Origin of the sequence: Nonomuraea basaltis (genome assembly GCF_005893125.1) — a bacterium.
In the GTDB taxonomy this organism is placed as follows: Bacteria; Actinomycetota; Actinomycetes; order Streptosporangiales; family Streptosporangiaceae; genus Nonomuraea; species Nonomuraea basaltis.
In genome coordinates, this window is the sequence record NZ_VCJS01000024.1 from 1 (window position 1) to 94264 (window position 94264).

83 protein-coding genes, 1 tRNA gene and 1 pseudogene are annotated in these 94264 nt (G+C 70.3%); 38 read left to right on the top strand and 47 right to left on the bottom strand.

Going from position 1 to position 94264, the window contains the following annotated elements; genetic code table 11:
* A partial coding sequence (locus tag EJK15_RS14065; protein WP_138710849.1) for an MFS transporter occupies positions 1–1125 on the top strand: 1125 nt, incomplete at its 5' end.
* A gap of 124 nt (positions 1126–1249) precedes the next feature.
* On the opposite strand, the gene EJK15_RS14070 is transcribed toward EJK15_RS14065, so the two are convergent.
* Genes EJK15_RS14070 through EJK15_RS14090 form a run of 5 tightly spaced genes read right to left on the bottom strand, consistent with a single transcriptional unit; the run spans position 1250 to position 5633 of the window.
* Positions 1250–1480 carry a hypothetical protein gene (locus tag EJK15_RS14070; protein WP_138710850.1) on the bottom strand — a complete coding sequence of 77 codons (231 nt, stop codon included), beginning with the start codon at positions 1478–1480 and terminating at the stop codon, positions 1250–1252.
* A 6-nt stretch (positions 1481–1486) separates the two neighbouring features.
* Complete coding sequence (gene der / locus EJK15_RS14075; RefSeq protein ID WP_138710851.1) at positions 1487–2878, bottom strand: ribosome biogenesis GTPase Der; 1392 nt, start codon at positions 2876–2878, stop codon at positions 1487–1489.
* A 38-nt stretch (positions 2879–2916) separates the two neighbouring features.
* Positions 2917–3573, bottom strand: a complete 657-nt coding sequence (gene cmk, locus EJK15_RS14080) for a (d)CMP kinase (protein WP_138710852.1) — start codon at positions 3571–3573, stop codon at positions 2917–2919.
* A 60-nt stretch (positions 3574–3633) separates the two neighbouring features.
* On the bottom strand, positions 3634–4995 hold the full coding sequence (locus tag EJK15_RS14085) for a carotenoid oxygenase family protein (protein WP_138710853.1): 1362 nt from the start codon (positions 4993–4995) through the stop codon (positions 3634–3636).
* Entirely contained in the window at positions 4992–5633 is a 642-nt protein-coding gene (locus EJK15_RS14090; RefSeq protein WP_138710854.1) for a TetR/AcrR family transcriptional regulator, read from the bottom strand. Before EJK15_RS14090 ends, EJK15_RS14085 begins: the two co-directional genes overlap by 4 nt.
* 119 nt (positions 5634–5752) lie before the next feature.
* On the opposite strand from EJK15_RS14090, the gene EJK15_RS14095 reads away from it, so the two are divergent.
* Genes EJK15_RS14095 through EJK15_RS14105 form a run of 3 tightly spaced genes read left to right on the top strand, consistent with a single transcriptional unit; the run spans position 5753 to position 7769 of the window.
* Positions 5753–6607 (top strand): glycosyltransferase family 2 protein, encoded by an 855-nt coding sequence (locus EJK15_RS14095; RefSeq protein WP_240776962.1) that lies wholly within the window; start codon positions 5753–5755, stop codon positions 6605–6607.
* A 50-nt stretch (positions 6608–6657) separates the two neighbouring features.
* Positions 6658–7554, top strand: coding sequence for a glycosyltransferase family 2 protein (locus tag EJK15_RS14100; protein ID WP_138710855.1), 897 nt, complete (start codon positions 6658–6660; stop codon positions 7552–7554).
* A 20-nt stretch (positions 7555–7574) separates the two neighbouring features.
* Complete coding sequence (locus EJK15_RS14105; RefSeq protein WP_138710856.1) at positions 7575–7769, top strand: DUF2795 domain-containing protein; 195 nt, start codon at positions 7575–7577, stop codon at positions 7767–7769.
* Between the two features lie 83 nt (positions 7770–7852).
* Here the strand turns inward: EJK15_RS14105 and EJK15_RS14110 are convergent, their stop codons facing one another.
* From EJK15_RS14110 to EJK15_RS14170, 13 genes are all read right to left on the bottom strand, one after another.
* On the bottom strand, positions 7853–9001 hold the full coding sequence (locus tag EJK15_RS14110) for an NAD(P)/FAD-dependent oxidoreductase (RefSeq protein WP_171074291.1): 1149 nt from the start codon (positions 8999–9001) through the stop codon (positions 7853–7855).
* Positions 9002–9064: 63 nt separating this feature from the next.
* Positions 9065–9955 (bottom strand): hypothetical protein, encoded by an 891-nt coding sequence (locus EJK15_RS14115; RefSeq protein WP_138710857.1) that lies wholly within the window; start codon positions 9953–9955, stop codon positions 9065–9067.
* A complete protein-coding gene (locus tag EJK15_RS14120; protein WP_138710858.1) occupies positions 9952–11013 on the bottom strand; it encodes a CU044_5270 family protein in 1062 nt (353 codons plus the stop codon). Before EJK15_RS14120 ends, EJK15_RS14115 begins: the two co-directional genes overlap by 4 nt.
* Positions 11006–11626, bottom strand: a complete 621-nt coding sequence (locus EJK15_RS14125; protein ID WP_240776963.1) for an RNA polymerase sigma factor — start codon at positions 11624–11626, stop codon at positions 11006–11008. The genes EJK15_RS14120 and EJK15_RS14125 overlap by 8 nt, the downstream gene beginning before the upstream one ends.
* A gap of 73 nt (positions 11627–11699) precedes the next feature.
* Complete coding sequence (locus EJK15_RS14130) at positions 11700–12788, bottom strand: prephenate dehydrogenase (RefSeq protein ID WP_138710859.1); 1089 nt, start codon at positions 12786–12788, stop codon at positions 11700–11702.
* A 63-nt stretch (positions 12789–12851) separates the two neighbouring features.
* A complete protein-coding gene (gene aroH / locus EJK15_RS14135; protein WP_138710860.1) occupies positions 12852–13211 on the bottom strand; it encodes a chorismate mutase in 360 nt (119 codons plus the stop codon).
* Positions 13212–13283: 72 nt separating this feature from the next.
* Entirely contained in the window at positions 13284–15179 is a 1896-nt protein-coding gene (locus EJK15_RS14140) for a pseudouridine synthase (protein ID WP_240776964.1), read from the bottom strand.
* Positions 15176–15748, bottom strand: coding sequence for an SMC-Scp complex subunit ScpB (gene scpB, locus EJK15_RS14145; RefSeq protein ID WP_138710921.1), 573 nt, complete (start codon positions 15746–15748; stop codon positions 15176–15178). Before scpB ends, EJK15_RS14140 begins: the two co-directional genes overlap by 4 nt.
* A 415-nt stretch (positions 15749–16163) precedes the next feature.
* Positions 16164–16982: a segregation and condensation protein A gene (locus EJK15_RS14150; protein WP_138710861.1), complete on the bottom strand. Its 819-nt coding sequence runs from the start codon at positions 16980–16982 to the stop codon at positions 16164–16166.
* Entirely contained in the window at positions 16979–17920 is a 942-nt protein-coding gene (locus tag EJK15_RS14155) for a ParA family protein (RefSeq protein ID WP_138710862.1), read from the bottom strand. Before EJK15_RS14155 ends, EJK15_RS14150 begins: the two co-directional genes overlap by 4 nt.
* A 117-nt stretch (positions 17921–18037) precedes the next feature.
* Positions 18038–18943 (bottom strand): site-specific tyrosine recombinase XerD, encoded by a 906-nt coding sequence (xerD, locus tag EJK15_RS14160; RefSeq protein WP_138710863.1) that lies wholly within the window; start codon positions 18941–18943, stop codon positions 18038–18040.
* 15 nt (positions 18944–18958) lie between these two features.
* Positions 18959–19567 (bottom strand): NUDIX domain-containing protein, encoded by a 609-nt coding sequence (locus tag EJK15_RS14165; protein ID WP_138710864.1) that lies wholly within the window; start codon positions 19565–19567, stop codon positions 18959–18961.
* A gap of 52 nt (positions 19568–19619) precedes the next feature.
* Entirely contained in the window at positions 19620–21284 is a 1665-nt protein-coding gene (locus EJK15_RS14170; protein WP_138710865.1) for a CTP synthase, read from the bottom strand.
* Between the two features lie 110 nt (positions 21285–21394).
* Here EJK15_RS14170 and EJK15_RS14175 point away from each other — a divergent pair, with 110 nt between their 5' ends.
* Both EJK15_RS14175 and EJK15_RS14180 read left to right on the top strand, forming a co-directional pair.
* A complete protein-coding gene (locus tag EJK15_RS14175) occupies positions 21395–22078 on the top strand; it encodes an acyltransferase (RefSeq protein WP_138710866.1) in 684 nt (227 codons plus the stop codon).
* 16 nt (positions 22079–22094) lie between these two features.
* Complete coding sequence (locus tag EJK15_RS14180; protein ID WP_138710867.1) at positions 22095–23219, top strand: NAD(P)H-dependent flavin oxidoreductase; 1125 nt, start codon at positions 22095–22097, stop codon at positions 23217–23219.
* Between the two features lie 29 nt (positions 23220–23248).
* Here EJK15_RS14180 and EJK15_RS14185 read toward each other — a convergent pair whose 3' ends face one another.
* The 3 genes from EJK15_RS14185 to EJK15_RS14195 are packed head-to-tail and all read right to left on the bottom strand — an operon-like array spanning position 23249 to position 27359.
* On the bottom strand, positions 23249–24256 hold the full coding sequence (locus EJK15_RS14185) for an N-acetylglucosamine kinase (RefSeq protein WP_138710868.1): 1008 nt from the start codon (positions 24254–24256) through the stop codon (positions 23249–23251).
* On the bottom strand, positions 24253–25167 hold the full coding sequence (locus EJK15_RS14190; RefSeq protein WP_138710869.1) for an N-acetylmuramic acid 6-phosphate etherase: 915 nt from the start codon (positions 25165–25167) through the stop codon (positions 24253–24255). Before EJK15_RS14190 ends, EJK15_RS14185 begins: the two co-directional genes overlap by 4 nt.
* A gap of 11 nt (positions 25168–25178) precedes the next feature.
* Positions 25179–27359, bottom strand: a complete 2181-nt coding sequence (locus EJK15_RS14195) for an alpha-N-acetylglucosaminidase (RefSeq protein WP_138710870.1) — start codon at positions 27357–27359, stop codon at positions 25179–25181.
* A gap of 99 nt (positions 27360–27458) precedes the next feature.
* On the opposite strand from EJK15_RS14195, the gene EJK15_RS14200 reads away from it, so the two are divergent.
* From EJK15_RS14200 to EJK15_RS14220, 5 genes are all read left to right on the top strand, one after another.
* Positions 27459–28709, top strand: coding sequence for an ROK family transcriptional regulator (locus EJK15_RS14200; RefSeq protein ID WP_138710871.1), 1251 nt, complete (start codon positions 27459–27461; stop codon positions 28707–28709).
* Between the two features lie 57 nt (positions 28710–28766).
* Positions 28767–30083, top strand: a complete 1317-nt coding sequence (locus tag EJK15_RS14205) for an ABC transporter substrate-binding protein (RefSeq protein WP_138710872.1) — start codon at positions 28767–28769, stop codon at positions 30081–30083.
* The gene (locus EJK15_RS14210) at positions 30073–31035 is read left to right on the top strand and encodes a carbohydrate ABC transporter permease (RefSeq protein ID WP_138710873.1); all 963 of its coding nucleotides are present in this window, start codon (positions 30073–30075) and stop codon (positions 31033–31035) included. The genes EJK15_RS14205 and EJK15_RS14210 overlap by 11 nt, the downstream gene beginning before the upstream one ends.
* Before the next feature lie 2 nt (positions 31036–31037).
* Entirely contained in the window at positions 31038–31853 is an 816-nt protein-coding gene (locus EJK15_RS14215; protein ID WP_138710922.1) for a carbohydrate ABC transporter permease, read from the top strand.
* A gap of 219 nt (positions 31854–32072) precedes the next feature.
* A complete protein-coding gene (locus EJK15_RS14220) occupies positions 32073–32678 on the top strand; it encodes a DUF4126 domain-containing protein (RefSeq protein WP_138710874.1) in 606 nt (201 codons plus the stop codon).
* Between the two features lie 163 nt (positions 32679–32841).
* Here EJK15_RS14220 and EJK15_RS14225 read toward each other — a convergent pair whose 3' ends face one another.
* Entirely contained in the window at positions 32842–33648 is an 807-nt protein-coding gene (locus EJK15_RS14225) for an alpha/beta fold hydrolase (protein ID WP_138710875.1), read from the bottom strand.
* 3 nt (positions 33649–33651) lie between these two features.
* Positions 33652–34419 carry a glucose 1-dehydrogenase gene (locus EJK15_RS14230; protein WP_338089870.1) on the bottom strand — a complete coding sequence of 256 codons (768 nt, stop codon included), beginning with the start codon at positions 34417–34419 and terminating at the stop codon, positions 33652–33654.
* Positions 34420–34558: 139 nt separating this feature from the next.
* Between EJK15_RS14230 and EJK15_RS14235 the strand changes: the two genes are divergently transcribed.
* Together EJK15_RS14235 and EJK15_RS14240 are read left to right on the top strand one after the other, a co-directional pair.
* Positions 34559–35164 (top strand): hypothetical protein, encoded by a 606-nt coding sequence (locus tag EJK15_RS14235; protein WP_138710876.1) that lies wholly within the window; start codon positions 34559–34561, stop codon positions 35162–35164.
* Positions 35165–35595: 431 nt separating this feature from the next.
* The gene (locus tag EJK15_RS14240) at positions 35596–36276 is read left to right on the top strand and encodes a Uma2 family endonuclease (protein WP_338089871.1); all 681 of its coding nucleotides are present in this window, start codon (positions 35596–35598) and stop codon (positions 36274–36276) included.
* On the opposite strand, the gene EJK15_RS14245 is transcribed toward EJK15_RS14240, so the two are convergent.
* A complete protein-coding gene (locus EJK15_RS14245; RefSeq protein ID WP_240776966.1) occupies positions 36273–36833 on the bottom strand; it encodes a hypothetical protein in 561 nt (186 codons plus the stop codon). The genes EJK15_RS14240 and EJK15_RS14245 overlap by 4 nt on opposite strands.
* A gap of 249 nt (positions 36834–37082) precedes the next feature.
* On the opposite strand from EJK15_RS14245, the gene EJK15_RS14250 reads away from it, so the two are divergent.
* Positions 37083–37964, top strand: coding sequence for a serine protein kinase RIO (locus EJK15_RS14250; protein WP_138710877.1), 882 nt, complete (start codon positions 37083–37085; stop codon positions 37962–37964).
* Between the two features lie 281 nt (positions 37965–38245).
* Here the strand turns inward: EJK15_RS14250 and EJK15_RS14255 are convergent, their stop codons facing one another.
* On the bottom strand, positions 38246–38779 hold the full coding sequence (locus EJK15_RS14255) for a PadR family transcriptional regulator (protein ID WP_138710878.1): 534 nt from the start codon (positions 38777–38779) through the stop codon (positions 38246–38248).
* A gap of 61 nt (positions 38780–38840) precedes the next feature.
* On the opposite strand from EJK15_RS14255, the gene EJK15_RS14260 reads away from it, so the two are divergent.
* Positions 38841–39602, top strand: a complete 762-nt coding sequence (locus EJK15_RS14260) for an alpha/beta fold hydrolase (RefSeq protein ID WP_138710879.1) — start codon at positions 38841–38843, stop codon at positions 39600–39602.
* A 192-nt stretch (positions 39603–39794) separates the two neighbouring features.
* Here EJK15_RS14260 and EJK15_RS14265 read toward each other — a convergent pair whose 3' ends face one another.
* The 5 genes from EJK15_RS14265 to EJK15_RS14290 all read right to left on the bottom strand — a co-directional run bounded on the left by EJK15_RS14265 (position 39795) and on the right by EJK15_RS14290 (position 45062).
* On the bottom strand, positions 39795–40361 hold the full coding sequence (locus tag EJK15_RS14265; protein WP_138710880.1) for a nucleoside deaminase: 567 nt from the start codon (positions 40359–40361) through the stop codon (positions 39795–39797).
* 541 nt (positions 40362–40902) lie between these two features.
* Complete coding sequence (gene uvrB, locus EJK15_RS14275) at positions 40903–43011, bottom strand: excinuclease ABC subunit UvrB (RefSeq protein WP_138710881.1); 2109 nt, start codon at positions 43009–43011, stop codon at positions 40903–40905.
* Positions 43012–43048: 37 nt separating this feature from the next.
* Entirely contained in the window at positions 43049–43282 is a 234-nt protein-coding gene (locus tag EJK15_RS14280; RefSeq protein ID WP_138710882.1) for a helix-turn-helix transcriptional regulator, read from the bottom strand.
* A 14-nt stretch (positions 43283–43296) separates the two neighbouring features.
* The gene (locus tag EJK15_RS14285) at positions 43297–44151 is read right to left on the bottom strand and encodes an ABC transporter permease (RefSeq protein WP_138710883.1); all 855 of its coding nucleotides are present in this window, start codon (positions 44149–44151) and stop codon (positions 43297–43299) included.
* Positions 44148–45062: an ABC transporter ATP-binding protein gene (locus EJK15_RS14290; protein ID WP_138710884.1), complete on the bottom strand. Its 915-nt coding sequence runs from the start codon at positions 45060–45062 to the stop codon at positions 44148–44150. The genes EJK15_RS14285 and EJK15_RS14290 overlap by 4 nt, the downstream gene beginning before the upstream one ends.
* Positions 45063–45204: 142 nt before the next feature.
* Between EJK15_RS14290 and EJK15_RS14295 the strand changes: the two genes are divergently transcribed.
* From EJK15_RS14295 to EJK15_RS14305, 3 genes are read left to right on the top strand one after another with little or no spacing between them, the layout of a single operon-like run.
* Positions 45205–46830 carry an SPFH domain-containing protein gene (locus tag EJK15_RS14295; protein ID WP_138710885.1) on the top strand — a complete coding sequence of 542 codons (1626 nt, stop codon included), beginning with the start codon at positions 45205–45207 and terminating at the stop codon, positions 46828–46830.
* Positions 46830–48071, top strand: a complete 1242-nt coding sequence (locus EJK15_RS14300; protein ID WP_138710886.1) for an SPFH domain-containing protein — start codon at positions 46830–46832, stop codon at positions 48069–48071. Before EJK15_RS14295 ends, EJK15_RS14300 begins: the two co-directional genes overlap by 1 nt.
* A 9-nt stretch (positions 48072–48080) precedes the next feature.
* A complete protein-coding gene (locus tag EJK15_RS14305) occupies positions 48081–48854 on the top strand; it encodes a sporulation protein (RefSeq protein ID WP_138710887.1) in 774 nt (257 codons plus the stop codon).
* Here EJK15_RS14305 and EJK15_RS14310 read toward each other — a convergent pair.
* Positions 48851–49636, bottom strand: coding sequence for a class I SAM-dependent methyltransferase (locus tag EJK15_RS14310; RefSeq protein ID WP_138710888.1), 786 nt, complete (start codon positions 49634–49636; stop codon positions 48851–48853). The two genes, EJK15_RS14305 and EJK15_RS14310, sit on opposite strands and share 4 nt — an antisense overlap.
* A 148-nt stretch (positions 49637–49784) precedes the next feature.
* Here EJK15_RS14310 and EJK15_RS14315 point away from each other — a divergent pair, with 148 nt between their 5' ends.
* From EJK15_RS14315 to EJK15_RS14330, 4 genes are all read left to right on the top strand, one after another.
* Positions 49785–50858, top strand: coding sequence for a hypothetical protein (locus EJK15_RS14315; protein ID WP_240776967.1), 1074 nt, complete (start codon positions 49785–49787; stop codon positions 50856–50858).
* Between the two features lie 9 nt (positions 50859–50867).
* Positions 50868–51488: a hypothetical protein gene (locus EJK15_RS14320; protein WP_138710889.1), complete on the top strand. Its 621-nt coding sequence runs from the start codon at positions 50868–50870 to the stop codon at positions 51486–51488.
* Between the two features lie 10 nt (positions 51489–51498).
* A complete protein-coding gene (locus EJK15_RS14325; protein WP_138710890.1) occupies positions 51499–52299 on the top strand; it encodes an inositol monophosphatase family protein in 801 nt (266 codons plus the stop codon).
* Positions 52300–52404: 105 nt separating this feature from the next.
* On the top strand, positions 52405–52647 hold the full coding sequence (locus EJK15_RS14330) for a hypothetical protein (protein ID WP_138710891.1): 243 nt from the start codon (positions 52405–52407) through the stop codon (positions 52645–52647).
* A gap of 7 nt (positions 52648–52654) precedes the next feature.
* Here the strand turns inward: EJK15_RS14330 and EJK15_RS14335 are convergent, their stop codons facing one another.
* The gene (locus EJK15_RS14335) at positions 52655–53827 is read right to left on the bottom strand and encodes an ArsB/NhaD family transporter (protein WP_240776968.1); all 1173 of its coding nucleotides are present in this window, start codon (positions 53825–53827) and stop codon (positions 52655–52657) included.
* Positions 53828–53885: 58 nt separating this feature from the next.
* Here EJK15_RS14335 and EJK15_RS14340 point away from each other — a divergent pair, with 58 nt between their 5' ends.
* The gene (locus EJK15_RS14340) at positions 53886–59456 is read left to right on the top strand and encodes a WD40 domain-containing protein (protein ID WP_138710893.1); all 5571 of its coding nucleotides are present in this window, start codon (positions 53886–53888) and stop codon (positions 59454–59456) included.
* A gap of 158 nt (positions 59457–59614) precedes the next feature.
* Positions 59615–60175, top strand: coding sequence for a hypothetical protein (locus EJK15_RS14345; protein ID WP_138710894.1), 561 nt, complete (start codon positions 59615–59617; stop codon positions 60173–60175).
* Between the two features lie 93 nt (positions 60176–60268).
* Here EJK15_RS14345 and coaE read toward each other — a convergent pair whose 3' ends face one another.
* Positions 60269–60871, bottom strand: coding sequence for a dephospho-CoA kinase (coaE, locus tag EJK15_RS14350; RefSeq protein WP_138710895.1), 603 nt, complete (start codon positions 60869–60871; stop codon positions 60269–60271).
* Between the two features lie 51 nt (positions 60872–60922).
* Between coaE and EJK15_RS78440 the strand changes: the two are divergent.
* Positions 60923–61213 (top strand): annotated as a pseudogene (locus EJK15_RS78440) (Clp protease N-terminal domain-containing protein); the annotation flags it as partial.
* Positions 61214–61490: 277 nt separating this feature from the next.
* On the opposite strand, the gene EJK15_RS14360 reads toward EJK15_RS78440, so the two are convergent.
* The 5 genes from EJK15_RS14360 to polA all read right to left on the bottom strand — a co-directional run bounded on the left by EJK15_RS14360 (position 61491) and on the right by polA (position 68862).
* Positions 61491–61997: a GNAT family N-acetyltransferase gene (locus tag EJK15_RS14360; protein ID WP_138710927.1), complete on the bottom strand. Its 507-nt coding sequence runs from the start codon at positions 61995–61997 to the stop codon at positions 61491–61493.
* 11 nt (positions 61998–62008) lie between these two features.
* On the bottom strand, positions 62009–63142 hold the full coding sequence (locus EJK15_RS14365) for an epoxide hydrolase family protein (protein ID WP_138710897.1): 1134 nt from the start codon (positions 63140–63142) through the stop codon (positions 62009–62011).
* 135 nt (positions 63143–63277) lie between these two features.
* The gene (rpsA, locus tag EJK15_RS14370) at positions 63278–64762 is read right to left on the bottom strand and encodes a 30S ribosomal protein S1 (protein ID WP_138710898.1); all 1485 of its coding nucleotides are present in this window, start codon (positions 64760–64762) and stop codon (positions 63278–63280) included.
* Between the two features lie 192 nt (positions 64763–64954).
* A complete protein-coding gene (locus EJK15_RS14375) occupies positions 64955–66049 on the bottom strand; it encodes a polysaccharide deacetylase family protein (protein WP_138710899.1) in 1095 nt (364 codons plus the stop codon).
* A gap of 122 nt (positions 66050–66171) precedes the next feature.
* Positions 66172–68862, bottom strand: coding sequence for a DNA polymerase I (gene polA, locus EJK15_RS14380; protein ID WP_138710900.1), 2691 nt, complete (start codon positions 68860–68862; stop codon positions 66172–66174).
* 104 nt (positions 68863–68966) lie between these two features.
* On the opposite strand from polA, the gene EJK15_RS14385 reads away from it, so the two are divergent.
* From EJK15_RS14385 to EJK15_RS14410, 6 genes are all read left to right on the top strand, one after another.
* Entirely contained in the window at positions 68967–69338 is a 372-nt protein-coding gene (locus tag EJK15_RS14385; protein ID WP_138710928.1) for a PaaI family thioesterase, read from the top strand.
* 432 nt (positions 69339–69770) lie between these two features.
* Positions 69771–71060 (top strand): branched-chain amino acid ABC transporter permease, encoded by a 1290-nt coding sequence (locus tag EJK15_RS14390; protein WP_240776969.1) that lies wholly within the window; start codon positions 69771–69773, stop codon positions 71058–71060.
* 16 nt (positions 71061–71076) lie between these two features.
* Entirely contained in the window at positions 71077–72075 is a 999-nt protein-coding gene (locus tag EJK15_RS14395; protein WP_138710901.1) for a branched-chain amino acid ABC transporter permease, read from the top strand.
* Positions 72065–73003 carry an ABC transporter ATP-binding protein gene (locus EJK15_RS14400; protein WP_138710902.1) on the top strand — a complete coding sequence of 313 codons (939 nt, stop codon included), beginning with the start codon at positions 72065–72067 and terminating at the stop codon, positions 73001–73003. The genes EJK15_RS14395 and EJK15_RS14400 overlap by 11 nt, the downstream gene beginning before the upstream one ends.
* A complete protein-coding gene (locus tag EJK15_RS14405) occupies positions 73000–73791 on the top strand; it encodes an ABC transporter ATP-binding protein (RefSeq protein ID WP_138710903.1) in 792 nt (263 codons plus the stop codon). The genes EJK15_RS14400 and EJK15_RS14405 overlap by 4 nt, the downstream gene beginning before the upstream one ends.
* 62 nt (positions 73792–73853) lie before the next feature.
* Positions 73854–74255 carry a hypothetical protein gene (locus tag EJK15_RS14410; protein WP_138710904.1) on the top strand — a complete coding sequence of 134 codons (402 nt, stop codon included), beginning with the start codon at positions 73854–73856 and terminating at the stop codon, positions 74253–74255.
* A gap of 51 nt (positions 74256–74306) precedes the next feature.
* On the opposite strand, the gene EJK15_RS14415 is transcribed toward EJK15_RS14410, so the two are convergent.
* Entirely contained in the window at positions 74307–75602 is a 1296-nt protein-coding gene (locus tag EJK15_RS14415; RefSeq protein ID WP_138710905.1) for an ABC transporter substrate-binding protein, read from the bottom strand.
* A gap of 326 nt (positions 75603–75928) precedes the next feature.
* Here EJK15_RS14415 and EJK15_RS14420 point away from each other — a divergent pair, with 326 nt between their 5' ends.
* A complete protein-coding gene (locus EJK15_RS14420; RefSeq protein WP_138710906.1) occupies positions 75929–76633 on the top strand; it encodes a hypothetical protein in 705 nt (234 codons plus the stop codon).
* 226 nt (positions 76634–76859) lie between these two features.
* On the opposite strand, the gene EJK15_RS14425 is transcribed toward EJK15_RS14420, so the two are convergent.
* On the bottom strand, positions 76860–78146 hold the full coding sequence (locus EJK15_RS14425; RefSeq protein ID WP_138710907.1) for an ABC transporter substrate-binding protein: 1287 nt from the start codon (positions 78144–78146) through the stop codon (positions 76860–76862).
* Between the two features lie 152 nt (positions 78147–78298).
* Positions 78299–78883 carry an ANTAR domain-containing response regulator gene (locus EJK15_RS14430; protein WP_240776970.1) on the bottom strand — a complete coding sequence of 195 codons (585 nt, stop codon included), beginning with the start codon at positions 78881–78883 and terminating at the stop codon, positions 78299–78301.
* 109 nt (positions 78884–78992) lie between these two features.
* Here EJK15_RS14430 and EJK15_RS14435 point away from each other — a divergent pair.
* The 5 genes from EJK15_RS14435 (at position 78993) to dapD (ending at position 81939) form a co-directional block, all read left to right on the top strand.
* Positions 78993–79075 (top strand) — tRNA-Leu (locus EJK15_RS14435).
* A gap of 46 nt (positions 79076–79121) precedes the next feature.
* A complete protein-coding gene (locus EJK15_RS14440; protein ID WP_138710908.1) occupies positions 79122–79889 on the top strand; it encodes a helix-turn-helix domain-containing protein in 768 nt (255 codons plus the stop codon).
* Positions 79890–80005: 116 nt separating this feature from the next.
* Positions 80006–80494, top strand: a complete 489-nt coding sequence (locus EJK15_RS14450; protein ID WP_138710909.1) for a LysR substrate-binding domain-containing protein — start codon at positions 80006–80008, stop codon at positions 80492–80494.
* 35 nt (positions 80495–80529) lie between these two features.
* Positions 80530–80952, top strand: coding sequence for a pyridoxamine 5'-phosphate oxidase family protein (locus tag EJK15_RS14455; RefSeq protein ID WP_138710910.1), 423 nt, complete (start codon positions 80530–80532; stop codon positions 80950–80952).
* A 24-nt stretch (positions 80953–80976) separates the two neighbouring features.
* Positions 80977–81939: a 2,3,4,5-tetrahydropyridine-2,6-dicarboxylate N-succinyltransferase gene (dapD, locus tag EJK15_RS14460; protein WP_138710911.1), complete on the top strand. Its 963-nt coding sequence runs from the start codon at positions 80977–80979 to the stop codon at positions 81937–81939.
* Positions 81940–82199: 260 nt separating this feature from the next.
* On the opposite strand, the gene pyk is transcribed toward dapD, so the two are convergent.
* The 4 genes from pyk to EJK15_RS14480 all read right to left on the bottom strand — a co-directional run bounded on the left by pyk (position 82200) and on the right by EJK15_RS14480 (position 86961).
* Positions 82200–83630: a pyruvate kinase gene (gene pyk, locus EJK15_RS14465; protein ID WP_138710912.1), complete on the bottom strand. Its 1431-nt coding sequence runs from the start codon at positions 83628–83630 to the stop codon at positions 82200–82202.
* 35 nt (positions 83631–83665) lie between these two features.
* On the bottom strand, positions 83666–84016 hold the full coding sequence (locus tag EJK15_RS14470; protein ID WP_138710913.1) for a DUF2784 domain-containing protein: 351 nt from the start codon (positions 84014–84016) through the stop codon (positions 83666–83668).
* Positions 84013–85704 (bottom strand): S8 family peptidase, encoded by a 1692-nt coding sequence (locus tag EJK15_RS14475; protein ID WP_240776971.1) that lies wholly within the window; start codon positions 85702–85704, stop codon positions 84013–84015. The genes EJK15_RS14470 and EJK15_RS14475 overlap by 4 nt, the downstream gene beginning before the upstream one ends.
* Before the next feature lie 192 nt (positions 85705–85896).
* Positions 85897–86961 carry an aldo/keto reductase gene (locus EJK15_RS14480; RefSeq protein ID WP_138710914.1) on the bottom strand — a complete coding sequence of 355 codons (1065 nt, stop codon included), beginning with the start codon at positions 86959–86961 and terminating at the stop codon, positions 85897–85899.
* A gap of 92 nt (positions 86962–87053) precedes the next feature.
* Between EJK15_RS14480 and EJK15_RS14485 the strand changes: the two genes are divergently transcribed.
* A complete protein-coding gene (locus EJK15_RS14485) occupies positions 87054–87917 on the top strand; it encodes a helix-turn-helix domain-containing protein (protein ID WP_138710915.1) in 864 nt (287 codons plus the stop codon).
* A 25-nt stretch (positions 87918–87942) separates the two neighbouring features.
* Here the strand turns inward: EJK15_RS14485 and EJK15_RS14490 are convergent, their stop codons facing one another.
* Positions 87943–89421 carry a glutamate synthase subunit beta gene (locus EJK15_RS14490; RefSeq protein ID WP_138710916.1) on the bottom strand — a complete coding sequence of 493 codons (1479 nt, stop codon included), beginning with the start codon at positions 89419–89421 and terminating at the stop codon, positions 87943–87945.
* 72 nt (positions 89422–89493) lie between these two features.
* Positions 89494–93999: a glutamate synthase large subunit gene (gene gltB, locus EJK15_RS14495; protein ID WP_171074293.1), complete on the bottom strand. Its 4506-nt coding sequence runs from the start codon at positions 93997–93999 to the stop codon at positions 89494–89496.
* Positions 94000–94264 lie beyond the last annotated feature (265 nt).

Sequence of the window (94264 nt, forward strand, 5' to 3'; positions counted from 1 at the left end):
CTCTACGGCGGGGTGGTGGCGTTGGTTCCCAGCGTCGTGGTGGCGGGGGTGGAGCTGGGCGGCTGGCACGCCATCTTCTGGATCAACGTGCCCCTGGCGGCACTGGCGGCGGTGGCGGTCCAGCTCACGGTCCCAGGCGGTACGATGACCGCAGCGCCGGCCCCACCGCCGGCCGCAGCCGGCGAGCCGGCGGCACCGACGCTCGGCTCCGCCGGCGCGACGGGGCGGGTGGACGTGGTCGGCGGGGCGTTGCTGGCCCTGGCGCTCGCGTGCCTGGTCGTCGGCCTCTACAACCCCGACCCGGCCAACGCGGTCCTGCCGCCGTGGGGCCTCCCTCTGATCGCGGCAGGAGCGGTGGTGGCCGCGATCTTCGTCTGGTGGGAGATCCGCTCCCCCGTCCGCCTGCTGGACCTGTCCAGCACCCGCAAGGGCCCGCTGCTGGCCACTCTGGGCGTGAGCTTCCTGGCCGGCGCCGCGCTCCTGGTCACCATGGTGTTCGTGACCTTCACCGCCCAGACTCTGCTCGGCAAGGACGAGCTGGGCGCGGCGCTCGTCCTGGCCAGGTTCCTGGCCGCGCTGACCGCCGGCGCCCTGGTCGGCGGTCTCCTGGCCCGCAAGCTGGGCGACCGCGTCCTGGCGGTGGCGGGCATGGCGCTGGCGGCGGTCGGCTACTGGCTGATGAGCCGCTGGCCGCTCGACCTGGCCGGCGCGGGAATCGTGATGGATCTCGACCTGATCGTGGCGGGGCTGGGCCTCGGCCTGGTCATCGCCCCGGTGTCGGCGGCGGTGCTGCGGGTGAGCCCCGCGGCCCAGCACGGCGTGGCGTCGGCGGCGGTCGTGGTGGCCAGGATGATGGGCATGCTGATCGGCATCGCCGCCGTGTCGGCGTGGGGGTTCTACCGCTTCCAGTCGCTGACGGCCCACCTGGACACGCCGCTCCCGTTCGGCGTGGACGCGGAGACGTACACACGGCAGCTGGCCGACTACACCGCCAAGGTCCAGGCCGCGCTGCACGTCGAGTACACGGAGATGTTCCTCGCCACCGCGTTCATCTGCCTGCTCGGCACCGCCGTCGCGCTCCTCATGCCCCGCCACCGGGCCCGCGCGGGCGAGACGGCGGGCTGAGCCTCCCACGGCCTGCGACGCCGTGACCCGCCCGCCGAGCTGCGAACTCGGCCCGGGGCGAGCGGGCCATGACCACGGAATTCGGTGCACGTGCGCACCGTTACGGCGGCGCGCCACTGACCGGTCAGCGGCCGTTTCCCTGGACAGACGCAAGCCGACGACGGCGGCCGGCCAACCACGGCGGTGCCGGCGACAGGTCCGGCTCGTCCGACGACGTCAGCCGCTGGGCCTCGGTGAAGTGGATGGCCGGGATCTCGGCGGGCACGCCGGGCAGCGCGGCGCCGAGGAGCTCGACGGCGGGGCGGCGCGGCGGCGTACCGACTCCAGCATGCCCGCCACCGCCGCCGCAGCGCACACCGCGTTACTTGTCCTTCTTGCCCCGCTTTTCCCTGATCTTCATCGTGACGTCGATCGGCGAGCCGGCGAAGCCGAACTCCTCGCGGATGCGCCGCTCGATGAAGCGCCGGTAGGTGTCCTCCAGCCAGCCCGAGGTGAACAGCACGAACTTGGGCGGCTCCACCGACGCCTGCGTGGCGAAGAGGATCTTCGGCTGCTTGCCGCCCCGCACCGGCGGCGGCGTCTGCTGCACCAGCTCGGTCAGGAACGCGTTGAGCCGGGCCGTCGGCACCCGCGTGGACCACGAGTCGAGCGCCTTCTCCAGCGCCGGGACCAGCCGGTCCACGTGCCGCCCGGTCTTGGCGGAGATGTTGACGCGCAGCGCCCACGGGGTGCGGACGAGCTGCCGGTCGATCTCCTTCTCCAGGTAGTAGCGGCGGTCCTCGTCGACCAGGTCCCACTTGTTGAACGCGACCACCATGGCCCGCCCCGACTCGATGACCAGGCCGATGATGCGCAGGTCCTGCTCGGTGAGCGGCTCGCTGGCGTCGACGAGCACGACCGCCACCTCCGAGCGCTCCAGCGCGGAGCGGGTGCGCACGGAGGCGTAGAAGTCGGCGCCCTGCAGCTCGCGGTCGCGCCGCCGGATGCCTGCGGTGTCGACGAAGCGCCAGGTGCGCCCGCCCAGCTCGATCAGCTCGTCGACGGGGTCGCGCGTCGTGCCCGCCATCGGGTCGACCAGCACGCGCTCCTCCCCCGCCAGCTTGTTGAGCAGCGAGGACTTGCCGACGTTGGGCTTGCCCAGCAGGGCCACCCGTGCGGGCCCGCGGCGGGCGTCGAACGTGACGGCGGGCGTCTCGGGCAGCGCGTCGAGCATCACGTCGAGCAGGTCGCCGCTGGAGCGCCCGTGCAGGGCGGAGACGGGGTACGGCTCGCCGAGCCCGAGCGACCACAGCGCGGCGGCCTCCATCTCGAGCTGCTGGTTGTCGACCTTGTTGGCGGTCAGGATGACCGGTTTGCCGGACTGCCGCAGGATCGAGCCCACGATCTCGTCGGCGTCGGTCGCGCCGACGGTGGCGTCGACCACGAACACGATCACGTCGGCCAGCTCGGCCGCGATCTGGGCCTGCTCGGCGATGCGGAGGTTCATGCCGGTGGCGTCGGGGTCCCAGCCGCCGGTGTCGACCACGGTGAAGCGGCGGCCGCGCCAGTTCGCGTCGTAGGTGACGCGGTCGCGGGTCACGCCCGGCACGTCCTCGACGACCGCCTCGCGGCGCCCGATGATGCGGTTGACCAGCGTGGACTTGCCGACGTTCGGCCGTCCTACGATGGCGACGACGGGCAGCGGCGTCGCGTCGCCGTGCTCGGTGATCTCGAGTTCGTCGAGCTCGGCCTCGACCCAGTCCCCCGTTGACACGATATTTCGTCCTTAATGTGAGTACCGCACCCGATTGTTCAGGTGCGCTCCTTGACCAGTCTCAGCACCTCCGCGATGACCTCTTCGAGATTCAGCGCGGTGGTGTCGAGCTCGACGGCGCCAGCCGCCATCGAGAGTGGGTCCGTCTTACGTGTTGAGTCCAGGGTGTCACGCTTGGCCATGGCCGCCTGCTGGGCCTCCACCGTGGTGCCCGCCAGCTCGGCGCTGCGCCTCCTGGCGCGGGCCTCCGCGCTGGCCGTCAGGTAGACCTTGACGGTCGCGTCGGGCCAGACGACGCTGCCGATGTCGCGGCCCTCGACCACGATGTCACCCGCGCCGATGATCTCCCGCTGGAGCGCGACCAGGCGCGCCCGCACCTCGGGAACGGCGGCGACGGCGGAGACCGCGCCGGTCACCTCGGGCTCCCTGATCGGCTCCGCCACGTCGACATCGTCGACGTGGATCGCGGGGCCGTCGGGGTCGGTGCCGGAGACGATCCGCGGCTCGCCGCAGCGCGCCGCGATCGCGACGGGATCGGCCAGGTCGACGCCCTGCTGGAGCATCCACCAGGTCATCGCGCGGTACATGGCCCCGGTGTCGAGGTAACGCAGGCCCAGCGCGCGGGCGACCCCGCGCGACACGCTCGACTTACCCGACCCCGAAGGGCCGTCCATGGCGACGACCAGACCGGTCACGGCCGCTCCCTCTTCACGTTTTCCCGCTTTCTTCAACGTGAAGAGGCTACCGCCTCCGGATCAGTCGGCGATCCAGCTTCCGTGGAAGCCGAGCGGCACCCGGGCAGGCAGGTGCACGGTGGCGACCGGCTCGCCGGTGAAGTCGCGCGCGGAGAGGATCACCAGGTCGGCCGCTCCCCTGGCCGGGTTGTTGACGTAGGTGATCAGGTAGCCGTCGTCCTCTGCGTCGCCGGAGGCGACGAAGACCGGCTCTCCGACGTACGCGCCCCGTCCGAACTGCCGCGACTCCTGCGTGCCGCGCTCCAGGTCGTGCTTGATGAGCGTGTTGTCGAACGCCTCGTCGGGCAGGTCCTCCAGCTCGGTGCCCTCCGCGGGGAGGATGTCGTTCAGGTCGCGGGTGGCGGAGGTGTAGCCGTAGCGGTAGGGGCGGCCGGTGCGCCGTTCGTCCATGCGCGGGAACTCCTGCGCCCGGTCGTCCAGCCGCGTCCGGGCGACCTTGCCCGATCCGGGGTCGATCCGCCACCGGTCGAGCGTGGGCGCGCCGCCCAGGTCGAGCCGCGCGTCCACGAACCGCTTGGGATAGCTGACCACGTCCACGACCACCTGGTCGCCGTCGTCGTAGGCGTTGAGCGTGTGGAACACCCAGCACGGGTCCACCTCCACCCACCGCACGTCGCCGGTCTCGCGCGACATGAGCCCGACCCTGGCGCCGTGGGCGTCGTTCCACGCGTACGGCAGCTGGGCGCCCTTCTCGGCGTGGGCCATGCTGAACGTGACGGGCAGGTCGTAGATCACGACGTACCGCTCGGTGAGCGCGAAGTCGTGCAGCATCGGCGCGTCGGCGATCGGGATGTCCCTGATCTGCGTCACCGTGCCCTTGGGGTCGATCACGATGTGCTGGTGGTGGTCCCAGCCGTAGAAGTACGCCATGGCGTGCAGCTCGCCGGTGGCCGGGTCGGCGTGGGTGTGGGCGGCGTACCCGCCGGGCAGGCCGCCGTCGAAGTCGCACGGGCCGATGGTGTCGAGCTCGTAGCCCAACTCGTACGGCAGCGCGCCCGCCTCCACGGTGGCGAACGTGCGCCCGGCCAGCCCGATGACGTGCGTGTTGGCCGCGAAGTCCATGCCGCCGTGCACCGGCCCGGGCCTGGACTGCTCGCCGAGGCGCTTGGCGACGTGGGCGTTGCGTACCCAGCGGTTGCGGTACCACTCGGCGCGGCCGTCGCGCAGCCGCACGCCGTGCACCATGCCCTCGCCGATGAACAGGTGGCTCGCGCTCGGGTCGTCGAGGCTGAGCGGGTTGGGCCCGTTGCGCAGGTAGCGGCCGTTGAGCTCGGCCGGGATGCGCCCGGTCACCTGGAGGTCGAAGGCGGTGATCTCCTCGACCACGGGCGTGAAACCGCCCTTGAACGGCGTGGTGGTCATGGCTCTGTCCTCTCGTCAGGAGTGCGGTCGGCAGGCAGCAGGAAGGGCGTGAGCACCGAGGAGCACAGCGCCCGGCAGCGCTGCGCCGCCTCGGCCTGGTGGTAGAAGCCCGTGATCTCCAGGCTCACGGCGCCGTGGATGGCCATCCACAGCAGGTCGGCGATCTCCTCGGCGGTGCCCCCGCGCAGCAGGCCCTGCTCCAGACACGCCCGCACCCCGCGGACGAGCAGCTCGAACGTCCGCTTGGCCGCCATCACGGCCTCGGGCCCCGCGCAGAACCCGGGCATGGCGCTCTGGAACATGACCCGGTAGTAGTCGGGCTCGGCCAGCGCGTAGTCGCGGTAGGCCTCCAGGCCGGCCCGCAGGGAGGCCAGCGGATCATCCTGGGCGGGCACGGCAAGCAGCCGCCGCTCGAACCTGGCGAACCCCTCCAGCCACAGCGCCTCGCTGAGCCCGTCCTTGCCGCCGAAGAGCGTGTAGATGACCTTCGTGGAGCAGCCGGCCTCGCCGGAGATGCGCCGCACGGTCAACGCCGCCGGGCCTTCGGTGACGAGCAGGTGCACGGCGGCGTCGAGGATGGCCGCCCTGACGGCCTCCTGCCCTTCTTGCTGCGCTTGCTGGTACGCGGTGACCGCCATGCTCGGTAACGCCGTTTCTTCTCGGTAACACTGTTACCAGCCTTTCTACCCGCCTTCCGACCACCCGTCAATGGCGTCACTGGAGGACTAAGGGGGTCTTGCCCGGTAAGTGACCTCATGTGACGTGGACAGGTGGAGCGCGGGTCACGGTCGTGGTGGCCAGCAAGGACCGGCTGCGGGCGCTGGCCCGTTCGCTCCCCCTGCACCAGCGCCCGGTGATCCTCGTCGACAACGGCTCGACCGACGGGACGGCGGCGTTCGTCCGGCGTCACTTCCCCGATGTCCAGGTAGTCGAGGCGGGCACGAACCTGGGGGCTCCCGCGCGCAACGTCGGCGTGCGGCTGGCCGAGACACCGTACGTGGCCTTCGCCGACGACGACTCCTGGTGGGCGCCCGGGGCGCTGGAGCGGGCCGCCGACGTGCTGGACGCCTACCCGAGGCTGGCCGTGCTGGGTGCGCGGGTGCTGGTGGGGCCGGAGGAGCGGCTGGACGCGGTGTCGGAGCAGATGCGCCACTCTCCGCTCGGTGTGGAGCCCGACCTGCCGGGGCCGAGCGTGCTGGGGTTCCTGGCGTGCGGGGCGGTGGTGCGCAGGGAGGCGTTCCTGGAGGCGGGCGGGTTCGACGACGTGATCTTCTTCTTCGGCGAGGAGGAGCGGCTGGCCGTGGACCTGGCGGCGAGGGGGTGGGGGCTGGCGTACGTGGACGACGTCGTGGCGCACCACCACCCGTCGCCGGCCAGGGACCCGCGCGGCAGGCAGGTGCTGGCCGCGCGCAACGCCGTCCTGACCGCCGTGCTGCGCCGGCCGTGGCGGGTGGTGGCCCGGCGCTCGTTCGACGCCCTGCGCGGCGGACCGGCCGGCTGGGAGGGCCTGCGCACGGCCGTACGACGGCTGCCACGCGCCCTGGCCGAACGACGCGAGCTCCCGCGCGCAGTGGAACGGGCCCGCCGCAGACTGGAGCGGGCCGATGGGTGACCGGAGACGGCGCGGCTTGATGACCGCGGAGTGGTGGCTGGAGCGGGCCGATGGGTGATCCGCGGGTCGGGGCGGTGGTGATCACGTGGAACCGCCGGGAGGAGGCGCTGGCCTCCGTCGGCCGGCTGCTCGCCCTGCCCGAGCAACCGCACGTGGTGCTGGTGGACAACGGCTCCGGCGACGGCACCGCGCAGGCCGTCGCGGACGCGTACCCCGAGGCGGACGTGGTCGCGCTCGAGGAGAACCTCGGGGCGGTGGGCCGCAACGTGGGCGTGGCCCGGCTGCGCACCCCGTACGTGGCCTTCGCCGACGACGACACCTGGTGGGCGCCGGGCTCGCTGTCGCGGGCCGCCGACGTGCTCGACGCGCATCCCCGGCTGGCCGTCGTCACGGCCCGCATCCTGGCCGAGCCCGGCGGCCGCGACGACCCGATCGTGGAGGAGCTGCGCGACTCGCCCGTACCCGGCCCTTCATGGCTTCCCGGACCAGCGCTGGGCAGCTTCCTGGCCGGGGCGTCGGTGCTGCGGCGGGAGGCGTTCCTGGAGTGCGGGGGCTTCAACCGGCGGCTGTGGCTGGGCGGCGAGGAAGAGCTGCTGGCCGTGGACCTGGCCACGGCCGGATGGGAGCTGTGCTACCTGGAGGAGCTCACCGTGCACCACCAGGCATCACGGAGCAGGGACGCGCATGCCAGGCGCCGGGTGGGGCTGCGCAACACGCTCTGGTTCACCTGGCTGCGCCGGCCGGTGGGGGCGGCGCTGCGGCGTACCGCGTACCTGGCCAGGACCGTGCCGCGGGACCGCGTCTCGGCGCTCGCCGCGCTGGACGCGCTGCGCGGCCTGCCGTGGGTGCTGGCCGAGCGGCGGCGGGTGCCGCCGCGGGTGGAGGCCAGGCTGGCGAGCCTGGAGGCGTCGCAGGCCGGCTCGCGCGCCCGCCGTTACGTCTCGTGAACGAGGGGCAGCAGGCACCTATGAGTACTGCACCGAATCCGATCGACCTGCAGAAACACCTGAGCGGCGTGGACTATCCGGCCAGGAAGGACGATCTCGTCAAGGCCGCCCGCGACCACGGCGCCGGCGACGACATCATCAAGGCCCTGGAGTCCATGCCGGACCGCCAGTACGACGGCCCGAACGCCGTCAGCCAGGCCGTCACCAAACGTTGACGTGGGGGCGCGGCGGGCGAGATCACCGGCTCGTCCGCCGCGCTTTTCACGCCCGCCGGCCCGTCCACCGCGCCTGCCTCGCGTCACGTGCGCCCGGCGGTCAGCGCGAACGCCCGGACCGGCACCAGACCGCGCTTGAGCAGCCTGAACGTCGGCATCGGGCTGCTGGTCACCGTCTCCTTGTACACGACGGCCGCCCGCCCGGTCAGGCACCACCTGCGCGGGCTGTCGTCCGCACGGGTGAACTGGATGACCGCGTCCTCGCGCCCCAGGCTGACGGGCTGATGGATGTACCCGAACCGGAACGGCCTCGGCTTCTTGCCGCGCAGCGTGGCGGCCAGCGAGTCGGCCGCGTGCAGCCCTGCCGGGATGCCGCTCTGGCAGGTGCCGTGCAGCACCCCGAACGGCTGGCTGACCGCGGCGGCGTCGCCGACGGCGTACACGTCGGGGTGGGACACCGAGCGGAGCGCCGAGTCCACGACGATCCTGTCGCGGGCGTCGACGGTCAATCCGGACCCGGCGGCGAGGGGCAGCCCTCTGGTCCCGGTGGTCCAGAGCGTCGCGTCTGAGTGAATCAGCTCGCCGCCGTCCAGCTCCACCGCGTCGGGCAGGACCTTGGTGATGTCCACGCCGGCGCGTACCTCGATGCCGAGCCGCGCCAGCACCGCGTCCAGGTGGGCGCGGGCCCGGTCCCCCATCATGGAGCCGGGCCGGCTCCGGCTGACCAGGACGACGTGCAGGTGCGGGCGTGCCTCGGCCAGCTCGGCCGCCGACTCGACGCCGGTCAGCCCGCCGCCCGCCACGACGACCGTGCCGCCGTCGAGCGCGTCGAGGCGCTCGGCGAGCCGTACGGCGTCCGCGTAGCCGTCGTACGTGTACGCGTGGTCGGCCACGCCGGGCACCGAGACGTCGGTGACGGTGCCGAGGGCGTAGATCAGCTTGTCGTAGCCGAGCACGCGCCCGCCGTCGAGCCGTACCTCACGCCGCTCGACGTCGAGCCCGGCCACCCGGCCGGGCACGAAGCGGACGCCGGTGCCGGCGAGCACCTCCTCCAGCGAGTAGTCCGCCAGCGCCGCACCGGCCGCCGTCTGGTGCAGCCGGAGCCGCTCGGTGAACCTCGCCGAGGCGTTCACCACGGTGACCTTGCCGCCGATGCGACGGGTCCTGGCCGCGACCCTGATGGCCGCCGCCATGCCGGTGTAGCCACCGCCCAGTACGAGAATGTCGGTCATTTTCCTTACCTCCTCGATTCGTTGCTGAAGACGTATCGAGGAGGCTCGGATGTGACATCCCGGTCAGCGTGCGGCGGGAATGGCAGGCTCGGCGTCCGTCCAGCCGGTCTTGTACGTCTCGACTCCGCTCTTACCGCCCACCGGCTTGCCGTCGTGCTTGAGGTCGACGTCGTGGGCCAGCAGCGTCATCGTCTTGGTGTCCACGATGAACTGCTCCTTGAGCACGTCGCCCTTCTGCGCGGAGACCGGCAGGGCGACCTTGTGGCCGCTGCGGCCCAGCGGGTCCTTCGCCCGGCCGAGGTCGCTGACGCCCTTGGTGGTCTTCAGCGCCTGGAAGGCGGCCGATCGCACCTTGAACGGCACCGGGTTCTCGTACAGCAGGTTGATCATGCGCTGGGCCACGTACCGGTCCAGCTTGACCAGCCAGTCGTCGATCTTGGACTTCGGAGAGGTGGTCTTGGCCTCCTCGGCGGCCTCGTCGATCCAGGCCCGCACCTCTGCGGTGACGTGCGCCCTGAGCGCCTCGGGCTCGGTGGGCAGGGCCTGGAGCTGCTTGTACGTCACCTGCTTCTCGCCCAGCCGGAACCCGTCCTCGTCCACCCGCTTCAGGAACCCCTTGTCGGGTCTGGTGGACAGCGAGATCTTCATGCCTTCCGTCCGGTATGTCCACGAGGTCGGTGAGCCGTCGGCCCGCCAGGCCGCCTCGTCCTTCTTGGTCGTGGGGATGGCCCCCAGCTTGCGGTGGGCGACCCAGCCCCTGCCCTCAGTCGTGAGCCAGTCGACGCTGACCGACCGCTCCGTCACGCTGTAGCCGCTGCCCACCGGACGCCCGTGCTCCGCGGTTCGCGTCACCTCGACCCGCCAGTACTTGCCCTCAGGCGCCGCCGCCTGCGCGGGCACGGCAACCACGCCGATGGCGATCAGGCCGGCCACCACAACTACGGGATATCTCACTTCGTTCCCTCCAAGGGGTTGTCATTGGCCCAGCGGCTGTCCTGGACCGCGGTGAACTCCAGGAGCAGCCCGTCCGTCACGGACCGGGTCTCGATGGACAGAGGCATTCCGGTGTTCGGATCGATCACGAGCCGCGTGCGGGTCTCACCCGCGTACGGAGTCGTCGGGTACTCGGCGGACCGGTACTCGACCGCCTGCCCCGGACGACCCAGCGCGTCGGTCACCGGCCCGACGGCACTCACGTCGGGCATCGAGGCCAGCAGGCGGTAGGCGGCGGCTCTGGTCTGGCTGCCCACCGGCGCGAAGAAGAGCAGGCGGGCGGTGTTGTCGATGGTCGCCCGGTCGTCGGGGGCGCCGAGGAGGGCCCGCAGACCCTCGGGGGTCTCGGGCAGCTCGTGCATCTTGGTCAGCGGCTTGTCCGCGAGCACGATGCGGAAGTCCCAGTCCTCGCTGGAGTACGCCTCCGGCTTTCCCTGGGCGGTGCGCACGACGCCCTGCGGCTTGTCCTCGGTGGGCATCCCGGGAGCCGCCCCCGCGTAGCTCCATGACGTCGGCGCCCCGTCCGCGCGCCAGGCCGCCTCGTCTCGGGGCGTCGCCGGCTTGGCGCCCAGGTAGGTGTACCGGTACCAGGTGCGGCCCTCGGGGTCGGCGGGGATCCAGGTCTCCACCGACTCGCTCTGCCGCAGCAGGTACCTGTGTCCCGGGTCGCGGAACTCCCGGCCGTTGACCAGCGTGCTCCCCCACCACGTTCCGGCATCCGGCGCGGAGGCCACCGACGTCGCGGCGACCAGCAGGAACCGCTTGCCGTCCGGGGCGGCCAGCACGCTGCTCTGCTCCGGGGCCGCGGCCGGGGGCGCGGATGGGACGACGACCAGGACCGCTGCCGCCGCCGCGCCCGCCAGCCCGAGCCCCAGCGCGCTCCATCCGGCGGCCCTGCGGCTCCGCCGTACGCGCTCCTGGGCGATCGCGGCGTTCAGCCGCTCGCGCCCGGCCCGCTCCACCTCGGGCGATAGCGGCGGCGCGGGCAGCAGCTCCCGCACCGCCTGATAGTCATCCATCAAGGCCTCCGTTCAGGGGATTGACGCCGCCCAGGGCGGCACGAAGCTTCTTCCGCACCCGGGACAGGCGGGATCCGACGGTGCCATACGGGATGTCGAGCGCCTTGGCCACCTCTTCGTGGCTCAGCTCGGCCAGCGCGCTCAGCAGCAGCACGTCCCTGTCGCCGTCGGACAGGGCCCGCAGCTCCGCCGCGAGCCGCCCCTGCGCGCTCACGGCGTCGACGCGGGTCACCACGCGCTCCTCGTGGCCGTGCTCCGCGCCGCGGTGCACGGTGGCGCTGCGCTGCAGTGCCCGCAGCCGCCGGGCCTCGGCACGGCGGTGCAGGCCGATCAGGTTGGTGGCGATGCCGTACAGCCAGGGGCGCACCTGGCCGCGCGCGGAATCGAACGTCTCGCGCTTCCTGAACGCCGTCAGGAACACCTCGGCGGCCAGGTCGTCGGCGGCCTGCTGGTCCAGCCGCCTGCCGAGGTAGCCGTGGATCTCGCCGAAATACCGGTCGTAGATCTCACCGAACCGCTCGGGTCTTCGGCACGACAGCTCCAGCAGGGCGGCGTCGCCGAGCGCCTCGGCCGGGTCCGAGGGCCCGGCCAGAGCCGTCACGTTTGCAGTCACACCCTCTACTCAACCGATGGGGCGTTCTGCTTTCACACCTTTCACACCCGCCTGCCGCGGCCGGGTCGTCCCGTCAGGGAACCTGCCAGCCGCGTTCGCGCAGGGCGTCGGTGAGGGGAACGACGGCGTCGGGCTGCACGGAGAGCTCGGCGATGCCCAGGGGTAGCCCCGGGGCGTGCTCCAGGCGCACGTCCTCGACGTTGACGCCGACCTCGTCGCACACCAGGAACAGCCGGGCGAGCTGGCCGGGACGGTCGCCGATGACGACCTGGACGGCAGCGTAGGCGGCGGCCGGGCCGCCGTGCTTGCCGGGGATGCGGTCGTGGCCGGCGACGCCGCGCTTGAGCAGCTGGGTGAGCTCGCCGGTGGCGGTGCCGTCACCCTCGGAAAGGGCGCGCAGCGCGCTCGCCGCGTCGGCCAGGTCGTGCGCGACGGCCTCCAGCACCTCGGCGACGGGAGTGGCGTTGCCGGACAAGATGCCAAGCCACAGGCTGGGGTCGCTGCCGGCGATCCTCGTGACGTCGCGTACGCCCTGCCCGGCCAGCCCGAGCGCCACGTCGGTGGCCTCGGCCAGGCGCGCGGCCACGGCGGAGGCGGCGACGTGGGGCGCGTGGGAGACGACGGCCACGGCGCGGTCGTGATCCTCGGCGCTCACCTCGACCGGGTTGGCCCCGCACAGCTCGATCAGCCGCAGCACGGCCGCCTTCGCGGCGGGATCGGCCTCCTGCGTGGGGCACAGCGCCCACGGGCGGCCCAGGAACAGATCGTCCCGCGCGGCACCGGGACCGGACTTCTCGCGCCCGGCCAGCGGATGGGAGGCGACATAGGTCGCCAGGTCGCAGCCGAGCTGCGTGGCCCGGTTGATGGGCTCGGCCTTCACGCTGGCGACGTCGGTGTAGAACCTGGCCGTGCCGTGCCGCTGCAGCTCCAGCAGCTCGCTCGCCACGTGGGCCGGGGGCACCGCGATGACCGCCAGGTCCACGCCCTCGGGGGGCGGGCTGGCGGGTGACCAGTCCTCGCCCGCGCCGAGCTCCCGTGCCAGCCGTACGGCACCCTGGTCGCGGTCGGCGAGCAGGACACGTACGCCGTGCTTGCGCAGCGCCAGCGCCGCGGAGGTGCCGATGAGACCGGTGCCCACGACGAGCACGGTGCGAAGTTCCATCTCGGTGTCCTGATTTTTCGGCCGTTGGGGTGATGAGTGTCTCTGGTCGCGCTTGCCAGCCGCTTACTGCGCGATGTCCTGCCGCAACGCGACGGCGCCGCGCAGGTAGACGTGCTGGATCTCGGCCCGGGGGCGGTCGGTCTCGACGTGGGCCATCAGGCGTACCACGCGGGGCAGCGCACCGGGCACGTCGATCTCGGCGGAGCAGATCAGCGGCACCTCGTGGAAGCCCAGCTTCCGCGCCGCCAGCGCGGGGAACTCGGCCGTCAGGTCGGGGGTGGCGGTGAAGAGCACGCTGATCACGTCGTCCGTGGTCAGCTCATTGCGCTCCATGATCGCACTGACCAGCTCGGTCGTGCCCTCTATGATCGAGTCACGATCGTTGCCATCCACCTGGATCGCCCCACGGATCGCCCGCACCATGTGGTTCGTCCCCTCCTCATAAGCGGGAGAGCCCGTGCGGAGGTTCGCACGGGCTCCTGCGTTCCGGCCAGATTACAGCTTCACGGCCGCGTAAAGCTCGCCGACCTCTTTCAAGGACAGCGCCCGGACGGTCCCAGGCTTGGTACGGCCCAGCTTCACCGGCCCGAACTCGATCCTGGCCAGGTCGATCACCCGGTGCCCGGCCTCCTCCAGCATGCGCCTGACGACGTGCTTGCGCCCCTCGTGCAGCACGACCTCGACCAGCGCCTGCTGGCCGTGCTCCTGGACGACGGTGAAGCCGTCGGCCTTGGCGATGCCGTCCTCCAGCTCGATTCCCTGCCTGAGCCGGCGCCCCAGGTCCCTGGGGATCGGCCCGGGCACCTTGGCCCAGTACTTCTTCTGCACGCCGTAGCTGGGGTGCGTCAGCCTGTTGGCCAGCTCGCCGTCGTTGGTGAGCAGCAGCAGGCCCTCGGTCTCGGTGTCGAGCCGGCCCACGTGGAACAGCCTCGGCGCCAGCTCCTCGACGTAGTCGGCCAGGCACGGCCGCCCCTGCGGGTCGTCCATGGTGGACACGACGCCGATGGGCTTGTTCAGCGCGTAGTAGACCAGGTCGGGTGCGGTCGGGATGCGCTTGCCGTCCACGTGGATCACCTGGGTGGCAGGGTCGACCTTGGCGCCGAAGCGCCGCACGACCTGCCCGTTCACGGTGACCCGGCCCTCGCCGATCATCTCCTCGCACGCCCTGCGGCTGGCCACGCCCGCCTGCGCGAGCACCTTCTGCAGCCGCACGCCGTCCGGCACCTCGGTGGTGTCACGCACGTCGGTGTAGCCCTCGGGGTAGAGGTCGCGGTCGCGGATGGGCTGGCGGGCCGCCTTGATGCGGTCCCGCTGCGGGCTGCCGTAGGCCTTGCCGACGGTCTGCACGTCGTCACGCCTGGGGGCGCGGTCGGTACGGGCGGGACGGGCGTCGCCGTCACGCCTGGGGGCGCGATCGGTACGGGCGGGACGGGCGTCGCCGTCGCGCCTGCCGTACCGGGAACGCGTCGAGGACCCGCCCCTGGAGGCGGCGTCCTCCCTGCCACCGCCACGCGTGGTGCGGTCGGCTTCCCTGCCGCCACGTCCGGTGCCGTCGGTGTCTCTGCGTCCACTGCGGTCGGCGCGGAACCCGCCGCGGTCGTCGCGACGCTCCGTACCGTAACCACCACGATCGTCACGACGCCCGGCAGCATAACCACCACGGTCATCACGACGCCCGGCAGCATAACCACCACGATCGTCACGACGCCCGGCGGTGTAGCCGCCGCCACGCTCATCGCGGCGGTCGGAGCGGTAACCATCCCGGTCGCCGCGGGGACGCTCGTAGCGGTCACCACGCGTGGTCCGGTCGTCTCGATCGCCCCGGGACGCCTGCTCACGGTCACCACGCGAGAAACGATCCTCGCGGTCACCACGCGGGTGCCGGTCCTCGCGATCGCTGCGGGGGGAGCGCTCCTCACGGCCGCCACCACGCGGGTAACGGCTGTCACCGTCATTCCCGCCGGGCGACCCGCCATACCGGGCGCGGGACCCGCCCCGGTCGGCGCGAAGGGAGTCGCGGGAGGGGCGGGCGTCGCTCACGGAGTCGCGGCCGTACCCACGGTCGCGGTCGTCGCGCCGGGAGTCCCCACGCGCGGAGTCATCACGCCGGGAGACGCCGCGGAACCCACCACGGGAATCATCGCGGCTGTAGGAACCACCGCTGCGGAAGCCGCCGTCGCGTGCCCCGCCCCGGGCGTCGCCCCGGGCGTCGCCCCGGGCGTCGCCCCGGGTGTCGTCGCGGGTGTTGTCGCGGGTGTTGTCTCGGGTGTTGCCTCGGCTGTTGTCGGAGCGGAAGGCGGGACGTCCATCGCGGCCGGCACTACGGCCAGAGCCGCCGGTACGTCCACGACCGCGTCCATCACCGGACGGGGTGCTGCGCCTGTTGATCACTTTGTTGTCTCCTCGAGGTTTTCCACGTCGTCGGGGAGGAAGGGAGCGAGCTCGGGGAGCTCGCTGAGATCCCGCAGTCCCAGACGTTCAAGGAAGTATGAGCTTGTCCGGTAGAGCACTGCCTGGCTCTCCGGGTCGGTGCCGGCCTCTTCGACCAGCCCCCTGGCGACGAGCGTCCGCATGACGCCGTCACTGTTGACACCGCGCACGGCGGCGACTCGGGCACGGCTCACCGGTTGCCGGTAAGCCACGACCGCGAGTGTTTCGAGCGCGGCCTGAGTCAGCCGCGTCTGCTGGCCGTCACGTACGAACCGCTCGACCAGCGGCGCGCAGTCGGCACGCGTGTAAAACCGCCAACCACCCGCGACTTCTCGCAAGTCAAAACCCCGGCCGGCAGCGGTATATTCCGCCGCCAGCCCCCGCAACGCCGCGGCCACCTGATGAGTGGGCCGCTCCAGCACCTGCGCCAGCGTCACTTCGGCAACAGGCTCGTCAACCACAAGCAGGATAGCCTCCAACGCCGCCTCAAGCGCCGGCCCCCCACTCGCCTCCTTCGCCCCATCCCCCACGTCGGTGTCTTCGGCGGCGTCGACCTCCTCGGACGCGCGGGTGGTGCCGTCATCGACCGCACGCGCGGTGCGTGCGTCCGCCTCCCGCGCGGCTTCCGAGGCCTCGCCTGCCGATCGCGCCTCATCCACCGCAACCGGTGTGTCCGGCGACATCGCCTCGTCCACCGCACCCGGGGCGTCCGGCGACATCGCCTCGGCCTCCGCAACCAGGGCGTCCGGCGACATCGCCTCGGCCTCCGCAACCAGGGCGTCCGGCGACGGCGATGCCTCCTCAACCGGTGCGTCCGCCGACGACCTGGCATCTTCCGCTGCCGGTGCAGCCGGTTGGGCCAGGGAGCCGGGCAGGGTCATCCAGGCGGGCAGCGGAGGCCCGGAATCAGGTGACTGGCGAGGGATGGGCAACGGGTTGGGGTTGTCAGTCATTGCGTGGTTTCTCCGCGGATTCCTCGTAGTCGTCCCCCACCGAGACGTCCCCGTCGTCGGCGCCCGTCCAGGTCACGTGCAGATCACCGAGCGGCTCCACCTGCTCGAACGTGACCGCCGACTCCCGGAACAGCTCCAGCACCGCCAGGAACCGCGCGATGACCTCGAACGTCCCCTCGCAGTCGGCGACGAGCGCCCGGAAGGTGGCCCGCCGGAGGCGGCGCAGGTGCATGACCAGGATCGCCGCCTGCTCCTTGACGCTGGCCAGCGGCTGGTAGATGTGCCCGACGTTCACGGTGGGCGGCAGTTTGGGGGTGAAGGCCTTGGCGGCGATCCTGGCGAGCTGTTCGGGCCCGATGCCCAGAATCAGCTCGGGCAGCAGGTCTGCGAACTCCTGCTCCATCGGCACGGTACGCGGGAAGCGCAGCGCCTCCTCCGCCATCCGGCCGGCGAAGATCTTGGCCACCTCTTTGTACGCCTTGTACTGCAGCAACCGCGCGAACAGCAAGTCCCTGGCCTCCAGCAGCGCCAGGTCCTCCTCGTCCTCCACCTCGCCGGACGGCAGCAGCCGGGCCGCCTTCAGGTCGAGCAGGGTGGCCGCCACCAGCAGGAAGTGGCTGGTCTGGTCGAGGTCCCACTCGGGCCCCCGCGACCGGATGTACGCGATGAACTCGTCGGTGACCTGGGAGAGCGAGACCTCGGTGATGTCCAGCTTGTGCTTGGCGATGAGGCCGAGCAGCAGATCGAAGGGACCCTCGAAGACGTCCAGGTGAACCCTGAACCCCTGGGGCTCGGTCTGCTCTGCGGTCACCTGGCCATTGTGGCAGGCGCCGGCCAGCGCGACAGCACCTCGCGGGCCAGCTCACGGTAGGCGTTGGCGCCGAGGGATGACGGGTCGAACGTGGTGATCGGCTCACCGGCGACCGTGGAGTCGGGGAAGCGCACCGTGCGATTGATGACGGTGTGGAACACCTTGTCGCCGAACGCGCCCATGAGGCTCTCCACGACCTCGCGCCCGTGCAAGGTGCGCGCGTCGTACATGGTGGCGAGCAGGCCCTCGATCACGAGGTCGGCGTTGATCCGCTCCTGCACCTTGGCGATGGTGTCCATCAGCAGCGCGACCCCGCGCAGCGCGAAGAATTCGCACTCCAGCGGCACGATGACGCCGTGCGCGCAGGCCAGCGCGTTGACCGTGAGCAGGCCGAGCGAGGGCTGGCAGTCGATGAGACAGACGTCGTAGTGCGGCAGCAGCGGCTTGAGCGCCCTGCCCAGCACGTATTCGCGGCCGACCTCGGTGACGAGCTGGACCTCCGCCGCCGACAGGTCGATGTTGCACGGGACGAGGTCCAGGCCATCGATCCCGGTCTGCAGGAGCACGTCCGATGCCGAGGCGTTCTGATCCATCAGCAGGTTGTAGGCGGTCATCTCCAGCGAGTTGGGGTTGATGCCCAGCCCGATGCAGAGCGCGCCCTGCGGGTCGAAGTCGACGAGCAGCACCTTGAGCCCGTATTCGGCGAGCGCCGCGCCGAGGTTGATGGTCGTGGTGGTCTTGCCCACCCCGCCCTTCTGATTCACCATCGCCACCACGCGAGCGGGCCCATGCGTCTCACGGCGGTGCGGCTCGGCGAACACCGGACGTGGTCGCCCGGTGGGACCCAGATTCACGTCAAGTTTGCCATTGTCAGCCCTATTCTCTCCCCAGGGGTGCTTGGGGGACCCTGGGGTCGAACCGTTGGTCGTCACAGTCACCAGCTCGAACCTCCCTGACGATCCCGAACCGGACCGTCCGGACGGACACTATGGCGTCACCACTTAACGCGGCAAGGCGGCACGCCGTGGGCGCCGCACGTCGCAAAAGACTATAGATCACTGCCGGGCACGGGGGTGCGCCGCGGCATAGACCTCGCGGAGCTTGTCGACCGTGACCAGGGTGTAGACCTGCGTGGTCGTCACCGAGGCGTGGCCGAGCAGTTCCTGGACCACCCTAACGTCCGCGCCGCCGTCCAAGAGATGGGTTGCGAAGGAATGCCGGAGAACGTGCGGGCTTATCCCGTCGAGCCCGGCTCGTTCGGCGGCGGCCTGGAGCACCTCCCACGCTCCCTGCCTGGTCAGCCCCCCGCCCCGGGCGTTCAGGAAGACGGCGGGGGTGCCGCGTCCGTGGGCGAGGAGGCCGGGCCGGGCGCGGACGAGATAAGCGTCCAGGGCGGAGCGGGCATAGCGCCCCAACGGCACGACCCGGGTACGGGCCCCCTTGCCGCGCAGGCGTACCTGATCGTCCTCGAGGTCGTCCACGGCCAGGCCGACGGCCTCAGAGATGCGGGCGCCGGTGCCGTACAGGACCTCGAGCAGGGCGCGGTTGCGCAAGGTGAGGGGCGCACCGTCGGGGCCGGAGGCGGCGATGAGCCGCTCGACCTCGTCCACCGTGATCGCCTTGGGGAGCCTGCGGGGCTGGCGCGGCGGGCGCACCTGGTGGGCGGGATCGTGGGCCGTGACACCTTCGCGCAGGGCGAAACGGTGCAGCCCGCGCACGGCGGAGACGGCGCGGGCCGCCGAGCTGGCGACCAGCGCGGGATGCTCGCCGTCGCCCTCCCGCAACGCGGAGAGGAAGGCCTGGACGTCGGCCTCCCCCACCTCGTCGAGCCGCGCGCGGCCCCGCGCCTGCAGGTGCTCCAGGTATCGGCGCAGGTCACGGCGGTAGGACGCGAGCGTGTTGGCAGCCAGGCTCCGCTCCACCGCCAGATGGGCGAGGTAGCTGGAGAGCACTGCCTCCACGAATGGGTCCTTCCGTCACGCCTCAGGGGCGTCGGCGGGGCGCAGCAAAGCGAATCCCTCGACCGAAGCCGCATATGCGGCGAGGATACCGGCCACGGCCGGGGAATTGTGGATCATTCCCATGAGCGCCTTCTCGACCGCGTCGGCCAGGGGCACCCATTCGACCGGCATGTCGATTTCCTCGTGCCGGTGGACGAAGCCGTTCTCCTCGTCGGGGATCTTGGACAGGTCACGGGCGAGGAAGACCCTGATGCGCTCGTCCGACATGCCGGGTGAGGAGCGCAGGTCGATGAGCGTGTGCCAGGTCCCGGCCCGGTAGCCGGCCTCCTCGGCGAGCTCGCGGGCGGCCCCGGCCACCAGAGGTTCGCCCTCCACGTCGCGGAGCCCGGCGGGCAGCTCCCACATCAGCCGGCGGGTGGGGTGGCGATACTGCCTGATCATCAGGACCCGGTCCCGGTCGTCGAGGGCGAGCACGGCGACGGATCCGGGATGCACCACGTAGTCGCGGTCGGCGACCTCGTCGCGGGGCATCTTCACGGTGTCGGTGACCACGCGGATGACGTAGCCCGCGAACCGCTCCTTCGTCTCGACGACGTCCCATGCCTCGGGCGTATCTGTGATCATGGTCGCACTCGCTTCCGGTCCTCGTTGGTCACGCAAGCCACCGCCCTCGGACTCACGGACCCACCTTCGCAGCCACCCGGCTGTCGGCGTACACCAGGGCGGCGCCGATGAGGCCCTTGAACATCGGGTTGGCCCGGGTGGGGCGGGAGCGGAACTCGGGGTGCGCCTGGGTGCCGATGAAGAACGGGTGCATGTCAGGGTGCAACTCGGTGTATTCGACCAGCCGGCCGTCCGGCGACAGGCCGGAGAAGACGAGGCCGACCTTCTCGAGCTGCTCACGGTAGGCGTTGTTGACCTCGTAGCGGTGGCGGTGGCGCTCGTCGGCCTTGGCCTTCCCGCCGTACAGGTGCCTGGCGAGCGTGCCCTCGCCGAGCTTGGCGGTGTAGCTGCCCAGGCGCATGGTGCCGCCCATGTCGCGCTCGCCGGCGACGACGTCCTCCTGGTCGGCCATGGTGGAGATGACCGCGTGCTTGGTCTCGGGGTCGAACTCGGCGGAGTTGGCGTCCTCGATGCCGGCCATGTTGCGGGCGGCCTCGATGACCATGCCCTGCATGCCGAGGCAGATGCCGAGCAGCGGGATCTTGTTCTCGCGGGCGTGGCGGATCGCGCCGATCTTGCCCTCGATGCCGCGCACACCGAACCCGCCGGGGACCAGCACGCCGTCCACGCCGTCGAGCTCGCGCTCGGCGCCGTCGGGGGTCTCGCAGTCGTCGCTCTTGACCCACCGGATGTTGACCCGCGAGTCGTTGGCGAACCCGCCGGCGCGCAGCGCCTCGGTGACGGACAGGTATGCGTCCGGCAGGTCGATGTACTTCCCGACCAGGGCGATGGTGACCTCCTTCGCCGGCCGGTGCACCCGGCGCAGGAGCTGCTCCCACTCCCTCCAGTCGACGTCGCGGAACGGCAGGCCGAGCCGCCGCACCACGTACGCGTCGAGCCCTTCGGAGTGGAGCACCTTCGGGATGTCGTAGATCGAGACCGCGTCCACGGCGGAGACGACGGCGTCCTCGTCCACGTCGCACATGAGACTGATCTTGCGCTTGATCGCCGTCTGGACGGGCCGGTCGGACCGCAGCACGATCGCGTCCGGCTGGATGCCGATGCTGCGCAGCGCCGCCACGCTGTGCTGCGTCGGCTTGGTCTTGAGCTCGCCGGAGGGCCCGATGTACGGCAGCAGCGACACGTGCAGGAAGAACACGTTGTCGCGCCCGACCTCATGCCTGATCTGCCGCACGGCCTCCAGGAAGGGCAGCGACTCGATGTCGCCGACCGTGCCGCCGACCTCTGTGATGACCACGTCCACCTCAGGACCGGCCATGCCCCTGATCCGGTCCTTGATCTCGTTGGTGATGTGCGGGATCACCTGGACGGTGTCGCCGAGGTATTCGCCCCGCCGCTCTTTGGCGATGACGTTGGAGTAGATCTGCCCGGTGGTCACGTTGGCCGAGCCGTGCAGGTCGGTGTCGAGGAACCGCTCGTAGTGGCCGACGTCGAGGTCGGTCTCGGCGCCGTCGTCGGTGACGAACACCTCGCCGTGCTGGAACGGGTTCATGGTCCCTGGGTCGACGTTGAGGTAAGGGTCGAGCTTCTGCATGGTGACCCTGAGACCGCGTGCCTTGAGGAGGCGACCGAGGCTGGATGCCGTGAGCCCCTTGCCTAGACTGGAGGCGACACCGCCGGTGACGAACAGATGCTTGGTTTGCGATGCGCTGCGCAAAGGGGCTCCCGTGGCTCGAGGTGTGGTGCAAGTGTCCACGGGCTCTCAGGATATCAAACAACGCCCCTCACATGCCCGAACAGCATGACGTAGCGGTAACTTTGATCCCTATGTCACTTGTACGGCGGGCAATGGGCGCGCTGATTCACCGTACCTACGCGGCGATCCGCCGCGCGGGTGCGATCACTCCGGCCTCGCCTGCCGGTCACCGGTTCCGCCGGTTGGGCGACGGGGTCAGCATCGCGTTCCCCCCAGGCGCGATCTTCGGCGAGCAGTGGATCGAGATCGGCGACCACACGCTGATCGGCGAGCGCGTGTCGATCTCGTGCGGCATGATGCCGGGCCCGGACCTCGGCCCGGACTCGATCCTGCGCATCGGCGACAGCTGCTCCATCGGCCGGGGCTCGCACATCGTGGCCCACCAGTCGATCGACATCGGCGACGACGTCTTCACCGGCCCGTACGTCTACATCACCGACCAGAACCACGTCTACGACGACCCCGACATCCCGATCGGCAGGCAGTGGCCGCGCAACAGCCCGGTCTCGATCGGCTCGGGCTCGTGGCTGGGCACGGGCGCGATCATCCTGCCGGGCACCACGCTGGGCCGCCACTGCGTGGTGGCGGGCGGCGCGGTGGTACGCGGCGAGTTCCCCGACCACAGCGTGGTCGCCGGGGTGCCGGCCAAGCGCGTGCGCGGCTTCACGCGCGAGTTAGGGTGGCACTCCCCCGCCCTCCCCGCGGCCGTCGAGCAGGCTTACCTGAACTCGGGGATGGACCGAACATCCTTCTGACGGTTAGCGTCGGATCATGCGGACCGCCATATGTGAGCGTTTGGGCATCGAGTTTCCGTTGTTCGCCTTCAGCCACTGCCGCGACGTGGTCGCCGCCGTCACGAACGCGGGCGGGTTCGGGGTGCTGGGCGCGATCGCGTACTCGCCCGAGCAGCTCGACACCGAGCTGACCTGGATCGACGAGCACGTGGGCGGCCGGCCGTACGGCGTGGACGTGCTCGTGCCCGGCAAGGTCGACGCCTCCGCACTGGACCGGAGCGCGCACCTCATGGACCACATCCCCGACCGGCACCGCGACTTCGTCACGCACCTACTGGGCAAGTACGGCGTGAGCGCGCCCGCCCGGCCGCTGACGGCGGTGGCGGACGAGCTCGGCAGGCGGGTGACGGCGACGGGGGCGACAGGGCTGATCGACGTCGCGCTCAAGCACCCGATCGGCCTGATCGCCAGCGCCCTCGGGCCGCCTCCTCAGGAGATGGTGGCCAAGGCCAGGGAGGCGGGCGTGCCGGTGGCCGCGCTGGTCGGCACGGTGGAGCACGCCCGCAGGCAGGTGGCGGCGGGCGCGGACCTCATCGTCGCCCAGGGCACCGAGGCGGGCGGGCACACCGGCGAGATCGCCACGATGGTGCTGGTGCCGCAGGTCGTGGACGCGGTGGCCCCGGTGCCGGTGCTGGCGGCGGGCGGGATCGCGTCGGGGCGGCAGATGGCGGCGGCCATGGCCCTCGGGGCGGAGGGCGTGTGGTGCGGCTCGGTGTGGCTGACCACGGAGGAGGCGGAGACGGCGCCCGCGGTCAAGCGCAAGCTGCTGGCCGCCTCGTCGCTGGACACCGTCCGGTCCAGGTCCCGTACGGGCAAGCCGGCCCGCCAGCTCAAGTCGGCCTGGACGGAGGAGTGGGACTCCGGGCAGGAGAGCCCTGGGCCTTTGGGAATGCCGCTGCAGATCCTGCTGGCCGAGGGCGCGATGGCCCGCATCGGGGCGGCGGCGGAGAAGGGCGAGCCGGGGGCGGTGGAGCTGGTCAACTACTACGTCGGGCAGGTCGTGGGGCAGCTGGACCAGGTGAAGCCGGCCCGCCAGGTGGTGTACGACATGATCAGCGAGTACGGCGAGGCGGTGGAACGCCTGACCCGCCTGTCGGAGTGACCCCGCCGCCGCAAGCGCCCCTTGCCGGCCTACCGCCCGGCGCTGCCGGCCGGGCCCCTCCCGGATCGGCCCGCTGCGTCCGGGACCGCCGGCCGGCTGGTCGTGAAGACGTACAGGTAGGGGTGGTGTGGCTGCACGGAGCCGTCGGCGGCGGCCTTGGCCAGGGCGAGCGCCCCGTCGGCCGAGGTGCCGAGCGGCGGCGCGAAGCGGGCGCCGGGCAGCGACTCCCTGACGGTGCTCTGGAACGGCTCCATCAGCAGGTCCGCCGCGTCGAAGAGCCGGCCGCCCCAGGAGAAGACCGGTTCGAGCCCGGTCGCGGCGGCCACGGCGGTCTGGCCGAGCTGCCGCCCCGCCTCGGTCCAGATCCGCCGGGCGACCGGGTCTCCCGCGCGGGCCGCCTCGCCGACGCACGGCGCGAACGACGCCAGGTGGTGGGCCGCGGATCCCGACTCGTAGACGAGCGCCACCAGGTCCATGGGGTGCCCGAAGCGGGCGGTCATGCGTTCGAGCAGAGCGATGGAGCCGCCGGCCCGGCCGTCGTGCGCGCGCAGGGCGGCGTGCAGTCCCTGGGTGCCGACCCAGGCTCCGCCGCCGTGGTCGCCGAGCAGGTGCCCCCATCCGTCGGACTGGTTCCAGACGCCGTCCAGGTCGGTGCCGAGCGTGATGACGCCGGTGCCCGCCGCGACGACGACCCCGGGCCGGAACCCGAGCGCCCCCACGTGCGTGGTCACCATGTCACCCGCGACCACGAGCACGTCCAGCCCGAACCGCTCCCGCAAAGCGCGCCACAGCGTGCCGGGGTCCCTGACCAGCCCGGGCAGCCCGGTCACCCCGATCGCCATCCCGGCGAACCGGCCTGGCGTGGCGTTCTCGACGACCGCGGCGATCCGCGACGCGAGCCTGTCGAGGTCGACGCGGCCCTGCCGGCGTGGCACCGGGGCCGCGTCCTCCCCGTACGCACTCGCCTCCCCGGCCTCGATCCGGACCCTGATCCCCCCGCCGCCGACGTCCACGCCGGCGAATCCGGTCCGGCTCATCCGGCGTGCCCGAGGGGGGACGGGCGGGAGAGCGCGGCGACGGCCGCCCGCACGCCCGGGTGCGCTTCGAGCGCGGCCCGTGCCTGCTCGGGCGGGCAGCCCGTGAGCAGCCGCACGAGCGCGTCCGGGATCCGCCCGCCCGCCTCGGCCAGCGCGGCGCGGCAGGCCGCCGCGTCCTCGCCGGTCGCCTCCACGAGCAGGCTCACGGCCCGCTCGCCCAGCTTGGCGTTGGTGGCCACCAGCCCGACCATGAGGTTCCCGTACGTCCGCCCCGCCTTGATCATGAGCGCTGTCGAGAACGCGTTCAGCAGCACCTTGGTCGCCGTGCCCGCCTTGAGCCTGGTGGACCCGGTGAGCGCCTCCGGCCCGGTGTCGGCGACGACGCTGATCTCCGCCAGCTCGCGCAGCGGCGCGTCCGGATTGCAGGTGACCAGCACCGTGAGCGCGCCCGCGGCCCTGGCCGCACGGAGCGCCCCGGCCACGTACCGGGTGGACCCGGACGCCGTGATCCCGATCGCCACGCTGCTCTCGCCGAGCGTCCCGGCGTCGGCCGCCCCGAGCTCCTCGGCGTCCTCCCGGTCGACGGACGAGTCCGTGAGCGCGGCGGGCCCCCCGGCGAAGTGCGCCGTGAACAGGTCGCGCGCCACCCCGAACGTCGGCGTGATCTCAGTGGCGTCCAGCACCGCCAGCCGCCCCGACGCGCCGGCGCCGAAGTAGTGCACGCTCCCGCCCCGGCCCAGCCGGAGATGCGCCTCGTCCACCGCCCGGGCGAGCGGCCCGGCCGCGGCGCGGGCGGCCTCGACCGCCCTGGCGTCCTCGTCCAGCAGCAGCCGGAGGACGTCGCCGGACTCCAGGGTGTCGATGGCGGCGGTGCGCGGGTTGCGGCGTTCCGTCGGTGGTGGCTGGGTCATCGTGCTCCTCGTCATTCATGTCCTGCGTCGAGCGCGCCCGCATACGCGGTGAACAGCCGGCGCGACTCCGTGGCGAGATCGCCCAGCTCCTGCGGCGCCGGCGGCGGGCCTTCCCGCAGGAAGAGCTCGGCGCGATCACGGAGTCGTTCCCACAGGTCCGCCTCGGGGCCGTCGCCGGGTGTGGCGAGCGCGCGGTCGAGGCCGTCCGCCCACAACGCCCAGCGGTCGCGGTAGTAGCCGCCGACGAGCCCGCTCCAGTGCCGGCCCGCGTAGTCGTCGAGCAGGGGGCTGTCCACGGTGCCCCACACGGTGATGATGCGGCGGGCGTTGTCCAGCAGGACGTCACGGTCGGCCGGATCATCGGCCCACGACAGCGCCTTCGACTCCCAGTGCTGGAAGGTGAATTCACGCCGGCAGGCGAGCACCCGGTCCAGGTCATCGAAGACCCGCAGGAACCGGGCCACATCGGGCGGGCTGGCCGTGCCCCGCCGCACCGACCGCTCTACGGCGTCGAGGTGGTACCGATCGGCGACCCTGGCCATGTAGGCCACGGCCACCTCGACGAGATCGTGCCCCAGCGGACCGGTCAGCAGGCCGCGATCGTGCTCGGCCACCTCGATCATCCGTTCCCAGGCCTGCGCCAGCACGGCCGGGTCGTACCAGAGAGCGCCGGAGGCCTCGGCGCGGAGCTCCGCCACGCCGTCGGGTATCCGCGCGTAGGAGGGGTTGGCGGTGATGACGCCTTCGAACTCCTGAGGGAAGATCCTCCGGCCCCGGGCGTCGTAGACGGTCTCCAGGAGCCCGTGCCAGGCCGCCCGCAGCTCGGCCGTCCACCGGCCCCCGTAGCGCTGGGTCACGAAGGCGTCGAGCCAGGCGCCGATGCCGGGGATCCGGTTCCAGATCTGGTCGGCGACGAGCTCGAAGAAGACGGCGTTGTTGCGGGTGGCCTCCATGGACAGGCCGAGGCCGGTGGGCGGGCTCGGCGCCGCCAGGGCCGCGTCGATCGCGGCCGGCACTCCGGGCAGGTCGGCGATCGGATCGGTGCGGCCACCGAAGTTGAGCAGCGCGCACCAGAGCCATGGCTTTCCGGAGAACTCCTCGAAGCGGCCCCACAGCGGATCGTGCTCCGCCCACAGGTCCGCCACGAGCATCCGGTCATCAGGAATCGCCTCGAGGAAGGCGGTGACGCGGTCCTCGGTCCAGAAGTCCCGCTGGTAGGAGAACGGCCAGGCCTGCATGAGCCAGACCGCGTCCGGGTCGGCGGCCCGCAGGCCGGCCAGCGTCGCCGCCGCCACGGCCCCGGGAAAGGCCGGGTCGGCGTCGATGGGGATCATCTCGATGAACGGGTCGGCGGCGTACAGGTGGTCGGTGCCGAAGAGCTTGATCTGGGCGCGCGTGATCTCGGCTCCGATCCGCTCATAAAGCGGGTCGGCCGGGTCGAGGACCCAGGTCTCGAACCCCTGCCATTGGCGGCGACCGGCGCGCGCCGTCGACGCGACCTCGCGCGGGACGTGCCCGGTGAAGGCCGGGAGCACGGGCGTCATGCCGAAGGCGCGCTCGCGGTCGAGGATGCGCGCCCCGAGCTCGCGATGGCTGTCGATCCAGGACGAGGGAAGCGGACCGGCGAAGCCGTCCAGGCAGCCCATGAACTGGAACGGCAGGTAGCCCGGCCCGCCCAGGAAGCCGCGGATCTGGTGGTCGTCGAGACCGAGGAGGGAGTAGGCGGCGTGCAGCGCGGCCTCGTGGCCGGTGATGGCGAGCGGCATGGTGATGCCGTGCAGGGCCATCCAGTCGATCTCGCGTTCCCAGTCGGCCCAGTCCCAGTAGGGCATCGTGTAGCTGAAGGTGCAGAAGTTGAAGTAGTACCCCTCCTGGACCCGGGCCGAGCCCTGGCGGAGCGCGGCGTCGGGAAGGGACATCAGCGGCAGGGGCAGCACCGTGTCCCAGCCCACGGACATGTCGCAGCGTTCCCGGAGATAGTGATGGAGCGCGACGGACGCGCTCACCCCGTCCGTCGCGGCGACGGTGAGCTCGCCGCCTTTCGCCTCGTACGCGTAGCCGCGCCCCTCGCCGCGAGCTCCGTCGCGCGCGGCGAAGCGGACCGACTCCGCCACGGGCCCAAGAACGCGATGGGCGAGACCGCGGACCGTGTCCGCCCAAAGCGGCGCATGCTCGCCGTCACCGGACAACATCGCAGGTCACACCCCTCGACGAATTAGTTCCGTACGGTCCATAATTAATATGCTAGCGTACCGGCACATCGGTCGATCAGTCGATGCCAGGGAGAGAGCATGGAGCAGGTGGTCGCCGCCGGCACGCAGTTCATGCGAGAGGTCAACGCCGCCGCCATCCTGCGCAAACTGCGGACCGAGACCAGCATGAGCGTGTCCGCGCTGGCCAAGGCCGTGGGGCTCTCCCGCCAGGCGGTCACCCGCTCACTCAACGCACTGGTCGCGGAGGGACTCGTCGAGTTCGGCCCCCTTGATCGCGACTCCACCCGGGCGGGCCGGCCCGCGCAGCTCGTGCGCTTCCGGGCGGAGGCGGGCCACGTGCTCGGCCTCTCGATCAGCCCGCAGGACCTGCGGGTGGCGGTGGCGGATCTGTCCGGGACGGTCACCGCGGCCGACGCGGCGCAACTCGGCGCCGGGCCGAGCGGTGAGCAGGTGGTGCGGGCACTCCTGTCCACGGTGGAGCGGACGCTGCGCTCGACGGGCATCACGACCGGCGACCTCTGGTTCGCCTCGGTGGGCACCCCCGGCATCGTCGATCCGGCCGCCGGGGTCATCAAGCTCATCCCGAGCATGCCCGGCCTGGCCGGCGACGTCCTCGTACGCCGGCTCAAGGACGCCCTCGGCTGCCCGGTCTACCTGGACAACGACGTCAAGCTGGCCACCCAGGGCGAACGATGGCGAGACCCGGAGCGCCGCGAGGACTCCCTGGTGATGCTCCACTGGGGCGAGCGCGTCGGCGCCGGGATCGTGCTGAACGGCGAGCTCTACCGCGGCGCCTCCAACGACGCCGGCGACGTCGGCTTCCTCGATCTGTTCACGGACGGGGCGGGCACCGGTCCCTCCGGGTCGCGCCATCCGCATGGCCTGGGCCCGTTCGAGGATCGGGTCGGCGGCGCGGAGATCGTGCGCCAGGCCACGGCGGCGGCAGAACGCGCGAGCGACGGCGAGTTCCGCGCCCGGATCGAGGCAGCGGGAGAGCGCGCGCTCGAGGCCGTGCTGGATGCCGTCGTCGACGCCAGGCCGGCGGCTCTGGAGGCGATCGACGTGGTGGCCCGCCGCTTCGCCAAGGGCATCGCCGTGATCCGGGCGATCCTCAACCCGCGGCTCGTGGTCATCGGGGGCCCCCTGGCCAGATGCGGCGAGACGCTGCTCGCAGCGCTCCGGCGGCATCTGTCCGGCGAGCCGCTGGACCAGCCGGCTCTGGAGGTCTCGACGCTCCAGGAAGACGCCGTCGTCCACGGAGCGCTGCTCCACTCGCTGGACGAGGTCGAGCGCACCAGGTTCGGCCTGGTGAGAAGCGGTCGTCACTAGGCCCGTTGAAGACAACGCGCCAGCCGACGCCACCATGAAAAGAGAAAGGTCACGCATATGACGACACCAGCCCGGCGGCACACCGCGCTCGTGGCGCTCGGCGTCACGGCGGCATTGGCCCTGACGGCCTGCGCGGGCACCGGCGGTAGCGCGGGCGGAGATACGGCGAAGAAGGTCGACGTATCGACGACCATTTCCAACGACCCGGTGACGCTCACCCTGGCCTATTCCAACGACCCGCCCACCAAGACGCTCATCGACGGCTTCACCAAGAAGCACCCGAACGTGACCATCAAGCCCCAGATGACGCCGTTCAACGACTACATCAAGTCCATCAAACTCTCGATGTCGTCCGACGCGGCGCCGGACATCGCCCAGTACAACCCGGGTGCGATGAACTCCCTGGTCCCGGCCGGCCTCATCCTCGACCTCAACCCGTGGGCCAAGGCGTACGGCTGGAACGGCAAGTTCCCGCCGTCGACCCTCGAGATTCTCAGCTCCGACAAGTCGGCCAAGCAGTTCGGGACCGGCGGTCTGTACGCCGTGCCGGGCGGGCTCTCCGTGGTCGGCGTCTACTACAACAAGAAGATGGTGAAGGAGGCGCCGAAGACGCTGGCCGAGTTCGAGGCCGCGATGCAGAAGGTGAAGGACTCCGGCCAGACGCCGCTGAGCCTCGGCGCGCTCCAGGTCGGCGGGTTCCACCTGTGGAACGCGCTGCTCAATGTCACGGGAGACGTCGCCGACTACCGGAATTGGGTGTACGGCAAGCCGGGCGCGACCATCGAGACCGACACCGCGCGGAAGGCCACCCAGACGCTGACCGACTGGGCGAAGAAGGGCTACTTCCCCGCCTCGGCGAACGCCACGGCGGACACCGACGCGCTGGCGAACTTCGCCAAGGGCAAGAGCGCGTTCCTGGTGACCGGCAACTGGGGCGCCACCGCCCTGGAGACCGAATTGAAGGACGACGTCGGCTTCTTCCTCATGCCCACGGCATCGGGCGAGCCCGCGAAGGTCGCCTCGGGCGCGAGCGTCGCGTACGCCATCTCGTCGAAGACGAAGAACCCGAACGTCGCCGCGGCGTTCCTCGACTACCTGAGCTCGCCGGAAGCGGCGAAGATCGAGTTCGACGGCGGGTTCATGCCGGTCGACACCAAGGCCGAGCTGGGCGCCCAGGGCCTGCGCGGCGACATCGCGACCGTCTTCACGCCGGTGGCGCAGAACAACGGGATCGTCCCGTTTCCCGACTACGCCTCCCCCGGCATGATCGACAAGCTGACTCCCGGCATCCAGGGCCTCATCAGCAGCAAGATGACCCCAGACGCCTTCCTGCGCTCCCTGCAGGAGTCGTGGGACGGACACCATGGCTCGTGATCTGAGCCCCTCCATCTCCCCGCCGCGGGCCGCCCCGGCACCCGGCGGGGGGCGGGTGGCCGGCGGGAGGCGCGCCCGCCCCCCGCACTGGCGCGGACGACGGCTGCGCGGCTGGCTCTACGTCCTGCCCGCGCTCGCTGTGTACCTGGGATTCGCCATCTGGCCGGCGATCACCACGGTGCGCCTGTCCCTGCTGACCTGGGACGGTATCCTGCCATCGGAATGGGCGGGCCTCAGCAACTACGTCAAGATATTTCAGGATTCGGCGCTGTACGAGGCGATCCTGCACAGTCTCGTGCTGATCGTCTTCTTCTCGGTCATCCCCATCGGTGTCGGGCTGCTCATGACGGCCCTCCTGATGGGGAAGGTGCGCCGGGGGATGACGTTCTTCCGGATCGTCTTCTTCCTTCCCCAGGTGCTGCCGCTCGTCGCCGTCGGCATCACCTGGCGCTGGCTCTACAGCGACACCGGCGTCGTCAACCAGATCCTCGACCTGGTAGGGCTCGGGGCGATCACCCGGGCCTGGCTCGGCGACTACGGCCTGGCGCTGATCGCGCTCGGGCTCATCGGGACCTGGGTGATGAGCGGGCTGTGCATGATGCTCTTCCTCACCGGCGCGCAGAAGATCGACACTTCCCTGTACGAGGCGGCGAAGCTCGACGGCGCAGGGGCGTACCGGCAGTTCCTCCACGTCACCCTGCCCGGGGTGCGCAAGGAGATCACGGTCGCCGGCGTCATCACCACGATCGCGGCGCTGGCCAGCTTCGACCTCGTCTTCACCACGACGAACGGCGGCCCGGCGGGGCAGACCAACGTGCCCGGCCTGCTCGTCTACCGGCTGGCCTTCAACGAGGGCGACATCGGCGGCGCCAGCGCGCTGGCCGTCGTGCTGACCGTGATCGTGATCGCCGTCGTCGGCGCCGTCCGACGCTTCACCAGGGATGAGAGTTGAGAATGCGCGGCGGCGTCGGAATCCGGTACGGAGTGCTCGTCCTGATGACGGCCATGATCCTGGTGCCGTTCATCGGCATCATTCTGGCCGCCCTGCATCCCCCCGGCGCGCAGCTCGACGGGCTGAGCATCCCGGACCGGTGGTCGTGGGAGAACTTCGCGCTCGCCTGGGAGCGGGGCAACTTCACCGCCCTCATGCGCTCGAGCCTGCTGATCGCGGTCTGCGTGGTGCCGCTCTCGGTGGTGCTGGCCACGCTCGCCGCCTACGGGCTGGCGATCCTCAAGGTGTGGGGCCACCGGACGCTGTCGTTCGGGTTCGTGCTGGGGCTCACGCTGCCGATCGAGGTCATCGTGGTGGCGCTCTACTTCAACCTGCGCGAGGTCGGGCTCACCAACTCCTACACCGGCATCATCCTCGCCGAGGCGGCGTTGTTCATGCCGTTCGGGGTGTACTGGATGCAGACGCACTTCTCGAACGTGCCCGGCGAGCTCGTCGAGGCGGCGCGCATCGACGGCGCCAGGGATCTCATCGTGCTGGCGCGGGTGCTGCTGCCGATCTCGTGGCCGGCGATCACCACGCTGTCGGTCCTGTACTTCATGTGGTCATGGAACCAGTTCATGCTGGTCCTGGTCATGATGCAGGACCCGGACCGGCGCACCGCACCGGGCGGCCTCGGACTCTTCGTCGGCCAGTACACCACCGACATCCCGTTGCTGGCGGCGGCCTGCTTGATCGTCATCGCGCCGATCGTCGTCGTGTACCTCATCTTCCAGCGCAGCTTCGTCAACGGGATCACCCAGGGCGCCATCAAGGGCTGATCGCGCCCCTCACGGAGGCCGAGGTCCCCTCGGCGAGCGCCGTCCGTGCCTCCCTCAAGGGACCCCGGCCACGGTCGGCGGGCGGTTGCCGGTGGCGCTGGAGCGCTCGTTCCTCCCTCGCTGCCCGGCCTCCTCGGCCAGGACCTGACCGGGTCGTTGCTCTCCGCCCGTTCATGGACGACGCCGCGCGGATGGATCGGGGCGGGCAGACTGGGTGGCATGCTCGCCGCATTGACCGGTGTGGGCCTGTCCACGGCCGCCGGGTTGAACGCCTACATCCCGCTCCTGGTCGTAGGCGTGCTGTCGAACGTGACCGACGCCGTGAAGCTCCCCGACGGCTACGCGTGGCTGTCCAACTGGGGCGTGCTCGCGATGATCGCGGTGCTGCTGGCCGCGGAAATGGTCCTCGACAAGGTGCCCGCCGTCGACAGCGTCAACGACGCCATCCAGACCGTCGTGCGCCCGGCGTCGGGCGGCGTGGTCTTCTCCGCCACGAACGCGGCCGCCGAGCTGGAGAACTCCACGTGGATGACCGAGAACCCGTGGGCCGGATGGTTGCTGGGGATCATGGTCGCGCTGGCTGTGCACGCGATGAAGGCGGCGGCCCGCCCGGTGATCAACGCGGGGACGGCGGGGGTGGGCGCCCCGGTCGTGAGCACGGCGGAGGACGCCGGAGCGTTCGGCATGAGCCTGATCGCGGTGTTCGCCCCGATCCTGGTGATCGTCGCCCTGCTGGTGCTCGCCGTGCCGGCGTGGTGGCTGATCAGAAGGGTGCGCCACTTCCGGGCCCGCAGGCGCGCGGCCCGAGGTCAGCCTCCAGGATGATCCACACTCACTCTGCGGGCGGATCCGCCGCTGCTCACGCGCCTCATATGGTGCTCCCAGGTTAGCGAACAACCTGATGAGACGTGTGAGCGTCACGCGGCCCCCAACCCCTGCCACGCTCACACCAACAGGCCCGGCGGTGGCATCCGCGCCGCCGGGCCTCTCAGAGGCGCAAGCTCCGCAGCCACCCGCCCACGAGAAGCGTGAACTCGGCGGGGCGCTCCTCGTGCAGCCGATGGCTGGAGCCCTCCCAGCACACGATCTTGGACGCGGGATCCTTCAGCAGGCCGGCCTCCCAGTCCGCCCGGCCCGGATCCGCCCAGATCGACAGCACCGGGCACTGCCGGCGTGCCAGGTAGTCGTCGCTCGCGGGCCTCAGCCCGATGGCGTCGGGCCCCACGAACAGGGCCTCGAACGCCTGGGCGAGCACATGCGGCGGCATGCCGTACAGCCGGCGCTTGTGCCAGCGCCTGATGACGGCGGGCGTGGCGGCGTTCGTGCACCACTCGTCGATCGCCTCGGCGGCGGCGTGGGGGTCCTCACCGCGCAGGCCCTCGATCAGCCGGGGGAAGCCGCGGGCGATGTCGGCGGTGATGCCGTAGCCGGGATCGAGGACGACGAGAGCGCGTACCCGTTCCGGGTGCTCGACGGCGAGGATGGACACGACCTGGGCGCCCATCGAGTGCCCTATGGCGACGACCCTGGGGATGCCGAGGCGGTCGAGGAGGGCGTGCAGGTCCTCGGCCATCATGCGCGGCGTGTTGCCCGTCTCCGGGACCGACGAGTAGCCGTGCCCGCGCAGGTCGGCGGCGATCACGCGGTATCCGGCGGCGGTCAGCGCGTCGATGTGCCACGACCACTGGTGGGAGTCGGTCCCCCAGCCGTGGACGAGCAGCAGCGGCGGCCCGTCGCCGCTCCCGTCATCGGTATAGAAGAGCCTGACATTTCCGCCGACGTCCGCGTACGGCATGACTCACCCCGCCTCTCCCTCGTTGGGGCGAGGCAGCAGCGCCGACTCCCCCGCGGTCCACCCGCCGTCGATGGCGAGCTCCGCGCCGGTGACGTACGAGGCCGCGTCGGACAGCAGGAACGCGATCGCCTCCGCGACCTCCTCCGGCTCGCCCCAGCGCCCGGCCGGGGCCAGGGGGAAGGTGCCTTCGCCCGACACGGCGCCGAACTGGTGCGTCATGGGCGTGACGATCATGCCGGGATGGACGGAGTTGACGCGGATGCGGTCCCGGCCGAACTCCAGGGCGGCGATCTTCGTGAGGCCGCGCACGCCCCACTTGGAGGCGCCGTACCCGCCCGTGCCCGGCAGCGCGAAGAGTCCCGCGACCGACGACAGGTTCACGACGGCGCCGCCGCCCGACTCTCGCATGGCGCCGACCACGGCCTTGAGCCCCAGGAAGACGCCCACCAGGTTGACCTGGAGCACGCGCTCGAACTCCTCGAGCGACTGCTGCTCGATGGGCTGCAAAGTGGCGATGCCGGCGTTGTTCACCAGGCCGTCGAGCCGCCCGTACTCCTCCACCGTCCGGGCCACCACCGTCGCCCACTGGTCCTGGTCCGTCACATCGTGCCGGATGAAGCGGGCGTCGAGGTCCTTGGCGGTGGCCGCACCCTCCTCGACGAGCACGTCCGTGAGCACGACGCGGGCACCGGCCGCGACGCAGCGCCGCGCGGTCGCCGCGCCCATCCCCCTCGCGCCACCGGTGATGATCACGATCTTGCCGTCAAGCACGGGCCCCACCCCTTTCCGCCTGCGATCCGCAAATATGTGAACTGAAGCACAGCCCCCTGGATGGATCAAGTGCTTGCTTGGGTGAGCGCGCCAAGACGCCTCCGGCGCACTATCCTCTAGGCATCAACACCAATGGGAGGTGGCGGAGATCGGCGAGGTTCTTGTCATCGTGCTGGTGATCCTGGCGTTCCTGCTGCTGTTGGCGGGCGTGGGCATCTACTTGCTGGTCAAGGTGGGCAAGAAGGCGGCAGGCAAGGCCAAGCAGGCCGCGACGCGGCTGTCCACGCACGTCAACGCGATGGGCACGGGCGACGCCGCCGAGGTCGAGCGGCTCCGGCTCGACCTGCGCCGCGAGGTGGCCCTCACCCGCCAGGCCGTCGAGCAAGCCCAGCAGCAGGGCTGGGGGCTGGGCGACCTGCCGCGGCTCCTGGCCGACCTGACGGCGCAGGCCGACGTGCACGACGGGCAGCTCGGGATGTACGCCCAGCAGCGCCGCGTGTCGCCGTACGTCGACCACGCCACCCTGGACCGGCTGCGCCAGCACCAGGCCAAGCTGACGGCGATGTGCGCCCGCATCCGCGCCGACCTCCTCGGCGACCAGGTGCACCACACGGGCTCGGGGATCGCCGACCTCACCTCCCGCACGGACCTGGAGATCGAGGCCCGCCGCCGCCCGCCGGACCCGCTGGACGAGATCGACGAGCTCTACCGCCGCACGATGCAGGAACGCAAAGACCTCCCCTGACGACTACGGACCGTGGCAGGATGGATTCATTCGAAGTGCCGAGACGCGTCGCGAAGGTCACTCGCTCCCAGGCCTGAAGTGAAGGTCGGGGCTTGCCTCGTTCGTCGGGGTGGGGCCGGAGTGACCAGACCCAGCCACCACGCAATGGGAGGTGACCTTGGTGGCTACGTTGGACACACGTCAGCAGATCCACTCCGCCGTGCTTCCTCAGCGGCGGACCCTGGAATCCGCGTCAGCAGACACCCCCCGGAGCAGGAACGAAACGGGACGCGGACGTCTTCGGGCAGCGGAGTGTCCAACATGGTCGAGGGGAGACCTGCACGGCTTCACCTGGCCGTGCGGGCGTCACCCGCGCAAGCGGCGTACGCGGTCGTGAGGCCGCAACCCGTGCCATCCCGCGTGCTTCTGGCTGCGGGGTGGCACGGCATACCTTGACGCCGTTTCGCCTGGACAGCGAGACGGCTTTCCCTGCGCCACTACGCGGGAGTTCTTTCCTCTCCGCCCTGAAGGCTGGAGTATCCGCGGATGAATTCAAGATGACCACGGCTCTTCCCGAATGGCTGTATCCCGGCCCTGCCGGTGGCTGGACCTCCGACATGCTCGATCATCTCCCTCCCGACGCGCCCCGGCACGTCGAGTTGATCGACGGGGCGCTCGTCATGAGGCCACCGCAGAGCCTCTTCCACATGCTCGCGGTCGGACGGTTCGAGCACTCCCTCGAGCCGCCCGCGCATCTCGCGGTCATTCGCGAGATGACGATCACTTTGGGTCCGCGCCAGCGGCCGGAGCCGGACATCCTCGTGGTTGACAAGGCGACGCTCTCCCTTGAGACCACCTCCTTCACGCCAGAGGCCGTGTACCTTGTGGCTGAGGTCGCTTCCGTGGAATCCGTGGAGAGGGATCGGACCACGAAGCCGATCAAATACTCGAACGCGGGGATCAAATACTTCTGGCGGGTGGAGGAGGAAGACGGGCTTCCCGTGGTTTACACCTTCGAGCTCGAGCCTGCGGTCAAGGCCTATGTCCCCACCGGCATCCACCGCAAGCGGCTGCAGACCAACATCGGCTTCGACGTGGACATCGACCTCACGTTGAACTGGCCACCGGCCTAGGCGCGGCTCCACTCCCCATAGATCAGCGTGGCGAGTTCGGCCTCCGTGGCCGCTTTGCTGGCCATCGCCTTGGTGGCCTGGGCCTGCGCTCTGGTGGGGAGCAGGCCTTCGAGCAGGACGGGCAGCGACAGGCGCCGCAGCAGCACCTCGGACTCCGAGATCCCGTACGGCCTGCGCGCCACGGACACGTTCACCCGCAGCGCGTGCTCGTTCCCCGGCGGGACGCCCGGACGGTCGATCTCGATGGCGGAGTAGCGGAAGCCGTTCGCCAGGTTGCAGGCGGCGCACGCGGCCGGGCCCCTGCTCAGCCTGGCGCCGCATTCGGCGCAGGTCAGCCGGTCGTAGGCGGCGTCGACCACGCGCCAGGGGTGCTTGCCGGGCTCGTCGACGACCATCTCGGCGATGAGCCGCTCATCGAGCGGCTCGGTCGTGCCGAACTCGCGCTCCAGGAAGGCCCTCCAGCCCTCCTCGACGATCTCGTCCACCAGCCCGGCGCACCGCGCGCAGCCGGGCGCTCCGGCGGGCTCCCAGTGGCCGCATTCCCCGCATCGTCGCATGCCCGCACGCTACAAGCCGGTCCGCGCCCGCCGCACCGCGTTATCGGTGCCCTCGGGCGGGATAAATCGGTTGCGGCGCCCGGCCGCGCCCCGGCATACTCTGCCGAGTTGATCGCTGCGACGCGAAGGGAGGGTGAGACCGTGATGACGACTGTTCGCGTGCCGTTTCCGCGTCCTCATTCCTTCCCACCGGGCGTTCGCTGAGCTGATCGGCGGGCCGGTGGGCCTCACATCTGGAGCAATCCCACCGTGCCCAAGCACTCACAGCACCGCAGCCGTGGCAAGCACGCCCTCGACGCCGACGACATCGAATGGCTCGAGAGCACACCCGTCAACACCGCCGATGACGGCCCGCCCGCGGGCGACCGCTGGTCCACCTGGGACCAGAGCACGCCCACGGAGAAGGGGCCCCGGCCGTACCCCGCCTGGCTGATCACCGAGCTGGCCGCCGTCGACACCGAGTACGGCGTGCTCAAGACCGGCAAGGAAGCCGACGTCCACCTGATCTCCCGTGGCGTGCCGGGCACCGATCGGGTGTGCCTGCTGGCCGCCAAGCGTTACCGCTCCGCCGAGCACCGCCTGTTCCACCGCGACTCCGGCTACCTGGAGGGCCGCGCTACCCGCGACGACCGCATGAACCGGGCCATGGCCAACCGCACCGCGTTCGGCAAGCAGGTGATCGCCGCCCAGTGGGCGGTCGCCGAGTTCGGGGCGCTGTGCCGGTTGTGGGCGCTGGGGGTTCCGGTGCCGTACCCGGTGCAGATCCTGGGGACGGAGATCCTGCAGGAGTTCATCGGGACCCCCGACGGGTACGCGGCGCCGCGGCTCGCCCAGGTGTCCGACGACCTGGACGGCCTGTGGAAACAACTGGTCGAGGCCATGGTCACACTCGCCAGGGAGGGGCTGGCCCATGGGGATCTGTCCCCGTACAACCTCCTGGTCCACGACGGCAGGCTGGTGATCATCGACCTGCCGCAGATCGTGGACGTGATCGCCCATCCGGCCGGTCCGTCGTTCCTCGACCGCGACGCCCGCAATGTCGCCACCTGGTTCGCCGCCAAGGGCGTCACGGCGGCCGACCCGGAGTCCCTCGCCGCCCTCCTGCGTACGGAGGCCGGGATCGCCCGTTGACTCCTCACCCACGGGCAGCGTGGCCGCGCACAACGGTATTCGCCGCAGCGCGGCGGCTCGCCGACCCGGTCGCAGCGCGTACACGCGGCGGCCTCGCCGTCGCGCCGCTCTGCAGGATCGCCGCCATAGTGCCGTTGCTCAGGCCTGATCCGTGGCTCTGCCCATGGAAGAGCGGCCCGTGGAAGAGCGGCCCGTGGAAGAGCGGCCCGTGGAAGAGCGGCCCGTGGAAGAGCGGCCCGTGGGAGAAACGACCGCGGAAGAGACGATGGCGGAGGCGCGACTCAAGCGGATGGACGGTCGAGGGCGTCGATGGTGGTGCGGAGCCAGGTCAGCTCGGCCTGGCTCGTGGCGTGGGCGATGGTCAGCAGCCCCTGCCGGAACGGGTCCCCGAACTCCTCGGCCGCCATCGGCCGGTCCCCGTCGTAGAAGAAGCTCGTCGGCTCCTCCAGGAAGGCCAGCCGCCTGCGCAGCACGGCCGCCTGCGCACGCGGCTCGCCCAGGTGGCGGAGGAATGCCAGCAGCGTGAACCACCGGTTCTCATCGCTGATGTCGAGCTCGTCCGGCTCCCGCAGCCGCCGCTCCAGCTCCTCACGCCCCTCGTCCGTCAGGTAGAGCACGCGCCGGGGCGCGGCGGCCGCTCCAGGCTCGTCCTTCCTGATCAGCCAGCCGGCCGCGGCCATGCGCTTGATCGCCGGGTAGAGCGTGCCGTCGGCCACCGGACGTACGTGCCCCATCAGGGCCGCCACCCGTCTACGCAGGTCGTAGCCGTGTAACGGCCTATCCCTGAGGAACCCGAGTATCGCCAGTTCCAACATGGCCATAAGCATATACCTCGGAGTCGATATATATTGGCTCCGATACATGAGGAGGCCTGTCATGCACGATGCCATCGTCCACCCCGGCGGCGCACGCATGCGCTGGGTGGAGCTGCCGGGCGCCGACCCGGCGCGTGTCTACATTCACGGCCTCGGCGCCACCTCGGCCCCCTACTACGCGGAGGTCGCCGCCCATCCCCTGCTGCCGCGCCACCGCTCCCTCCTGATCGATCTGCTCGGCTTCGGCATCAGCGACCGGCCGCAGGACTTCTCTTACACGCTCGAAGCTCACGCCGACACCCTGGCCGAGGCGCTGCGGAAGGCGGGGGTCGCCGGCGCGTCGGTGATCGCCCACAGCATGGGCGGCGCGGTGGCCATCGTCCTGGCCGCCCGCCACCCCGAGCTGGTCTCCAACCTGATCCTCGTGGACGCCAACCTCGACCCCCATCCCCCGGTCCCCGTCCAGCCGGGCAGCAGTGGCATCGCGAGCTACACCGAGGAGGCGTTCGTCTCGTACGGCTGGAAGGAGGTCCGTGACCGGGTGGGGCCGCACTGGTGGTCCACGATGCGGCTGGCGGACCCGCGCGGCCTGCACCGTACGGCCGTCAGCCTCGCCGAAGGGACCCACCCCACGATGCGCGAGATGCTGAAGGCCCTCCCGATCCACCGCGCCTTCCTGCACCCGGAGGGCGACGCGCCGGCGGCGGCCGACGACCTGCGCGCGGCGGGTGTCCAGGTCCTCGGCATCCCCGAGTCGGGTCACAACATCATGCTCGACAACCCCGAGGCCTTCGCCCGCACCATCAGAACCCTCCTCCCCTAGCCCGAGTGCACTTGCGGTGAGACGTCAAGGCATCAGCTACTCGTACCGCAATAGAGGTGTTCGCGCCGGTCATCCGGGTGAGCTGACACAGTTGATGCTCTTCGAGATGGTCGATGAGGAGCTGTCGGGGATCGGCTTCTCGATGGCGCCGACCTCCCCGGCCTTCCCGGGGACGGACGCCTGCAGCGCCGATCAGTATGGGTGATGGTTGGACTTGTTCATCCAAGCCGCGTACGCCTGGGCGCCGAGCTCGGGATGAATTTGCTCCATTTCGATCTTGCGCTGATCGAGGGGTCTCATGAAGTCTTCGTACTGGAAGGCGTCGTCGAAACCTATCTTCCGTGTCGCCTCCAGGTCCGAGCTGAAGTGCACGGCGTCGATCCTTGACCAGTAGATGGCGCTCATGCACATCGGGCACGGATAGCCGCTCGTATAGAGGGAACAGCCCATGAGCATCCTGGCCCGCTCGGGCAGCGGATCAGGCGACCCCTCGGGGCGTGGCACGAGCTCGAGCGTCGACTCGTTCTGGTGTTCCTCCGAGACGGAAGGCGCCATCGGATTCAGGGTCTGAATGGCCTTGCGGATCGCCTCGACTTCGCCGTGTGCGGTCGGATCGCCGGTGAGAAGGACGCGATTCTGCCCGCGGGCCAGAATTTCTCCGTCCATGACGATGACCGCGCCGAACGGACCGCCCCAGCCATGCGTCACGGACTCGGTGGCGAGCCGTACAGCTTCGGCCATGAAATCCTTGGGTGTCATTTGGCAACCTCCGGAAGGTAAAACACGGCTGAAACTTGGACACGATCAACCGTTATGCACTATTCGTCGCCGCACTTCTTCCCAGGGCGCCCCGGACTACACTTGCCCAGGTGAAACCTTATGTGAACCGCGGGCCCTGAGGTGATGGCGCCACCGTGGTGATCTCCTGGAAAGTCCGCGAGGGCCGCGAGATGGACTATCGGCGATGGCAGCAGAAAATAAATGAAGCCATTGCGATCCTTTCCCGGTTTCGAGGGCTCGGAAGTTTATCCGCCAATTCCTGGTGAGCAGCGTGCCTGGGTGGTCGTGTTCCGTTTCTCAAGCACCGGAGAATTGACCGGGTGCCTCGACTCGGAGACGCGAAGGAGACTGCTCGACGAGGTTCGCCCGCTGCTGGAGGAGCCGCCGGCACTTGCCCAGCGGGGGCGGCTCACTCTTCACGAACATGGCAGGCGTGCTGGTGATGCTGCTGTGCTTGGCGCTGCTCGTCGCCGTCTTCGGCCTGATCACCGGCCAGACGTATGCACCATGAGGGCGGCGCTTACTGCACCCCCGCCTCGCGCATGTCGCGGAGCTCGCGCTTGAGCTCCTTGATCTCGTCGCGCAGCCGGGCGGCGACCTCGAACTGGAGATCGGCCGCGGACTGGTGCATCTGCTCGGTCAGCGAATCGATCAACGACTCCATCTGGGCCCTGGGCATCTCGCCCGCGATGGCCTTGGCGTGCTGCCCGGCCTGCCGCGTCGCGAACCCGGGCACAGGGGCCTTGCCGCGTGACTGCTGCCGCCCGCCGCCGAGCAGCCGGTCGGTGTCGGCGTCCTCGCGCTGCAGCGAGTCCAGGATGTCGGCGATCTTCTTGCGCAGCGGCATCGGGTCGACGCCGTTGGCCACGTTGTAGGCGACCTGCTTGGCCCGCCGCCGGTTGGTCTCGTCGATCGCCCGCTCCATCGACGGGGTGATCTTGTCGGCGTACATGTGGACCTGGCCCGACACGTTACGGGCGGCGCGGCCGATGGTCTGGATCAGGGACGTCTCGGAGCGCAGGAAGCCCTCCTTGTCGGCGTCGAGGATCGCCACCAGCGAGACCTCGGGCAGGTCGAGGCCCTCGCGCAGCAGGTTGATGCCGACGAGCACGTCGAACTCGCCTCCCCGCAGCTCCCGCAGCAGCTCGATGCGGCGCAGCGTGTCGACCTCGCTGTGCAGGTAGCGGACCCGGACGCCGAGCTCCAGCAGGTAGTCGGTCAGGTCTTCGGACATCTTCTTGGTCAGCGTGGTGACCAGGACGCGCTCGTCGCGGTCCGCGCGCTCACGGATCTCGTGGACCAGGTCGTCGATCTGCCCCTTCGTGGGCTTGACGACGATCTCGGGGTCGACCAGGCCGGTCGGGCGGATGACCTGCTCGACGACGTCGCCCTTGACCCGGCCCAGCTCGTAGGGCCCCGGCGTGGCGGACAGGTAGACGGTCTGCCCGATGCGCTCCAGGAACTCCTCCCACTTCAGCGGCCGGTTGTCCATCGCCGACGGCAGCCGGAACCCGTGCTCGACCAGCGTGCGCTTGCGGGAGGCGTCGCCTTCGTACATGGCGCCGATCTGCGGCACGGTCTGGTGCGACTCGTCCAGGACCAGCAGGAAGTCCTCGGGGAAGTAGTCGAGCAGCGTGTTGGGAGCGCTGCCGGGCTCGCGCCCGTCCATGTGACGCGAGTAGTTCTCGATGCCGGAGCAGGTGCCGATCTGCCGCATCATCTCGATGTCGTACGTCGTGCGCATCCGCAGCCGCTGCGCCTCCAGCAGCTTGCCCTGCCGCTCCAGCTCCGACAGCCGCTCGGCCAGCTCCGCCTCGATCCCGGTCACCGCGGCCGCCATGCGCTGCTCGCCGGCGACGTAGTGGGAGGCGGGGAAGATGTAGAGCTCCTCGTCCTCGGTGATGACCTCGCCGGTCAGCGGGTGCATGGTCGACAGCTTCTCGATCTCGTCGCCGAACATCTCGATGCGCACGGCCAGCTCTTCGTACTTCGGGATGATCTCGATCGTGTCGCCGCGCACCCGGAACGTGCCCCGGGTGAAGGCCAGGTCGTTGCGCGTGTACTGCATGTCGACTAGGCGCCGCAGCAGCTGGTCACGGTCGACGTCCATGCCGACGCGCAGCCGGGCCATGCGGTCGACGTATTCCTGCGGCGTGCCCAGGCCGTAGATGCACGACACGGAGGCGACCACGATCGTGTCGCGGCGGGTGAGCAGCGAGTTGGTGGCCGAGTGGCGCAGCCGCTCGACCTCGTCGTTGATCGAGGAGTCCTTCTCGATGTAGGTGTCGCTCTGCGGGACGTACGCCTCGGGCTGGTAGTAGTCGTAGTAGGAGACGAAATATTCCACCGCGTTGTTGGGCAGCATCTCCCGCAGCTCGTTGGCGAACTGGGCGGCGAGCGTCTTGTTGGGCTGCATGACCAGCGCGGGCCGCTGCAGCCGCTCGATCAGCCAGGCGATCGTGGCCGTCTTGCCGGTGCCCGTGGCGCCCAGCAGGACGTTGTCCCTCTCCCCGGCCTTGACGCGGCGCTCCAGCTCGGCGATGGCCGTCGGCTGGTCGCCAGAGGGAGTCATCTCGGTGACGACCTCGAACGGCGCCACCTTCCGCTGCAAATCTGTGACCGGTCGCATGCTGCCACTGTAGGCGGCCGGGCTGACAGAATCCGCGTCAGGCCGACCGCTCGCCGATCCGCGGGAAGGGTGTGGTGGAGAACACCACCTCGACGGGGACCTCGAAGTAATCGGCGATCTTCAGCGCCAGGTAAAGACTGGGACTGTATTCGCCCCTCTCCAGGTAGCCGATGGTCTGGTAGTGCACGCCCAGGGCGTCGGCCAGTTGCCTGCGGGTCACGTTCCGCTCCGCGCGCAACAGCGCGATGCGGTTGTAGACGGTCTCGCTCATCACCGCGTATCTTCTCAGCCGATGCGCTGCATCGCCCGGTCCCTGCGCTCCTGCATCGCGGAGCCGGACTCGCGCCGGGCCATCCTGCGCAGGATCGGGGGTGCGATGAGCAGGCTCGCCACCGTCCACGCGCCGAGCACCAGGATCGTCTCGACCGGCCGCCAGGACCCGCCGATCTCCATGGCCGCCATCGAGTCCGGCAGGAGCGCCGAACGCATTCCGAGCCCCAGCCAGTACAGCGGGAATCCCTGCGCGACCGCCTGCAGCCAGCCCGCGAGAGCGGAGATCGGGTAGAAGATGCCCGAGATGGCGGTGAGCCCGCCGACGGTGAGCATCGACACCCCGGCGGCCGTCTGCGGACTGGTGGCCAGCGAGCCGATGACCGCGCCGAGGGGCAGGGTTGCCATCAGCGCGAGCAGCGTGATGCCCAGCACGGCGAGCAGGCCGCCGATCCCGGCGCGGGCCAGCTCCGGCATCAGGATCACCCCGGCCACGAGCACGATCACCATGCTGATCAAGGTCTGCAGCGTCAGCAGCGCGACCCGGCCGATGAGATAGCCGAGCATGCCCTGCGGGACCGCCTTGGCGCGCAGCAGGGTGCCGTCCTCGCGCTCGACGGCGATCGTGCCGACCGCGCCTATCAGTCCGTTGAACGCGGCGAGCATGCCGAGGATGCTCGGCAGCGTGAAACTGGCCAGGCTGATGGTGGTGCCGGGGACCGTCGCGTCACGCTGGAAGAACAGCACGACCACGATGGCGACCGTGGAGACGGCGTTGAAGCCGATGTCCTGCGGGTTTGTCAGGCTGTTCCTGAACTCGACCCAGCCTCTGTCCAGGCCGAGCCTGACGACGTGCAGCGCGGGGTTCACGCTTCCTCCCTCTTCAGGATCGCCATGTACGTGTCCTCGAGCGTGGCCCGGCGCACCTCCAGGTCGCCGATCTCGGTGCCGTGCTGCTCGAACAGCTCCCGCACGAAGCCGGTGGCGTCCTCCGTGGCGTGCACGAAGTGCTCGCCGCCGCGGCTCCAGCGCACTTGGGCGTCGCGGGAGACCTCGCGGGAGAGCCGGTCGGGGCTGCCGTCGGCGACGATCTTGCCGCCGGCCAGGATGAGGATCCGGTCGGCGAGCTTCTCGGCCTCGTCGAGGTCGTGCGTGGTGAGCAGGATGGTGGTGTCGTCGAGGTCGGACAGGCGGTGGACGAGGTCGTGGAAGTCGCGCCTGGCCTGTGGGTCGAAGCCGGCGGTCGGCTCGTCGAGGAAGAGCACCTCGGGCCGCCCCACGATGCCGATCGCGACGTCGAGCCGGCGCCGCTGGCCGCCGGAGAGCCGGTTGATCCGCTGGCCGGCCTGCTCGGCGAGCCCGACCGCCTCGATCAGCTCGGCGGTGTCGAACGGCGGCCGGTCCGGCCTCGCGTACGGCTCGTAGTATCGGCTCAGGTGGTGCAGCAGCTGGTGCACCCGCCAGCGGCCGTGGTCGCGCCACGATTGCAGCACCACGCCCAGCCTGGCCCGCCAGCGCTCGTCGCCGCGTACCGGCTCGGTGCCGAGCACCCGCACGCGGCCTCCTGAGGGCGCACGGAAGCCCTCCAGTATCTCGATCGTCGTGGTCTTGCCCGCGCCGTTCGGGCCGAGCAGGGCGATCACCTCGCCGGCGCCGACCGTGAAGTCGACGCCCCGCAGCACCTGCTTCGGCCCGTAGGCCATCCGCAGGCCGTTCACCTCGATGGCGGCCTCCGTGTTCACGTGATCGAGTCCGCCCACGAGCTCCCTCACTGCTCCCATGGACCCTCCAAGTAGTAGGTCTACTACATCAATAGCACACCTACTACATAAAGCAATAGACATGTGACACGCCATTGCAAGCGAACAGTAAGTGACACCCGATACCGTCGGATTCGCCTTGTAGCGGACAAAGGAAGGTTCCATGTCACGACCCAGAGAGGCCTTCATCCAGGCAGGTCAGGGCCTAGCCCAAGCGGTTGTCCAAGGGGGTGACGTACGACAGGCGATGGGGCAGGCCGTCGGGCAGGTCGTCGGCCAGGCGGGGCAACTGGCCGGCCAGGCTCCGGGCTTCACGCTGAATCCGCACGACTTCGCCGCGGCCCGCGACGGCGGAGTGTCCGTCGGCACCCTCATCGAGGCCAGGACGGCGTCGCTGAACGAGGCCGGCGAGATCGTCAACCGCAGCTTCGCCGAGAACGGCATGCATGTCATCTCCCCCGTGGTGATCCCCAAGGGCACCACCGCGAAGGTGATCGTGCCGCTGGGCATCCTGGTGGTGCTCGGCCTGATCGGCGCGCTCGGCAACGTCATCCCGAACACCGATCTGATCTTCGGCCCGCACTACTGGGTCGTGCTGGTCCTGGCCGCCGCGTTCCTGTGGTGGCGGCGCAGCGTGGTGATGGTGCCCGAGGGCTGCAAGGCGCTGATCACCAAGTTCGGCAAGCTGGTGCACATCGCGGACCCGGGCCGGGTGACGCTGTTCAATCCGTGGAAGCGGGTCAGCTACATCGTCAACACCACCCGCGAATACCCGTTCAACGCGCCGATCAGCGAGGCACCCACCCAGCAGGGCGTCAAGGCGAGCGTGGACCTGTTCCTGCAGTTCAGGATCGAGAACCCGGCGGAGTTCATCTTCGTGCTCGGCTCGGTCAGCGGCTTTCAGTCCAAGCTCCAGAACGCCATCAGCGAGGTCACCCGCTCCCTGATCTACGCCCAGCGCGCCGAGGAGATCTACGACCTCGTCGGCGAGAGCACGATGGGCATGCTGGAGAACCTCAACCAGCAGTTCCTGCCCGCCGTACGGCTCACCGACGTGAACATCACGCACGCCGAGCCGTCCAGCCAGGAGTACCGCATGGACCTGGCCGCCCCCGAGATGGTCCGCGTGGCCAAGGAGGCCTACACCTACGAGTACGAGCTGCAGCTGCGCAAGGAGCAGAACGAGGGCGACCTGGTCAAGGAGCTGGCGGGGCTGCAGGAGACGCTGAGCGCCATCCAGGCGGAGATCGCCGGATACCAGGCCCGCATGGACACCGCGCTCGAACGCGCCACCCACCAGGCCACGGCGCAGGCCAGGCAGCGCCTGGTCGAGGCCGAGTCCACGGCCAACGCCAACTCCGCGCTGCTGGAGGCGCAGGCGCTGGACATCAGGGCGCTGTCGGCCGCCGAGGCGCCCGAGATCCTCGACTACCGCTTCCAGCAGGACCTGCTGACCAAGCTGGAGTCGGTCGCCACCAGGCTGCCGCAGGTCGTGCAGGTGGGCGAGCAGACCGACATCGACTTCCTGGCCCTGGCGCAGCAGCTGGTGGGCGGCAAGGGCGCGGTCCTGTTCTCGCCCGAGGACATGGCCGCCATCCGCTCCAGGCTCGACGAGATCGGCGCGCGCGTGCAGGGCCGCGAGGACGAGATCAGCGCCCTGCTCAAGAAGGCCGCCGCCGACGTGACCGAGCCCCAGGCTCCGCCGGAGCCCGATCGTGACCTAGAACGGACGGTCGAGCGCCTGCTGCCGGGCGGCAGGCACCACGTACAGGGTGAGGGTGAGGTCTGATGACACGCGAGTTCTCGAAGATCAAGGAGTCTCTGGCCTCCTGGGGCGAGATCCGCCAGCTGCTGCGCGGCGGCGAGCAGGGACAGCTCGTGCCCGTCGTGATCCCCAAGGACCGGCGCGGCTTCACGTGGATGGCACTGGTGTTCCTGGCGGTCTACTTCGCCGGCATGGCGGCTCTGACCGACCTCACCGTCATCGCGGCGCTGGTGGCGCTGTTCTTCCTGCTCCTGGCGCTGCTCACGATGTGGCGCAAGGCGATCATCGAGATCGAGGAGGGCACCACCGGTGTGCGCAGCCGCTGGGGCGCCATCACCTCCACGCTCCCGCCGGGCCGCCACTACCTGTGGCTGCCGTGGGACCGGGTGGACGCGGTCGTCGACACCTCCACCGAGATCCCGTACTCGGCGCCGATCGTGGCCTGCCCCACAGCGGAGAACGTGCCGCTGAAGTCGATCGAGTTCTTCCTGAAGTTCCGCATCGTGGACCCCGTCGCGTTCGTCCGCACGATCGGCGCGGGCAACTTCGACCTCGTGCTGTCCAGCGCGGTGCAGGACGCGATCAGGCAGCGCAGCCGCCGGGTCAACACCGAGCGCGCGTACGACCTGCGCGGCTCCGACGTCGGCGACATGCAGGACGCGCTCAACCGCCAGCTCGGCCGGTACGGCGTGCGCGTCATGGGCGCCAACATCCCCGACGTCCAGCTGCCCGACCAGTACCAGCAGCACCTGGCCACCCGCGAGAAGGTCGCCAAGGAGCTGTCGGCCTACGAGCGCGAGTGGGAGCTGACCCGCAAGCGCCGCATCGACACCCTCCTGATGGAGATCGAGCGCTCCAAGAAGACCCGTGACGCCCGCGTGGTCGAGGTCAAGGCCGCCCACAACAACGCGCGCAAGAACGTGGCGCGCATGCTGGAGGAGCAGGAGACCGAGGCCCAGCGGGTCACGTGGGAGATCGAGGCGCGCGGCCGGGCCGACCTGACCTCCGCCGAGAACGAGGCCAAGGCGCTGCGCCGGCTGGCCGAGTCGTACCGGGACAACCGGGCCGTGCTGCAGTACGAGCTGGCCCGCAAGCGCCTCGACGTAGGCGCCAAACTGACGGAGAACGCACCCCAGCCGCTGATCGTACGCACTCAGCAAGGTCAGGCGGACTCCGCGCTCACCACCCTCCTCCTGGCCCAGTTGCTCCCCCGCATCTCGGGCACGGGAACCGGCCAAGTGAACGGCCACACACCTTCCTCATAGGAGAACCCCATGGTGTTCCGCAAGTTGATGGCCGCGTTCGGCGCGGGCGTCGAGGTAGACACAGTGTTGACCAACACGGGCGTGCGGCCCGGCGAACCGCTGCGCGGCGTCGTGCACTTCCGTGGCGGCAACTCCGACTACAAGGTCGAGGGCATCCACATCGACCTGACCGCGGTCGTTGAAATCGAGCAGGGCGACAACGAGTACAAGACGTCCTACAGCTTCCTGCGCCAGCAGGTCGCGGGGACGTTCCAACTGCCCGCGGGCGCGCAGCACCAGCAGCCTTTCGAGATCATGGTGCCGTGGGAGACGCCCATCAGCGCTATCGCCGGGCATCCCCTGCACGGCATGAAGCTGGGCGTGCAGACGGAGCTGGCGCTCGCGGGCGCGCTCGACAAGGGCGACCTCGACCCGCTGTTCGTCAGCCCGCTGCCCGCCCAGGAGCAGGTCATCGGCGCGCTCGACCGGCTGGGCTTCCAGTTCAAGAAGGCCGACCTGGAGCGCGGCACGCTGTACGGCTCGACGATGCCGTTCTTCCAGGAGATCGAGTACTACGCCGGCGGGCAGTGGCGGCGGCACTTCAACGAGCTGGAGCTGACGTTCATCGCCGGGCCGCGCCAGATGGACGTCATCCTGGAGGCCGACAAGCGGGGCGGCTTCCTGACCTCCAGCCACGACTCGTACAACCGATTCACGATCCGCTACGACGACCCGCCGAACTCGGCGGACGGCGCCCTGCAGCGCGGCCTGGAGCAGATGGCCCGCAAGCGCGGCTGGTTCTAGACCCGCGTCACCGCCAGCAGGTGGCCGCTGACCCCGAGGAGGGACGGCTCGGACTCCAGGCGGCGGGCGGCGTCGAGCAGCAGCTCGCGCCGCCCGTCGTCGTCCAGCCAGGCGTCGACGTCGCCGTAGAGCCAGAACGCGCCCTCCAGGCCGTAGCGGCGCGGCTCGGGCAGGCCGGCGTCGGCGAACTCGCCGAGGATCTCCTCCGGATCGTGGAGGTAGCCGCGGAATCCCTCCGTCCTGGGCGAGATCATAACTCCGGTCTGGAACGCGCGATAAGCGGCCGCCCGCTGGTCCTCATGGAGGAAGAGCCCGCGGTAGATGGTGTCGTGGACGGCCGCGTACCGGCTGATGTAGGCCGCGGCGACCACGCCGCCGGGGCGCACGGCGCGGCGGGCCTCGGCCAGGGCGCGCACCCGGTCGGCGCGCTCGGGCAGGTGGTAGAGCGGGCCCAGCAGCAGCGCCGCGTCCGCCTCCCCATCGGAGACCGGCAGGTCGCGGGCGTCGCCGAGGCGCGCGCTCACGCCGGGCAGCGCCGACGCCTCCGTCACGTGCAGCGGCACGGGATCTATCAGCTCGACGTCATAACCGCCGGCGGCCAGCCATTCGGCGTGCACGCCCGTGCCGCCGCCCACGTCGAGCACGCGTGCGGGCGGCGGCGGCAGCGTGCGCCGCAGCACGTCGCGGGTGCGCCAGAACTCCAGCCGGTTGCGCCCCTGCCGCAGCCTGGTCAGCTCGCCGCCGCGCTCGTAGTATCCCAGCACGTCAGGATCCAGGATCATGCCGAGGAATCCTACCGACCGGGTGATCGGGGCTCGAGGCAATATTCTCCGGCATCTTTCGCTACGTGATCGCTCTCTGGTGGTCGCACGGCCCCGGTCGTTACCATGACCACGGGAACTGACTGATCGTCGAACGACGGGGCGCGCGATGGCACGGTTCATGGCGTCGGTGAAGCGGGTCGCCCCATGGGCGGCGCGAAACGCCGACGGCGCGATAGCGCTCGGCCTGGCCATCGTGGTCGGCGCGCTCGGCATCATGCCCCCCGAGATCTTCGGCCAAAAGGGCCAGGACATCCAGCGCCAGCTCGTGACCGCCGCGACCCTGGTGATCATGGCGCTGGTGGCCACCGCGCTGCTGCGCGACCGCGCCCGCCAGGCTCCCGTCGAGAAGACGATCACCTCGGGCGTGCTGGCCGAGCTGCCGGTGCGGCTGGCCCGCATGGAGCAGATCGAGACGCTCGTCCACAGCACCCGCAGGGCCCTGGACTCGCTGCAGCTCGTCCGGGTGCTGGGCAGCCGGCAGGAGATCGCGCAGTCGCACGCCGAGGCGCGCAAGGACACCACCAGGTGGAGCTTCAAGGGCGGCACGGGCACCTACCTGCGGGCGGTCACCCTGCCCGCGTGCGTCGCCGCGGCCCGCAGGGACAAGCGCCACCTCACGGTCAGGGTCGAGGTCATCGACCCGTCCGACGCCGAGGTGTGCGAGACGTACGCCCACTACCGCCGCTCGCTGTCCGACATCCCCGACGGCACCGGCGAGACATGGACGACGGACCGGGTCAGGAAGGAGTCGTACGCGACGATCCTGGCCGCCTTCTGGCACCGCCAGCGCTACGGACTGCTGGACATCGCGGTCGGCCTGACGCGGACGATGACGACGTTCCGCTGGGACCTGTCGGCCACCCGCCTGATCATGACGGTCGAGGACCCGAACATGGCGATGACGGCGCTGGCGGGCACGTTCTTCTACGAGAACTGCGACACCGAGCTGCGGCTCAGCTTCGAGCAGGCGCGGCGGGTGCCGCTGGAGATGTACAAGAAGGTGCCGCTGAGCGACGAGCCCACCATCGAGGAGGTGCAGGAGTTGTTCGAGCGGATCGAGATGCCCCTGCCCAAGTCCTACAACGGCCGCGACGTCGTGGACATCGCCCGCAAGGCGCTGCGCGCCGTGGATCCTTATGGTGAGTCGCGTCCAGCGGCTCACCAACGAGACGGAACGTGAGTGCGGGCCATGAGCCGGCGTGAGGTCCACCGGCGGCTGCTCGACGGCCGGGCCCGGTCGTGGGCCCTCGATGTGCTGGCGGACGCGGACGGCCTGGCCGCGGTGCGCCACCCGCTGGGGTTCGTCTGCCTGCCACTGGAGCGCGACGGTGGCGAGGGGGTATGCCTGCATCTGTGGTCCGATTCGCTCGCGCACGCACAGAGCACGACGTCGCAGATCCACTGCCACAGCTGGGACCTGATCAGCCACGTGCTCTACGGCCAGATGCGCAACGTGCACGCTGAGGTCACCGACGCCGGCGCGGACGCCACGCATCGGGTGTTCGAGGTGGTCAGCGGGGCCGACGGCGACCGGATCTCGCCCACCCGCCGCACCGTGCGGCACGCGACGGGGCTGGTGGAGGTGTTCGGGCCAGGCGACACGTACACGCTGCCGGCCGGCCGCTTCCACAGCAGCGTCGTCCCCGAGGGCGGCGAGGCGGCCACGATCGCGCTCGGGCGCGGCCGGCCGGGCAGCCGCGACCTGTCGCTCGGGCCGCTCGGCGCCGGGCCGCACCACGTGTCCAGGCAGCCGCTGGACGCCAGGGAGACCGCTCTCGCCGTCCGGCTGATCACCGCGCACCTGACCTGAGGGGTACCCGATGGACCTGGATCACGCTCGCACGGTCGCCGTCGAGGCCGCCGAGGCCGCCGGGGCGCTGCTCCTGGAGGGCATGCGCGGCGCGGTCGGCGTCAGGGCCAAGGGCACCGCGGGCGACGTGGTCACCGATCTCGACCTGGCCTCGGAGAAGCTGCTGCTGGAGCGCATCCTGACGGCCTACCCGGCGCATTCGGTGATCGCCGAGGAGTCGGGGCTGGTCGGGGCGGCGGGCGGCGAGTGGACGTGGCTGGTCGACCCGCTGGACGGCACCAACAACGTGGCGATCGGGCTGCCCGCGTACGTGGTGGGCGTGGCGCTGTGCCAGGACGGACGTCCTGTGCTGGGCGTGGTGCACGAGCCCGTCTCCGCCGAGACGTGGTCGGCCATCCGGGGACGGGGGGCGACGGCCTCGTCAGGGGCACGTCTCGCGCCCCCGTACACGCCGAGGCCGCACGGGCCGCTGCTGGCCTGGACCCAGGGCTACAGCGTGGCCAGGGGCGACGACACCGTGCGGGCGCTCAGGTGGACGCTGGAGCGGCACGCGCGCCGGGTGCTGCAGCTGTGGGCGCCGCTGCTGGCGTGGGCGATGCTGGCGCGCGGCGACATCGACGGCATCGTCGGCTACCGGGCCGAGGCGGTGGACCTGCCGGCGGGCGCACTGCTCGCCCAGGAGGCCGGCATCGAGATCAGGGCGCTGGACGGCGGCCCGTTCGAGGCGTGCATCGACGCCCCGGCCGAGGACCGCAGCTTCGTCGCCGCCCACCCGCGCGCCCTCCCCGGGCTCCTCTCCCTCCTCCACTGAGGAAAAGTCCTCAGTTCTTGTGTGTCGAATGTCGATGAGTTCCGCGGCCGTTCGACGTCTATTTAGAGGGTGCCGAGAACGGCACGTGTGGAAGGGGAGCTCGACATGATGACCACCACCGAACTGGCGCAGGTGCTCTTCACGACCGCCCTGCAGCCGTCCGACGACGTGTCCCCGTACCAGATCCGCGAGGCCGTGGACGAGCGGCTGTGCGCGTGCGGCGGCGACCCGGCCCGGTGCGCGGCGTACGTGGCGCAGGAGGCCGGCGACCACCCCGAGACGTACGTGGCGAGGATGCGCTGGGCGCTCGGCGCGGTGGCCGGCGCCTACGAGCTGGCCGCCGCGTGAGCGCCGCTCAGCCGAACGCGACCAGCGCCCACACCGTGGTGGCCAGCCCCACGACGGCCAGCCCGGCACCGGTGAGCAGGAAGCGGCGCATCGGCACCTTGACCTCGTGGCGGCGGCACGACTCGAACCACAGCAGCGTGGCCAGCGACGCCCATGGCGTCACGACGGGGCCCACGTTCGTGCCGGCCAGCAGGGCCAGCAGGCGGTCCTGATCGCCGGCCGGGATGACCGCCGCGACCGCTTGGAAGGCGGGCAGGTTGTTGATCACGTTGGACAGCCCGGCGCCCACGGCCGCCGTCCGGTAGGGGTCGCCCTCGGTGCCGATCATCCAGGTCATCAGGGTGGACAGGCCGTGCGCGCTGAGCGTGGGCACCACCAGGAACAGCCCCGTCACGAAGATCACCAGCTGCCACGGGATCAGGCCCCAGGTCAGGCGCTTGCGGGCGCGGAGCAGGAAGGCGCCCACGACGATCGCGGCGGCCGCGGTGGCGGCGACGGCGACGTGCGCCTTGAGCAGCAGCATCGCGATGAACAGCAGGCAGCCTCCGGACGCGGCGGCGAACAGCACGCGGTCGGCGACCGGCTCCAGCACCGGCGGCGTGTAACGCAGGTCGCGCCGCTCGCCCCGGCGCCAGTAGAACGCCCACAGGAACGCCATCGTCACCGCGATGGAGGCGATCTGGGGCGCCCACATGCGGGCGGCGAACTCCTGGGCGTCGAGGCCGATCTTCTCCATGCCGAGCAGGTTCGTCAGGTTGGACACGGGCAGCAGCAGGCTCGCCGTGTTGGCCAGCCAGATCGTGGTCATGGCCAGGGGCAGGGCGGCGATGCGCGCCTTGGGGGCCAGGGCGAGCATGACGGGGGTGAGCAGGACCGCGGTCGTGTCCAGGTTCAGAAATATCGTGACAAAAGACGCGAAAGCCGCACAAAGAAAGAACAAGGCGGCATAGTTACCACGGCCGAACACCGCCATCCGCGCCGCGATGGCGTCGAAGACCTGGGCCTCCTTGGTCAACTCGGCCAGCACGATGATCGCGACCAGGAAGATCAGCAGCGGGCCGACCCCGTTCAGGCTCTCGACCGCGTCCTCCCACGGCAGCAGCCCGGTCGATGAGAAGACCAGCCCGAGAACCAGCAGCCCGATCCTGATCAGATCGAGCACGCCAAGACGCCGCCACACGTGACGATGATCGCACACAGTCTCCAAAACCCCGACGCCGCAAGGGATACTGGGCGGCATGGCACGTGACGGCAGGCCGACCGAGATCTTCGTCAGCTACTCCCCGGCCGACACGGCGTGGGCGACGTGGATCGCCTGGGAGCTCGAGGCGGCGGGCTACCGGACGATGATCCAGGCGTGGGACTTCGTTCCCGGCACCAACTTCATCGACTTCATGGATCGCGGGGTCAGCGAGGCGCAGCTCGTCGTGGCGGTGCTCTCGCGCAACTACCTGACCTCGCGGTACGGGCGGATGGAGTGGCAGGCGGCGCTGCGGGCGAACCCGGACAACCCCTCCAACAAGCTCGTCACGATCAGGCTCGAGGACGTCCAGCTGGAGGGCCTGCTGTCCACGATCACCTGGGTCGACCTGCTGGGCGTCACCGATCCTGGACAGGCCAGGGCGCTGCTGCTGGGCCGGGTCAGGGAGGCGATGTCGGGCCGCGCGAAGCCCGAGGCGGCGCCGGCGTTCCCCGACGGCTCCAGCGTGCCGGCGGCCGCGCCGACGCTGCCCCCGCCCGGCGAGCGGGCCAGGGCGCGGCGCGCGCCGGTCACGGCGCCCACGTTCCCGCCGGCGGCGGGCTCCGGCGGCGCGCGCGAGTCGATCAGCGTGCTCCACGTCGGCGGCCCCCGCTTCGGCCGGGCGCTGCCGGATCCCGGCGATCCGTTCACTCCGGAGGACATGCAGGCGCGGATCTGGGCCGACCTGACCGCCATGTACGACCGGGGCATGCCCCGCCCCGACCTGATGGTCGTCAGCGGCGACCTGACCGAGTCCGGCAGCCTGGGGCAGTTCGGGCAGGCGACGCGGTTCGTGACCGATCTGCGGCTGCTGATCGGGCTGGAGCCGCACCGGCTGGTGCTGCTGCCCGGGCCGCGCGACGTCACCAAGGCGGCCGCCAGCGCCTACTTCATGACCTGCGAGGCCGACGACGTGAGCCCGCAGCCGCCCTACTGGCCCAAGTGGCGGCATTTCGCGGGGCTGTTCGGCGAGGTGTACCAGGGGCTGGACGACCGGGTGTTCGACGGCGGGCAGCCGTGGACGCTGTTCGAGGTGCCCGATCTGAAGGTGGTCGTGGCGGGGCTCAACTCGACGATGGCGATGAGCCATCTGGAGCGGGACGCGTACGCGCTGCTGGGCGAGGGGCAGGCGGCCTGGTTCGCCGAGCGGTTGCGGCCGTACGAGGAGAGCGGGTGGCTGCGGCTGGGCGCGATCGGGCACCCGCCGGACGCGCTGAGGGACGCGCCGACGTTCGACCGGCTGCTCGCGCACCGGCTCAACCTGCTCTTCCACGGCGGCTCCGGGAAAACGGCGGCCGAGGGCCGGGTCGCGGCGCCGCGCGCCGGGCGGCACCAGGTCGTCGAGATCACCCCGGACGGGATGCGCACGTGGCAGCCGGAGGGGGGCGAGCCGGAGCGGGTGCCGTGCCGCTGGCGGGCCGCGGGGGCGACGTTCACCGGCGAGAGCCCGCCCGTCCCGCCGCCCGGGCCGAAGCCGGACGAGCGCGAGCCGAGCCCGGTGGAGCTGCTGCTCGACCGGATCACCGAGGTGTGCGAGGCCAGGCACGAGCGGGCCAGGATCCGCAGGTTCGCCGCCCACCTGGTGGTCACCCACCCGGAGGACGGGTTCGTCCGGCAGACGATGATCGGCGCGCACGCCGGCGAGCTGACCGAGAGCGCCGCGGACGCCTTCGTCCGGCAGTCACACGCCGCCGGGCTGGCCGCCGAGCTGGTCTACCAGGGGCCGCCCGCCCCGCGCGCGGTCCGCGACGACCTGATGCGCAAGGGGGTGCGGCTGCGCAGCTTCACCGAGTTCCAGGGCCTGCTCGACCTCACCGGCTACGTCGCCGAGCAGACGGCCAGGCTGACGATCGACCGCCGCTACCCGCCCGACCTGTACGTGCCGCAGCGCTACCGCGAGCTGGACCGGCCGGGCAGCCAGGTCAAGCAGGGGCTGACCGACGAGCTGATGCGCCTCCTGGCCGCCGACCACGGCCGGTTCCTGCTGCTGCTGGGCGACTTCGGCCACGGCAAGACGTTCGCGCTGCGCGAGCTGGCCCGCCGCATCCCGGCCGAGCTGCCGCATCTGACGCCGATCCTGATCGAGCTGCGCGCCCTCGACAAGGCGCACTCGGTGGACGCCCTGGTGGCCGCGCACCTGGCCGGCCACGGCGAGGAGGTCATCGACCTCAAGGCGTTCCGCTACCTGCTCCGGCAGGGGCGGATCGTGCTGCTGTTCGACGGGTTCGACGAGCTGGTGACCCGGCTGACCTACGACCGGGCGGCCGACCACCTGGCCACGCTGCTGGCGGCGGCCGACGACAAGGCGAAGATCGTGGTGGCCAGCCGCACCCAGCACTTCAAATCGCACAGCCAGGTGCTGACCTCGCTCGGCGAGATGGTGGGGGTGCTGCCGCAGCGGCGGGTGCTGAGCGTCGAGGACTTCACACGCGACCAGATCCGCTCCTACCTGGCCAACAGGTTCGTCGACGGCGACGAGGCCACGGCCCGCATGTCGCTGATGGGCGAAATAAAGGACCTGCTCGCGCTGGCGCAGAATCCGCGCATGCTCAGCTTCATCGCCGACCTCGACGCCGACCGGCTGCGTACGGTGGCCGGCGCCCGGCACACGATCAGCCCCGCGCTGCTGTACGAGGAGATCCTCGGCGCGTGGCTCGCGTTCGAGGAGCGGCGGGCCAGGATCCCCGGCTCGGCCGCGGCGCTGAGCACCGAGGAGCTGCGGCGGGCGGTGACGGCGCTGGCGCTGCGGCTGTGGGAGTCCGGGGAGTCGCTGCTGGGTGTGGACGAGCTGACCGAGATCGGCGAGACGCTGACCGACCTGGCCAGCGGGCAGCTGTCGGCCGCGCACGCCGCGCACGCGATGGGCTCGGGCAGCCTGCTGGTGCGGACCGAGGAGGGGATGTTCGGGTTCATCCACGCGTCGGTGATGGAGTGGCTGATCGCCAGGTACATCGCCTTGGAGAACATCGCGCTGCTGTCCCGCCGGCCGCTGTCGGCGCTCACGGTGGAGTTCCTGTGCGATCTGGCCGACGTGCGGAAGCTGCGCGCGTGGGTGGCGGATCCGCCCGCCGACGACGTGGCCAGGGCGAACGCGGTCAAGATCGCGGCCAGGCTGCGCACCCCCGCCCGCGCCGACCTGCGCGGCGCCAACCTCAAGGGCGAGGACCTGTCGTCCAGGGACCTGCGGGAGGTGGACCTGACCGGCGCCGACCTGTCCGAGGCGACGCTGGCCGGCACGAACCTGTCCAGGGCCACCCTCCGCGACGCCAAGCTCGTCGGCGCCCGGCTGGACGGCGCCGTGCTGACCGGGGCCGACCTGACCGGCGCGGACCTGTCGGGGGCGCGGCTGGCGCAGGTGGACCTGAGCGATGTGACCGTCGAGGGCGCCCGCTGGCACCGTGCCTCGCTGATCAACGTGACCGGTACGCTGCCGCACCTGCCCGGCGCGGCGGTGGTGCCCGGGCAGCCGGTGGAGGTGGAGTTCGCACCCGCCGGAATCGGCGTCCCGTACGGATACCACTTCCAGACCAGCCGCCTGCCCGAGCCGATCGCGTACAGCCCCGACGGCGCCACCGTCGCGATCGGCAACGAGGACGGCGGCGTGCTGCTGTGCGTCGGCGGCGCGCCCGTGCGCACGCTGCAGGGGCACCGGGGCCGCGTCTACGCCGTCATCTTCGCGGGCGACCTGCTCGCCACAGGCGCGAGCGACGGCACCGTCGTGCTGTGGGACGCCCTCACCGGCGAGCGGCGGCACACGCTGTCCGGGCACGCCGACGGCGTCTGGCCGGTGCGCGTGAGCCCTGCGGGCGACCTGGTGGCGGCCGGCGGCGGCGACGGAGTCGTGCGCGTGTGGGAGACGGCCACCGGGCACCTGGTCCACGAGCTGGACGGGCACCAGGCGCCCGTCTACACCGCCTCGTTCGGCCGCTCGGCACTGGTGACGGGCGACTCGGCGGGCGTCGTGCGCGTCTGGGACCTCGCCTCCGGGCGATTGACGCGCACGCTCGAGGGCCACCGCGGCAGCGTCTACCGCGCGGTGCACAGCCCCGACGGCCACCTGCTGGCCACCGGCGACGAGGCCGGCACCCTCAGGGTGTGGGACACCGCCACGTGGGCGCCGCTGCACACGCTGACCGGCCACCAGGGCAGCATCTACTGCGTGGCGTTCTCGCCCGACGGCTCGCTGCTGGCGAGCGGCGACACGGCCTGCAGCGTCCGCCTTTGGGATCCGGTGGGCGGCGCGGCGCACGGGGTGCTCACCACGCACCCGGCGTTCGTCTACCACGTGGCGTTCAGCCCTGACGGCCGCACCGTGGCGAGCGGCGACTCCAGCGGCGTGATCAGGCTGCACCCGGTGGACGGCGGGCAGCGGGTGGAGCTGTCCGGGCACCGCAGCTCGGCCTGGCCGTTCGCCTACCGGCCGGACGGGCGTCAGCTCGCCACGAGCAGCAACGACGGCACGGTGCGGCTGTGGGACCCCGGCACGGGCAAATGTCAGCGGGTGCTGCGCGGGCACGGGCGGCGGATCTCGTCGGTCCGGTTCAGCGCCGACGGCTCGATGCTGGTGACCAGCGGCAACGACGGCGTCGTACGCCTGTGGGAGCCGCGCACCGGGCGCCGGCTGCGGGAGATCACCGGCACCGCCGACCGGCTGATCTCGGCCCTGTTCTCCCCCGCCGGTCCCCTGCTGGCCACCTCCAGCAACGACGGCGGCGTGCACCTGTGGAACGCCGTCACCGGCGAGTACGAGCGCGAGCTGAACGCCGAGACCGACCACGTGTGGGCCGAGGCGTTCAGCCCCGACGCCGACATTCTCGCCACGGCCAACGACGACGACAGCGTGCGCCTGTGGTACCGATGGACCGGGCGGCTGGCGGGCAACCTGATGGACCACCGCGGGCGCGTCCGCTCGATCGCCTTCAGCCCCGACGGCGCGTACGTGGCCACGGGCTGCGACGACAAGCTCGTCCGCATCTGGCACGTCGCCTCCGGCGGCCGGGTGGCGACCCTCGAAGGGCACACCGACCGGGTCTACTCGGTGGCCTTCTCCCCCTCCGGACGCCATCTGGCCAGCGCCGGCAACGACGGCCGGGCCATGGTGTGGGAGCTGCGGCCCGGCCAGCCCTGGCAGCCGCGGCTGATGCACACGCTCGCCGGGCACGAGGGGCGGCTGTGGAGCGTGGCGTTCAACGCCTCCGGCGACCGCCTGGCCACCGGGGGCGACGACCAGCTGGTACGGGTGTGGGACGTCGCGAGCGGCCGGCCGCTGCACGCGCTGGCCGGGCACGCCCGCCGCGTCTGGTCGGTCGCCTTCAGCCCCGTCTCCGACCTGCTGGCCAGTGCGGGCGACGACGGCGTGGTGATTCTCTGGGAGGGGGATGAGCGGCGGGCGACCCTGCTCGGGCTGCCCGAGGGGTGGGCGGCGCTGGCGCCGGACGGCCGCTACAAGATCCAGGGGGAGCCGGCCGGGCAGTTCTGGCACGTCATCGGGATGTCGCGGTTCGAGCTGGGCGAGCTGGACCCCTACCTGACAGGGGTGCAGCAGGTGCCGCTCGACTCACCCTTCTGAGCCTCGCTCATCGGGATCCGGGCGCGGCGCGCACGGCGGCGGGTCCGTCAACGGCCTCTCGCGGCGGCGACTGTGGAAGGATCCATGTCTAGATCGTTTCGGTGGCGCCGAGCATCGCGAAGGGGATCACGTATGGCTACCTGCCCGGAGCTCTCGTCGTGACCGATCAGAGGGACGCCGAGCACCGGTCAGCTATCACAGGCGAGAAGGACTCTGGACACCGGCCGCTCGCGCCCGGCACGGACGGCACTGGTCGCCGGTCAGCCGCGACCAGCGGCTCTGGACGGCGGTGGCGGACCGTCAAGATCGCGGTGGTCCTGGCCGGAGTGCTCAACCTGGTCCTGGCGGGGATCCTGATCGGCATCCCCGGCTTCCAGACCACCCTGGACTCCGTGCCCGATCCGGCCGTCGAACGCACCACGCCGCCCGCGGCAGCCCTCACCCGCCGCCCCGCGGCCACCCCGATCCCGGCCGCCCGGCGCTCCGGAACCCCGCCCTCCAGCGCCCCGGACCCCGGCGTCCCGGCCACGGGCACGCCAGTCTCCGCCACTCCGGCCCCGAGCACCGCAGCCGGCGTCTCAACCGCACCCGGAGTGATCCGGCCGCAGGGGGCACGCTCGACACGGATGCGAGGGGCCCGGCCGCGCTCCGTCCGCCCACAGGTGGTCCGCCCCAGGAAGACGTCCGGCGGACCCGCCACTCGAGCGATTCCGCCGTGAGCGGCCACACGAGCCCGCCGGCCACCGCCACCGCCACACCGGTGATCTCCCCGCCTGTACCGGCCGGCGGGCAGGCCGACGCCGGCCGGCCGGTCAGCCGCGGGCGGCACGCCTTACGAGCTCGTCCCACACGTCGCTCACCCGCGCGTCCAGCTCCTCCAGCGAACCCTCGTTCGGGACCACGATGTCCGCGACCGCCAGCCGGTCCTCCCGGCTCGCCTGCGCGGCGATGCGGGCCTTGGCGTCGGCCTCCGGCATCCTGCGGTGCTCGGCCAGCCGCCTGATGCGTACCTCGTCGGCCGCGTCCACGACGATGACCACGTCGTACATCGGCGCCAGCTTGTTCTCCGCCAGCAGCGGCACGTCGTAGACCACGATCGCGTCGTCTGCCGCCTGCCCCTGCAGGTGCGCCACCCGCTCCCCCACCAGCGGATGGACGATCGCATTGAGCGCCGCCAGCCTCTCGGAGTCGGCGAAGACGATGGACCCCAGCTTCTCCCTGTTGAGCGAGCCGTCGGGACGCAGGACCTCGTCCCCGAACACGGCCACCACCCGCGCCAGGCCGGCCGTGCCCGGCTCGACCACCTCACGCGCGATCTTGTCAGCGTCGATCACGACGGCGCCCCTGGCCGACAGCCGCTTGGACACCTCGCTCTTGCCGGAGCCGATGCCGCCGGTGAGCCCAATCTTCAACACCGCAAAAGCCTATCCACCATCGAGGCATACGGGGTCATCATCGTAGGCATGATGACCACGATCGTACGGGCGGCGCACGACCAGGCCGCGGCGGCCGGGGACGACTGGGTGGGGCCGCCGCACGTCGTGCTGGCCCTGCTCGACGGTGACTCGATCGCCGCTCGCGTGCTGACCGAGGCCGGGCTCGACCGGGCGCGGGCGCTGGAATGCCTGCACCACGGGGCGAGGCCGGGCCACGGAGCCGGCGGCTTCGCCAGTCCGGCGTTCCACGAGCTGTACGGCGTCGCCACCGGCCTGGCGCTCGCCTCGGGCGTCCGGCTCCCGGCGCCCGAGCACTGGCTTCTCGCGCTGGCCTTCGACGCCTGGGACCGGGACGCGACCCCACTGCACCAGTTCGGCCTGGACCCGGCGCAGGTCGTGGCGGCGCTGCGGGGGCACGGCGTCCCCGTGCCACCGCTCGACCCCCCCGTCCACGTCCCCTGGCGGGGCCGGCACCAGATCGTCGTGCCCGCGTCCAGGCTGCGGCCGGTGCTCGACCGGCTGAACGCGGAGCATCCGCCGGGCTCGGAGTGGCGGTGGGGCTGGAACTGGGTCGACGACGACCTGGGCCGCGCCATGATCATCGCGGAGGAGGGGATCGATCTGGCAGCTGCCTGCGCAGATGAACCATCATCAGGTGATCGTCCATCCGCTCCCGGTGCGTCTCCCGGTAGCCCAGGCGGCGATAGAGCCGCAGGTTCACCTCCGACAGGTGCCCGGTGAACAGGTCGAACGCCGTCGCCTCCGGCACCTGCTCGTGCAGCGCGCCCAGCAGGGCCGTGCCCAGCCCTTGACCTTGCCGGTCGGGCGCGACGACGAGGCGGCCGACGAGGCAGGTGGTGCCGGACAGCCGCCCGCGTACCGCGCCGACGATCCGGCCCCCGTCGAGCGCCTTCAGCACGACGGCGGTCTCGACGACCTTGCGCAGTTGCTCCAGCGACTCGATGAGCGGCGGAATGTACGGGTCGCCGTAGAGCTGGGCCTCGCTCACGTAAGCCGCCCGCTGCACGGTGAGGATCTCTCCCGCGTCCGCCGCCACCGCCCGCTCGATCCTCACGCGCAGCACCCTATCGGCCACGCGCGGCATACGTGCCTTGGTCACCGAACCATTCGGAAAAAGGCGCGAATGCCCGCCACCAGCGAGTCCGGCGTAGCCATGGCCACCATGTGGCTGGGACTGTGCGCGTCCCCCCAGTACACGATGTCGTTCTCGCGCTCGGCGATCCGCCGCAGCAGCGCGGGCCCGCCGTGCGTCGTCCCGGTCGGCACCGCGGTCTGGTCGATGGGCATGCCGGCCGCCCCGTCGTAGTACGTCCAGGAGGACGATCCGCCGGTCTCCGTCAGCCAGTAGAGGCTCGCGTTGGTGAGCAGCAGATCCCGGTCGATGGGTTCGGCCGTCTCCGACCACCCGTCGAACTCCCTGAACCTTTCCACCAGGTACGCGAGCTGCGCCACCGGCGAGTCCGCGAACCCGTACGCGAGCGTCTGGGGCCTGGCGGCGAGGTAGGGCGCGTACCCGCTGCCTCCGGCCATCCGCCCGGCCATCTCCTTCAGCTCGGCCAGCTCCTCCTCGCTCGCCCCCGCGAGCTCGGCCGGGTCGCCGGTGGGGATGCCGAGCCCGGCCGTGATGAGCGCGCCGGCCACGTGCTCGCGGTCGAGCACCGCAAGCTGGGGCGTGACCAGCGCTCCGGCGTCGTTGCCGTAGGCGCCGTACCGGTCGTACCCGAGCCGGCGCATCAGCTCGGCCCACGCGCTCGCCACCCGCGCGATGCTCCACGGCCGCTCGTCGGCGGGCTCGGGGAACGGCGAGAAGGCGAACCCGGGCAGTGAAGGGGCGACGACGTGGAAGGCCACGGCGGGGTCGAGCCCGTGGGCGCGCGGGTCGGTGAGCGGCCCGATGACGTCCAGGAACTCGGCGACGGAGTTCGGCCAGCTGTGCGTGACGATCAGCGGCAGCGCGCCCGGCTCCGGCGAGCGCGCGTGCAGGAAGTGGATGGTCTGCCCGTCGATCTCGGTGGTGAACTGGGGAAAGGTGTTCAGCCTGGCCTCCTGCGCCCGCCAGTCGAACTCGCCGGCCCAGTATCCGGCCAGCTCGCGCAGGTAGGCGACCGGCACGCCGCGACTCCATCCGCCGGGCAGCTGCCCGGCCCACCTGGTACGCCGCAGCCGCTCTCCCAGGTCGTCGAGGTCGGCCTGCGGGATGTCGATGCGAAATGGCTTGATCTCGTCCATGCCCACGACCCTAGGCACGAAAGCGGAAGGTTCCGTTCCGCATTGGCCGGGCCGGGCCATGCGAAAGGCCCCGTACAAGGAATGTACGGGGCCTTCCGTAAGGCTAGGCCTTAAGCCACAGACCTAAAACGAGCCTCAGCTCTGGCCGCCCGCGAGCTTCTCGCGCAGGGCCGCGAGCGCCTCGTCAGAGGCGAGCGCGCCACTGGCGGGAGCCGACGACGAGGAGCTGCCCGGCTGGGGCTGCGTCTCGCCGGTGTAGGACGAGGGAGCGGCCTCGCCCGCCTCGGCCTCGGCCTTGCGGGCCTCCTCGATCTGCTTCCTGTGGGCCTCGAAGCGGGTCTGAGCCTCGGCGTACTGCCGCTCCCACTCCTCACGCTGCTTGTCGAAGCCCTCCAGCCACTCCCCGGTCTCCGGGTCGAAGCCCTCGGGGTAGATGTAGTTGCCGTGCTCGTCGTAGGTGGCCGCCATGCCGTAGAGCGTCGGGTCGAACTCGACCTCGGTGCCCACGCCCTCGTTGGCCTGCTTCAGCGAGAGGCTGATGCGACGACGGTCGAGGTCGATGTCGATGATCTTCACGAAGATCTCGTCGCCGACCTGGACGACCTGCTCCGGAATCTCCACGTGGCGCTCGGCCAGCTCGGAGATGTGGACCAGGCCCTCGATGCCCTCCTCGACCCGGACGAACGCGCCGAACGGCACCAGCTTGGTGACGCGGCCCGGCACGACCTGGCCGATCTGGTGGGTGCGGGCGAACTGCTGCCACGGGTCTTCCTGGGTGGCCTTGAGCGACAGGGAGACGCGCTCGCGCTCCATGTCGACGTCGAGGACCTCGACCGTGACCTCCTGGCCGACCTCGACCACCTCGGACGGGTGGTCGATGTGCTTCCAGGACAGCTCGGACACGTGGACCAGTCCGTCGACGCCGCCGAGGTCCACGAATGCGCCGAAGTTGACGATCGAGGAGACGACGCCCTTGCGGACCTGACCCTTCTGAAGGGTGTTGAGGAACGTCTGGCGAACCTCGGACTGCGTCTGCTCAAGCCAGGCGCGGCGCGACAGGACCACGTTGTTGCGGTTCTTGTCGAGCTCTATGATCTTGGCCTCGAGCTCGCGCCCGACGTACGGCTGCAGATCGCGGACACGGCGCATCTCGACCAGGGACGCCGGGAGGAAGCCACGGAGGCCGATGTCGAGGATGAGACCACCCTTGACGACCTCGATGACGGTGCCGGTGACGATGCCGTCCTCGTCCTTGATCTTTTCGATCGTGCCCCAGGCGCGCTCGTATTGAGCACGCTTCTTGGACAGGATCAGGCGGCCCTCCTTGTCCTCCTTCTGGAGAACGAGGGCCTCGACGTGTTCGCCGACCTCCACGACGTCAGCCGGATCGACATCGTGCTTGATCGAAAGCTCGCGCGAGGGAATGACTCCCTCGGTCTTGTAGCCGATATCGAGAAGGACCTCGTCTCGATCGACCTTGACGACGGTGCCCTCGACGATGTCGCCGTCGTTGAAGTACTTGATGGTCTCGTCGATCGCGGCGAGGAAGGCTTCCTCGGACCCGATGTCGTTGACCGCTACCTGCGGGGTGCTCGAGGTGGCCTCAGTGCTGGACGTCATGTGTGGAATTGCTCCGAACGCGGACAGGATGTCGATGTGGCGGATGCGCGGCAGGCCCTCTTCCGCATCAAGCCGAGGAATTACGACATCGACGTGACCGAGCGCGAGCCCGCTCCGTCTGAGGCGCGCGCGAGCCCACAGCGCAGCGATCAGCATATGGGACCCGGGGCACGGGGTCAATCCGGGGAGGAGTCAGTAGGCGATGACCTGGAGCCCTCGCTTGGCGCCGATATTACCGCGAAGTTCCTCTGGGATGGAGATCCGGGCGGGGTCGCCGTCGGAGACGTAGCGCTCGCCAGGGTGCCTGTCCAGCCACTCCAGCCAGTGCTGCGAGCACCACGTGCGGCACTCGCCCCTCTTGCCGTTGCTTTGGATGCGCTGGATCGCTCCCCGGTCGAAATTTTTCGCGTAGGGCGAAACCGACGGCTCGGCTCCCGCGAGAAATACGCCTGCGAAATCATACCGCGTGCCGTCCCAAGATCCGGTTCGCGCCGCCTTCTTGCCGCGGGGCAGTGTCCCGTACGGCAGCGCCATGGTCCTGGACGAAGGCACGCCGAGCTTCTCCAGCAGCCGCTCGAGCCGGACGATCTGCTCGTGGACCTTCTTCCTCTTGAGCGCGCGCAGATTGCGGTGGCCCCAGGTGTGGTTGGCCACCTCGTGACCGTGGTCGACCAGCCACCGCACGGCGGTCGCCTGGGAGGCGTGGTCGCGCAGCCCGAACGGCTCCTTGTTGATCCAGAACGTGGCGACCGGCCGGAACGACGGATATTTGCCGGCCACCTCCTGGATCACGGCCACGGCCGTGCCGGGGACGGGGTTGCCGTCGACGCCGAGCGCGAAGTGGCTCGGATGCCCGTCGTCGAACGTCAGCACGACCGGGAACTTGCCCGCCGGCACCTGGATGTCGCCGGTGGCGAACTCCCTGGCGGTGATCGGCACGTATCCCCGCTCGGCCAGCCTCTCCAGCTCCTTCCTGAGCTGGTCGGGCGTCCGGTCGATGGAGGCCAGCGGCTTGGTGACGATCCGGTGGTACATCATGACCGGCACCAGCCCCAGCTCGTTGGCGCTCACCTGCCGGGCGAACTCTGGCGTGGCCACGACCCCGGGCGGCTCGCCGACCGGGGTCAGGGTGGGCGGCGCGACGCTGTTCTGCACCTCGGCCCCCAAGGGCGACCGGGCGTGCGGCCGCCCCTCGGACGGCATGAGGCCCAACCCGATGATCGCCACGGTGACCACGACGACGTTCGCGATGCCGATGATCCGCGCGAGTGACGCTGATATCCGCACTGAACTCCCGTGGCGCTGGGGGGAAAAAAGACACCTCAGGGTACTAGTGACGGATCGAAGACGCCCGGCTTTCCGGGCGTCGGCTATCGCGAGCCGCTATCGGCCGATCCCGGCGCCCGGCGTCAGTGGCCGGCGTCCTCCCAGGTGCGCCCCACGCCCACGGAGACCTCCAGCGGGAGGCGGAGCCGGTAGGCGGCGTTCATCTGGTCGCACACGAGCTGGGTGAGCTGCTCCAGCTCCCCTGGCGCCACCTCGAACACCAGCTCGTCGTGGACCTGCAGCAGCATCCTGGAGCCCAGCCCTTCCTCGCGGATCGCCTGGTGGACGTTGAGCATGGCGACCTTGATGATGTCGGCCGCCGAGCCCTGGATGGGGGCGTTGAGCGCCATCCGCTCGGCCATCTCGCGGCGCTGGCGGTTGTCGCTGGTGAGGTCGGGCAGGTAGCGGCGGCGGCCCATGATGGTCTCGGTGTAGCCGTCGACGCGCGCCTGGGAGACGATGGCGTGCAGGAAGTCGCGCACGCCGCCGAACTCCTGGAAGTATTCCTCCTTCAGCGCCCGAGCCTCGGCCACCGGGATGTTGAGCTGCCCGGCCAGCCCGAAGTCGGACAGGCCGTAGGCCAGGCCGTAGTTCATCGCCTTGATGCGGGCGCGCAGTTCGCCGTCGATCTGCTCGGGCGGCAGGTCGAACACCCGCGCCGCGGTGGCCTGGTGGAAGTCGTGGCCGGACTCGAAGGCAGCGATCAGCGCCTCGTCGCCCGACAGGTGGGCCATGATGCGCAGCTCGATCTGGCTGTAGTCGGCGGTCAGCAGCGTCTCGTAGCCCTGGCCGACCACGAAGCCCTGCCGGATGCGGCGGCCCTCGGCGGTGCGGATCGGGATGTTCTGCAGGTTGGGCTTCTCCGACGACAGTCGGCCGGTGGCGGCGATGATCTGGTTGAACGTGGTGTGGATGCGCCCGTCGTCGGCGATCTCCTTGATCAGGCCCTCGACCGTGGTGCGCAGCTTCTGCTGGTCGCGGTGGCGCAGCATGATCGTGGGCAGCTCGTGCTCGGTCTGGGTGGCGAGCCAGGCGAGCTGGTCGGCGTCGGTGCTGTAGCCGGTCTTGATCGGCTTCGTCTTGGGCAGGCCGAGCTTGGTGAAGAGGATCTCCTGCAGCTGCTTGGGCGAGCCCAGGTTGAACTGCTCGCCGACGACCCTGTGGGCCTCCTCGACGGCGTGCTTGACCGCGGCGCCGAACTCCGCCTCGAGGCCGGCGAAGTATTCGCTGTCGACGGCGATGCCCGCCCGCTCCATCTCGGCCAGCACGGTCAGCAGCGGCAGCTCGACGTCGCCGAGGAGCTGGGTGCCGCCGCGCCCGGCGAGGAAGCGCTCCATGGACTCGGCCAGCTCGCGCACGGCGTGGGCGCGCAGTGCGAGCTCCTTGGCCGGGGCGTCCTCGTCGTCGCCGAACAGCGCGGCCTGCCCGTTGGACTCCTCCTCGGCCCGCAGCTCGCGGTGGAGGTAGCGGCGGGCCAGGTCTTCCAGCGCGAACGTGCGCTGCCCGGGCATGGCCAGGTAGGCGGCCACGGCCGTGTCGCAGCTGAGACCGCGCAGCTCCATGCCCTGCGCCCAGAGGGCCAGCATCGGCCCCTTGGCGTCGTGGACGGCCTTGGGCTTGGTGTCGTCGGCCAGCCAGGCCCGCAGGGCCGCCTCGTCGTTCTCGGTGAGCTTGACGGGGTCGATGTGGGCGGCGGTGCCACCGGGCGAGGCGATGGCGATGCCGTCGACGCGCCCGGTGCCGCTGCCGTAGACGCCCTTGAAGGCGAGCCCGGCGCGGCCCTCGGGCAGCGCGGACAGCCAGCCCGCCACGCGGTCGGGGCCGAGCAGCACGGTCTCGACCTCGAAGCCCTGATCGGGCTCCTGCTCGCCGGTGCCCAGCACCTTGAACACCCGCTCGCGCAGCTCACCGCGGATCTGCAGGGTGTCGAACAGCTTGTTGATCTCCTCGCGCTCCCAGGGGCCCTGCTTGAGGTCGTCGAGCTCGGCCTCCAACGACACGTCACGCAGCAGCTCGGTGAGCCGCCGGTTCATCAGCACCTGGGCGACGTGCTCGCGCAGCTTGTCACCGACCTTGCCCTTGACCTCGTCGACCCGGTCGACGAGCGCGGTCAGCGAGCCGAACTCGCGCACCCACTTGGCCGCGGTCTTCTCCCCCACGCTGGGGATGCTCAACAGGTTGTCGCTGGGGTCGCCGCGCAGCGCGGCGAAGTCGGGGTATTGCGCCGGGGTCAGGCCGTATTTCTCCTGGACCGCCTCGGGCGTGAACCTGGTCATGTCGCTGATGCCGCGCCGGGTCATCAGGACGGTGACGTGCTCGTCGACGAGCTGCAGCGCGTCGCGGTCGCCGGTGACGATCAGGACGTTCATCCCCTGGACGGAGGCGCGGGTGGCCAGCGTGGCGATGAGGTCGTCGGCCTCGAACCCCGGCTTGGACAGGCGCGGGATGCGCAGCGTGTCGAGCAGCTCGAAGATGAGCTGCATCTGGCCGCGGAAATCCTCGGGCGTCTCGGCCCTGTTGGCCTTGTAGTCGGCGTATTCCTCATGGCGGAATGTCGGCTCCGACCGGTCGAAGGCCACCGCCACGTGGGTCGGCTGCTCATCGCGCAGGACGTTCGTCAGCATCGAGGTGAACCCGTAGACCGCCTCGGTGTGCTGACCGTCCGTGGTCATGAGGTTGGCGTCTTTGAGCGCGTAGAACGCGCGATAGGCCAGGGAATGCCCGTCGAGCAGCAATAGGCACGGGCGGCTGGGGGTCACTTCACTCTTCGGCACACACGCAGCCTAGTCTGCGACTGCGACAGAAAACCTGAGCTCGGAAGAGTGGAGACGTCCCTTTGACACAGACCAACCCCCTGGATCTCGCGCTGTGCAGAAGCATGCACGAGGGCACGCTCCCCGACCGCATGGGCCTCGAGTTCCTCGAGGCCGGCCCCGAGCGGGTCGTGGGCCGGATGCCGGTCCAGGGCAACACCCAGCCCTACGGGGTGCTGCACGGGGGCGCCTCGGCGGTGCTGGCCGAGACCCTGGGCTCGGTGGCGGCGGCCATCCACGCGGGTCCCGACCGCATCGCGCTCGGCATCGAGATCAACGCCACCCACCACCGCGCCGCCTCCACCGGGTACGTCACCGGTGTCGCGACCAGGTTGCACACGGGCCGCACCTTGGCGACGTATGACATCGAGATCACCGATGATCAGGGACGGCGCGTCTGCACCTCTCGCCTCACTTGCATGCTGCGCGACCGCTGACGCTCCGGTCACTTCGGCCGATTCTTTGCGCATCGCCCCCGCGGGTCGCTACGGTGGTCCGAACGCGAGCCCGCGGGGGAGGCCCGGTAGATAACGTGTAGCGGTCCCGCGCATGCGGGGATGTTCCCGTGTACGGCCGGGAACCCTACATGGCCCCAAAGGCCGCCCCCGCGGGTTCGTCCACCGCTTCCGGGCTATCGTTATCTTTTCGTTTCCGCAAAGAGCCAGGCGTCTCCCTCGATTTAGCCCCTGACCTGGCTTATTGTTTCCTCACGTGAGTGACACGCAGTTGTCACTAATTGGTGACGAACGGTACTGAACCGGGCGGCGCCCGATTAAGCTCCCGCCATTGCATCCCAGTTGTGCCTGCGATGCGCGCGTGTCGAGATGGAGGGGCACAACCCCGCCTTGACCTAACTTGAGGGAGCACCATTGCGCAGAGCCGTGATCGCGTTCACGGCCTTCCTGGGTGGACTCATCTTCCTGCTGGCCGGACCCGCCCACGCGGGTCCCGCCGACTGCCAGGGACTGAGGGGAACACTCAAACTCCAAGGCCAGCCAGTGAACGGCGCCAAAATCGCGGTGACCACCGAAGGCGGGCAACCCGTCAAGGAGGTCACCACCAACGCTCAAGGCACCTGGGACGTTCAGGTAGACAAACCAGGCAAGTACAAGGTCACCCTGGACCCCAGCAGCCTTCCGCAGAACGCCCAGGTGCGCGGTGGCATCAACGTCCGCACGCCGACCGTCTATGAGGGCAACTGCTCCGCGGTCCTGTTCGCCCTCCAGCCCAAGACGGCTCCGGGCCAGGAGCCGCAGGACGAAACCGGCGGCAGCACGTTCTGGACGCAGGCCGCGCAGCTGACCTTCGAGGGGCTCAACCTCGGCCTCATCATCGCCCTGGCCGCGCTCGGTCTGTCGCTCATCTACGGCACGACCGGCCTGACCAACTTCGCCCACGGCGAGCTGGTCACGCTCGGCGCCCTTCTCGCCTACGCGTTCAACGTGGGCTTCGGGCTCCATCTGATACCCGCCGCGGTGATCGCGGTCGTGGCGGCAGGCGCACTCGGCTACGGCCAGGACCGCCTGTTCTGGGGCCAGCTGCGCAGGCGCGGCACCGGCACCATCGCCATGATGATCATCTCGATCGGCGTGGCGCTCTTCATGCGCTACGCCTTCCTGATCTTCTTCGGCGGCCAGACGGAGGCCTACGCGCAGTACACCGCGCAGCCGGGCATCGAGCTCGGGCCCATCTCCGCCGCCCCGAAGAACTTCTTCGCCATGGGCATCGAGCTGGCCGTCCTGGTCGTCGTCGGCTTCGCGCTGATGCGCACCCGGACCGGCAAGGCGGCTCGCGCCGTGGCCGACAACCCCGCGCTCGCGGCCTCGTCCGGCATCAACGTCGACCGGGTGATCAGGATCATCTGGACCATGGGTGGCGCCATCGCCGCGCTGGCCGGCATCATGCTCGGGCTCTCGCAGAACCTGAAGTACACGATGGGCCAGGACATCCTGCTGCTCATCTTCGCCGGCGTGACGCTCGGCGGCCTCGGCACCGCGTTCGGCGCCCTGGTCGGCTCGCTCGTGGTGGGCCTGTTCATCCAGGTCTCCACGCTGTGGGTGCCACCAGAGCTCAAGAGCGTCGGCGCGCTGGCCGTGCTCATCATCGTGCTCCTCGTCCGGCCACAGGGCATCCTGGGCCGCCGCGAGCGGATCGGCTGATCGGGGGAGGATCAGAATGGACTGGATCACGATCTTCAGCACCACCATCAAGGCCGCCATCGGCGTGGAGACGGTGCTCTACGGGCTCGCCGCCATCGGCATCAATATCCACTTCGGCTACACCGGCCTGCTCAACTTCGGCCAGGCCGCGTTCATGGGCGTGGCCGGCTACGGGCTGGCCGTCACCGTCACCGTCCTGGGCCTGCCCTTCTGGATCGGCATCATCATCGGCCTGGCGGCCGCGGTGCTCCTGGCGATCATCATGGGCATACCGACGCTGCATCTGCGCGCCGACTACCTGGCCATCGTCACCATCGCGGTGGCCGAGATCATCCGGCTCGTCTTCCGCTCCGTGCAGTTCAAGAGCGTCTTCGGCGGCTCCGACGGACGGCGCGGCTTCTCGGAAGGGTTCTACGCGCTCAACCCCTTCCCCGAAGGGGACTACGGCTTCAACCTCGGCCCGGTGCCGCTCTTCTTCCCCCACTGGCAGCTGTGGGTGATACTCGTCGGCTGGGTGCTGATCGCCCTGTGCTGTGGCATGGTCTACCTGCTGATGAAGAGCCCATGGGGCCGCGTGCTCAAGGCCATCCGCGAGGACGAGGACGCGGTACGCAGCCTGGGCAAGAACGTCTTCTCGTACAAGATGCAGTCGCTCATCCTGGGCGGCGTCGTCGGCTGTCTCGGCGGCTTCGTGTACGGCCTGGCCTTCGGCTCGGTCCAGCCGGACATCTTCGGCACCGAGACCACCTTCTTCCTCTACACGATGGTCATCCTGGGCGGCGCCGCACGCGTGCTCGGCCCCATCGTCGGGTCGATGATGTTCTGGGTGCTGCTCGTCCTGGTCTACGGCATCCTGACCGAGGCGGTCAGCTCCGGGTACATCACCTTCATGGACACCAGTCAAGTCGGTGCGTTCCGGTACATCTTCGTCGGTCTCGGCCTCATCCTGCTGCTCGTCTTCCGGCCACAGGGCATCTTCGGTGACAAGAGGGAGATAGCAATCGATGCACGCTGACACCACGATCAATGACCGCAAAGCCGCAGCGCTGGCCGTCTTCAAGGACCTGGCCCGCGAGCCCGGAGTGCCCAAGCCGGACCCGATCCTGGTGGTGGACAACGTGGTGCGCCGGTTCGGCGGCCTGACCGCCGTCGAGGTGGGGCACGTCGAGATCCAGCGCGGCTCCATCACCGCGCTGATCGGCCCCAACGGCGCGGGCAAGACCACGTTCTTCAACCAGCTCACCGGCTTCGACACGGCCGACTCCGGCTCGTGGACGTTCAACGGGCGCTCCATGAGCGGCGTGCCCGCGCACAAGGTGGCCCGCTCGGGCATGGTGCGCACCTTCCAGCTCACCAAGGCGCTGTCCAGGCTGACGGTGCTGGAGAACATGCGCCTGGGCGCCCAGCAGCAGAAGGGCGAGAACTTCTGGCGAGCCCTCGTGCCGAGCTTCTGGCGCGGGCAGGAGGACGAGATCACGGAGCGGGCCGAAGAGCTGCTGACCCGGTTCAAGCTCGACGCCAAGCGCGACGACTTCGCCGGGTCGCTGTCCGGCGGCCAGCGCAAGCTGCTGGAGATGGCCCGCGCCCTCATGGTTCAGCCCGAGCTGGTCATGCTCGACGAGCCCATGGCCGGCGTCAACCCGGCGCTGACCCAGTCGCTGCTCGGCCACGTCAAGGACCTGCGCGAGCAGGGCATGACGGTGCTGTTCGTCGAGCACGACATGGACATGGTCCGCGACATCAGCGACTGGGTGATCGTCATGGCGCAGGGCGCGGTCATCGCCGAGGGCCCGCCGTCGACGATCATGTCCGACGACCGCGTGATCGACGCCTACCTGGGTTCCCACCACGACGCGCCCCTTTCGGAAAGCGAGCTCGAGGCTCAGCTTCACGAGGCTGAGGCGGCTCTCGAGGCCGAGATCGAAGAGGAGACGCAGAAGTGAACGCCGCAGAGCCTGCCGAGTCGAAGGCGGCCGTCACCGACCGCAGCGCACACCTGGAGGGCGCCGAGGACGCCGTGCTGCGGTGCGACGAGCTGATCGCCGGCTACCTGCCGGGCGTCAACATCCTCAACGGCTCCGACCTCTACGTCAAAGACGGCGAGCTGATCGGCATCATCGGCCCCAACGGCGCCGGGAAGTCGACGCTGCTCAAGGCCATGTTCGGGCTGGTCAACATCCGCAGCGGCACGGTGCTGCTCAAGGGTGAGAACATCACGAACATGAAGGCGCACTCACTGGTCTCGCGCGGCGTCGGCTACGTCCCGCAGAACAACAACGTCTTCCCCAGCCTCACCATCGAGGAGAACCTTGAGATGGGTGCCTACCAGGTGCCCGCGAAGTTCAAGGAGCGCTTCGAGTTCGTCGCCGAGCTGTTCCCCGCGCTCAAGGAACGGCGCAAGCAGCGCGCCGGCTCCCTGTCCGGCGGTGAGCGGCAGATGGTCGCGATGGCCCGGGCCCTCATGACCGAGCCGTCGGTGCTGCTGCTCGACGAGCCGTCCGCCGGCCTGTCCCCCAAGCTGCAGGACCTGGTGTTCCTCCAGGCCCAGCAGATCAACAAGGCGGGCGTGACGGTGGTCATGGTGGAGCAGAACGCGCGCCGCTGCCTGCAGATCTGCCACCGCGGCTACGTCCTCGACCAGGGCCGCAACGCCTACACCGGCACCGGGCGGCAGCTCGCCAACGACCCCAAGGTCATCGAGCTGTACCTCGGCACGCTGGCCAAGGCGTAAATCCCGATCCAGACGGCGAAGGGGCTCCCCAGGGGGCCCCTTCGCCGTTTTTAATGAGCGCTGTGAAACGTTTAGCGGCAGTCGCGCTCCTGTTGCCCGTGCTGCTCGTCGGCTGCCAGGACGACGAGTCCTCGGCGCAGCAATACAGCACCGGCGGCGACCCCACCGACAGTCCCTGCGCCCGCGTGGTCTCCGCCATCGGGTACGCCGACCTCATGCTGGAGCCGAGGGGCCGGGAGGACCGGCAGCACTTCGAGGACGCCGTGACCGGCCGCCTGGCGGAGGCCCGCGGCATCACGCTGCAGTTCGGCGACCGGCTGCCCAGCTCGCTCAGAGGGGCCGTGGAGACCGTCAAGGCGACGACCGCGGGGCTGTCAAAGAACGACGTGCCACGTGAGCGGCAGGTGACGCTGCTGAAGCAGTACCGGGCGGCCGCCGACCGGATCGTGGCGGGCTGCGCATAGCGAAGGGCCCGGCCGTGGCGGCCGGGCCCTGTTGCTTGCTGCTGGCGCGTACTAGCCGGCGATGTTGCCGGTGCGGTACTCGAGCGCCTTGGTGGCGTACTTGTTGTCCTTGCCGTACTGGTAGATGCCGATGGTGGCGACGGCCGGGTCACCGGCGTCGTTGAACTCGACCGGACCGCTGACGCCGTCGTAGTCGAAGTCCTTACCGGCCTTCAGCAGGTCGACGCACTCCTTGAAGCTCTTGCACTTGTCGCCGCTCTTGCTGACCTCGCCCAGCTTGGCAGCGATGTCGACGCCCGCGTCGCTCTTGGCGGCCTCGGCCGCCAGCGCGATCAGGTTGGCCGCGTCGTAGGACTCGGGGGCGTAGCTGAAGTCCTCGAGCTTGGGGTTGACCTCGAGGAGCTTCGACTGGAAGTCCTCCGGAGCCGCGGCACCGGGGATGGTGCCCTTGACGCCGTCAAGCGTGCCCTTGGGCATCTTGAGGTAGTTCGTGTTGGACGTGTTGCCGTCAACCATGTACCACTGGTGCTTGTCGGCCGGCAGGCCCTGCTTGACCAGCTCCTGCACCACCTTGGCGGTCTCCTCGAACCCGATCAGGACGATGCCCTTGGGGTTCTTCGCCTTGAGCTTGGCCACGTCGGCCGAGAAGTCGGCGGCCTTCGGGTCGTAGTCCACGCGCTCGACCACTTCGGCGCCGCCGTCGGTGACGGTCTTCTGCACCTGGTCGGCCAGGCCCGTGCCGTACGAGTCCTGCATCGCCATGATGCCGACCGTGTCGTTGCCGTCGGCAACGATCAGGTCACCCAGCACGCGGCCCTGCAGCTTGTCCGGCGGCGAGGTGCGGAAGAACAGGTTCTTGTCCGCGACCGTGGTGAGTTCGTCGGAGGTGTTGGCCGGCGAGAAGTGCACCACGCCCGCACCGGTGATCTTGTCGATCACCGACAGCGACACCGACGAGGACGCGGCGCCGATGATGGCGTCGGCCTTCTGCGCAATCAGCTTGTCAACCGACTGCGAGGCGATGTTCGTGGTCGTGTCGCCAGAGTCCGTGTCGAACTTGGCGACCGGCTTGCCGAGCACGCCCCCGGCCTCGTTGATCTCCTTGAGCGCCAGGTCGACCCCGGCGAACTCGGGCGGGCCGAGGAAGGCGAGCGAACCGGTCTGGGGCAGCAGAGTGCCTAGGGTGAGCGTACCGTCGCCCTTGGTTGCGGGCGCGGCAGAGGTCTCCGCCGCCGTCGGCGAAGTCTGCGTGGCGGTGTCGCCGCCGCCACCGCCGCAGGCTGTCAGGGCGAGGCTGGTGGCAGCCACGACAGCCAGCGCCCGCCCCACGGGAGCAATGCGGATCATGAAGTGTCTCCTTGATTCCAGGCCGGGATCCGTCAGCACCGCCGAGCGTTCCCGATCGAATGACCGAAAGGTATAAAACCGCAGCGTGCTGGCACTAGATGAACCGCGGAACTGTCGGCACTTGGATGCTGAGTCGTAATCACTCCTCAACTTACGGGACCTGACCGAGCACGCATAATCTGCGGCAGGTGAAGCGCATAACGCTCTCCCTCGCCATGACGGTCGTGCTAGCAGGTTGCGGCACATCGGAGCCGCCTCCCCCGCCTTCCACCGCCCCTCCCCCTGGCGTGTCAGTGTCGCTGGCACAATGGCGTTCCGACGAAGCCGTGCACGAGATGCAGGTGGCCGTCCGCAACACGACCGACACGCCGGTGCATTTCGCGGATGTCCAGCTCGTCACACCGTCTTTCAAGACCCTGCCGCCGAAGAAGACCGACGCTACCTTCAAGCGGACGGAGCGGACGGACCTCCCCATCCCGTACGGCGCCGCCAACTGCTCCCCCCAGGGTCTGCCCGAGGTGCGCCCCGCGACGGTCGTGGCGCACGTCCGCACCGGCTCCGAGCAGCCCCGCAAGGTGGTCTTCCAGGTGCCTCACCCGGATCCGCTGCTGGCCAGGCTGCTGCGTGACGAGTGCTCGGAATTCCTGATCAAGCAGGCGGCGACCATCGAGTTCGGCCCGGAATGGAAGCTGTCGGGCAAGGCCATGCGCGGCAACCTGATCGTTACCCGCCGAGGCGCCGGCACGGTGACGCTGAACGACATCGGCGGCACCACCCACTACATCGCCACGCCGGACCGCAAGCCGCTGGGCGTGCTGGAGGCGGCCGCGCAGCGGCTGGAGACACCCATCGAGCTCACCCCCGGCCGCTGCGACCCGCACGCGTTCGCCGAGGCCAAGAAGGCGTTCCTGTTCCCCCTGCGGGCCAGCATCGACGGGGGCGAGGAGCGCGTGGTCATCGTGGTGCCGCCCAAGCCGCTGCAGGATCGCCTCCTGGCGTACGCGCTCGAGGCGTGCGGCCTGGGCGGATGAGTCTCAGCCGTCGATGTCGGCCTCGGCGGCCAGGCGCGCCTCCGAGGCCGGCCGCCGGCGTGGCGGACTGCTGCGCGAACGTTCCGTGAGAGTTACCGCCGGATGTCAGAACCGGTCAAGCCCTGATCCGAATTTCCGGATCAGGGCAGATATGTGACCGCCCGCCCCACCGCGTCCGCCGGGTCTTCGGAACGGTAACGGGTCGGCGCCCGGCCCGGAGCCCGGCTCAGCCGGCGATGTTGCCCTTGCGATATTCGATCGCCTTGGCCGCGTTGAACTTGTTGTTCGCCCCGTACTGGTAGACGCCGATCGTGGCGACCGACGGATCGCCCACCTCGTTGAAGTCGACCGGCCCGCTGACACCCTCGTAGTCGACGTCCTTGCCGGCCTTCAGCAGGTCGACGCACTCCTTGAAGCCGGCGCACTTCTCGCCGGTCTTGCTCACGTCCATCAGCTTCGCCGCGATGGCCGCCCCCGAGTCGTCCCCCGCCGCCTCGGCGGCCAGCGCGATCAGGACCACCGCGTCGTACGACTCCGACGCGTACGTGAACTCGGCCAGCTCGGCGTTGACCCCCAGCAGCCGCTTCTGGAACGCCTCGGGCGCCGCCGCCCCCGGGAGCGTGCCCTTGACGCCGTCCAGCGTGCCCTCAGGCGCCCTGACGAAGTTCGTGTTCGACATGTTGCCGTCCACCATGTACCACTTGTGCTTGCTGGCCGACATGCCCTGCTTGACCAGCTCCTGCACGACCTTGACCGTCTCCTCGAACCCGATCAGCACGATGCCCTTCGGGTTCTTCGCCTTGATCTTGGCCACGTCGGCGGAGAAGTCGGCCGCCTTCGGGTCGTAGTCCACTCGCTCCACAATCGTGCCGCCCGCCGCCTCCACGGTCTCGATCACCTGGTTCGCCAGGCCGGAGCCGTAGGAGTCCTGCATGGCCAGGATGCCGACCGTGTCGTTGCCATCGGCCACGACCAGGTCACCCAGGACCCGCCCCTGCAACTTGTCCGGCGGCGCCGTACGGAAGTAGAGCCCCTGGTCGTTGATGGTGGTGAACGCGTCGGAGGTGTTCGCGGGCGAGAACTGCAGCACCCCCGCCCTCGTGATCTTGTCGATGATCGACTCCGACACCGATGACGAGGCCGCGCCGACAATGGCGTCCACCTTCTGCGCCAGCAGCTTGTCGACCGACTGCGAAGCGATGTTCGTCGTCGTGTCGCCCGAGTCCGTATCCGACTTGGTGACCGGCTTGCCCAGCACCCCGCCGGCCTCGTTGATCTCCTTGAGCGCCAGGTCGACGCCGGTGAACATGGGCGGGCCCAGGTACGCGAGCGAGCCCGTCTGCGGCAGCACCGTACCGATGGACAGCGTGCCGTCCCCCTTCGCGGCCGGGGAGGACTGCACGGAAGCGGTTTCTGAGGCGCCCGGCGCGGCGGTGGTGCCCCCGCCCGAACACGCCGCCAGTGCCAGGCACGCCGCGGTGGCGACGACCGGCGCGCGGGAAATGCGGATCATCGAGAGCGTCTCCGTTCGAAGATGAGCGGACCTTCCGTCCGCCCATCAGTTACGCGCCGGGACGCCTCCGGTGAAAGCACCCGAGGCCGGTTGGATGCTCAGTCGTGACCGCACCACAACCCATCAGGCCAAATCACCTGATAAAGGGCTTCTCACGACTGCTTGGCCGCGTCGTCTATAACGATCTGAGCAACCTCCCGCATGCTCAGCCGCCGGTCCATCGACGCCTTCTGGATCCACCGGAACGCCTGCGGCTCGCTCCAGCCGTGCTGCGTCATCAACTGACCCTTGGCCCGCTCCACCAGCTTCCTCGTCTCCAGCCGGTCCGACAGGCTCGACACCTCCGCCGCCAGCGCCACCATCTCCTCGTGCCTGCTGACCGCCATCTCGATCGCCGGCACCAGATCCGCCTTCGTGAACGGCTTGACCAGGTAGGCCATCGCCCCCGCGTCACGCGCCCGCTCCACCAGGTCACGCTGGGAGAAGGCGGTCAGGATCAGACACGGGGCGATCCGCTCGGACACGATCCGCTCCGCCGCGGAGATGCCGTCGAGCACGGGCATCTTGACGTCCAGGATGACAAGGTCGGGTCTCAGCTCGGCGGCCAGCCGGATCGCCTGCTCGCCGTCCCCGGCCTCGCCCACGACGACGTAGCCGTCCTCCTGGAGCATCTCCTTGAGGTCGAGGCGGATCAGGGCCTCGTCTTCCGCGATCACTACTCGCCGCTGCGTACTCACGAGCAGAAGAGTACCGATGTCCGGTAGATTAGATCCACGCTGGCACCCCACAGCTGATCAACTTCGGCGGTAGGATGCGGCGCTTATCCGGACAAGTCCGGATATTTCCGCCGGAATGATGGAATGGCAGACATGGACGCCTCAAAAGCGTCTGCTCGAAAGGGCGTGCGGGTTCGAATCCCGCTTCCGGCACTGTAGCAAAGCGGAAACTGTCGGTGACGGTTGCCATGCTGGCCTCATGCATGCTCGCGAGACCGTGGACCGCGCCCTCAGCCCCTCATCCCAAGGTCTGTTCGATCGCCAAGTGGCCGAGTTGTGCGGCGTCTCCATTGGAGCGGTCCAGAAATGGCGAACCGGTGCCCGTCGCGCACGCGAGGACGAGGATCGACGACGCCACCACAGCTGTCCTCGTTGCCACGACCGCGCGCTCGACCACGTGACCTATGCCCACCTGCTGGGGCTCTACCTCGGGGATGGGCACATCGTGCGCTGCCGCAAGGAGGTGTATCAGCTCTCCCTCTTCTGCGACAACGGCTGGCCAGGCCTGATCGAGGAGGCCTGGCAAGCAATGGCACGCACCATGCCCACCTCCTCGGTCAGCCGCCGTCAGCGCAATGGCTGCACGGAGGTGAAGAGCTACTCCAAGCACTGGGTGTGCCTGTTTCCCCAGCATGGCCCAGGCATGAAACATCAGCGCGAGATCAAGCTGACCGACTGGCAGCAGGAGATCGTGGAAACGCATCCTGGCATGTTCGTCCGTGGATTGATCCATTCCGACGGCTACCGCGGCATGAACTACATCCGCCGTGACCTCCCCAGCGGCGTGCGCTGGTACGAATACCCGCGCTACCACTTCAAGAACGAGTCCCGCGACATCCTCGCCCTCTGTGGCAAGGCACTCGATCTGCTCGGCGTCGCCTGGCGCTTCAACAACCGCAACGAACTGTCGGTCGCCCGGCGGGAGGCCGTGGAGCTGCTCGACCTCTACGTCGGCCCCAAATACTGACCCCTACCAGGGCACCGTCCCCGCATCGTCGAAGAAGCCGCCCGTCGGGCCGTCCGGTGGGAGGGTGGCCAGCTTGACGATGATGGCGGCGCCTCGGCGGCGGTGCGGGTGATCGGGTGGCGGAGCGGGCGCGGCTGGTGCGGGACTGGACGGCGGACGTGGCGTTCCTGCACACCCCGTACGAGGATCTGACGGGGTTCGACAGCGAGCCGCTCCGGGTCGAGGGGAGCGTGGCGATCATGCCGTCGGGGCACCGGCTGGCGGGCCGCGACGTGGTGCGCATGGCCGAGCTGGAGGTCGGCCCGACGCCCTGCTGGCCGCGGCGGCACCCCGACGTCAACGATCCTGCGACGCTAATGCAGCTGGTCGCGCTGGGGCGGCTGATCGTGGTGGCGCCGGAGTCGGTCAAGGGTCATCTGCGGCGGGACCTGGCGTGCGTGCCGGTTGTCGACGCGGTGCTGACGACCGTGGTGCTGGCGTGGCCGAAGCAGACCCGTTCGCGGGCGCTCGCGGCGTTCGTGCGCACGGCGGCGACCGTCGCGGGCACGCTCGCCCCCGAGCAAGTGCCTGCGGGGAGCTTTCGGGGCCGCGTGCACCGGGAATAGCCGAATCAAGATCGGGGAATACGGGGGTGGGCAGAATGGCGTTGAGCGTGGCGGCGCGGGAGGCGTTCCTGGCGGAGCCGCACATCGCGAGTCTGGCGGTGGAGGCGGGCGGGGGCCGGGCGCCGCTTAATGTGCCCATCTGGTACGACTACCGCCCCGGCGGGGAGATCCGGTTCCTGACGGACGGCGATTCGGTCAAGGCGAAGCTGATCGCGAAGGCGGGCAGATTGTCGATGCTGGTGCAGCGGGCCAGCCCGACCTATCGGTACGTGTCGGTCGAAGGCCCTGTCGTGTGCTCCGATCCCACGACGCTGGCGGACCTGACGCGCATCTCCTCCCGTTACCTGCCGCCGGACGCGGTGCCGGGATACGTTCAGGGCGCCGGGCTGAACATGCTCGTGACGTTCCGGATGCGGCCCGAACACTGGCTCTCGGCGGACCTGGGCGCGCTCGGCTGACCCGGGGAACGGTATTTTTGGCCCGTGACTGCTATCGATCCCACCTCGACCGGCGCGTTCGGCGTCGGCCTCGCGACCATAGCCGCCGACGGCACCGTACTCGACACCTGGTTCCCCGCCCCCGAGCTGGGCGACGCGCCCCTCTTGGGCACTGAGCGGCTGTCCGCCGGCGAGGCCGGTGAGCTGGCCTCGCTGACGGGCCCCGACGCGGCGCGGGGCGTGGAGGTGGTGGCGGTGCGCACCGGCATCGCCAAGCTCTCCGAGGCGCCCGTGGACGCGCACGACGTCTACCTGCGGCTGCACCTGCTGTCCGCGCGCCTGATCAGGCCGCACGGGGCCAACCTGGACGGACTCTTCGGCCTGCTGGCGAACGTGGTGTGGACCAGCTTCGGCCCGTGCCCCGTCGCGGACTTCGAGCGGACGCGCCTGCGGCTGCGGGCGAGGGGCGCGGTGACGGTGTACGGGGTGGACAAGTTCCCGCGGATGGTGGACTACGTGTTGCCGTCCGGCGTGCGGATCGCGGACGCCGACCGGGTACGCCTCGGCGCGCACCTCGCCAGCGGCACCACCGTCATGCACGAGGGCTTCGTGAACTTCAACGCCGGCACGCTGGGCTCCTCGATGGTCGAGGGCCGGGTCTCGGCGGGCGTGGTCGTCGGCGACGGCTCCGACGTGGGCGGCGGCGCCTCGATCATGGGTACGCTGTCAGGCGGTGGCAAGCAGGTCATCTCGATCGGCGAGCGTTGCCTGCTGGGCGCGAACGCCGGCGTGGGCATCTCGCTGGGCGACGACTGCGTGGTGGAGGCCGGGCTGTACGTGACGGCGGGCACGAAGGTCGCCCTCCCGGACGGCAAGGTCGTCAAGGCGGCCGAACTGTCGGGCGGGAGCGGCATCCTGCTGCGGAGGAACTCGCAGTCGGGGGCGGTCGAGGCGGTGCCGCGCAAGGGCACCGGCATCGAGCTCAACGCCGCCCTCCACACCAACTGACAACCACCGCACCGGCGGCTTCAAGAGGGACCGGTGCCGGGCTCAGGACACACGGCGCATCCGTCGTGCGTCCTGGGCCTGTGGGCGGAGCCCGGGTGGGTAGGCGTGCGCCCCGCCATGACCACGGCCCTGGTCGTCGGCGCGCCGGTGAGGCGGGGGAGCGTCTCCCTGGAAGGCCCCCGGCCCCGGTCGGCGGGTGGAGCCCACTTGGCGGAGCCGTAAAGAAAGATCTTTGAAGATTTTAATCGGCGTTGAGACGCTCAGCTGGCGTGAGACACCGCGGACCCGATGGTGTGGACGCGCAGCGCGTTGGTGGAGCCCGGGGTGCCGGGAGGCGAGCCGGCCACGATGACGACCTTGTCGCCCTTCTCCAGCCGTCCCAGCGACAGCAGCGACGCCTCCACCTGCCGCACCATGTCGTCGGTGTGGTGCACGAACGGCACGTGGAACGTCTCCACCCCCCACGTCAGCGACAGCTGCCCCCGCACGTGGGGCGCCGACGTGAAGGCCAGCAGCGGGATCGGGGAGCGGTAGCGGGCCAGCCGCCGCGCCGTCTCTCCCGACATCGTGAACGCGATCAGCGCCTTGGCCCCCACGATGGCGCCCACCTCGGCCGCGGCCCGCGCGATGGCGCCGCCCGTGGTCTCGGGCATGCGCTCCAGCGTGTGGGTGGCCCGTAGGGACGACTTCTCGGCGGCGCAGGCGATGCGGTCCATCGTGGAGACGGACTCGATCGGGTAGTTGCCGACGGACGTCTCGCCCGACAGCATGACCGCGTCGGCGCCGTCCATGACCGCGTAGGCCACGTCGGAGGCCTCGGCGCGGGTGGGGCGCGGGGCGCTCATCATCGAGTCGAGCATCTGGGTGGCGACGATGACCGGGCGGGCCTTCTCGCGGCACAGCTCGATGATGCGCCGCTGCACGATCGGCACCTGCTCCAGGGGCAGCTCGACGCCCAGGTCGCCGCGGGCGACCATGATGCCGTCGAAGGCCTCGATGATCTCGGGGAGGCGGTCGACGGCCTGCGGCTTCTCGATCTTGGCGAGCAGCGGCAGGCGTACGGCCTCCTGCTCCATGATGTTGCGCACCACGTCGGCGTCGGACGGGCGGCGGACGAAGGACAGGGCGATCATGTCGAAGCCGGTGCGCAGCGCCCAGCGCAGGTCGGCCTCGTCCTTGTCGGTCAGCGCGGGGGCGCTGACGTTGATGCCGGGCAGGTTGAGGCCCTTGTTGTCGGAGATCATGCCGCCGATGACGACGCGGGTGACGATGCGGTCGCCGTCGACGCGGGTGGCCTCGAGCACGAGCCGGCCGTCGTCGACCAGGATCGTGTCGCCGGGCCGCACGTCGTTGGGCAGGCCCTTGTAGGTGGTGGAGACCTGCTCGCGGTCGCCCGGCACGTCATCGGTGGTGATGGTGAAGACGTCGCCGAAGCCGAGCCTGACAGGGCCCTCTTCGAACGTGCCCACCCGGATCTTGGGACCCTGTAGGTCGGCGAGCACGCCTACGCCACGGCCGAGGTCGGCCGCCACCTCCCTCACCCGGTCGTAGACCTCTCGGTGCAGGTCATGATTGCCATGGCTGAGGTTGAACCGTGCCACGTCCATGCCCGCGGCGATCAGCTCGCGGAGGCGTTCTTCGGACGATGTGGCAGGGCCTAGGGTGCAGACGATTTTCGCACGACGAGTCACGAGTCCTACCTTAATTGGTACAGACCACTTGGCAGTCACTGACGACGGAGAACGTACCCGCCGTAAGAAAACAGCACGAGAACGGCGACCCCTAGGCGTACCAAGTTCGTGTACTCCTCCGGGTAGACCACGCCCTCGATGTAGTGATCGATGAAGCCGGACGCCGGCAGCCCCTCCAGCCCGGCCTGCCGTCGCCCCCAGTCCTCGACCAGGGTCAGCGGACACTCTACGCCTGTGAGGATCGAGATCACGCCCCAGGCGGCCACGCAGAGGTGCGTCCAGATGGTGTGGCGCCAGCGCCAGGCGAGGAATCCGCCCACGGCCATGTAGGCGAGGAACCCGAAATGCACCACCATCGCGGCGTCCGCGGCGAGGCGATACATCATGGTTCGAAGGTAGCCGCCTTCCAGGCGTCCACGATGCCCCGGCCGTAGAAACCGTTACGGGATTGCTCACCTTCGCAGTCGTGCGTCGAGGTCTCGCCGGAGGCCTTGTAGACGTACTGGCGGGGCGACGGGCACGCCTTCTGGGTGGCGCTCTTGTAGAGCAGGTCCTCGACGGTGGCGGGGTCGAGGACGAGGCCGCCGGCGCCGGGCTTGCCGAAGCGGCTGACAAGGAGCGCGGCGACGCCGGTGGCGTGCGGGGCGGCCATGGAGGTGCCGTCCAGGTACTGGTAGTAGGAGCAGGCGCCGGCCTTGCAGTCGCGTACGACGTCCGCACCCTTGGGGTTGCCCGAGCCGTCGATCCGCCCGGCGGCGCGCAGCGCGCGTTCGGGGGCGGCGGCCAGGATCGACCTGGCGACCTTGGCGCCCTGGCCGTCGAGCAGGTCCCCGCCGGGCGCCGACAGGTCGGTCTGCTCGATGCCGTAGTCGCTGTAGATCGCCTTGCGTCCCGACGGGCCGAGCGCGGAGACGGAGATGACGCCCTTGGATTCGGCGGGCACGTTGATGCAGGAGTTGTCGACCCGGCGCTCCTTCTCGTCGCCGCGCGGGTAGCCGGGGCTCTTGTCGTCGATCTCGGGACGGCCGAGGTCGGTGCCGCCGTTGCCGAGCGCGGAGACGATCGTGACGCCCTTCTTGCGGGCGTAGTCGATCGCCCGCTGGATGCCGGTGATGATGCCCTGCTGCTCGAGCTGCTGCTTCTTGGTGTCGGCCTTGTTGGCCGTGCAGTTGAACAGCCAGGGGTCGACGTAGTAGCTCATGTTGACGACGTCGACGCCGATGTCGGCGGCGTACGTGAGCGCGTCGAGGCTGGGCTTGAGGAAGAAGAACCCGGAGTCCTGGCCGGCCCTGATGTTCACCAGCCGCACGCCTGGCGCGACGCCGGCGATGCCGATGCCGTTGATCGGGGAGGCGATGGTGCTGGCCACGTGGGTGCCGTGGCCGTCGTCGTCCGCGTCCACGGGGTCTTTGCAGCCGCTGACCTCGCAGGGGCCGTCGAGCGTCTCGCCGTACTCGTCCTTGGGCTTGTCGGTGACGAAGTTGCGGCTGAGCTCGCGGTCGAAGTTCGGGGCGATGTCGGGGTGCTTGCCGTCGACACCGGTGTCGATGATCCCGACCAGCACCTGCTTCGCGCCGGGCGCCTTCGCGTGCGCGCGGTCGGCGCCGATCATCCGCATGTCCCACTGACGGCCGGCGAGCGGCTCGCCCTCGTCGGGGCTCTTGGTGAATGTCGACGCGTCGGGGAAGGCGGCGGATCCGGTACGGCGGGCCGTGGCGAAGCCGATGCTCCGGTCGGGGGAGACGCCCACGATGGCCTGGTTCGCCGCCAGGTCCTTCACGAACCCGTCGCCGCCGCCGTTGGCCAGGACGTAGCCGAGCCTGGGGTCCTCGCCCACGGTGCTGCCGCCCGCCTGCTGAATCGCCTGCAGCGCCTGGCGTTGCTCTCCGCCGGCGTAGAAGACGAGGTATTCGGCCCGCTGGGACGCTGGGCTCCCCGGCGTGCTTCGCCGGCCGCCATCGCCGGGTGCGGTGGGAGAGCAGGCGGCGATTATCACCATGGCGGCCAGCGCCGTCAGACCAGAGGCGACCCGCCGCATTCTTCCCCCATCCACCGACTGCCGCAGAACCTGCATCTTCCCGACACTAACCGGGTGATGCAACTTAGTGATGAAATTCCGGTCGACGTGCAGCTAAGCGGACTCCTGCTCGGGGCCCGCTTCCGCGCAGGTCAGGCGAAGAAGAGCGCCCGCCGTACGGGGCGGGCGCTCTTTGCGAGAAGGGCGGCGGACCGGGAGCCGTCCGTGGCGTTCGGGATGGTGGTGGGGTCAGCGGGTGAGGTCGATCTCGACTCCGCCGAGCATGACGTGGCGTGGCATCGGGCGGGCCAGGAACTCGTGGGGGAAGCCCAGGTCGACCCGGCTGGCCTCGGCCAGGGCGGCCCGCTGGCCGTCGGTGAAGCGCACGTCGAGCGCCCCCAGGTTGTCCTCGAGCTGCGCCGGCGTCCGCGCCCCCATGATCGGAGCCGTCACGGCCGGGTTGAGCAGCGTCCAGGCCAGCGCGACCTGGGACGGCTTCGCGCCCAGCTCGGCGGCGACCCGCTTGACCACCTCGGCGATGTCCAGCGCCCGCTCGGTCAGCGCGCCGTTGGCCGCCGCGACATTCTTGCGGGTGCCGACGGGGACGGCCGCGCCCTCCCCCACGTCGAGGTCGGCCCGGCTGTACTTGCCGGTCAGCACGCCGCTGGCCAGCGGCGACCAGGGGATGACGCCGAGCCCCATCTCCCGTGCCATGGGGATGAGGTCGCGCTCCACTGTGCGTTCGACCAGGCTGTATTCGATCTGCAGGGCGATCAGCGGCGCCCAGCCCCGCAGGTCGGCGATGGCCTGCATGCGGGAGACCTGCCAGGCGGGCGTGTCGGAGATGCCGACGTAGAGGACCTTGCCCATCCTGACGAGGTCGTCCATGGCGCGAAGGATCTCCTCGACCGGGGTGGTGAAGTCCCAGGCGTGCAGGTAGAGCAGGTCGAGGTGGTCGGTGTTCAGCCGGCGCAGGCTGGCCTCGACCGAATGGACCATGCTCTTGCGGTGGTTGCCGCCGGAGTTCGGGTCGCCGGCGCGCCTGGCCATGGTGTACTTCGTGGCGATCACGAGTTGCTCGCGCCGGCCGGCCGCGAACTCGCCGAGCAGCGTCTCGGCGGTGCCCTCGGTGTACTGGCTGGCGGTGTCGATGAAGTTGCCGCCCCGGTCCAGATAGGCGTCGAAGATCCGGCGGGACTCGTCCTTGTCCGAGCCCCAGCCCCAATCCGTCCCGAACGTCATGGTCCCCAGCGCCAGCGGCGAAACCCGCAGCCCGGAGCGGCCCAGCAGGCGGTACGTGTCAAGAGTCGTCATGGCATCCAGGCTGCTGCGCCCGCGAGCGGCGGGTAAGGGAGGGCTCTTCCTGGGACGAGCCGTACCAGGAAGACGGTCGTAAGATCGAGGGGATGAGCACCGTGGACCAGACCCGCGAACTGGCGGCCTTCCTGCGCACCCGCCGCGAACGCCTGGATCCCCGCGACGTCGCGCTGCCCGCCCGCCGCGCCCACAGGCGCACTCCCGGTCTGCGTCGCGAGGAGGTCGCCGAGCTGGCGGGCGTCAGCGTCGACTATGTGATCCGCCTGGAGCAGGGGCGCGGGCTGCGTCCCTCGCCGGAGGTGCTGGAGGCGCTGGCCGGGGCGCTGCGCCTGAGCGACGACGAGCGGGTCTACCTGTTCGACCTCGCCCAGCAGCGGCCGACCCGGCAGCGCGCCGCGCGGCGGCCGCCCGCCGCGGACGAGGCGGGCCCGATCTCCCGGCTGGTGCTGGACCTGTCGCCGCTGCCGGCCATGCTGCTCAACCACCGCTTCGACATCATCGCCTGGAACCCGGAGATGGCGGCCCTGGTGATCGACTTCGGCGCGCTGCCCGCGGAGCAGCGCAACAGCATGTGGCTGTGCACGCTGCACCCGGGCCTGCGGGACTTCTACCGCGACAGGGAGCGCACGCTGCGCGAGGGCATCGCTGACCTGCGGGCCGCGTGGGCGGCCCATCCCGACGACGCGGCCCTGTCGGAGCTGATCGAGGAGCTCACCTCCGGCAGCGAGGAGGTCGCCCGCTTGTGGGCGCGGCGCGACGTCCGGGTGAACGGCCGCGGCAGGAAGCGGCTGCGGCATGCCACGGCAGGCCCGCTCACCATCGAATACGAGGTGCTGGCCCCGCTTCAGGCCCCCGGCCAGCGGCTGGTCATCTACCGCGCCGCCGACCCCGCGTCCCAGCACACGCTGGACACCATCACGGCCTCGTGCGCGCTTGCGGCCGGGCGCGCCTGACGGCGGCGCCCGGCCTCACAGCCCGTCAGACCAGCGGCCGCGCGGTCGGCAGGATCGGGTACGGCAGCGCCGTGTCCCCGGTCAGGTAGCGGTCCACGCCCGAGGCGGCGGCGCGCCCCTCGGCGATGGCCCAGACGATGAGCGACTGCCCGCGCCCCATGTCACCGGCCACGAAGACGCCGTCCACCTTGGACATGTACGTCTTGTCGCGCGAGACGTTGCCCCGCTTGTCGTAGAAGCCGTCGCCACCGTCCTCGGCCAGGTCCTGCAGCAGCGCGCCCTTCTCGGGGCCGAGGAAGCCCATGGCCAGGGTGATCAGCTCGGCCGGGATCTCCCGCTCGGTGCCGGGGATGGGCTTGAACCCGTTCTGCGGCCCATCGACCTCCACCAGGCGCAGCGCCCGCACGTTGCCGTCGGCGTCGCCGGCGAACTCGGTGGTGGAGACCGCGTACATCCGCTCCCCGCCGCCGTCGGCCAGCTCCTCGTGGGCGCTCTCCATCTTGAACAGCATGGGGTACGTCGGCCACGGCTGGCTGTCGGGCCGGGCGGCCGGCGGCTGCGGCATGATCTCGAGCTGGGTGACGGACTCGGCGCCCTGCCTGATCGCCGTGCCGATGCAGTCGGCGCCGGTGTCGCCGCCGCCGATCACCACCACGTGCTTGCCCTCGGCCGAGATGGGCGAGACCGGGAAGTCGCCCTCCTGGACCTTGTTGGACAGCGGCAGGTACTCCATGGCCTGGTAGACGCCCTTGAGGTGGCGCCCTGCCACCGGCAGGTCGCGCCAGTGGGTGGCGCCGCCCGACAGCACCACGGCGTCGAACTGCTCGCGCAGCTCGGCAGCGGTGATGTCGACGCCGACGTTCACGCTGGTGCGGAACTCGGTGCCCTCGGCCCGCATCTGCTCCAGGCGGCGCTCGATGTGCCGCTTCTCCATCTTGAACTCGGGGATGCCGTAGCGCAGCAGGCCGCCGATGCGGTCGGCCCGCTCGAACACCACCACGTCGTGCCCGGCCCTGGTGAGCTGCTGCGCGGCGGCGAGCCCGGCGGGGCCCGAGCCGACGACCGCGACCTTCTTGCCGGTCTTGACAGCCGGGGGCTGCGGGGTCACCCAGCCCTCGGCGAACGCCCGGTCGATGATCTCGACCTCGACCCGCTTGATCGCCACCGGGTCGGAGTTGATGCCGAGCACGCACGCCGCCTCGCACGGAGCCGGGCAGAGCCTGCCGGTGAACTCCGGGAAGTTGTTCGTGGCGTGCAGCCGCTCGATCGCCTCGCGCCAGTCGGTGCGGTAGACGAGGTCGTTCCACTCGGGGATGAGGTTCCCCAGCGGGCAGCCGTTGTGGCAGAACGGGATGCCGCAGTCCATGCAACGGGCCGCCTGCTTGGTCAGCTTCTCCTGCGAGAAGTCCTGGTAGACCTCGCGCCAGTCGCTGATGCGCACGTCAACGGGGCGGCGCGCCGGCAGCTCCCGGTCGTGCGTGAGAAAACCCTTGGGGTCAGCCATCGGTACGCCTCCCTTGACCCTGAACAGTGTTTAGCCGGCACAGTCGGCCATGGCCCGGCTCATTACGGCGGGTCACGACTGCACCGCGGCGGCCATGACCGCCTCGTCGATGTCTCTGCCTTCGATGCGGGCGGCCTCGGCGGCCTCCAGCACCCTCTTGTAGTCCGTCGGCATGATCTTGCCGAACCTGCCGAGCGCCGTGTCCCACTCCGCCAGCAGCTGCTTGGCGACCGGGGAGCCGGTCTCCGCGAAGTGCTTCTCGACGGTCTCCTTGAGGAACTCGGCATCCTCCCCGGTGAGCGCCTCGATGGCGACCATGTCGCGGTTGACCCGCTCGGGCTTGAGGTCCAGCAGGTAGGCGACACCGCCCGACATGCCGGCCGCGAAGTTGCGCCCGGTCGGGCCGAGCACGACGACCTTGCCGCCCGTCATGTACTCGCAGCCGTGGTCGCCCACGCCCTCGACGACCGCGGTGGCGCCGGAGTTGCGGACGCAGAACCGCTCGCCGACGACGCCGCGGACGAACACCTCGCCGGACGTGGCGCCGTAGAGGGTGACGTTGCCGGCGATGATGTGGCCGTCGAGCGGGGCCGCCTCGTGCGGGCGGAGGGTGATCCGGCCGCCGGACAGGCCCTTGCCGAGGTAGTCGTTGGCGTCGCCGGTCAGCCGCAGCGTGACCCCGCGCGGCAGGAACGCGCCGAACGAGTTGCCGGCCGAGCCGGTGAAGGAGATGTCGATGGTGTTCTCGGGCAGGCCCTTGCCGCCGTAGCGCTTGGTGACCTGGTAGCCGAGCATGGTGCCGACCGTGCGGTTCACGTTGCGGATGGGCAGCTCCAGCGTGACCGGGGTGCCGTCCTTGAGCGCGCCCTCGGCGAGCTGGATCAGCGTGTTGTCCAGCGCGTGCTGGATCCCGTGGTCCTGCTCGACGACCCGATGCAGCGCGGTGCCCGCGGGCAGCTCCGGCTGGTGCAGGATCGGCGACAGGTCGAGCCCGCCGGCCTTCCAGTGGTCCTCGGCGGCCGACATGTCGAGCAGCTCGACGTGCCCGATCGCCTCGTCGAGCGAGCGGAAGCCCAGCTCGGCCAGGTATTCGCGGATCTCCTCGGCGATGAACTCGAAGAAGTTGACCACGAACTCGGGCTTGCCGGTGAAGCGCTTGCGCAACTCGGGGTTCTGCGTGGCGACGCCCACGGGGCAGGTGTCGAGGTGGCAGACCCGCATCATCACACAGCCGCTGACGACGAGGGGGGCGGTGGCGAAGCCGTACTCCTCGGCACCGAGCAGCGCCGCGATGACGACGTCGCGGCCGGTCTTGAGCTGGCCGTCGACCTGGACGACGATGCGGTCGCGCAGGTTGTTCAGCAGCAGCGTCTGCTGGGTCTCGGCCAGGCCGAGCTCCCACGGCGCGCCCGCGTGCTTGAGCGAGGTGAGCGGCGAGGCGCCGGTGCCGCCGTCGTGCCCGGAGATGAGCACCACGTCGGCGTGCGCCTTCGACACGCCCGCCGCGACCGTGCCGACGCCGACCTCGGCGACCAGCTTCACGTGGACCCTGGCCTCCGGGTTGGAGTTCTTCAGGTCGTGGATGAGCTGGGCCAGGTCCTCGATCGAGTAGATGTCGTGGTGCGGCGGCGGCGAGATGAGGCCGACGCCCGGCGTGGAGTGCCGGGTCTTGGCGATCCACGGGTAGACCTTGTGGCCGGGCAGCTGGCCGCCCTCGCCGGGCTTGGCGCCCTGCGCCATCTTGATCTGCAGGTCTGCCGCGTTCACCAGGTATTCGCTGGTGACGCCGAACCGGCCGGAGGCGACCTGCTTGATCGCGGACCTGCGGGCGGGGTCGTAGAGCCGCTCCGGGTCCTCGCCGCCCTCGCCGGTGTTGGACTTGCCGCCGAGCCGGTTCATCGCGATGGCGATCGTCTCGTGCGCCTCCATCGAGATGGAGCCGTACGACATCGCGCCGGTGGAGAACCGCTTGACGATCTCCGAGACCGGCTCGACCTCCTCGATCGGGATCGGGTTGCCCTTGCGCAGCTTGAACAGGCCGCGCAGGGTCATCAGCCGCTCCGCCTGGGAGTCGACGAGGTTCGTGTACTCCTTGAAGATCTCGTAGCGGCGAGTCCTGGTGGCGTGCTGCAGCTTGAAGACGGTGTCGGGGTTGAACAGGTGCGGCTCGCCCTCGCGCCGCCACTGGTATTCGCCGCCGACCTGGAGCTTGCGGTGGGCGTTCTCCACGCGCGGGTAAGCGTGGCGGTGCCGCTGCGCGACCTCCTCGGCCAGCACGTCGAACCCGACGCCGCCCAGGCGCGAGGTGGTGCCGGTGAAGCAGGAGTCGATGACCTCCTGGCTCAGGCCGAGCGCCTCGAAGATCTGCGCGCCGGTGTAGGAGGCCACGGTGGACACGCCCATCTTGGACATGACCTTGATGACGCCCTTGCCGTACGCCTTGATGACGTTACGCACGGCCTTGCGCTTGTCGAGCTGCAGAACCCCGGTGTCGACCAGGTCCTCGACGGTCTCGATCGCCAGGTACGGGTTGACCGCGCCGGCGCCGTACCCGATGAGCAGCGCCATGTGGTGGCACTCGCGGGCCTCGCCGGTCTCGACCACCAGGCCGATCTTGGTGCGGGTCTTCTCCTGGATCAGGTGGTGGTGCACCGCGCCGGTCAGCAGCAGCGACGGGATCGGCGCCAGCGCGTCGGAGAAGCCGCGGTCGGACAGCACGATGATGCGCGCGCCGTCCGCGATCGCGGCGGACGCCTCGGCCCTGATCTCCGCCAGGCGGCGCAGCAGCGCCTCGCCGCCGCCGGCGACGTCGTACAGGCCGCTGATGACATGCGGGTGGAAGCCGGGCAGGTCGTGCTCGTCGTTGATGTGGATGATCTTGGCGAGCTCGTCGTTGTCGATCACCGGGTACGGCAGCACGAGCTGGCGGCACGAGCTGGGCCCCGGGTCGAGCAGGTTGCCCTCGGGCCCGATGGTGCTGGCCAGGGAGGTGACCAGCTCTTCACGGATGGCGTCCAGCGGCGGGTTCGTGACCTGCGCGAACAGCTGCGTGAAGTAGTCGAACAGGAGCCGCGGCTTCTCGCTCAGCACGGCGACGGGCGTGTCGGTGCCCATGGAGCCGATCGGCTCGGCACCGGTCTTCGCCATCGGCGTCAGGATGATGCGCAGCTCTTCCTCGGTGTAGCCGAAGGTCTGCTGCCGCTTGACGAGCGCCTCGTGCGTGGGGATCTCGTGCTGGCGGGCCGGCAGCTCCTCGAAGCGGACCAGGCCGGCGTGCAGCCAGTCCTCGTACGGCAGCTCGGCGGCCAGCTCGGCCTTGATCTCGTCGTCCTCGATGATCTTGCCACGGGCGGTGTCGATGAGGAACATCCTGCCGGGCTGCAGGCGGCCCTTGCGTACGACGTCCTCGGGCTTGAAGTCCAGCACGCCGGCCTCGGAGGCCAGCACGACCAGGCCGTCCGCGGTCACCCAGAAGCGGCCGGGACGCAGGCCGTTGCGGTCGAGCACGGCGCCGGCCAGGGTGCCGTCGGTGAACGTGATCGACGCGGGGCCGTCCCAGGCCTCCATCATCGAGGAGTGGAACTCGTAGAAGGCCCTGCGGGCAGGGTCCATCTCGGTGTGGTTCTCCCACGCCTCGGGGATCATCATCAGCACGGCGTGCGGCAGGCTGCGGCCGCCGATGTGGAGCAGCTCGAGGGCCTCGTCGAAGCTGGCGGTGTCGCTGCCCTCTGGGTCACAGATGGGGAAAAGTCGCGAAATATCGCCAGGAATGTGGGCGGACTCCAGCATCGCCTCGCGAGCCCGCATCCAGTTGCGGTTGCCCTTGACCGTGTTGATCTCGCCGTTGTGCGCGATGTAGCGGTAAGGGTGGGCCAGCGGCCAGCTCGGGAACGTGTTGGTCGAGAAGCGCGAGTGGACCAGCGCGATCGCGGTCTCGTAGCGCTCGTCGGACAGGTCGGGGAAGAACGGCTCGACCTGGTCGGGGGTGAGCATGCCCTTGTAGACGATCGTGCGCGCGGACAGCGAGGGGAAGTAGACGTCCGCCTCGTGCTCGGCCCGCTTGCGCAGGCAGAACGCCAGCCGGTCCAGCTCCAGCCCTTCGCGCCCGTCGGGGCTCGATACGAACAGCTGGGCGAAATGCGGCATGACGGCCCGGGCACTCGGCCCCGGCAGGGCGCGGTCGACCGGCGCGTCGCGCCAGCCGAGCACGGTGAGGCCCTCCTCGGCCGCGATCTCCTCGATCAGCCCGGCGGCGATGCCGCGGGCCTCCTCGTCGGCCGGCAGGAAGGCGAGGCCGGTCGCGTACGCACCGGCGGCGGGCAGCGTGAACGGCACCACGGCGCGGTAGAACCCATCGGGGATCTGCGTCAGGATTCCGGCTCCGTCGCCGGTGTCCGGCTCGCTACCCTTGGCCCCCCGATGATCAAGATTGCACAGCGCCGTCAGCGCCTTGACCACGATCCCATGCCCCCGGCGTCCCGCGACGTCGGCGACCATGGCGACACCGCAGGCATCGTGCTCGTTGGCGGGGTGGTACAGGCCCTGGGGCTCGGGGAACCCGAGGTGGGCAGCAGGCATTGAATCCCTCCCGTCGTCTTCGTCTGTCCAGAACTGCTCTACAGGCGGGGACGACGTTGGCCCTGCTGCATATCGTGGGTAGAGGTTACCGCACCCTGCCGGAATGGTGCCCGCCACGTCCGCATTGCGAACATTCGGGCTATCCCAGGATCCGAACTCTCTATCCCAAACCCCGGACGTGGGCGGCGAAATTCCCGATCTGACCAGCGATTTACGGCACGGGGAGCGATTTCCGTTCGGCCCCTCTCCACCCACCATACGGACC

What these genes read in the sequence shown, in the direction of transcription:
- EJK15_RS14085 (WP_138710853.1), bottom strand. Translation starts at nt 4,995, where the DNA reads ATGACCACCACGCCGTTCAAGGGCGGTTTCACGCCCGTGGTCGAGGAG.
- EJK15_RS14090 (WP_138710854.1), bottom strand. Translation starts at nt 5,633, where the DNA reads ATGGCGGTCACCGCGTACCAGCAAGCGCAGCAAGAAGGGCAGGAGGCC.
- EJK15_RS14100 (WP_138710855.1), top strand. Translation starts at nt 6,658, where the DNA reads ATGGGTGATCCGCGGGTCGGGGCGGTGGTGATCACGTGGAACCGCCGG.
- EJK15_RS14105 (WP_138710856.1), top strand. Translation starts at nt 7,575, where the DNA reads ATGAGTACTGCACCGAATCCGATCGACCTGCAGAAACACCTGAGCGGC.
- EJK15_RS14110 (WP_171074291.1), bottom strand. Translation starts at nt 9,001, where the DNA reads ATGACCGACATTCTCGTACTGGGCGGTGGCTACACCGGCATGGCGGCG.
- EJK15_RS14120 (WP_138710858.1), bottom strand. Translation starts at nt 11,013, where the DNA reads ATGGATGACTATCAGGCGGTGCGGGAGCTGCTGCCCGCGCCGCCGCTA.
- EJK15_RS14130 (WP_138710859.1), bottom strand. Translation starts at nt 12,788, where the DNA reads ATGGAACTTCGCACCGTGCTCGTCGTGGGCACCGGTCTCATCGGCACC.
- aroH (WP_138710860.1), bottom strand. Translation starts at nt 13,211, where the DNA reads ATGGTGCGGGCGATCCGTGGGGCGATCCAGGTGGATGGCAACGATCGT.
- EJK15_RS14165 (WP_138710864.1), bottom strand. Translation starts at nt 19,567, where the DNA reads ATGATCACAGATACGCCCGAGGCATGGGACGTCGTCGAGACGAAGGAG.
- EJK15_RS14175 (WP_138710866.1), top strand. Translation starts at nt 21,395, where the DNA reads ATGTCACTTGTACGGCGGGCAATGGGCGCGCTGATTCACCGTACCTAC.
- EJK15_RS14180 (WP_138710867.1), top strand. Translation starts at nt 22,095, where the DNA reads ATGCGGACCGCCATATGTGAGCGTTTGGGCATCGAGTTTCCGTTGTTC.
- EJK15_RS14185 (WP_138710868.1), bottom strand. Translation starts at nt 24,256, where the DNA reads ATGAGCCGGACCGGATTCGCCGGCGTGGACGTCGGCGGCGGGGGGATC.
- EJK15_RS14190 (WP_138710869.1), bottom strand. Translation starts at nt 25,167, where the DNA reads ATGACCCAGCCACCACCGACGGAACGCCGCAACCCGCGCACCGCCGCC.
- EJK15_RS14195 (WP_138710870.1), bottom strand. Translation starts at nt 27,359, where the DNA reads ATGTTGTCCGGTGACGGCGAGCATGCGCCGCTTTGGGCGGACACGGTC.
- EJK15_RS14200 (WP_138710871.1), top strand. Translation starts at nt 27,459, where the DNA reads ATGGAGCAGGTGGTCGCCGCCGGCACGCAGTTCATGCGAGAGGTCAAC.
- EJK15_RS14205 (WP_138710872.1), top strand. Translation starts at nt 28,767, where the DNA reads ATGACGACACCAGCCCGGCGGCACACCGCGCTCGTGGCGCTCGGCGTC.
- EJK15_RS14210 (WP_138710873.1), top strand. Translation starts at nt 30,073, where the DNA reads ATGGCTCGTGATCTGAGCCCCTCCATCTCCCCGCCGCGGGCCGCCCCG.
- EJK15_RS14215 (WP_138710922.1), top strand. Translation starts at nt 31,038, where the DNA reads ATGCGCGGCGGCGTCGGAATCCGGTACGGAGTGCTCGTCCTGATGACG.
- EJK15_RS14220 (WP_138710874.1), top strand. Translation starts at nt 32,073, where the DNA reads ATGCTCGCCGCATTGACCGGTGTGGGCCTGTCCACGGCCGCCGGGTTG.
- EJK15_RS14225 (WP_138710875.1), bottom strand. Translation starts at nt 33,648, where the DNA reads ATGCCGTACGCGGACGTCGGCGGAAATGTCAGGCTCTTCTATACCGAT.
- EJK15_RS14245 (WP_240776966.1), bottom strand. Translation starts at nt 36,833, where the DNA reads ATGCGACGATGCGGGGAATGCGGCCACTGGGAGCCCGCCGGAGCGCCC.
- EJK15_RS14255 (WP_138710878.1), bottom strand. Translation starts at nt 38,779, where the DNA reads ATGTTGGAACTGGCGATACTCGGGTTCCTCAGGGATAGGCCGTTACAC.
- EJK15_RS14260 (WP_138710879.1), top strand. Translation starts at nt 38,841, where the DNA reads ATGCACGATGCCATCGTCCACCCCGGCGGCGCACGCATGCGCTGGGTG.
- EJK15_RS14265 (WP_138710880.1), bottom strand. Translation starts at nt 40,361, where the DNA reads ATGACACCCAAGGATTTCATGGCCGAAGCTGTACGGCTCGCCACCGAG.
- uvrB (WP_138710881.1), bottom strand. Translation starts at nt 43,011, where the DNA reads ATGCGACCGGTCACAGATTTGCAGCGGAAGGTGGCGCCGTTCGAGGTC.
- EJK15_RS14280 (WP_138710882.1), bottom strand. Translation starts at nt 43,282, where the DNA reads ATGAGCGAGACCGTCTACAACCGCATCGCGCTGTTGCGCGCGGAGCGG.
- EJK15_RS14290 (WP_138710884.1), bottom strand. Translation starts at nt 45,062, where the DNA reads ATGGGAGCAGTGAGGGAGCTCGTGGGCGGACTCGATCACGTGAACACG.
- EJK15_RS14295 (WP_138710885.1), top strand. Translation starts at nt 45,205, where the DNA reads ATGTCACGACCCAGAGAGGCCTTCATCCAGGCAGGTCAGGGCCTAGCC.
- EJK15_RS14300 (WP_138710886.1), top strand. Translation starts at nt 46,830, where the DNA reads ATGACACGCGAGTTCTCGAAGATCAAGGAGTCTCTGGCCTCCTGGGGC.
- EJK15_RS14305 (WP_138710887.1), top strand. Translation starts at nt 48,081, where the DNA reads ATGGTGTTCCGCAAGTTGATGGCCGCGTTCGGCGCGGGCGTCGAGGTA.
- EJK15_RS14310 (WP_138710888.1), bottom strand. Translation starts at nt 49,636, where the DNA reads ATGATCCTGGATCCTGACGTGCTGGGATACTACGAGCGCGGCGGCGAG.
- EJK15_RS14315 (WP_240776967.1), top strand. Translation starts at nt 49,785, where the DNA reads ATGGCACGGTTCATGGCGTCGGTGAAGCGGGTCGCCCCATGGGCGGCG.
- EJK15_RS14320 (WP_138710889.1), top strand. Translation starts at nt 50,868, where the DNA reads ATGAGCCGGCGTGAGGTCCACCGGCGGCTGCTCGACGGCCGGGCCCGG.
- EJK15_RS14325 (WP_138710890.1), top strand. Translation starts at nt 51,499, where the DNA reads ATGGACCTGGATCACGCTCGCACGGTCGCCGTCGAGGCCGCCGAGGCC.
- EJK15_RS14330 (WP_138710891.1), top strand. Translation starts at nt 52,405, where the DNA reads ATGATGACCACCACCGAACTGGCGCAGGTGCTCTTCACGACCGCCCTG.
- EJK15_RS14340 (WP_138710893.1), top strand. Translation starts at nt 53,886, where the DNA reads ATGGCACGTGACGGCAGGCCGACCGAGATCTTCGTCAGCTACTCCCCG.
- EJK15_RS14360 (WP_138710927.1), bottom strand. Translation starts at nt 61,997, where the DNA reads ATGCCGCGCGTGGCCGATAGGGTGCTGCGCGTGAGGATCGAGCGGGCG.
- EJK15_RS14365 (WP_138710897.1), bottom strand. Translation starts at nt 63,142, where the DNA reads ATGGACGAGATCAAGCCATTTCGCATCGACATCCCGCAGGCCGACCTC.
- rpsA (WP_138710898.1), bottom strand. Translation starts at nt 64,762, where the DNA reads ATGACGTCCAGCACTGAGGCCACCTCGAGCACCCCGCAGGTAGCGGTC.
- EJK15_RS14385 (WP_138710928.1), top strand. Translation starts at nt 68,967, where the DNA reads ATGCACGAGGGCACGCTCCCCGACCGCATGGGCCTCGAGTTCCTCGAG.
- EJK15_RS14395 (WP_138710901.1), top strand. Translation starts at nt 71,077, where the DNA reads ATGGACTGGATCACGATCTTCAGCACCACCATCAAGGCCGCCATCGGC.
- EJK15_RS14400 (WP_138710902.1), top strand. Translation starts at nt 72,065, where the DNA reads ATGCACGCTGACACCACGATCAATGACCGCAAAGCCGCAGCGCTGGCC.
- EJK15_RS14415 (WP_138710905.1), bottom strand. Translation starts at nt 75,602, where the DNA reads ATGATCCGCATTGCTCCCGTGGGGCGGGCGCTGGCTGTCGTGGCTGCC.
- EJK15_RS14425 (WP_138710907.1), bottom strand. Translation starts at nt 78,146, where the DNA reads ATGATCCGCATTTCCCGCGCGCCGGTCGTCGCCACCGCGGCGTGCCTG.
- EJK15_RS14440 (WP_138710908.1), top strand. Translation starts at nt 79,122, where the DNA reads ATGCATGCTCGCGAGACCGTGGACCGCGCCCTCAGCCCCTCATCCCAA.
- EJK15_RS14455 (WP_138710910.1), top strand. Translation starts at nt 80,530, where the DNA reads ATGGCGTTGAGCGTGGCGGCGCGGGAGGCGTTCCTGGCGGAGCCGCAC.
- EJK15_RS14470 (WP_138710913.1), bottom strand. Translation starts at nt 84,016, where the DNA reads ATGATGTATCGCCTCGCCGCGGACGCCGCGATGGTGGTGCATTTCGGG.
- EJK15_RS14475 (WP_240776971.1), bottom strand. Translation starts at nt 85,704, where the DNA reads ATGCAGGTTCTGCGGCAGTCGGTGGATGGGGGAAGAATGCGGCGGGTC.
- EJK15_RS14480 (WP_138710914.1), bottom strand. Translation starts at nt 86,961, where the DNA reads ATGACGACTCTTGACACGTACCGCCTGCTGGGCCGCTCCGGGCTGCGG.
- EJK15_RS14485 (WP_138710915.1), top strand. Translation starts at nt 87,054, where the DNA reads ATGAGCACCGTGGACCAGACCCGCGAACTGGCGGCCTTCCTGCGCACC.
- EJK15_RS14490 (WP_138710916.1), bottom strand. Translation starts at nt 89,421, where the DNA reads ATGGCTGACCCCAAGGGTTTTCTCACGCACGACCGGGAGCTGCCGGCG.
- gltB (WP_171074293.1), bottom strand. Translation starts at nt 93,999, where the DNA reads ATGCCTGCTGCCCACCTCGGGTTCCCCGAGCCCCAGGGCCTGTACCAC.